Genomic DNA, 84,661 nt, shown 5'->3' on the forward strand with positions numbered 1-84,661 from the left:
TTTCTCCAGCGAAACCGCACTTCTAAAGCTCCTGTATCTGTCGATTCAGAACCTCCCCATAGGGGATGCCCCTGTTCAGAAAAATGGAGCCAGCCTTTAAGAAACTGGAGCCAAACTATTTCTCAACTTGCTTTATTTTTCGAGGGCAGGCTAATATTGGATATCACTGTGTGACGGAGTTTCAGACTTGACACAGTTTAATGAATTTATCCTTTAAAAATCCAAATCCATCATTTAATCAAAAAAATCATAGTTCAGATAGATTTGAATCACACAAAAACAACAGTTTAAAAGAGGATAGAATTACAGTAGATTTCATTTCCCCTGTTTTTTAATTTTCCCTTTAGCCTCTTTATTGGATGCCTCTGTGTTTTCGTACTTAAAGATATACTCATCCGGTTTGGCAAGCCCAAGGTCTTCACGTGCCTGTTTCTCTATGTAAAACGGATCGCTTCTAATTACTCCTATGTCCTCTTTTAGTTTGACGATACTCTTTTCCATGTCCGATATGCTGCTTTCAAGCACCTTCTCTTCACTTTTGAGTTTCATGTACCGCAACACTCCCATATCGTCAAAGACTAAATCAAACATTATCAGCAAAAAGGCTATCGTAAACAAAAATACAAATATACGGCTTCGATTCTTACGCTCTTTTACAATCTGCGTCCTAAGAAGATTTCTTTTGCTCAATAAATTACCGTCCCTTCATAAATTTCTCATATGAAACTCTCCTGCTAATCAGAGAGCGCTCAGGGACACACTGCCGAGTGCTCCCTGAGCGCATTTATGTCTTATAACAGTCGCTTTTAAATTACTTAAGGTTGTAGTAGGTATTGCGTCCCTTATAAATTGCCATACTTCCAAGCTCCTCCTCTATCCTTAAGAGCCTGTTGTATTTAGCAATACGGTCACTGCGTGAGGTAGAGCCGGTCTTAATCTGTCCTGCGTTTAGCGCAACAGCGATATCCGCTATCGTTGTGTCCTCAGTCTCACCAGAACGATGGGAAATTACCGCTGTGTATTTTGCCCGCTTTGCCATCTCTACGGCATCAAGAGTCTCAGTGAGAGAGCCTATCTGATTGACCTTTACCAGTATTGAGTTGGCGATTCCCTTTTCTATGCCTTCTTTAAAGATTGAAGGGTTTGTGACAAAGAGGTCGTCTCCTACAAGCTGGATTTTTTTGGCTAACTTGTCGGTCAGCATTTTCCAGCCTTCCCAATCGTTTTCGCTGCAGCCGTCTTCTATTGAAATTATCGGGTATTTGTCACAGAGTTTTGCATAGTACTCAACCATCTCGGCTTTAGTAAAGGTCTTACCCTCGCCGGCAAAATCATACTTACCGTCTTTGTAGAGCTCTGAGGAAGCAACATCCAGAGCCAGATAGAAGTCAGTGCCGGGCTTGTAACCAGCCTTTGATATGGCCTCAACAATAATAGCAAGAGCATCCTCGTTTGACTTAAGATTGGGGGCAAATCCGCCCTCATCGCCTACTGCAGTGGAAAGACCTTTGTCATGAAGGATTTTCTTAAGAGTGTGGAAAACCTCTGCGGAGTTCCTTAGTGCTTCTGCAAAAGAGGGTGCCCCTATCGGCATTATCATAAACTCCTGAATATCCACGTTATTGTCAGCATGTGCGCCGCCATTTATTATGTTTAACATGGGAACCGGAAGCTCTTTGGCATTTACACCGCCGATGTACTTGTAAAGGGGAAGGTCACACTCCTCAGCCGCTGCCTTTGCTACAGCTAAAGATACGCCAAGGATTGCGTTTGCTCCTAGTTTGGACTTATTGTGCGTTGCATCAGCCTCAATCATTATCCTGTCAACCTGAGACTGATTTATCGCCTCCTCACCTATCACTTTAGCTGCCAATATTTTATTAACATTGTCAACGGCCTTAAGGACTCCCTTACCCAGGTACTTGCTCTTATCACCGTCTCTTAACTCTACAGCCTCCCTCTCTCCGGTTGAAGCGCCACTTGGCACTGCAGCCCGTCCCGCTGCTCCGCTTTCCAGTATAACATCCACCTCTACTGTTGGGTTTCCCCTTGAGTCCATTATCTGTCTGGCGTGTACTACTTCAATTTTTGACATACTCCCTCCCTTAGTTTTTTTATTAAACTGTAACCGTCAATACTACGGCTCATTTCAAACAACTCTCACCTTATTAACTAAAATAGTACCTATTTTTTAGGCATATGGATGGCATGGCCTAAAACATCCTCTGCTGCCTCCATTAGCCCTTCGGAAAGAGTCGGATGGGCATGAATGGTTTCTGCCAAATCCTGCACCGTCAATCCGTTTTTCATGGCTACTGCCGCCTCATGAACTATATCGGAGGCGTTTTGCCCTATTATGTGTACACCTAGTATACGTTTTGCGTCCTCATCTGAGATGACCTTAAAAAGCCCGGATATTTCTCCCATAGCGTGGGCTTTGCCAAGGGCGCGGTACTGAAACCTGCCAACACGGTACTTTAACCCCCGCTCCTCAAGTTGATGCTCCCTAAGTCCTACTGAGCCTATCTCAGGATGGGTAAAAATCCCTCCAGGCACAACCGTATAGTCCATCTCTTCAGAGTGTCCCATTATGTTATTTGCCGCAACAACGCCCTCTTTTGAAGCCGTATGGGCTAATAACATACCACCCGTTACATCTCCTATTGCGTATATGTCCGGATTTGACGTTTCCATATATCTGTTTACTTTTATCTCAGCTCGTTTACCTGTCTCCACACTCACCTTATCCAGTCCCATACCCTGGGTGTTAAACGACCTGCCGATAGTTACCAGGAGCTTCTCAGCCAACAAGTCCTTGCCGTTTGACAATGATACCTTTACACCGTTTGCTTCTACCGATACCTTTTCTACTTTTACCTGGGTTATGAGTTTTATCTTCTTTTTCTTTAACTCTCTCTCAATAGTCTGTGAAATCTCAGGGTCCTCAGTGGTAAGCGCTCGCGGCATCAACTCAACCATTGTTACCTCTGTGCCAAACTCCTGATATATACAGGCAAACTCACAGCCCATAACGCCTGCCCCCACAATTATCATAGAGGCTGGTATGGAACTGATCTCAAGAGCATCAGTGCTATTAAGTATATGTTTACCATCAAAGGGAAAAATCGGAATCTCAGCCGGTCTTGAACCGGTAGCAACTATGAATTTATCGGCGGTAAAGGTTTCCTCTCCGCCGCCTTTTAAAGATATTCGCAGCTCCTTTTCTGATATAAACTCTCCGCGTCCCTCTTTTAATTTAACCCCCCAGCTTTTAAAGAGTCCTTTTATACCCTTGACCTGAGTGGAAATAACCTCGTTTTTTCTGGCTATAATCTTTGATGGATTAGGCTTAATATCTCCGGTAACGTCTATCCCGAATTCGCTGAGATGTTTTGCCTTTGAGTATGCCTCTGCTGAGGCAATGAGTGTTTTTGTGGGAATACAGCCCTCATTTAAGCAGGTGCCTCCAACTTCTTTTCCCTCAATGACGGTTACATCGGCCCCCAGTTGAGCGGCCTTAAGGGCGGCTACATAGCCTCCAGGGCCTGCTCCCAATATAGCTAATTTCATCCCTCTTCCTCTTCTACAAACTTTTCATACTCCGGCAGATCCATAAGATCGTCCAGCTCCGACTCATCGCTCATCTCCACCACTGCTATCCAGCCCTTACCGTACGGGTCCTCGTTAATCACCTCAGGCGCATCCTCAAGCTCTTCATTTATGCTGACCACTGTGCCGCTTAAAGGCGCTATTACCGACGAGGTTGCTTTCGTTGACTCTATCTCAGACATCTCCGTGTTAGCCTCCACCTCTGTGTCCATCTCCGGCAAATCCAGATAGACGATATCCCCCAGTGCGTCCTGCGCATAATCCGTTATACCTATCGTTGCTTTCTTACCCGAAAGACTCACCCATGTGTGTTTTTTATGGTATCGAAGATCTTCTGGATTCATCTCTAACCTCCTGAAAAAGTTTTTTTCCCGTCTTATATTTTAGGGCCTACAATTTCTTATCATACCTATTAGGGCTTTGTCAACAAAAAATTTTTCCCTTAAGTTTTTCCAGGATTCTTGACTTTAATTTAATTGTTATATTACACTCCGTTATGAGAGTTTCAGGGGCTTTTTTAATTGCAGCGTTTGTGCTAATTGCTGTGGTTATGCCGGGTACGGGCATTGTAGCAATGAATCCGTTTTTAGGCGGAAATCCAACGATTTTAGCCCTTGATGTTTGTCATATCTCTCCTCCCGGAGCACTGGTAGCCGATATTCCGGTTATTAATGAGCAAAATTTTACATTTCTTATATTTAGCGTTTATAAATTATATGTTTATAAAAGTTTTACCTCCCATAAACCAGTTCTTTTAACCGAAATAAGTCATCCCCCTCAGTCTGCATAAACGCCATCAATATTACAAAATAGCTACCTCATTCAAAATCATGTAAACCTGACTGAGCCAATACTCTCAGGCAGTTTACGATGATATGTTTATTAAGTGGCCGCAATAAATTATGAATTAGATTATAAGGAGAATTTGTTATGAAAATTATGTCATTACTTCTTACTGTTTGTCTGTTACTTACTGCTGCGACAGCTATTGCTGCCGCAGATTCTGGGAAATGCGCCTTTTGTGGTATGGAGCTTGACGCTCGCAGCCGTATGCAGATTACTTACACTGACGGCACAAAAGTGGACTTTTGCTGTATAAATTGTGTTGCAAATTATATGAAAGCACATCCGGATGCTAAAATTGAATCTGTCAGGGCAGCCGATTATGTTACAAAGGAACTTATTGATGCTAAAGGTGCGTTTTGGATTGTTGGGGGAGCTAAGGGGGGCGTAATGAGCTCTGTGGCAAAATGGGCTTTTGCTAATAAAGAGGATGCTGTAAAATATACTCAGGCAAACGGCGGGAATATAACATCTTTTGATGATGCAATAGATACAGCACAGCATGAGGCAGCTAATGCCCCTCATGGCGGCCACGACATGATGCATATGGATATGGGAGCAGGTGCACAACTTGTATATAACCCTGCATTTGGCGACGATGTCTATCACACCCATCCAGCTGGCATGTGGATGGTTAACTATAAGTTTATGCACATGGACATGAGGGGCCTTAGGGACGGCACCTCTAACGTCAGTCAGACAGATGTTGGGTACAATCGAAGAACTCCGTACAGATATATGATGATTCCCACCGATATGACTATGGACATGCAGATGTTGATGGTGATGTATGGAATTACAGACAGACTGACTGTGATGGCAATGGCAAACTATCAATCAACCAAAATGGGTATGCTTATGGATATGGGGCCTATGTCCAGAAGAGGGATAACACCCGAGGCTCCAATGGTAACAAGCGGATTTGGGGATATGGAGTTGCGCGGCATGTACAAGCTTAATAAATATCTGACTGGAAGCCTTGGTGTTGCCCTTCCCACTGGTGACATTAATCAGGAAATTGCAATGATGGGAACCACCTATCGGGCCCCTTACGACATGCAGTTAGGGGATGGTACGTTTGACCTTAAGCCTGCCCTTACACTATCTGTGACAACTGACGATGGGAACTGGAACTACGGCGGACAGACCATGTTTACGTGGCATACTGGCAGGAACTCTAACGGGTGGAGTTATGGGGACAACTTTAAGGCAATGACATGGATTCAGCGTGCCATGGGGCCAGCTGCCGCATGGCTTCGTCTGACCTACAATGACACAGGCGCAATCAAAGGAGAGGACACTGAAATTGCCAGGATAAACACAGGCGCTCCAATGCCTGATTCGGTAACATCCAATTACGGAGGACAGCGATTGGATGGCATATTGGGTTTCAGTTTCACTAAGGGGCCCTTCAGTGTTGGAGTGGAGGGCGGTATGCCACTGTATCAGGATCTAAACGGCCTGCAGATGAAAACCACATGGTTTATGACAGCAGGCGTTCAGGTAATGTTTTAACGATAAAATCTTCATACCCTTAGGCGTTGTGCCTAAGGGTATAAAGGATGCTTTATGCAACATTGATTCTTAGTTATTTCCAATTCTCTTTTGAAACGTAGTGTCCATGGGTGTGTGGATGGTTTGTTTAAGGATAAATTGGCCAACCACGTTGTTTAAATTCTGGGAAAGGGTTCGTAAATTATTAGAGGCATCGCTTAACCCATCAGCCATAGATGCAGTTTGTGCCGAAATGCCGACTATCTCACCCATGTCGCTTATTATGGTATCCGCTAGTGAGGACATCTTAGGGGTAAAGTCAAGTATATAGTTTACTTTACTGTCCAGCTCTCCTACGCTCTGAACGATATGTTGAAGTGACTCACCGGCCTCCTTAGATAAATTAACACCAGCCGTAACGCGATTTAAACTCTCTTGCATAGAGAAAACCGCTTTTTCAGTCTCAGTCTGAATGGAACTAATCATAGAGCCGATTTCGGTGGTAGCTTTAGAGGTTTTTTCGGCAAGTTTTCTTACCTCATCGGCAACCACCGCAAAACCTCTGCCGTGTTCTCCGGCCCTTGCAGCCTCAATTGCCGCATTAAGGGCAAGCAGGTTGGTCTGGTCTGCAATATCGTTAATAACGCTGATTATCTCTCCAATTTGTTTTGAACGGTCACCAAGGGTTGACATAACCTGAGAGGACTCAACAACTGTGGCCTCTATACATTGCATTTCAGAAACGGTTTTATTTACGATATCACCTCCGCTTGTTGCTATTTTGAGAGTCTGGGAGGCGCTGTCCGCTATTTCTCTGGCACTTGAGCCAATCTGTCCGGCTGATTCGGAAAGCTCATTTGTTGATTCCATAACAAGCGAGGTACGTTTAGTTTGTTCTTTTATGTGGTTTTTTATTTCGGTTGATGATTCGTTTAATTTATCACTTGCCGAGGCCATATTATGAGAAGCGTCAGATACATTTCTCATATCGTGGTTTAACCGCTCTATCATGTTGTTCATAGAATGCGTCAGAGCTCCAACCTCATCGTTGTTATCGTAATTGACATTTATTGTGAGGTTGCCCTCTGAAAGTCTGTTTATTGCGGTAACGGCTGTATTAAGCGGCCTTATAAACACTTTAAGCATAATCATATAAAGTATAAGCACAGTTATAACCATAGCGATAACAATAAATGCAGCTTGTATCAAAATTTCTTTATGAATTGCAGAAACTATCTGTGATACGTCCTTTATAACCAGAATCTCTCCAATATCGTTTCCGGAATAATCCTTAAACGTAAAACTTTTAAAAAATATTGTTTTACCGTCTAACTTAGAAATCTTTCCGGCTCTTTGTATATCCAACTTAAGTATCATGTCTCTGACCTGTGGCTCAGAATAAAGAAAAAACGTAAGGCCGTCCTTTTCAAGGTCCTTGTCCTTATCCTCAAATCTTTTTGATTCTTTAAAAATGGCGCTCTTTACAGAAACGGCATATGCAACAAGGCTTGCATTTTGTGCCGTCTCAAGGATAGCGTCCAGGTCTCCGCCAAACTCCACACTGCCAACATGGTTACCATCGGAAAAAACCGGATAAACAATTCTTAATCCCAATCCCTCACGGCCTGCCTCCAGTCCGACAACCGGTTTTTTTGTGTTGTTAGCTGCAACCACGGTGTGTCTGAACGATGACAGGTCGTCATCGAATTTCTCCGGCTTATGGACACGGAAAAAGCTCTTAGCCTGCGGCGAATGAAATTGAAATTGTTTAACACTGTATTGCGGTTTTAAATCTTTCTTAAAGTAATCCACCGTAAGTTTAGCCAAAGCATCTCTGTCACCTTTGGCAAAGGCGGAAACAATGTCATGATTTAAAAGCAAAATTTCCATAGACATACTGAGGTCTTTTGTTTTAGTTTCCAGTTCATTCTTATAGACTTTTTGAAAAACGTCAAAAGCACTCTGAGCGTTTTCTATGACGCTTTGCTGATTCTTTAAATAGTTATTAATTAAAAAGATTGTGCCTGATATGGAAATTACAATAGCTATAGATAATAAAATCTTAGTTTTTATGCTGACAAACTTCTTCATGTGATTTTTGCCTCCACCAATGCAATTATTATAGTAGTGTCACTTAAGTATTACGGAGTATATTATATTGCAATTGCACAGATATTTTCAAATAGAAGTTCATTGCGTATGTTTGAACTAATACAGCCGTTCTCCAAATAATACATCTTTACATGATTATTGTGGTTTATTGTGTCTTGACACTCCATACCTCATAAACGTTATAATTATGATTAGCAAATTAGTTTATTAATTAAAGTGAAAAGCTTACAATGAAGATAAACACAAATATCAATTTTCGTTTTTTAATTCTGATAATTATTTCACTTACCGGATGTGATAAGTCTGTAACTGCATCCAAAGGACCACCTCCTGTGCCTGTTACTGTGCAAAAGGCAATTGCTAAGTCCATGCCGGTTGAGATAACCGCATTTGGCACGGTTGAGGCTTATAATTCCCTGTCCATTATGCCTCAGGTTCCCGGTAGAATCCTGAAGATTCACTTTAAAGAAGGCCAATATGTAAAAAAAGGCGAACTGCTTATCACTATTGACCCCGAGCCGTATAATGAAAAACTTACACAGGCTGAGGCCGTCCTTGCTAAAGACAAAGCAAACCTGACCTATGCCAAAGAAGAGGCTCAAAGATACACGTTCCTGCTTGAAAAAGGCGCCGTCTCACGCTCCGAATACGATAAAAACACTAGCGGTTACAGGGCTCAGGAGGAACTTGTTAAGTCCGATGAGGCTTTAGTAAAGCAAGCGAAACTTAATCTCAACTACTGCTCCGTGCGCTCTCCGATTGAGGGTAAAACCGGAGGGCTTATACTGAAAGAGGGCTCCGTGGTTGAGGAAAATAAAACCAAAGTCGTCACCATTAACCAGATTCACCCCATATTGGCCAGGTTTTCAGTGCCCGAAAAATATCTGAACGAAATCAAACGCTATAGCGATAACGGCAGCCTTAAAGTCCTCGCATATCCCCCTAAGTACGAAAACACACCGCACGAGGGTAAGCTCACCTTCATAAGCAACTCCGTTGACCAGAGCTCCGGAATGATTGAGCTTAAGGCTGAGTATGAAAACAAGGACGGATTCCTTTGGCCCGGACAGTTTGTCAATGTCATCGTCTATCTGACTATTCAACCTAACGCCGTTGTGGTTCCCTCATCCTGCGTACAAGCCGGCCTTAAGGGTAACTACGCCTTTGTAGTTAAGCCCGATATGACCGCAGAGCTTAGAAATGTGGTCGTTGACAGAGTGCAGAGGGATGAAACTGTTATTGCCTCAGGCATTGCACCAGGTGATACTGTCGTAACCGATGGCCAGATAAAACTTAAAAACGGTTTAACTGTAAAGATCAATGAGATGCCGACAGAGGGGCCGCTACAGAGCCCGCAACCTAACAAATTGTGAATCTTTCTGAAATCTGGATAAGACGCCCCATCATGACCATTTTGTTTATGGCCGGGATCTTGTTTTTTGGGATAATCAGTTACAAAAAGCTCCCTATCAATAACCTTCCTAATGTTGACTTTCCAACAATAGAGGTAAGTGCCGCTCTTCCCGGCGCTAACAGCGAAACCATGGCCTCCACTGTTGCCATGCCTTTGGAAAAGCAGTTTTCAGGTATTTCAGGCGTTGACTCCATGGTCTCATCAAGCGTGCAGGGGAAAACCACCATCAATCTTCAGTTTTCGCTGGATAGAAACATTGACGATGCCGCTCAGGATGTTAATGCCGCAATTTCCGCCGCTATGGGTGTGCTCCCCGGAAATATGCCTAACCCCCCCACGTACAAAAAGGTTAATCCCGGCGATATGCCTATTATCTTTCTGGGACTTGTCTCAGACACCCTGCCAATCACTGCCCTTAATGATTACGCAGAAAACATTCTGACCCCACATCTTTCCACTATTAACGGTGTGGCACAGGTGCGTGTTGTCGGCACTCAACGATTTGCTGTCAGAGTGCAGGTCAATCCCCGTACACTTGCAAACAAGGGGATAGGGATTAACGAGGTGCAAGACGCACTGGCAGCCGGAAATGTAAATCTCCCCGGCGGTGAGCTGCAAGGCACAAACACCGGATTTATGCTTAAGCCCTCCGGACAGATTTTTGACGCCGAGGGGTACAATAATCTCATCGTTACATATCAAAACGGTTATCCGGTTAGAGTAAAAGACATAGGAACAGCGATTGACGGCGTTGAGTATAAAAAACAAAGGGCCTGGTTTTATACTAAAGGACACGCAAAACGCGGCATCTTTCTTTTAGTAAGCAGACAACCCGGTACAAACACTGTAGCACTTGCTAAAGAAATCAAATCCCTCATGCCAATGCTTAAAGCCTCCATGCCGGGCGCTATGGATATGGCAATTTTCTATGATCAGTCGCTGTTTATCAAAGAATCCATTAACGATGTTCAATATACTCTGATTCTCACAGTTATTCTGGTTATTATAGTCATTTTTCTTTTTATAAGAGCCGTGAGGCCGACTCTTATTCCGGCACTCAGTGTGCCTCTGTCGCTGATTGGAACCTTTGCCATAATGGATCTAATGGGTTACACTCTTAATAACTTATCCCTAATGTCCCTGACCCTTGCCGTAGGGTTTGTGGTTGATGACGCTATAGTTGTGCTTGAAAATATCGTACGGCGAATAGAGATGGGTGAAAATGCAATGGATGCCTCACTTAACGGCTCCAAAGAGATTGGGTTTACAATTCTATCTATGACTCTTTCTCTGGTAGTTGTCTTTATTCCCATTATGTTTATGGGAGGAATAATTGGGCGGCTTTTCAGGGAATTTTCTGTGTGTATCACATCTGCCATTTTGTTTTCCGGGCTTGTCTCACTAACCCTTACTCCAGTTATGGGATCTCGCTTTATGGGAGCTGTTAGCCACACCCATGGCAGGTTTTATGAGTACTCTGAGGCGTTTTTTAAGAGGATGCTTAACTTTTACTCTGACACTTTAAAGTGGGTCATTTATCATCGCAAGTACGTTGTCGTTTTTTTAGTGTTTATAGTGGTTGGCACAGTTTTTTTGGCACGGGCGGTTCCTAAGGGGTTTATTCCAACTCAGGACCAAAACTTTTTCAGAGTTTTTTCCATAGCCTCAGACAGTATCTCCTTTGACAGTATGGTAAAGCATCAGGAGGAGGTAATAAAAAGATTCTTAGAAGACCCTGACATAAAAGAGGCAAGCGGAGCATCTGCCGCGGGTTTTCCCGGAGACACAAGCGGTATTCTTTTTTGCGGCCTCAAAGATAAGGCAGAACGTAAGAGCTCGGTTGATCAAATTATCAATCGTTTAAGGCCAAAGCTTAATCAGATTCCGGGCCTTATCGTCTCTTTAGTAAACCCTCCGCTTATTACAATTGGAGCCAGAATTGCCAGCGCCCAGTGGCAATACACGCTGCAAACAACTGACATTGATGAGTTATTTAAGTATGGCACCCAAATGGAGGAAAGCCTTAGCAAGCTTCCGGCACTTACCGATGTCAGATCAGATCTTCAAATGAGAAAACCCACCGTGGAAATCATCATCGACAGAGATAAAGCCTCAGCACTGGGGCTTACCTTGAAGCAGATTCAGGATGCTTTTTATAGCGCTTATAGTGACAGGCAGGTCTCCACCATGTACACGGCTGCAAACCAGTACTACGTCATACTTGAACTTGCTCCCGGATTTACAGAATCCCCTGAGCTGCTTTCCATGCTCTACATTAAATCCTCCAATGGTAAACTAATTCCCCTTTCCACGGTTGCGCAGACTCGCCAGACTGTTTCCCCGCTAAGTGTAAATCACATAGGACAGGTGCCAGCTGCTACAATATCGTTTAATCTTAAACCGGGGTACTCAATAGGAACTGCTATGGAAGACATTAATAAACTTGCCAAAGACACTCTGCCTGCCACTATTAGCACAAGTTTTCAGGGCTCTGCACAGGCCTTTAAGCAATCATTTGCAAGCATGGGTTTTCTGCTGATTGTGACGGTGGTTATTATTTATCTGGTTTTGGGGATGCTTTATGAGAGCTTTTTTCATCCTCTTACAATCCTGACTGCACTACCGCTTGCCGGTTTTGGCGCTCTGTTTGCCCTGTGGATTTTTGGCAGAGAGCTTGATATGTACGCATACGTAGGGATGATTATGCTTATTGGAATTGTAAAGAAAAATGGAATCATGATGGTTGACTTTGCTCTCGATGCTGAAAGACACGAGGGACTCTCTGCCGAAGACTCAATTTTTAAAGCCTGCCAGATTAGATTCCGACCAATTATGATGACAACAATGGCGGCGCTTTTTGGCACTCTACCGATAGCTCTTGGGATTGGCGCCGGAGGTGAAGCACGTCAACCTCTTGGCATATGCGTCGTAGGCGGCTTGTTTTTTTCTCAGTTTATGACTCTATACATTACGCCGGTGTTTTATATCTACATTGATAAATTCAATCGCTGGATATCGCACTCAAAGAGTAATAATGGGGAGGCGCTGCCTCCCCATTAGAGGGATTTTAAGAGAGGGCTCTGCCCTCCCTTAAACCCACCCGCACGGGGAATGATTCCCCGTGACCCCCGGTTTTTTGTCAACGATTTTTCATTGTGTGTAGGGGCAGCCCCCTGTGGCTGCCCGGATAAAAGAATTTTTTAACCGGCGTTCCGCCGCTTAGGGGAGGTGAGCCTTGCCCGCAAATTAAAGATTTGCTCTATCATTATACTGCCTCTTTGGGGGCTACTTGGTATTATTCTTTAAAAATTTCGTGTTTTTTCGTGCCTTTCGTGGTTAAAATTCTTTTTCTCAATACTCAGCGTTGGTGCAATCTTGTAGATTGCACCACAGTGTTTGTACCTTTGGTTTCAGATTTGAAGTAAAAGGAGTAACATTTCGGAGCAGTCTGCAAGACTGCTCCAACGTGGATTCATTTTACCTGCGCAATTTATACAGAATATCGTTTAAAGAAATAATACTTATAAATCTCTTAATCTGTTCGTCTGTTTTGAGGGCGGAGCTCTCATTGAAACTTTTTAATTGGCGGAACGCCAATTGAAAAATTCTCTACCAACAAGGATAACGAAAAAGCATTAGACTAAGCCTATCACACGTTGTTAACAAACCGGGGGTCAAGGGGAATCATTCCCCTTCTTAACTTACTTCATCCACGGTTGTCTTTTTTTTAGAAGTAAGATTAAACTGGATAATGGATGATAACGTTTTATTATCGGTACGAAATCTTACGAAAAACTATGGTGGCAAAAAAGCAGCCGTGGATGGTGTAAGCTTTAGTTTTCTAAAGGGAGAATTTGTTGGACTTTTAGGGCCTAACGGAGCCGGTAAAACTACAATTATTAAAATTCTAACCGGTCTTATAAAACCCTCATCTGGTGAGGTTAGCTACTACGGCGAGGATTTTTTTGAAAACTCAAAGCGTTTAAAGGCAATCATTGGAGTTGTGCCTCAGCAAAACAACCTTGACAGGGATTTGACTGCTTACGAAAACCTCTACCTTCACTGTATGCTCCACGGCATTCCTAAACGTGAACGTTCAAAGAGGATTGAAGAGTTCCTGACATTTGCTGGTCTTTTGGATGTGAAAGACAAAGCAGTTAAGACATTTTCCGGAGGTATGATGAGGCGTCTTGTCATCTTACGCGCACTGCTGCATGAACCACAAATCATATTCCTTGATGAGCCCACTATCGGGCTTGACCCTCAGATTAGACGTACCATATGGGATTTTATCGTAACTATAAATCAGACAAAAAAAACCACCATTCTCTTAACCACTCATTATATCGAGGAGGCTGAAAAGCTCTGTGCACGGGTACTTATAATAGACGGAGGAGTGATAATAACAAGCGGCACTCCGGGCGAACTTAAAGCCGCAACAGGAAAGTTTGTCCTGGAAACTTTTAAAGAGGACAAAACCGAGGAGAATTTTTTTGAAAATAAAGAAGATGCAATTGAGGCTATTAAAAGCTGCTCCTATGCCTGTAAGATACGGGAGTGCACACTTGAGGACGTGTTTTTACAAATAACGGGACGGAAAATTAATGTTTAACGGCTTTTATGCGGTTTTATATAGAGATCTCTCGATTTTCAGAAAACGGTTAAAAAAACAGCTTCTGTCTCAGTCGCTGTCGCCGCTTCTTTACTTAATCGCCTTTGGCTGGGGTATGGGAAATTCTGTTGTGGTTGGGAATATGTCATATATGTCGTTTCTTATTCCGGGATTAATTACAATGAACAGCCTTAACCAAAGTTATGCCATCTCTGGGGAGATGAACATATCGAGATTTTACTTTCACACATTTGAGCAATACCTGACAGCTCCGGTGTCTCACTTTGAAATAGTGCTGGGTGAGGCGGTCTTTGGAGTGCTGCGAGGGGTGCTGAGCGGGCTTATGATTTTTGCTTTTGCAGTTGTCTTTAACGTTAAGCTGCAATTTAACGCTGCCTTTATCCCTGCATTGCTTTTGCACACCTTTTTGTTTGCCTCACTTGCCGTAACCACCTCGATGGTTGTAAAAGACCATGCCGGTCAGGCATTGGTTAATAATTTTGTGATAACGCCGATGATTTTTCTTTGTGGCACGTTTTATCCCGTTGACAGACTCCCAGTGTTTTTTAAGGCAGTAGTATATATGCTGCCTCTGACCTATTCAGTTAAGGTAATACGGGCCTCACTTACAGGCGGTGAGATTAATCCACTGTATATGCTTTTGCTTTTTGCATACTCTGTGGTATTCTTTCTTACAGCCGTTATGGCATTAAAAAAGGTGGAGAGTTAAACTTACAAATGAATAACATTATGAATAAAAATATTGTGTATTCTCTTGGGCTTGGGCCCGGTGATCCTGAGCTTGTCACAGTAAAAGCCATGCGGATTTTAGAGCAATCCGATGTGGTAATTGTGCCGCAGTCGGATGAGTTAGGCAGAAGTGTGGCTAAAGACATCGTATCACATTATGCACCGGATGAAAAAATTCAGATGTACTATTTCCCGATGAATAACAAAAAAGATGAGTTATCAAAAAGATACACTGAGCTTGCAGAGACGATTAAATCTCTCCTTAGTTCCGGTAAAACCGTTTCCTACGTCTCTATGGGAGACCCCACACTGTTTAGCACATCAAACTATCTGACCGATAAACTTAAAAATATCGGAGTAGCGATAAAACACATTCCCGGGATAAGTTCAGTGAATGCGTCCTCTGCACTTTTAGGTATTTCGCTTGCCAGCAAAGGAGACAACATTGGCATCTATGAACTCAGCGCAAAGGCAGACGTTAACACCGAAAGGATAAAAAACCACTCAACCGTAGTATTTATGAAAGTCCACAAGAAATTGAATGCCCTGATTGAGGCCATAAGAGAATCCTCACCCGATGTGGCATATTTGGTGCAAAGGGTTGGACTTGAGGGCGAAAACATTGTAGATTTACTTGAATCCTCTCCGGATTTTGATGCCGCTTATCTGTCACTTGCCATTATAAAAAAAGCTTAAATGGCTCAGACTCTTAGCAGGTGTGGATTTACCACGGGTTCAGCTGCTACAGCGGCAGCCAAAGCTGCTGCCATGTTTCTTAAGACTGGTGTTCTGCCGGAAAGAGTTCACATCACGCTGCCAAATCTAAAAGAGAGTCTGCTTATTAATATCAAAAGTTGTACACTTACCCCTGATGATAACTCTGCAACCGCCTCTGTAATCAAACAAAGCGGCGATGACCCGGATGTAACTAATGGACTTGAAATCGTTGCCACACTGAGACTGCTTAAACAAAGTGCTGACAACGAAAGTAAAATCGTTATAAAAGGAGGAGCAGGAGTAGGCAGAGTGACAAAAAAGGGGCTTCAGCAGCAAGTAGGCGACTGGGCGATCAATCCTGTGCCAAAAGCCATGATAACGCAGGCGGTGCGTGAGGTTTTTTCAAAGGATTCATTAAATTTAGAGGTTGAGATTTCTGTCAGTAACGGAGAACTTGCTGCCCAAAAGACTTTTAATCCACGGCTAGGTATAACGGGCGGAATCTCAATCCTTGGCACTACCGGCATAGTTGAACCCATGAGTGTTGATGCTATAAAAGAGACGGTTAAATGTGAGATAGATGTATCGTTTTACGAAAACCCTGAGACTATCCGCCTTGCTCCCGGAAAAATCGGGGAGGATGCCCTCAAGCGTATTTTAGGGCCAACCAGAGTTGTGCAGTTTAGTAATTTCCCAGGTTTAGCTATGGACTATGTCAAATCAAAAGGATTTAAGCACGTAACGCTTGGCGGCCATCCCGGCAAATTAGCCAAAATTCTGATGGGATACACAGATACCCACTCGGGACGTTCCCCGCAGGCTGCAGCATTTGTATCAGAGTTTATGGGTTTAAACGGCAATTTTAACACGGTAGAGGAAATAATTGATAAAATTACCGAAACAGGGGGAGATTTTACGAAATTAGCACATGAAATTTGCTTTAAGATAAAAAGTATTTACAGGCTACCCTCAATAGAGGTATATTTGTTTGATATGAAAAAAACACTTATTGGCCATAGCACATGCACAGAATAACTCTGATAGGGGTTGGCCCGGGTGGTAGCGATTATGTAACGTTTAGAGCCGTAAAGAGCGCTCAGAACTGTGAGGTCTTAATTGGGATGAAACATCAGATAGCGGCAATTGGTGAAATCACGGGAAAGGTGATTTATGAGGAAAGTGGGATAGAGGAGATTTTAAATCTTATCGGTAAAAATGAGGGCAAAGCCGTAGGAGTTTTGATTACAGGAGATGCTGGGATATACAGCCTGTCGGAAAAAATCATGGAACGCTTCGGACGGGATTCAGTTACAGAAATAGTGCCAGGAATATCAAGTGTCATGGCGGCTTTTTCAAAGGTAAAACAACAGTGGCTTAACGTACGAATTATCTCCGTACATGGCCGTCCGCTTAATGGACTCAATGATGCGCCTAATCACGAAAGAGTCGCTATCCTCTGTGACAGAAAAAACAACTCTCCGCTGGTTGTAAAAACTCTCTCACAAATGGGTATCCTTAACAGAAGCAAAACCGTTTATGTGTGCCGTAATATTACCTGTAACAACGAGCAAATAATAGAAGTAAACACCATTGCGGATTTAAACATACCCGATGACAACGATAAAGAAGTTGTCTTAATTGTGCCTCGCAGATAGTGTTTTTTCCATTATATTTCTTAGTGGAAAGCTCTGATAGAAAGGCTTCTTGACTAATCATTTATATGATGTTAAAGTAATATATAGGTACAAGAAATGAGATTTAAAGGATTGCCGGAAATATGAGAAAAGACCGTGGTTTTACCATAAGAAGGACTGTTAAGAAGCCGGCTGACAGCAGGCCGGTCGGAGATATAATAAAAGAGCTGAAGGGACAGAGTGCTAAAAATCAAGCTGATTACAGAGATTTATCACTTAAAATCCACGGACTGATATGTGCAAAATGCGGTACTGAATTTAATGAAAAAAATAAATCCCTTCTTACGGTCCACCATAAGGACGGAAACCATGATAACAATCCTGCCGATGGTTCTAACTGGGAAAATCTGTGCGCATACTGTCACGATGACGAACACAGCAGGGGGGTTTTAGGTGACTATCTGTCAGGAAAGTGAAGCTTATAATTCTGTGAGAGTTCTCTGCCATTTATTAAAACCTCAGCAGTCGAGGAGGAGCTTTTGACGCAGGTCAACAAAGTTAGACGATAGAATGCAGCTTGGTATGACTAACAAAAAGCAGAGGGTTATGGAGTACTATAACTCGGTAGCAGAGAAACGCGATTATTATATAAATAAGAACAAGTACTACTATGACGATCTGACTGGGTTTTTAAAGTTTACCATTCCTGCCGGTAAAAGAGTTCTTGAGATTGGCTCAGGCACAGGACATGTCCTTGCCGCTCTTGAGCCCTCCTACGGAGTTGGTATTGATTTTTCTCCAAAGATGGTTCAGATAGCTAAGCTAAAGTATCCCTCTCTGAGGTTTTTCAAAATAGATGCCGAGGACCTTGACCTTGACGATCAACCCTTTGACTACATAGTTATTTCAGATACAATCGGTCTTTTTGAAGACATCCAGCAGGTCTTTAAACACATGAAACACCTTGCTAATGAACACACACGAGTGGTTATAACATATAACTGTTCTCTCTGGCATCCTATACTAAGCATCGCTGAAACTCTGAGACTTAAAATGCCGAGGCAGCAGTTGAATTGGCTTGATGCGGAGGATGTCAGCCAACTTTTGTATCTTGAGGATTTTGAAGTAGTGAAAACCGGCAGAAGATTCTTATTTCCTAAGAATATATCATTTATATCTCCATTTATAAACGAATTTATTGCTCATCTTCCGTTTTTTAACTCTCTGTGTCTGACTGGTTACATAATAGCAAAGAAGGCACACAGAGCAGATGACACAAAACCTGAACCTACTGTAAGCGTTGTAATACCTGCAAGAAACGAACGGGGAAACATTGAAAACGCAGTAAAACGAACTCCAAAACTTGGCAGACATACGGAAATTATTTTTGTTGAGGGGCACTCTACTGATGGTACGCTGGATGAGATAAGACGCGTTTGCACACTTTACGGGGATAAATGCGATATCAAATACGCAGTGCAGGACGGTAAAGGCAAAGGGGATGCCGTAAGAAAGGGGTTTGCTATGGCAACCTGTGATATTCTCATGATACTGGATGCCGACCTCACTGTGCCTCCTGAGGAACTCCCTAAGTTTTACGAGGCTGTTGCCACTGGAAAGGGAGAATTTATAAACGGCACACGCCTTGTGTATCCTCTTGAAAAGGAGTCAATGAGGTTTTTAAACATGCTTGGAAATAAGTTTTTCTCAATAATGTTTACGTGGATTTTAGGTCAGCGCCTCAAAGACACACTGTGCGGCACAAAGGTTTTATCAAGAGAAAACTACCTGAGTATTCAGGCAAACAGGCACTTCTTTGGCGACTTTGACCCGTTTGGCGATTATGATCTCATATTTGGCTCAGCCAAGTTAAACTTAAAAATTATTGAAATTCCTATCACATACAGGGCCAGAGAGTACGGACAGACTAATATCTCAAGATTTTCACACGGCTGGCTGCTACTTAAGATGACGATGTTTGCCGTTAATAAGTTGAAATTCAAATAATACCAGGTTGAAACCATTGCAAAATCCTCAAAATGGAAAAGGGGTATTTTCCAATTAAGGGAATTTTTTAACTTACCCTTCTTTATTCTCTTACATTACTCTTACACTTGCTGACTACTACTCCAGTCCATAGTCTGACATGATTTCTATTGTTTACAGTAGGTATCAATTACAGCTTTCCAATCAGTTTCAAACTCACAGGATTCGGGTTTCTCTTTCTCCCACGTCCGGACTTCAACCATATTATTATTGCAACTAAAATCCTCCATAACTTTATTATTACTTTGCTTATCACAAAGCATCACAGTAATAACGTCATAATTAACGATTCTTGCCTTGAGTTTATAGTTATTCAATATGTTAGCAACGCTTGTGCAGGTGGGGCATAGTTCCTGAAGTGCCCTTTTATATTCGACTTCACTGAAATTATTTGGAATCTTACCGCTATAGTATCCCTCTACTTTTTGTGTCAAAGATGTCAAGTCCTCTTGCACAGGTGTGTATTTTTCAACTCTAACCTCTACGCATCCAAATAATACAATTCCTAAAAGTACCGTAAGAAGTTTCTTCAATTTGATCCTCCTTTAGACCAAAGGTCAATTTTGTCCTCATTCACACCTGTGTCGAGATTCCAGTCCTTGAGGTATTCCCCCATACTCTTTGTTGTAGCGGCATCAATGGTTTTAAAAAGCTTTATCCATATATCAGCAACCATACGCAGAGTTTCATCAAACACGGTATCAAAAGTAACGGTTCTGCCATCTGGCAGTTTCACGTTTTTTATGTACTTATCAGTGTCTTCTTCTGAAATTTCCGAAGAATACTTATATTCAAAGTCTTTAAAACCCCATACATGCCTGAATATAGGATTTGGATCGGTTATAAAATTGACACGCTTCAAATAATTCTCATGCCATGTATCAGGGTCAATGCTATCAAAATAAGCCGTCGCATTGGGATGTGCTTCCTGTAAAAGCTCTGTCCAGAACTGACTAATGGCAGGGTGAAGATGATTGGGGTCATTTGGGTCAGAGCAATCTTCAAGAGTGTTCAGGTATCCAAACCCGTTTCTTGGATTGGCATCCCGGATTTCATCACCTGTTCTATTTTTGAATATATGGACATCCCAGATCATTTCACAATGCCTGTGGTTTTCATGAGTAAACAGATAAATCCCTCCGACAACGGAGTTGACCACAGGATGAAGAAACGAGTCTACAATAACATGGCTGACATATCCGCATAACCAGGACAGGCAAATAGCAAAGTTATTATCATCCTTGTTCATTTTTAAAAGCTTGTCAGCCCCCAACTCAATAATTTTGCTTGTGTTCTCATAATGCATCCTGTTTGCCCAATTGTGTCCTCCCAACATCCCATTAATAATATCTGTAAGGTAAGGGTAATCGGGACCTGCAGCTCCTATTCTTGCAAACTGGTTGTACATCGCAATCTTGCCGGAATAAGGATGCTGTTTCCTGATTAAATCAGTTGCTCCCTGGGCTATTAAACAATGTGTAAATGTTGCTGGCATGGCCTTCTCCTCCCTAATTATTGCAATTTAACATCTTCAAAAATTTCTGGATTGTTAACTTGGCTATTATACAATACAACATGCTATATATAACATATATATTAGTAAAGTTATTATTATACATATAATATTTTTGCAAATGCCTTAAGTCACATTCTGTCCCTAACTTTTTTGGCTTAGTTATACTTCTGAATCAGACACTATAGAAGAAAGCTGGAGTAAATTTAGTAAATACTTAAATTTTTAGATAAGTTTTTAAAAAGTAAAGAGTTTTCCCTGTGGGTTTTTACCGATATTCTTAAGAACTGTTCGTTTAATCCTCTGTAGTTAGCACAGCTCCTTAACAATATGCCGCGGCTTCTGAGCTTATCATAAATATGTGCCGCCCGTGTATCTTTAATCAGATAATAATTAACCATTGAAGGAAAATATTGAATTTCATTTTTATTTAATGATTTTTCAAAGAATGCTTTTTCAGTCTTAAGCAAAGAAAATGTGTCCCGCTCATAGACATTGTCTTTAAGCGCTGTTACTAAAGCCCGCTGAGAGAGTGTGTTAACTGTCCATGGTTCTTTATATGTTTTTAAGAGGTTTGTAAGCCGTGCGTCCAAAAACACTGCGCCAATTCTAAGGCCGCACAGAGCATAAAACTTAGTGTATGACTTTAAGACTATAAGAAGTGGATTGTTTAAGATCTCGCCTGTCATGCTAAAGCTGTCAGGGTTTTTACTGTGAGAATATAAAAAATCCATAAACGCCTCATCCACTATCAGATAACAGCCAAAGGCATGTGCAGCCGCGGCAATCTTTAACATATCCTCTTTGCTTATAAATCCAGCTGTTGGAGTGTTTGGGTTACAGAGAAACGCTATATCGTGTCCTTTTAACGTTTCTATAAATGTTTGTGCATCAAGTTTGAAATTATCAGTCTCGTTAAGCGGGAAAAAGGAGATATCACTGACGCCATACATTGAAAGTGCTCGTTCATATTCGCTAAATGTGGGTGAGACAATGAGTGCCTTTTGAGGTTTTAATGCCCGTACTATTAAGTATATCAACTCGGTGCTGCCGTTACCACAGAGAATGTTTTCCGTGTTGACTCTGTAACGCTCAGAGAGTACCTGTGTCAACCTTCTACACTCCGTATCGGGGTAATTATTCAGAAATTTCAGAAATTTGCGAACCTCTGCTTTTACCTTTTTAGAGACACCACACGGGTTAGGGGAGGAGCTGAAATCAATTATCTTCCTCTGCGGTATGTTTAATGATTCAGCCAAAGAGTAAATATCTCCGCCATGAAGATGTGATGATGTGTTTGACATTATAATCTCAAAATAATCATAACAAGTATTGTTATCATGTCTTACCCAACTCAGCAACTATACCCTTAAACACCTTGTAAAACTGGTCATTTTCGGATATTGCCTTACTGAGAATTACCTTTAAATTTGGCAGGTCATTAACGTTTATGACCACATTTACGCTTTTAATATAGGCCGGCATACTGTCAAGTGTTTTATAGTTATTTCCTATAAGGGCAAGAAATATCCGTCTTCTGTTATTGACGGGCATAGTTTGAAATGTTTCAAGCAGCTCATTCTTTTCCGGGTCTCCGCCTCCAAAAGTCTCATTAAGAACCAGCACATCAAACTGGTTATACCTGATGCGGTCAAAGGCATTCTCTAAGTCAGGCGATATGGCCACATTGTATTTCAAGTCTCTGAGGGTCTCACTTATGATCTTAAGGTTACTCTGATTATCATCACACACGAGTGAGTCCTTAAACCCCTCCGTGTATTGCTCAAAATCCATTCCTCTGTAGTTTTGTTGTGCCACATGTCTCTCCTTTCTATTTCCGCTGAGGTGGAATGCTATTTAGTCTTAGCCTTGCGGGCATACTCTCTGTCCAATGACAGATTCTCTATATCTGTGGTTTTTTCGCCTCTGGTGCTCTTTACCGTATCTATGCCGCGGCCTACAAGAGCCTTACGTGAGGCGTAAGCCATCGCCGTTTCCTCAGTTATCAATCCAACCCTGAAGAGATTTACGATGGACTTGTCAAATGTCTGCATGCCGTAAGTCTCACCGGCATCTATGATTTCGTAGAAGGTTTTACCATCGGACTCACCGTTAACGAGGGTGTCCTTTACACGTAGGTTTGTTTTCATAATTTCAATGGCTGCAACCCTGCCTCCGCCCACTTTTGGCAGCAGCCGCTGGCTTACTATCCATCGGACTGTGTCTGAGAGACGGTTCCTGACTAAAACCTCCTCCTCTTTATCAAACATACCTATAATCCTGTTTATTGTTTGCCCAGCGTCTATCGTATGCAGGGTGGAAAGCACAAGGTGGCCGGTTTCAGCGGCAGTCATACCAATTTCCACAGTCTCTCTGTCTCTCATCTCTCCAACCAGTATGACCTTTGGAGCCTGTCTGAGAGCAGCCCTCAGTCCATTAGAAAATGTATCAAAATCCGAACCCATTTCCCGTTGGTTAAATGTGGCTTTCTTGTGCGGATGAACAAACTCAACCGGGTCCTCAAGCGTAAGGACATGTACCTGTTTGTTTTCATTAATTATATTTAACACGGCAGCAAGAGTTGATGATTTACCGCTTCCGGTGGCGCCGGTAATGAGTACAAGCCCGTTTTTTTCCTCCGCTATCTGCCCTAACACCTTGGGCACTTTTAAATCGGCAAGCGTAGGGATTCTTGACTCAAGTTTTCTTAAAACAATCGAATAGCTGCCTCTTTGGGAAAAAATATTTACCCTGAATCTGGCCTTGCCGGGAAGGGAATAAGACAGATCGCAGGAGCCGTGTTTAAGGAGATTTTCTGTAAGCCGCCTGTCAGCATTAATCAGATTCATGGCGAAAATTTCAGTCTGAAACGGGGTCAGTTCCTCTATTGGCATCTCTTCAAGATGTACCGGAAGGAGCACACCGGAGGATTCCACCTGAAGAGGTTTGCCAACGGTAAAGTTAAGGTCAGATACGTTACCAACGCTCTCTAACATCCCTGAAAGTATAAAGTCAACCTCAGCTCTTCTCATAATTATATCACCTCATTCTTAAGTTTTATTTAGAATTCCGGCGGCGGTTCCTTCAAAAATGGAATAAACCGTTTTTTGTCCATTGATTTATCATAGGCATCCTCGGCAGCTATCCACCCCTTATTAAGCAGATCAAGGATGGCGTCATCAAGAGTAACCATGCCAAGCTTCTTACCGGTCTGCATAACAGACGCAAGCTGCGGAGTCTTAGCTTCTCGTATAAGGTTTGCAGCGGCATAGGTTATAACCAGAATTTCAAGTGCAGCGCAGCGTCCCTTTTTATCTATCCGTTTAAACAGGTTTTGGGCAACAACACCCTTTAGGGCCTCAGACAGGGTGGTGCGAATCTGAGCCTGCTGGTTAGCAGGAAATACGTCTATTACTCTGTCAACAGTTTTAGTGGCACTTTGTGTGTGCAGGGTGCCAAAGACAAGATGGCCGGTTGAGGCTGCCTCTAATGCCAGTTGTATTGTTTCAAGGTCTCTCATTTCACCAACCAGTATTATGTCAGGGTCCTCACGAAGGGCACCTCTCAGGGCTGCCCCAAATGATCTGGTATCCGGCCCCACCTCACGGTGGTTAACTATACAGCTTGCACTTTTATGCACAAACTCTACAGGGTCCTCTATGGTTAGAATATGGTCTTTTCTGTTTTTATTAGCATAATCAACAATTGCGGCAAGGGTTGTTGATTTACCGCTTCCGGTTGGCCCTGTAACAAGCACAAGCCCCTTGTTAAGCATTGCAAACTTCTTACACACCGGCGGCAACCCAAGTTCATCAACTGTGGCGATTTTTTCCGGAATTTGTCTGAACACTGCGCCGACACCCCATTTTTGCTTGAAGAAATTAGACCTGAATCTGCCAAGCTTAGGGATTTCATAAGCAAAGTCCACATCGCCTGTTTCCTCGTAGAGTTTAACTTTCTCCTCAGGGGCTATCTCATAAAGCATAGCCTTAAGCTCGTCATTGTCAAGCTCTTTGTACTTAATACGCTCCATCTCCCCGCGGATACGCAATATTGGCTGAGAACCTGCCACCATATGCAAGTCCGATGCTCCCTGTTCATTCATAAGTTTAAAAAAGGCATCTATTTTTGCCATTTAGACCTCCAGCGTAAAAAGTCTTCAAATTTGTGTTTGCCTCACCCGCTTATGATTTTATCAAACGTTTCATGAGTTTGTCAAAAAAACGTTTGGCATTGTATGCTCTTAACGAGTATGGCTTAATGATTTCACTAAAAAAATGTTTTTATAGATAATTAAAGATATAGATTTAATTTTTTATTTTTTGTATAATATACAGATGTTTGAGTTTAAGAGGATAAAACGCCTGCCACCGTACGTGTTTGCTATTGTAAACAGCCTGAAGTCAGAGGCAAGGCGGCGCGGTGAGGACATAATTGACCTCGGCATGGGAAACCCTGACCTTCCAACCCCTGACCATATAGTCAGTAAACTCAGAGAGTCTGTTAAAAACCCTAAAAACCACAGGTATTCGGCCTCTCGTGGTATAACCCAGCTGAGAATGGCTATTTGTGAGTGGTATGAAAGAAGATATGGAGTGTATCTTGAGCCGGACCTTCACACCGTTGTTACAATCGGCTCAAAAGAAGGGCTGAGCCATCTTGCTCTGGCCGTTATTGAGCCAGGGGATGTTGCACTTACGCCAACCCCGGCGTATCCGATTCATCCGTATGCCGTTATAATTGCCGGGGGCCAGGTCAGAAACATTCCAATTGGCCCTGGTATTGATTTTTTTGAAGAGATGGAAAATGCTTACAAAAACTCATGGCCCCGCCCTAAACTACTTATTATTAATTTTCCGCATAACCCTACAACAGAAGTCGTCGGATTGGATTTCTTTGAGAAAGTCGTGGATTTTGCTAAGGAAAATAAACTTCTCGTTATACACGATCTGGCTTATGCCGATTTAGTGTTTGACGGCTACAAAGCGCCCAGCTTTCTGCAGGTAAAGGGAGCGCTTGACGTTGGCGTTGAGTTTTTCTCTATGACTAAGAGTTACTCTATGGCTGGATGGCGGATGGGGTTTTGTTCCGGTAATAAGGAAATTGTGGGTGCCCTTACGAAAATAAAAAGTTATCTTGACTATGGAACCTTTCAGCCAATTCAGATAGCCTCCATTGTGGCACTAAGAGGCAAACAGGACTGTGTGGATAAAATTGCAAAAACCTACGAAAAGCGCAGAGATGTTCTTATAGATGGGCTTAAAAGACTCGGCTGGGACATCCCGGCCCCTAAGGCTACGATGTTTGTCTGGGCTCAGATACCGGAGGAGTTCAGGAAACTTGGCTCACTGGAATTTTCAAAACTAATGATGATGGAGGCTAAAGTGGCAGTGTCTCCGGGAATTGGTTTTGGTGAGGGCGGAGACGATTACGTGCGTTTTGCGCTTGTCGAAAACGAGCAGAGAATCAAACAAGCTGTAAAGGGAATTAAAAAGTTCCTGTCAAAATGACAACCTTTAATGTTGGTATTATCGGCCTTGGCACAGTGGGTGGCGGCACCGCTAAAATCCTGCTTAACAATACAGATTTAATCCAAAAACGCTCCGGAATAGATATCCGGCTGAAAAAGATATCCGACCTTGATATTGAAAGAGACCGCGGGTTTAATATACCTGCCGGTGTTTTGACCAGAGATGCCTATGAAATAATAAATGACCCGGAAATATCCGTTGTGGTTGAACTTATTGGCGGCATAAATCCCGCTAAAAAATTCATCATTGATGCTCTGAAAAACGGCAAACATGTGGTTACGGCTAATAAGGCGCTCCTTGCTACCCACGGAACTGACATCTTTCAGGTTGCTGCCGACTGTAAGCGAATTGTTGGTTTTGAGGCAGCCGTGGCTGGCGGTATCCCCATTATAAAGGTATTAAAGGAGGGGCTTGCCGCAAATCACATACAATCCATATATGGCATAATTAATGGAACATCCAACTACATTCTGACAAAGATGACTACAGAGGGGGCAGAGTTTGCCAAAACCCTGTCTGACGCTCAACGCCTTGGTTATGCTGAGGCAGACCCGACCTTTGACATCGAAGGTATTGATACGGCACACAAGCTGACACTTTTAGCATCGCTGTCTTACGGTATTCCGCTATCATTTGACAGCATCTATAAAGAGGGAATCACAGCTATTACCCCTGAGGATATACAGTATGCTGCGGAGTTGGGTTATAAAATCAAGTTGCTTGCCATAGCTAAAATTGGGGGAGCAGAAATAGAACTCCGCGTTCATCCAACCATGATACCAAATAGTTTTATGATCTCAAAAGTTGACGATGTTCTTAACGCAGTGTATATAACCGGAGATGCTGTGGGAGAGACTATGTATTACGGGCGCGGGGCCGGGGATATGCCTACGGGCAGTGCCGTAGTGAGCGACATAATTGATATAGCCAAAAACCCAAACGCTCCGCTTACACAGGTTATAGGGGCAGAGCGTGAAAAATTTAAAATCAAAAACATAAAAGACATAGAAACTATGTACTATTTCCGCTTTACGGCACTTGATAAACCCGGTGTGCTTTCTAAAATATCCGGAGTGCTGGGGGCGCACAACATCAGTATCTCGGCAGTGATTCAAAAAGAACGCCGTGCCGGTGAGGCCGTTCCTCTTGTGGTACTGACCCATAAGGCAGTTGAAAGTAATGTCACAGGCGCAATCAGTGAAATAGACACATTACCTATTGTCTCAGCAAAGACTAAATTCATACGTGTAGAGGGAAAAGAATAATCCCCACAGGGAGCCAAATGGATGACATCATTCCAAATAAGAAATTAGATATAAGAGGGCTTAAATGCCCTTACACGTTTGTCAGATCAAAACTCACCATAGAGTCCATGGAGCCCGGTCAGGTGCTGGAAATACTGCTGGATTATCAGGAGGCGTCAAACAGCATCCCAAAGTCTATGGAGGACCACGGGCATAAGGTTCTACGAGTAGAGAAGATAAACGCCACAGAATGGATAATTCTCGTAAGAAAAGAAAACGATTAGTTTCAGATACAGGTTTTAAGGAGAGGGAATGGATTTTACTGAAGAACAGATATTACGATACAGCCGGCACATAATCCTGCCTGAGATAGGCGGAAAAGGGCAGGCTAAAATTGCCAAAGCAAAGGTTTTCATAATAGGCGCTGGCGGACTGGGCTGTCCGGTTGGATTTTTCTTAACTGCCGCCGGAGTCGGTACCATAGCGATGATTGATGACGATTACGTGGAGTTAAGCAATCTGCAAAGGCAGATAGCCCATAGCACCCGTACCATTGGAATGCCGAAGGTGGACTCAGCTCGTGCTACTTTTGAAGCCCTCAACCCGGATGTTGATTTCATTGCATTAAAGCAACGAATTACAGCCGAAAACATAATGGAGCTTATCGAGGGCTACGACATAGTGGTGGACGGAAGTGATAACTTTCCTACCAGATACCTGATAAACGACGCTTGCGTGCTTATGGGAAAACCACTGGCAAGTGCTGCAATTTTACGGTTTGAAGGGCAGGTGACTACTATAATCCCAGGGGTTGGACACTGTTACCGCTGCTTGTTTGAAGAGATGCCGCCGGCTGGCCTTGTGCCCTCGTGTCAGGAGGCCGGAGTGCTTGGAGTTTTACCGGGCATCATAGGCGGACTTCAGGCTATGGAGGTTCTTAAGATAATACTCGGTAAGGGGGATGTGTTAAAGGAATCACTGCTTATTTATGATGCGCTTAAGACAACTTTCAGAAAAGTTAAAGTGCCCAGAAACCCTGACTGTAAGGTTTGCGGAAAACACCCCACTATTACCTCTATGGATGGAGCTAACTATGGCGGGGACTATTGCCAGGGATAGGTGGTCTGAGACGTAATCCTGATTTAGAGAAAATGCTGTATTTTAATATTGATTGTAGAGTCTTTGCCAGAGCAGCAAGCTGTCAGCCGTGAAAAAATCCTTTCAGATAACAATAGAGCCGGAAAGAGGTGCTGCTCACTTCTTTCGTGAACTTTATGACTACCGTGAGCTTTTAGTGTTTCTTTCTATCAAGGATGTTCTTGTACGCTACAAACAAACCGTCTTTGGTGTTGCATGGGCAGTTATGAGACCAGTTTTAACTATGGCAATTTTCACCTTTATCTTTGGTAAGCTGGCTAAGATGCCATCACACGGAATCCCATACCCGGTACTGGTCTTTACAGCAATGCTTCCATGGCAGTTTTTCTCTAACACCGTAGCAGAAAGCAGTAACTCGCTTATCCTGAATGAAAACATGGTCTCAAAGGTATTTTTCCCTAAAATAATCATACCCACATCTGCTGTGATGGTTAGTTTATTAGATTTTTTTATATCCTTTGCTTTATTAGTTGGTATGCTGTCATATTACAACATCTGGTTTAATGTGAGAATTGTGTTTCTGCCTTTTTTTTTACTTCTGTTGACAATGCTGTCCCTTGGAATTGGCTACTGGCTCTCTGCGCTGAATGTAAAGTACAGGGATTTTCGGTATGTTATACCATTTGTTTTGCAGATAGGACTCTATGTGACCCCTGTTGGGTTTTCCAGTACAGTTGTGCCCGATAAGTGGAAACTTTTTTATTCACTAAATCCGATGGTTGGTATAATTGAAGGTTTCAGATGGGTTTTATCTGGCAGCTCAGCAGAGCTCTATACCATGGAAATCTATTTGGCAATTTTTATAACCTTATTGATATTGTTTACAGGTGTCTGGTTTTTTAATAAGAACGAATCAACTTTTGCAGATATAATCTGATGGCGCCAATAATTTTAGTTGAAAACCTCGGTAAAAGTTACATGATAAGCCATAAACTTGTGGGTACTTATAAGACCCTTCGTGAGTCTGTCTCTGCGTTGGTAAAAGGTGTTTTCAAAAAACTGTTGAGACTCAATAGTTCAGGAACCACGCAGGAGGAGTTATGGGCACTTAAGGATATTAATCTTGAGATAGCCGAGGGGGAGAGAATAGGCTTAATTGGACGAAATGGTGCAGGTAAAAGCACGCTGCTTAAAATTCTAAGCCGGATAACAGCGCCCACAGAGGGGCGAGCGGTACTAAGAGGGCGTGTAGGCAGTCTTTTAGAGGTAGGAACCGGCTTTCACCAGGAACTTACCGGACGTGAAAACATTTATCTAAACGGCGCTGTGCTTGGTATGAAAAAAAGTGAGATAAAGGCAAGTTTCGATAGAATTGTGGACTTTGCAGGGGTTGAAAAATTTCTCGATACGCCGGTTAAAAGATACTCATCGGGGATGTACGTGCGGCTGGCCTTTGCTGTTGCAGCTCATTTGGACACAGACATATTGCTTGTTGATGAGGTGCTGGCTGTTGGAGACATCAGTTTCAGAAAAAAGTGTATGGAGCGTATAAGAGAGATAAACACAGAAACAGGACGAACAATAGTTTATGTAAGCCATGATATTCCTACTGTCAGGCAAATATGCCAAAGGGTAATAATTCTGTCTGAGGGCAGGATAGTAAATGACGGGGAGGCAAACGAAACCACTTTATTATATGAACAAAATGCTCTTTACGGCTCTGATGTCTCACCGGCTGAGGTGGTAAGAAAACCTCTAAACAGCCCATTTTACCTTTCAAAAGTACAGATAAGAGATTTGGATGGTAATATTTGTAACAGATTTGAGACAGGTCAAACCCTGGAGCTTCATATATGGGCAGAGGGAGAGGCTCCTTATGAGAATTTTACCGTCGGATTTGACTTACACAGCGAATACGGTGACAGGATAACATTTGGTACCGCCAATCCAATCAATGACTGTTTCTTTAAAAAAACTGACCGCTACTTTGTCTGCACCCTGGGGCCGCTGCCGCTAACAACAGGCAAATACTTCTTTACGCTACACACTGAAATATGGCAAATGCACCCATGGGATGTTTGGCAGCAGGCCGTCTCTTTTTATATAACCGACTGTGACCCATACAAGACTGGATTTAACATTTATGCCTCCAATGTTACAATGTTTATTAATCAGAGTTGGCAGAGCTTACCGCCAGGGCAAGGTGAGTAATTAAGGTTACCTAGCTATTGAATCCGGATTGGTATGAGTGTCGTTTAGTGAAGATAGCACAGCATCAACGGTTGTTACAGCAGTACCTACAAAGCCAACCACAATGCCTGCGGCATGATTAGCTATCACAGCACTTTCCACTAAAGAAGCGCCTGACACATGAGCAAGCGTAAATGCTGATATGACAGTATCTCCGGCACCGGTAACGTCATAGACGGCTTTTGCCACTGTAGGAATGTGGTGAACCTGCGTTTCGTAAAAAAGACTCATCCCTTCATCGCCTCTGGTAATCAGCACAGTGTTAAGATTCAGGGTTTTAAGGAGTTTTTTGCCGGCTCGCTCCAGTGATTGCTTGTCTTCTATGGTAATCCCTGAGCCCTCCTGTGCCTCCTTTTTATTGGGAGTAATCAGGGAAAGCCCATGGTAGTATTGAAAGTGGCCAACTTTGGGGTCAGCAGATATAAACTTATGTTCACCTGCGGTCTTATCTACAAGAAACTTAATAAAACCCTGTGTTATGACGCCCTTTTTGTAGTCTGATATGATTATCCCGTCAAATTTATCAAAATTATCGCCAACATACTCTGTGATGTGTTTTAGAGCGGATTTGCCTATTGCAGCCCTGTTCTCTTTGTCAAAACGCACGACCTGCTGGCCGTGTGCCATGACACGGGATTTTGTCGTTGTCGGTCTTTGATCACGATATATACCAGCAGTGCTTATCCCGCGCTCTTTAAACAGAGACGATAACACAACCTCGTTGTAATCATCGCCAGCGACACCGGATATTGTTACGGATGCCCCAAGTGAAACCACATTGTTTGCCACATTGCCAGCCCCCCCAAGAAGATAACTCTCCCTCTCTACATCCACAACCGGCACTGGTGCCTCCGGAGATATCCTTTCCACCTTACCCCACACATAGTGGTCAAGTATTATATCCCCTATGACCAGAATGTGTCTGTCCTTAAATCTTTCCAATATGCTCGCAAATGACATCAGAAAACAAATAATATAACATGAGGCCTCTTTAAATCAATAAGAATAATTTTTAAATAACCCATCACACTAAATTGTCTTACAATTTTGACTTAATTTATTGAAATATGTTTCAATATGATGTTAGTAAATAAATTCTCCATCCGTGAGAATGCTACTATTTGTTAAGGAGGTTGTTTGATGAAAAGGATAGTAACCATTCTGATGTTCGCGGCTTTCACTTTGACAGCTGTAATGGTACTAAAAGAGGACGTATATGGTGAGACATATACTGACAGAGTTACATCAATGGAATTTGTAAAAATAGGTGCTGGCTTGTATATTGGTAAATATGAGGTTACAAACGCACAGTACAGAAAATTCAAACCTAATCACAACAGCAAAGCGCTTCATGAAATCTCTTTAAACGGTGATAAACAGCCCGTGGTGTATGTATCTTTTGATGATGCAGAGGAATTCGCAAAGTGGTTATCACATAAGACAGGGATGAAGTACAGACTGCCAACAGAAAAAGAGTGGGAGACTGCCTGTAAAGCAGGAGCAGATATTGACACATACTGGGAAAAGAGTGAAGATGCCTGTCGTTATGCTAATCTCATGGATGAAACGCATAGAGCTAAGGTATTTCCATACCTTCCACAGGAGAGTCTCATTATGGTTAATTGTGAAGATGGCTTTGTGCTAACAGCACCGGTAGGCAGCAAAGAGCCAAACAAATTTGGATTGTATGATATGTTGGGAAACGTGTCGGAGTGGACGGACACTCCCCATGTTGACAAACGTATTACACGAGGTGGAAGTTGGACTTCTATCCCAGAAAGAGCAACATGTTCTTACAGTAAACCAATATTGCCAAAAACATGGGCTGCTGATATAGGTTTTCGTCTAGTCCTTGAAAAGAAGTAGTAACTAATTAATAAACCTCAGTAAACACGGATGGACACAGATTATGGCCAGTAAATAAATCTGTGTTCATCTGCCATTAAAGCTCTCTCTTTGAATCTTTTTTTTTCGTTCGTTATTTATTTATCTTTCCTGCTTAAAATTAATGTAAAGTTATGATGTGAATCATAGAATATCAAGCCCTTAATAAGAGACAATCAGTGAAAAAAAGAGCTGTTAGTATCAGGATCAGTACAGATCCTTATTAAGGGTTAAAATATTCATAGAGGTGAGTTTTTATGTGAAACAAACGCGTAAGGAATCTGTTCGTCTTTGGCAGTTTTCTATGTTTTGTTGTGCTGGTAATTTTGACAGTTAACACATTCTCTCAACTTGATTCAAGAGCACCAAAAATAACTGAAGAGGTGGATTTGGGTAAGCAGATATGGCACAAGTATGACTGAATTGGTTTTCACACGATTTTTGGTAACGGCTCTTACTTTGCGCCTGATATGACAAAAATAACCGAGAAGGATCCAAAATCTTACCTTTAGAAGTTCCTGGTTAATCCAAAGAAAGTTAATCCCTCGGCTGCTATGCCGGTTTTGGGAATTACCGATGATGAGGCCGATACGTTAATCGCATTCCTTGAGTGGACTTCTAAAGTGGACACAAACGTCTGGCCGCCTAAACCAGTTCCTGGATTAAAGGTCTCCGGTGGAGGTACGGGCGATGTGGCTTACGAAAAGAACAATTGCTCCTCTTGTCACATTATCAACTGAGTGGGAGGAACTTCAGGTTCTGATATAACACACGTTGCTTTAAGGCATCCTGATCCGCAATGGCACAGAAAACATCTCGATAACCCGTCATCAATTACTCCTGATTCAGTTATGCCACCATATGCACAGCTTTCAAATGATGAGAAGAATCAACTTGCGGATTGATGGTGGCAACGTATTATGTGGTGCCTGAGGAGTCGGGGCGTGAGCTGTGGAGCATTCCACTTGCACAGTTTCAGTTTGGGCAACCGTTGTAACTGTACTTGTCGTAGTTGTTGGCTATATAATTATGGGATTATTCCCTCAGGCTAATATAACAGTATTTGGCACACTGATTTTAAATGAAGGACGTGAGTACATAGAAGCACCGCGGTGGGCCGATATTATGATCGCAGTGTCTGCAATCCTGTTTCTTATCAACAACGCTATGACTATGTTTAAGAGTAAGAAGATTACTGGAATCATGGGCACCCTGTTAGGAGGAATGTTGTTTCTGACTCTTATGTATCTGCCGGGAATGTTCTACACCAGCAGCATGGTTAAGGACCAGTACTGGTGGTGGTGGGTTGTGCACCTTTGGGTTGAGGGCGCATGGGAGGTAATAGCCGGAGCATGGAACGTCTCCTTGGGCTTGACTACGTAACCGTTAAAAATAACTTAAATACATGGTTCAGGATATGGAGAGCTGTCTTTGGAGTAACATATATAATAGGCGTATGTATGTTTGTTTATGACTTCTTTAAAATTGGTAAAGAACCGGTAACCGTAAAACAACCAGCCACTATCTAAGGCTATTAAAGTGTAAGGAGAGGTTTAAAGAATTTCATCCACAGATTGCGCAGATTTTCACAGATTTTTATGTCTGTGTTAATCTGTGGTTTAATCCTTTTGTGTATATTTAACTCTTTTATACACCATTATGATATACCTCATAGCTAAGCAATTCAAATTTATATTATAAGTATTGATGAATAAACTAAAAATTATAAGAAAAATAACTCATACCGAGTTGCAGTCAGAAAAAATTTTAACCACAGATGGATACAGATAAATTAAATAATCATAATCTGTGTTCATCAGTGTTTATCTGTGGTTTATTCGTTTTTTGTTAATCTACTTTTTTGACAGCTAATTGAGACCGTTGCAAAAATATTATAACACCAAAGTTGAGTTCAAAAATATAACAAAATGTTATAGAAAAAGGATGAGATTGCCACACCCCCTGCGGGAGTTCGCAATGACGGCGTGGGCTGTGCGTGGGCGTACCTATCCGTCATTACGAGGAGCGATAGCGACGTGGGCTGTGCGTGGGCGTACCTATCCGTCATTACGAGGAGCGATAGCGGCGTGGGCTGTGCGTGGGCGTACCTATCCGTCATTACGAGGAGCGATAGCGACGTGGTAATCTCATCATTATTATATTTTAGGCTGCTACTCGGTATTAATTGGGAAATACTTTTCCCACATTTTGGGAATTTTGCAACGGTCTCTAATTGGTATCAGTTAGTGTTTATTTTGTTTTTCTTTTGCAGATATGTGTGTGCAGCCGGCCTTATGCAGATGTTATTTGGGTGGTTTAGTCCAATTTCGCTAAAATTAAAGTTTGACCATAAGAATTTCCATAAATGCACGGATTGCCGCCAATGTGAAAAGGCATGTTTTATGGACGTCAAACCGCGTCTGCCTAAAAAAGACGTCAGTTGCGTTAACTGCGGTGAATGTATAACGGCATGTAATAAAGAGTTAGGAGTTAGTAACGGCCTGTTTAGTTTAACGTTTGGCGACGATAAAAAAGATTAACCCATAGCCCTGTTAATCATTTCCTTAATAAAGGTAAAGCCGCCGTGCCAAAACTGCGCATCTCTCATATCTATCCCTGCCTCTTTCAATATTACATCCGGTGAGGCTGACCCCCCGTAAGAGAGGATTTTTATAATTTTGGGAATAAATCCTCTGCCAACCTCCTTAAATCTCTTATACAGAGAAAGAGAGAGCAGCTCTCCAAAACTATAAGCATAGCAGTAAAACGGTGTGTGATAGATATGTGGAATGGTTATCCATTCAATCTGAAAATCATCTGAGACATCAACAGAGTCACCAAACTGCTCTCTGAGAAGTTCCATATAGACGCGGTTTAATTCGTTAACCGGGGCGCCATATTCAATCATTTCGTGAGCGGTTTTTTCAAAAATCACAAAGAAAGCCTGCCTGAGCACTGTTGCATACATGTCGTCAATGGCAGAGCTTAGGATTAGACGGCGTGTGGCGTCATCTTTTTCCTCTTCAAGCAGCCGCTCTGTAAGCAGCATCTCGGAAAACACGGAGGCTGTTTCAGCAAGGGGAAGTGGTGCATGGAAGGTCAGCACCGAGTGCTTTTGCGCTAATAGCGAGTGAACGGCGTGTCCAAGCTCGTGTGCCAATGTCGCTACCTGACGCGGCTCTCCAGTGTAGTTAAGAAGCACCCAGGGCGTTAGCTCAGGGAGCACTCCGTAACAAAACGCTCCTCCGCGCTTACCTGTGCGGTCCTCAGAATCAATGTGTTGTTTATCAAAGACACAGCCCGCTAGTTTAGCAAATTCCGGGCTAAAGTCGGCAAAACTTTCCAGCACCATTGAAACAGCTTGAGAATAATCAATTTTTTCCTTACTCTCAGCCTTTATAGGAGCATAGAGGTCAAATCGCCGAAGTTTTGGCAGATTAAGCCACTTTGCTTTTAATTTAAAATAATCATGAAACACGTATGAATCCTCTTTACATACCGAAAGGAGGGTCTCTATAACGTCATCCGGTATGTCGTTTGACTTATTGCGGACATTTATAGGACTTTTGAATTTCCTTAATCCAATTTGCTCCTTTGCCCAGTCTCTTACTCTGTAAGCGTACATCTGTGAAAGCACTGTTTCATCATTACCAAACACTCTGAAAAGCTCCTTATACGCTCTTTCACGAATCTCCGGGCGCATGTCTCTGACATAAACCATCAGGCCATCACGGGTGTTGTGCGTTGTCTTACCATCCACATCAATCACAAAGTCGTACTTGCTTGTAAACATGTCGTAGAGGGTTAACAAAGCGCCTGAGCCGTTTGTGTCTTTTATGTTGATTATTTTTTCCTCAGGCTCAGTAAGTGTATGCTCTTTGAACTGCCTCAGTCTTTCAAGATAATATTTCAGATTGCCGGAGGAATCTAAAAGCCGCTCCGATTCCTCATCGGTGAGTGATTTCCACCACAGACTGAAAAACAGTATCCGGTTTTGCATATCAGTCAGGAAATTCTCAACATTTCCCATGATGGCAAGAGCCTCTGTATCCTGAGTATCCTCGGAGAATCTGAGAACACTGTAAGCGGTTATTTTTCCGGCAACAGTTGCAAAATTCTCTGTTAATGTCAGAATTTCCCGGAAAGCTCCGACATTCATATCAGCTTTAAGCGTGTTTCTTTTTGACTCAATCTGAGCCACACAGTTCTCTATTTCTATAAAAACCTTTTGGACTTCTTTATCGGATGGTAAAAGCTCAGTCAAATCCCACCGGCTCTTTTGATATTGTTGCACTGCCAGATACCTCCTCAGTAATCAATATTCGCACTGCTTGTATTATATACCTTTTAACATTTTAATACGAGGTGATGAAAGTTACTGCAAAGTTAAGAATGATATTGTACAGTAAAGTGTACATTCCATCTAAACCTTCCTCTCAGGCCCTGACGTAGTTAGGGCCTTTTTTTTGCAGTCTTCCGGATTTTTGGAGGATGAAAATATTATTGACAACATAAATAAAATAATGTTATAGTTTTTTACAGTTATAGGTGGCTGGGGTTTGCGTAATAGGCATCCGTGATTGAATGGAAAATGTCTGGGTTAAAATCTGTAAAAGCGGAGGGCAGTTATGGTTACACATGAGGCAGGGCATAACGTAAAAAGATATGTGTTTTTAGGTTCGTTTCTGGGCGGACTGATAGGGGCAACGGCAGCTCTGTTACTTGTGCCGCAAAGTCCTGAGGACAGAAAAAAGACCCTTACCGATATTCAAAGAGATTTGTTTAATCCGATAAAAAACAAGTTTAACGAGCTGGTGGAACACGTTGGTGATACGCTTATAAAGGCAATTGATGACGCCGCTAAGAATGCTGTGGAAAATGTAACTGACAGCACAGTTGACAGTATTGATGATATTGATGACTAAATTAATTTCTGGTAAGGGGTGAGTGTATGGATATGAAGCTCTTTTTATTGCTTTGTTTTGTGCTGCTTGCCGTGTTAGTACCGTTTTTAGTTCATATACTGATTCAAATCAGCCGAATGATAGGTTCACTGACAGGATTAATAAAAACCACGGATACATCTCTTTCCAACCTGATGTCTGAGGTCACTCTAACTGTTAAAATAGCAAACAATATAGTTAAAACAATAGATGAGGTCATAGCCGGATTCAGAGAGTTTGTTGGTGCACTCAAGGAATTAGGAGAGGGTGCCAGGAAACTATCCGGTGCACTTAAGGACTCGGTCGGATATATTGTTAATCTGATGTCCCAAACATCCGGCCTGTTCGCTTTATTAAAAAAAGCAATAGAAATGTTAATGAAAGGAATAAAGAAAAAAGGAGGTCAAAATGAGCAAGAATGAGGAAAATAAGGGGGTTTCATCTGCTTTTATAGCAGTAGCAACGGTGCTTGGCAGCATGGCGGGCGCTTTGTTAGGTCTTGTGGTTGCCCCTCAGACGGGTAAACAGACGAGAGAGAAAATTAAGGAAACCTACTCTGGTATGGTTGATAGCATCAACACGGTTGTTAAGAAGGTTGATGGTACACTGCCGGGTGTGCTGGAAAAATTTAGAACAGAGCTTAAAGAAGTCCCTGAGCAGTTGAAAAGCGATATAATAATGCTGTCTAAGGAGGCTGAGGGTAAGATGAATGAAGCCGTTGAAATGGGTAGTACAATAATAAGCGGTTTTAAAAACACTATTTCCTCTACTTTGGATGATGGTAAAAAAGTTATTGCTGCTAAATTTGACAATGATGAAAAAAAAAAGGATTAGCCTCTGATACCACAAACAAGGAAACTGTAGTGAAGAGAAGGGGCCGCAAAAAGAAAAAAAACGAAACAGCGTTAGAGTAAACTTAGTTTCGATTTAGAGTCAAGCTTTTTTAAGTGATATCAATTCGTATTCGCAGATGGAGGTTAATAAGTGACGGGCGTTTTTGCCCATGGTAAAAGGTTTGCCTCACATAACCCCTTTAATGTTAAACACATCCGATTTCAACTACGACTTGCCAGTGCAGCTAATAGCTATGCGGCCAGCTGCTAAGAGACAGAAATCCCGCCTTATGGTGTTAAAAAAAGACGGCGCAATCAAACATAACTTATTTGAAAAGATACCGGATTATTTTAACTCCGGCGATATGCTGATTCTTAATGAAACAAAAGTAGTTCCGGCAAGACTAATCGGTAAAACTCAGTACGGCAAGACTTTGGATATTCTTATAACCGGAAAATCCTCCGGAGACCGTTATGGCATACTTTCAAGAGGAAAATACAGCGGTATACTGCACTTTGAAGGCGGTTTTACGTGCCGGGTTTATGAGGGCAAAGAGGCAGAGTTTCAAAGCCCTGAAATCCTTAAAGAACTAATTTCTAAAAACGGCCTTATGCCCCTGCCCCCCTATATCAACCGCTTGCCAGAAGACTCAGACAGAGAGCGCTACCAGTGTGTTTACGCAAAACACGAGGGCTCAATAGCTGCACCAACTGCAGGACTTCATTTCACTGATGAGTTACTTGCAGACATCAAAACCAAAGGCATAACCATCCGTGCCGTAACTCATCACGTGGGAACTGGTACTTTCAGGCCTGTGAAAACTGAATTTGTTGAGGCACACAGGATGGATGAGGAGTCATTTGAGATGGACTCATTGCTGACAGATGATATAATTGGTGTGAAAGCCAACGGCGGCAGGGTTATCTATGTGGGAACCACAGTAACCAGAGCAGTTGAAAGCGTATTGTCAGGGACTTATGAAGCAGATGTCTCAACAGATGGAAAACTTAGAGGGAGAACCTCATTTTTTATTTACCCCGGCTATGTGTTTAAAGGAGCGGATGCGATAATTACAAATTTTCATCTGCCGCGCTCTACTCCGCTTTTTCTTGTCAGCGCTTTTATCGGCAAAGATAATGTGCTAAACGCTTATAACGAGGCAATTAGTGCAGGATATAGATTTTTTTCATATGGTGATGCTATGCTATTATTATGAAGTTAGGTTTTTTTGGTAAATTCGATTACAACTTCATAGAGGGAAAGGGGCTATTGATAGCTATAATTATTTCTTTTTCATCAATCAGTTTCATAATAGGTTTTTTTGCCGGCAAGAAGTTCTCTGGTGGTGAGATACCGCAGTCAGCTAAGAAGATAGGCGGATTTGTAGTTACAGAGGTTAAGACGATTAAAGAGGAAACAGCGCACACTGTAGCAACACCCACCCCTGATATAACCACAGAACAGGAGCGCCCGGCACCAGAGACTACAAAACACCAGCAACAACAGCAAAAAATAGCCGGCTTAACTGAAACTCCACATGCCATCGAGGAAACCTATACAGAGCCCGTGGCAGAAGTACATGAGCCCTCACCAAAACCCCAACGGCAAGTCCATCAGACGCCCAGGCAGGAACAAAAACCAGAGCCAAAAGCAGCAGTGAAAAAAACTGCGCAGCCAAAGGTAAAACCAGTTCCGGAAAAGCTGTTAAAGCAGCCTGAGGCAGCACACGGACAGAGGTATTTCATACAGGTTGGTGCTTTTAAAAATGTACTGGAAGCTGAAAAAGTACAGGAAGACCTAAAGAGAAAAGGTTTTAGTGCAAACATACTAAAAACTCCAATAAAAGACGGTGTCACTTTATTTAAGGTACGGGTAGGCGACTACAGTTCGCAGACGGAGGCTAATGCAGTCTTAGGACGGCTCAGCAAAAAAGGCTTCAAAGCCTTCATAAGAGGTGAACCACGATAACCGTACAACTTAGCGCTGAATCGGAAAAAGACATGAATGTACTAAACGGGGCAGTATCGGGAGCGTTCAAGTTGATACAAGACTCTCTTGGGGTTGTGATAAGCCTAAGAGGCAGCACTGTCATCATTGACAGTGACGATATTGAGAAAGCAAAAATTGCTGAAAAACTTGTTCTTGATATTTATGATCTGAAGCGTGAGGGGCCTAATCTAAAAACAAATGACATAATACAGGCTGTTATGAATCTAAACACAAATGGAGGCAGCCTGAAAAATATAATAATTCCTGTCCCTTCAAAGATAAAATACGTTATTCCCAAAACTGAAACCCAAAGAAAGTACGTGGAGGCAATCAAACACAATGACATAGTGGTGGGAATAGGTCCGGCAGGGACCGGGAAAACGTATCTTGCAGTAGCAATGGCCGTGGCAGCGTATATGAAAAAAGAGGTTAGCAGGATAATTCTGGCAAGGCCTGCTGTTGAGGCTGGAGAGAAGCTGGGTTTTCTTCCCGGTGATATACACGAAAAAATTAATCCGTACCTCAGACCCCTCTATGACGCCCTGTTTGACATGATGGACGCCGACAGGGTATCATTGCTGATTGAGCGCGGGGTGCTTGAAATAGCGCCGCTTGCGTATATGCGGGGGAGAACTCTGCGGGATGCTTTTATTATACTTGATGAGGCACAGAATACGACATCTGAACAGATGAAAATGTATCTGACAAGACTGGGTCCTGAGTCAAGAACGGTTATAACCGGGGATGTGACTCAGGTGGATTTACCCCGTGAGAGGGTCTCCGGCCTGGTTGAAATAGAGACTATTTTACGAGGCATTGACGGCATAGAATTTGTTTATTTCAACGAAAAGGACGTTGTCAGGCATCGGCTGGTAAAGGAAATCATAAAAGCTTATGAGAAGCATGAAAATCATTGACATTAAACATAAAAAACTGTTACTAAGCGGTACAACTGTCAGTAATTCGGTTTTTTTAGCTGTACTTTCCTTATTAATTTCTCTTTTAATCAGTAAAGCATTCGTTCTTGAGCATTTTATCGGGGTCTTTTTTATAACTGCCATAAGCCTTTCAATATTGTTTGTAGATATTTTCCGCTATAAGCCGTCATATCTAAAACAGCGTAAAATGCTTATTTTATTGGGAATAATGTTTTTTATGACTATGGTTTTTAGCAGGGCAACCGAGTATGTGCTTTTCACCTTCGTTAAGGGCTTTGGCATACCGGAGCTAAAATCCCTGACCTATGGAATACCGGTACACTCTGGGGCTATGCTGGTTGCCTTAATGTTTGATTCGCACACGGCCATAGTGTTTGCATTTGTGATGAGCATAATATCTGGCATTTGGCAGCAAGACCCGTACTACACATTTTACGTGTTTGCGGGGAGCATCGTTGCGGCTTTCAGTGTTATACGGTGTAAGAGGCGCACTGATTTATTGCGCGGCGGGTTATACATAAGTGCTGTAAATGTTGTCACTGCAGCAATTGTAGCTTTCCTAAGCGCCGGAGATGACATATTTCAGTCCTTTCATTCTCTGATTTTTGCCGCCACAACTGGTATCACCATATCGGCATACGTATCAATTGTTCTACCCACTTTTGAGTATCTGTTTAAGATTACCACAGACATAACTTTGATAGAGCTTCTGGATTTAAACCAGCCGCTTATGAAAAACCTGATGATAAATGCCCCCGGCACGTATCATCACAGCGTGATTGTGGGAAACCTTGTTGAGGCTGCCTCAGAGCAAATAGGGGTCAACCCGCTTTTGGCAAGAGTCACAGCTTATTACCACGACATAGGCAAGATAAAGATGCCGGACTACTTTGTCGAAAACCAGTCAAGCGCCATAAGTAAACACGAAAAACTCACTCCTCATATGAGCAGCATGATACTGATTTCTCATGTTAAAGAGGGACTTGAACTGGCCGATGAGTATAAGCTGCCAGAGCCTGTAAAAGACATTATAACGCAACACCACGGCACTAACATCATAATGTACTTTTATCAGAAAGCTAAAGAAGAACAGGCGGAGCCACCGGATGAGGAGGATTACAGATACCCCGGGCCAAAACCACAAACCAGAGTGGCAGCCCTTGTAATGATAGCTGACGCAGTGGAGGCAGCCTCAAGAGTGATTAAAGAGCCAACACCTGCAAGGGTTTCAGGGCTTGTTGATAAAATTATTAATAACGTGCTGCTGGATGGCCAGTTGAATGAGTGTGATCTGACTCTTAAAAATATAAATGTTATCAAGGAGCGTTTTACATATATTCTTCTGGGTATTCTTCATAAGAGAATAGAGTATCCGGGGTTTGATTTCAATAAACCAACGTTTGGGGAGGGTGAGAAAGATAAGGGTCTCGATAAGGAATCTCAGCAAAAAGATAAAGACAGACACAGTGGCGATAAAACGCCGCCTCAAACTGGCGCTAAGGTACTTGAATTTAAAAAGGGCTGAGCTTGACGTATTATTTGTCGGCAGCCGCAGGATGAAAATTATGAACAACCGGTACAGGGCGGAAAATACTGCCACCGATGTGTTGTCCTTTCCACAGTATAATTCATTGAAAGAGCTGCCCGGTGATATGGACTATCTGTTGGGCGATATTGTTGTAAACATAGAACATCCCTCACTGGATGCAGCCCATGATCATATAGACCGGCTGTTAGTTCACGGGCTTTTGCATCTGGCAGGGTATGACCATGAAAAAAGCCCCAGAATGGCTGCAAAGATGTTTAAAAAAGAAGAGGAAGTGCTCAGTGCCGTTAAGAAGATGGCTGGAGAGTGCCAATAATGCCATAGAGGGTATATTAGGTGCGGCAAAGTCTCAGCGCCACCTGCGCTATCACCTGTATGCTGCCGCTTTTGTGTTGCTATTTTGCTATGTCCTTGGTATAACCAAAATCGAGTTTCTTATTATTGCTGTAACAATCATGTTAGTCATTGCGCTTGAGTTGATTAATACAAGCATAGAGACCACGGTGAATTTGCTGTCACCGGAGATAAATGAATTAGCAAGGGTGGCAAAGGACGTTGCAGCAGGGGCTGTACTTACCATTGCAGTAGGAGCGGCAGTTATAGGCTATATAATTTTGTTTCCATACCTGGTCACATTTTTTAACAATGGACTAACTGTTGCCACTCACGGTGGTAACGATATTGCGGTGCTTGCCTTGTTAATTGTTATTATTTTAGTGGTAATTATTAAAGCCCTCACTAAAAGTGGACATCCGCTGAGGGGTGGAATGACAAGCGGCCATGCCGCTGTTGCTTTTTCCATTTGGGTATCTATCACGCTTATAACTAAAAATCTGCTTGCCTCAGTGTTTGCTCTTTTTGCAGCTCTTATGATAGCACAAAGCAGGGTTGCGACAAGGGTGCATACTAAATGGGAGGTTTTTATTGGCGCAACAATTGGTTCTTTAATTACGTATGTGCTTTTTAGATTGTTTTCCCATGTATGATTCAAAAATGTTATTTTCGGCCATCAAGTGCATAAATAGTTATCTTTTCTGTTTTACCCTTAACAACTACAGAACCTAAAGGACGTATTAAGTAGTCCCCTGTGGATTTAATCAGGGTAGCGCTGCTTACGATAATTTTTGCTTTAAACTCTTCATTTTTTGTAAGCGTCTCAAGTCTTGAAGCAACGTTGACACCGTCCCCTATTACTGTGTAGTTAAGCCTGGACTTAGAGCCCATGTTTCCTGCTAATACAATGTCTGTGTTTATCCCGATACCTATGTCAAGGGGCAAAAAGCCCATCTGTTCAATTTCTTTGTTTAAACTGCTCAGAGCCTCCACCATGTCTAAAGCTGAGTTAAGGGCCCTGTCGGTATCGTCGGGGTTGCCGATAGGAGCACCATACAGAGCCATGATGGCATCTCCTATGTATTTATCTATGACACCGCCATATTTTTCTATTATAGCACTCATCTCTGTTATATACATGTTTAAGAGACGAAGGGTTTCCTTAGGCGTAAGGTTTTCGCTTATTGTCGTAAAATTTCTTATATCAGAAAACAATATGGTTACCTCACGTTCCTCACCGCCGAGTTCGACCTGCTTTTTAAGCAGTTCATGGGCAATAGGGGCAGAAACAACCTTTCCGAGTAAGTCGGCCACCAGTTCCTTTTCCTCAAGCCCTATGCTCATGCTATTAAAGGCCTCGGCAAGTTCACCTATTTCGTCCCTGTGCCGGATTTCCACCCGATGGGTGTAGATACCTTTAGCGATTTTTCTTACACCTTCAACAAGAATACTTACCGGCCTGGTAACAGTTCTGGCTATGCGTAACGATGCAAGGATGGAAAGAAGCAAGGTAAGAGCAAAAAACACGTATAGAGCCCTTCTTAACCTGTAAAATGGTTTGAGGACATCGTTTAGTGAGCGCTGAAGAGCTGTTATTATTGAGTAACCATTAGCATTATGCAAAGTAGTTATTGCCGTAACATATTTGTCGCCTCCATAGTTTACCTCCAGTGTCTTTACTTTTTTGATGTCAACGTTAGAAATAGTTTGAAGCAGGGTTTGAGAGTCTTGTTTAGTTAAAGTTGATGCGATAACAGGCTGGTTCTCTTTCCGGCTCGTATTTATAATGGTTACATCCGCTAAGATAAAATTTTTTAGCTCAGAAAGCAGAGCATCATCTATTACAAATCCTGTACATAACCAGTCGATAGGGTCTGGGGCAAGAAGAGGCACTATAATAATCTGGTACGTTTTTCCGTCCATTGTGACAATTGCCGATGCCTCACCATGGTTTTCGGCCTCAGTTAACGCCTCATTCAACGTATCAGGCACCCGCGTATTATCTTTTACAGTTTCCGAGTGCATCGTACTTGCCAAAACAGTGTGATCCATGGATATGAGCATCACCAGATGAGAATTTATGCGGATTTTCAAGTTTTCAAGTACGGATACGATTGTTTCGTGGTCAGAGGTTGTAATAGCGTTTTTAAAAGCAAAATCCATTGAAAGAAGATGGGTCATCTGTCCAAGCTGCCGGGCTCTTCTGAGCATAAGTTCAATAAACACACGTCCACCTATGGAGAGGTTTTCATAAATCTGGGTTTTAGCATTATCTATCGTAACAGTATCTATAAAAACTATAGTAACAAGCTGAACAAAGCCAAGGAGGGTTAAAATAAAGAAAAGAATTCTTGAGTTAAAACGGCGAAAAAAAAAGTCATATTAGTGATAAAGTCCCACCCCACCTAATACGGGGGCACGCCTTGAGCTCCATTGATGTGTAAGGTGCAGTGTAAAGTTAACACTGGTGTCTTTGTTATTAACTACGGAGACCTTCATTGTTTGTCCCGGAGACTTAGGATCCAGGTTTGGATGCCAAATGGCTACATCATATTGGCCATCCGGCAAATTATTTATGGTCATTTTACCTTGAGAATCGCTTCTTGCAAAATATGGTGTTTCCAGGACATAGATATATGCTTTCATCCAGTCGTGAATATTACATCCAATAACTACCACACCAGGTTTGTCAAAAAGCACTTTGTTTTCGGCTTTAACACCAGGGGGATACAAGGGAATTTCAAATGTTTTTGCAGGAGAAAAGGAGTAAATGTGATGGCGGATTTTATCATTATTGGGAAATGACACAGTAGTGCCAACCTGTATAGGTGTTACATAGTCTATAAATTCTTTGTCAACCTGGTCAATAATAACAGTTACCTGAGGTTTTGACTCTTTAACAGTAAAAGAAGTGGGGGTTGCTGTTACAACTGCAAATTCTACTGGTTTGCCCTCAGTATCGGTAACAAGCGCTTTCAGATTTGCGCCATAACAGTTGGATACTAAAACTACAATAAAGAAAAAACTAATGGTTATCTCAGTAAAAATCATAAAATAGTTATTTTTTTTCATACAATTTCTCATTGTAATATACCTCTTCTTTTAAAAACTATACATAATAGCAAACTTTGCAATGTTTTCATAATAATTCCACCCACTGGAACGTCCTAAAATACGTGAATAATCGGTATTTAAAGATAAATGTCCGCTCAGGGCATAGCTGGCTCCAAGTAAAAGCTGATGGGAGAATCCGTGCATCTTGTATGTCCACAAGGTTTCCCCATAAGCATCATCAAGAATGTTTGCCTTAGAAAACCTTTTAATAGCCCTGATATACTCCGCACCTGCTGAGGAGAGGAAATCACCAGTATTGTAAAAATAACCCGGAGTGATAACTAAACGGGGAGCAACAAGAAAGTTTGCTATAAGTGAAATCCTCTGGTTGTTGAGATCAAAAACGCGGCCTGAGGCACCCAGTTCAGCAGCATTAAGGTCTTTGCCCCTTCTTGCGGTAAACAGATACCCTGCCTGCAAGTCTATCCGCTCACCAAAGTATTTTCCGGCATTAATACCGGCTGTATATATCATGCTGTCTCTGTTACTGTCACTTACGCTTAGATATGAGGCTGAGCCCTTCAGGGAAATCCAGGGAATTTCGTGGCCTAAACCTAGTTTTTGTATTAAAACAAATGAAGGCCCTGCAACAACGCTATCCAACTTATGATATCTGCCAAATATCTCACTGGATATATCGGACGTAAGCCTTAATCTTGTATATTCACCAAGCTGATAATATCTGCCAAGGGAAATAGCTGGTGCTGTCACGAAATCTTCTCTTTTCTCATCAGGAATATATATATAATTTATATTATCCCTGTACTGGGTAGACAGGCTGGCATCTATTATCCATTCCGCCCATTCAGCATGCGAGGTGGATGGAAACATAATTATCAATAAAAAGAGGGATATACAAATGTTTAGAAGCCGGAATTTCCTAAAATTCTTCAAGGTAAACACCATCTTAGTTACCTCCGTATATAACTTATTTTGAAAAAGCCTAAAAAAGTGAACTCAGATTGTATGAAGTAGTGTACTCTAAGCTGGCCTCTGAAGTCAACATTTTATTTGTCAAGCTAAATGATATTCAACAGCATGAGAGAGTAAATTCATTTAATTACCGTCTTTTTCCCTTTCATCCCAGAATTCTTTAAGTCTTCTGATTTCATCCTCAACATCAAAAAAACGAGCAACTATATGCGGATCAAAATGACTGCCGGCACACCTCTTAATCTCATCCATAGCCTTGTCAACAGGCCATGCCTCTTTGTATGGCCGTACCATGGTAAGAGCATCAAACACATCGGCTACAGCCACGATTGCTGCGCTTTGTGGTATTTCTTTCCCTCTTAAACCCTTAGGATAACCCGTTCCGTCCCACCTCTCATGGTGATAGTAAGCAATGTCAGCAGACATCCTGAAAAGCGGCGTATTGCTCTTAGAGAGGATGCTGTGCCCGATTGAGCTGTGTGTCATCATTATTTTCCACTCTTCAGGGTCAAGTTTGGCAGGTTTTCTTAAAATACTGCCGGGCACTCCTATTTTACCTGTATCGTGCATTGCAGCTGCAAGTGCTATTATCTCAACCACTTCAACAGGCCATGCACATGCCCTTGCTATTTCTACAGAATAAGAGGCCATTCTCCATATATGGCTTCCCGTATCAGAGTCGTTAAAGTGTCCTGCGTCTCCAAGCATAAATATTGCTGACTCCTGGCTTTCCTGTAACTGCTTTGTGCGCCTCTTAACAGTCTCTTCACACAGCCGCTTTTGATTAAATATTTCTAAATGAGCTGCAACCCTGTGTAATACAACAGACGGGGATACGGGTTTTGTGATGTAATCAACCCCTCCCGCTTCAAACCCGCGGGACTCATCTCCCACCTCTGCCAGTGAGGTTATAAAAATAACCGGAATCTCTTCAGTCTCAGGGTTTTCTTTCAAACGGCAGCACGTATCGTATCCATCAATTCCCGGCATCATAACGTCCAGCAAAATCATATCTGGTTTTTCTCTTTGCGCTATATTCAAAGCCTCAGTGCCGTCTGTAGCAAAGGACAGTTTGTACGAATCTTTCAATATCTGCCTCATGGCTTGTCTGTTGCCGGCCTCATCGTCAACTACCAGAATATTAAACTTAAGGGGCGAGGCGCCCCCGCCGTAATGGGGTGAGGCACCCCCGTCGTAAATGCCTGTCATTGTAACTCTCCATCAGGTTTAACAAGCGGCAGGTTTATAGTAAACTGCGCTCCGCCCTCTATATTTGATACTGAAATGCTACCGTTCATCTTATTCTCTATAATGGCTTTAGACATGTAGAGCCCTATCCCTGTGCCACTTTTCCCTTTGGTGGTTACATACGGCTCAAATAGTTTATCTGCTATCGAATCGTCTATGCCGCCTCCATTGTCGCTTATGCGTGCAACCACGTTATTGTCTCCCTCACTTATATCAATCGTAATCAAACCCTCTTCTTTAACGGACACCCCCTTTTTGCGTTCTGTATTTATCGCGTCACGGCTGTTATTTATCAGATTTAAAATAACCTGTTTTAATTCATTACGATAACCTGTTGTATATATGCGACATGTTTCCGGAGTGTTAATCCGCACGCAGATGTCGTTCTTTTTCAGCATATCAGAGAACAGATGAATGACCTCATAAAAGGCCTCAGTCACGTCAAAAGTATCTTGTCTGCCAGATGGCTTTAGAAAGTTTTGGAAATCCTCTACTGTGTGGGACATAAGCTTAATAAGCCCCATACATTGACTGACAGATTGTTTAAGATAATCTTTAGTTACCTCTCCTGCCTCAAAAGCCTCCTCAACGTCCTGCACTATAAGCCCCAGGGAATTTAGCGGCTGCCTCCACTGATGGGCAATAGCGCCTATCATTTCGCCCGTGGCTGCCATCTTTGACTGCTGAATCAGCATCTGCTCATCCATTCTTCGCCTGTTAACCTCTATCTCCACCTGTTTTTCCAGATGCCGCTGCAGATTATAAAGTTTCAGATGGGTCTCGATTCTTGAGATAACCTCATCGCTTTGAAAAGGTTTGCAAACATAATCTACAGCACCGCTTTTAAACGCGTTAACTTTTTCGGTGGTGTCAGTAAGGGCGCTGATAAAAATTACCGGAATATCAGAAATTTCCGGTATGGCTTTGAGTTTCTTACACGCCTCATATCCGTCCATCTCTGGCATTATAATGTCAAGAAGTATCAAGTCCGGCTGTACACTCTTAGCCGCTTCAAGTGCCATAATGCCGCTTGCAGCAAACGACAGCCTGTACTTATCCTGAAGTATCTGCCTCAGCAACTGTCTGCTGCCGGATTCATCATCCACTATCAACACGGTGCATCTGTTGTCTGCCATCTCAGACCTCCTGCAATTATTCTCCTGAAGCTCCTGTTTATTAAGCAGATAGTATATCATTTTAGGAATTGATTAGGGTAAGGGATATTATTGAAAATTTACGTCCTTTGGAAAAAAACTGATACTACATGCTGTTTACTGTGCGGCCAAATCCATCCGGCTCAAAACCATAACTAAACATGGCAGATAGTATATCCTGTCTTTGCATATTGCCTTCAAGCAGGTATCTGATTTCATCAACAGTCCGTTTATTTTTAGGATTTTCAAGATTCTTCGACACCCTCAGCACCTCCTCTATGGTAGTTACCCCCTCGACTGCTTTCAAAAAACCATCCTCCACAAGCGAGGTCATCCCATAACGTCTGGCAATGTTTTCCGCCTCTTTTGACACTGCACCCTGTAACACTGCCCGTTTTATCTCATCATTCATGCAAAGCAGCTCGTGAATTGCTATCATGCCCTTAAACCCTGTGTTATTACACTTTTTGCACCCGCTGCCCCTGGAAAAACGTATCTTACCGTTTTTAATATCTGTTTCCACATCATGAATAAATAACGTGAAAAACTCAAGTTCCTCCCATCCCGGAGTATATTCCACCTTACAGCCGGGACAAACTACTCTGACCAGTCTTTGCCCCAGTATGGAGACCAGTGTTGAAGACAACAGAAACGGCCTGATTCCCATATCAAACAGTCTGGCTATGGCTGACGCTGCATCATTGGTATGAAGCGTTGTAAAGAGCAGGTGGCCGGTTAATCCAGCCGTTAATGCCACCGAGGCGGATTCATGATCCCGCATTTCACCAAACATTATAATGTCAGGGTCCTGCCTTAGTGCCGCTTTTATCCCCTTACTGTACGATGTTTCCCTTGAATCATCAGACCCTACCCGTACCTGTGATACCCCGTCAATCAAATACTCAGGGGGGTCCTCAAGTGTTAGTATGCTGATGTCTTCACGGTTTAGGTAATCAAGGGTTGAGTAAAGCGTGGTGCTCTTACCAGAGCCCGTAGGCCCAGTCACTATCACAATCCCTGAGGACATAGAGCACACGATTCGATACTTCTCGATAAGGTTTTTAAACATACCAAGTTTTTCAAATGTAGGCACTACCTCAGCCTGAATTAAAATCCGTAACACCATCTTATCACCATAAACAGTAGGAATTACGGCTATTCTTAAGTCTGCCTCAATGTCTTTGTCCTCATAATAAACCCGCTTTCGGTCATCCACTATCATGTTTGGCACATGTGAATCTTTAAACCTGAAAAAATTCTTCAAACCCCTTACAAACGCAGCATTCAGTGTCTTTGGCAAACCAGGCTGTTCTATCAATATGCCGTCTATACGGAAACGGATTCTGAGATTGTGCTTTGAGGGTTCGATATGAATGTCTGAAGCGCAGGAATCTAATGCTCTCATTAAAAGCTGCATAAAAATATTCATATTGTGGTTTGATGAGTAGTACTTAGTGCCAACAGTAAGAACATCGGTAGCAGCCGAGGATTCCACTACAACTTTTTGTGATAATGATACGGCATCTTTATTGTCATAAACATGCGGAATAAACTCCAATATTTCATTTAAGCTGGCAAAAGCAAATTCCACGCTCAACGTACGTTTAGTCTTGTCACCGCAGGCAGCCAAAGAACTTGTTATTTCTCTTGCCATGTAGTTTTTAATCTTTTGCATATTTTTTATATCAAATTCAGAAATAATACATTGGTAAACCACTGTTGATGGCTCTCCCTGGTACTTCTTATAAGGAATAAATCTGTTTTCCATTAAAGTCTTCTGTGAAAAAGTGAAAAACAGTTCAGGGTCAACCTCCGACATATCCGGCTTGATGCGCGGTATGTTGTTTTGTTTTGCTATGGTTTTAAGGAGTGTCTCTTCACTAATTAGTTTCAGGTCTTCTATTAAGAGAGTGCCAAGTTTCTTTTGAGGATTAACTTTCTGAATTTCTAAAACTTTTCTTAGTTGATCTTTAGTTATTTTCCTGTTAATAACAAGGTATTCACCAAGCGGGACATTTATCTTATTTAGTTGGATAAAAGATATTAACTGGTTGGATGTTAATATCTTTAATTCTATAAGTACGCTGCCCAAAAGGGCTACCTCGCCCTGTTCTCTTAACTGATTTTGTCTCTGCAGGGCCGACATCAGCTGCTTTTTGTTAATGACTCCGGAGTCAATCAGCATTTCACCGATTCGCCTCCTCCGCTCCGTTGCCATGTTTTATCCTGTTCTGAAGTGCAGCTCATATGTGCTTTTTGAACTTATGTCCAGGGCATTTAGAGACTCTATAATCTTAATCATACCGGTCTCTTTGCCTGACTTGTTGCAATTAGCACATTCCTTATATCCGTCCGGTGAGTGGGCAAAGCGTATGAAGACATCGTCGCCTTTGACTGTTTCTGACACGATTTTACACGTATCCTCGCCCTTGACTCTTTTTATTCGTACAACATGATCCAAATTAAGCAGCTCGAAATGCTCCGTTATTATCCACATAAACGCAGACCTCCCCATTTATAAACTAACCCGCCTGTTCCACATCAAAACCCAAGACCTTTCACATATGGAATAGCCGTTATCACACTATACATGACAACCCACAGATTCTAATAAAAAACATATTGTATTGTCAAATTGCCATCTCCTGATGTAAAATTGTGGACATCATGTTTGCCATAGGTTGAAAATGCTTTAATAAAGGGGTTGATTTGTTTACAGCAGTGAAGGAGGAGGCTCTTTGCGGCAGATATAGCCATTGTCTGTCATATTATCTGAGTGCTGTCATTGAAGTCTCTAAGGCTGTACAACGTGAAGTTGAACTTGAAAGCATTCTTAGCGTAATTGTTGAACATACTGCCGTTGTAATGGAGGCTGACAGATGTACGGTTTTTGTTTATGACGACGAAAAGGAGGAGCTGTGGAGCTATGTTGGAAAGGGCCTGAATCAAAATGAAATCAGATTTCCTGTAACTTACGGAATAGCCGGATATGCAGCAAGAACCCGCCAAAAAGCGAATATTCCTGATGCTTATGATGATGAAAGGTTTAATAAAGAATTTGATTTAAAAACAGGCTACAGGACGCGCTCCGTACTGTGCCAGCCAATGATTAATAATGAGGAAACACTGGTTGGAGTTTTGCAGGTAATTAACAAAAAAGACGGATTACATTTTGACGAAAACGACGAGATGCTGATTGAATCTTTAGCAGCTCATGTGTCAATTGCGATTGAACGGGCTTTTTTAACGGAACATTATATAGAAAACAAAAAAAATCAGGAAATGATGAATCTCTCTCATGACATCCAGATGGGAATGCTTCCAAATGATTTTTCAGTCAGCAAATACGTTGAAATACACGCCTTCATCTCTCCTACAAAAGAGGTAGGGGGGGATTTTTACGATTTCCACTTTATTGCCGAAAATCTGCTGTGCTTTACCATTGGGGATGTCTCCGACAAGGGCGTACCAGCCGCTTTATTTATGATGATGGTTAAGACGCTGTTCAGGGCTCTTTCCAAAAAATATACAAATCCGGCAGATATCCTGAAGGCTATAAACAGTGAAATTGCAGAGGATAATGAGACAATGATGTTTGTAACCATGTTTGTGGGAGTTCTGGATATAAACACAGGTAAACTATTATATTGTAGTGGTGGGCATAATCCTCCGTTTATACTGACTGGAGGGGGTACTGCTGTGGAGTTAGAAACAGATATGGGCCCGGCTCTGGGACTTATGAGTGATGCAAATTTTAAGGAAAACACTGTCACACTTGACAAAGATAATGTTATATTCACATACACAGACGGTGTGGATGAGGCTAAGGATGGAGACGGTAAGATGTTTACGTTAAAACGTCTTAAACATTCACTGTGCAGAGCTCATATCGGCTCATTAAAGGCACTGAATGACAGTGTGTTGGCAGAGGTTGGAGTATTTACAAAAGCTGCCCCGCAATCTGACGACATAACCATATTGTCTGTTAAATACCTTGGCAACACAGTTTGACTATGATAGATATGCCTGATAACGACAACTATGAACTTACAGTATCGGCTGTGGTAGAAAATATACCGGTCATTTTGAAATTTACAAAGGGTATTTTGAATGAGCTGGGCTTTAACAAACATGACTCTTTTGACGTGCAAACGGCTGTGGATGAGGCATGTATAAATATAATAAACCACGGGTATGAAAAAGAGGAAAGTGGTGATATTTGCATTAAAGTTAATAACAGTGTGGCTGACATTGTGATTTCAATACAAAGTTACGGGAAACCCTTTGACCCTGAAACTGCAGCCAAACCCGATTTAACATCACAAGTATCTGAAAGGAGGATTGGCGGCCTTGGAGTTTATCTTATACAGCAGCTTATGGATAAGGTCAGTTACCATTACTCTGATAACGTAAGTACACTTACAATGATAAAACACAGAAATGTTTGACTATAACAAACTATAAAAGGGGGAATTTTTATGAAATTTGATTCTAAAAAAGACAAGGAAGGGAATCTCTGTTTTGATTTTAAAAAACAAAACGATGTTTTGGTAGTAACTATGTCGGGAAGCATGGACAGCCAGAGCGCCTCTGAGTTTGCTAAGGTCATTGACGAAAAGCTCAACTCAGGTGAAAATGTTTTCATAGTGAATCTTAATTCTCTTGAGCATTTAAGCAGCGCCGGTTTGAGAAATATCGTAATAGTCTTAAAGAAACTTGATACGATGGGTAAAAAAATGTTCTTTGTTTCCTCAAATGAAGATGTTAACAGGATATTTAAAATGGCAGGGCTGTATAACAGCCTCATCAAGATTTTTGATTCTGATGAGGCAGCTTATAACGCCATCAAATGACGGCAAAGCAGGATAAGGGATTGAAAAAATTTGAAAAAGTGCCATTTGCGGATTTAAGGGCGCAGTATCTTTCAATTAAAGGAGAGATGGATGCGGCGATAGAAAGCGTAATAATGGACAGTGCCTTTATTGGCGGCAAGCACGTTAAAGATTTTGAGGAGAGTTTTGCCAAATATACTAAAGCAAAACACGCTATAGGAGTGGGAAACGGAACCGATGCCCTCTCAGTCTCTCTGAAATGCCTCGGAGTTGCCGCAGGAGATGAGGTCATAGTACCGGCAAACAGTTTTATTGCCACCTCTGAGGCCGTCACTGCAATAGGTGCAAAAATTATCTTTGTTGATTGCAACCCTAAAACTTACAACATTGATACCGATAAACTCTCAAGTGCAGTTACCAGAAAAACGAAAGCCATTATCCCTGTTCATTTGTACGGCCAGCCAGCCGATATGGATAAAGTTACGGGCTTTGCAGAGGCTTATAACCTGTACGTGATAGAGGATGCCGCTCAGGCTCACGGAGCGCTTTATAAAGGCAGAGCGGTTGGTACGTTAGGACACGCCGCTTGTTTTAGTTTCTTCCCCGGTAAAAATCTCGGCGCTTACGGAGATGCCGGCGCTGTAACCACAAATGATGATAACCTTGCCGTTAAGATAAAGATGTACGCTAACCACGGCAGAGTGGATAAATATAACCACGAGTTTGAGGGCATAAACAGCCGCCTTGACGGCCTTCAGGCTGCTATATTAAATGTTAAATTGAGGCATTTAGATAGCTGGACACTTAGAAGACGCCAAATTGCGGATATTTATAATGAGAAACTAAAAGACATAGTTATAACCCCCTGGGTTTTGCCCGATGCCACTCACGTCTATCATCTGTATGTGATTCAGGTACATGGTGACAGACAACAACTTATAAAACATCTCTCTGAACATGGCATCTCAACCGGTATTCACTACCCAACTGCGCCTCCTTTTCTTAAAGCCTACGGTTACCTTTCCCATAAGCCGGAGGACTTTCCGGTTTCATTTGGTTTAAAAGACAAAATACTAAGTTTACCCATACATGGGGATATGACAGATAAAGAAGCGCACTACGTGACTGATGTTATAAGGGATTTTTATAATGCAGGTTGAAGCCTCTAACGCCTCATCTGATTTAGAGAATATATTGTGAAACAGGTACTGATGCGAGGCGGTGAGGTGTTTGTTGAAGATGTGCCGGCACCTGTGGCAGCCCCCGGCTTTGTAGTTGTAAAAACAGCTTTTTCGGCAATTTCAGCAGGGACAGAGTTAACCGGCATCAAACACGGAGCAACTCCACTGTGGGAGCGTGCGCTAAGAGAGCCGGAAAAAATAAAGCAGGCTGTCGGTATGGCAGCCCAAATAGGCATAAAAAACACATACTCTTTGATTATGGATAAACTCAACAGCGGAAACCCTGCCGGATACTCTCTTTCCGGTACGGTTATAGAAACTGGTCAGGGTGTAAATGAGTTTACTGTTGGAGACAGAGTGGCCTGTGGCGGAAACAAGTATGCGTATCACAGTGAGGCCATAACAGCTCCTCAAAATCTCGTTGTAAAAATTCCTGACGGCTTAGGAATGCCACAAGCATCAACAGCAACAATTGGAGCAATTGCACTTCAGGGAGTTCGCAGGGCAGCGCCCACAATTGGAGAGGTATTTTGTGTCATAGGGCTTGGCATACTTGGACAGTTGACAGCTCAAATTTTAAAAGCAAACGGCTGTGTGGTTATCGGTACTGATGTTGACCCTCAAAGGACAGCTCTTGCCATGACCCTTGGAATGCAGTACGCTTTAGAGCCTGAACACGGAGCAGCTGCCGGTGTGGATGCGATAAAGCGCCTAAGTAACGGGCCTGGCGTTGACGGAGTTATAATTACGGCCTCATCTGTCTCTGATAGTATAATTTCAACCGCGTTTAAGATGTGCAGAAAAAAGGGACGCGTTGTGCTTGTAGGAGACGTGGGGCTTAATCTTAACAGGGGGGATTTTTACGAAAAAGAGCTGGATTTTTTTATCTCGGCCTCCTATGGACCGGGCAGATATGACGGCATGTATGAGGAAAAGGGACTTGATTATCCGATAGGGTATGTCAGGTGGACTGAAAACCGGAATATGTCAGAGTTTCTGCGCCTTGTTGCCGCAGGCCTTATAACGCTTGATCCGCTTATATCTGCAACATTTCCGCTTAATGAGGCAAAACACGCTTATGAGGAATTAAAAAGGCCGGAGAGTAAACCGCTTATTATTCTTTTATCATATCCTCAAACCGATACTCTTGCAGTAAGCCGGGTGGTATTTAACCATTCAGCAAAACCTATGAAAGGTAACCGGATACAAATAGCCATTGCCGGATGCAGTAAATTTGCACGTGCCGTACATTTGCCTAATTTGAGGGAGTTAAAAAACCTTTATCACTTACGAGCAATTATGAACAGAACCGGTCTTGTTGCAAAAAACTCGGCAAAACAATTCGGAGCAGAGTACTCAACGACAGATTACAATGCGCTTCTAAAAGACGAAACCATAGATTCAGTTTTAATTGCAACAACGCACAATCTTCATGCTAAAATGGCTTATGATGCGCTTTGTGCCGGAAAGCACGTTTTTGTGGAAAAACCTCTTGCTCTGACAAGGGAGGAACTATCGCGTTTTACCGATTTCTATCAAACAGATTCTCAGTTATCGCCTAAACCCATACTTATGGTTGGTTTTAACAGGCGGTTTTCTCCCCACATTCAAAAAATTAAAAAGCTGACAGAGAAGCGTACCAGTCCTTTGATAATAACCTACCGGATAAATGGCGGATTCGTTGCCCCGGATAATTGGATACAAACCCCGGAGGGTGGAGGACGAAACCTCGGGGAGGCCTGCCACATTTATGATATCTTCACATTTCTAACCAACTCACCTGTAAAAACCATAGAGGCAATGTCTGTCTCCCCGCTTGCCGGATATTATATGAGAAATGATAATTTTACAGCCGTTATGAGGTTTGAGGATGGCTCTCTTTGTACACTAACTTATACGTCTATGGGCAGCAGTGACTATCCCAAGGAGCGTATGGAGGTGTTTTTTGATGGTAAGACGGTTTTATTAGACGATTATAAAAGCACACAGATATATGGGACTCCCTCTGCGGTGTTAAAAACAAAAACAGCAGAAAAAGGCCACAAAGAGGAACTGACAGCCTTTGCTAAGGCTTTTTCAACTGCTGATACTGTTTGGCCAATTGAGTTTTGGCAACTCTTGCAGGCAACCGATATAGCACTGAGAGTTGAGGAGCTTATCACCTGATACCAACTTGAGACCGTTGCAAAAATCATTTTTCAGCCAAAACTTTACAAAAAACACAATTGTAAATATACCAAAATTCAAAAAGATATTCATATTGATTATTTAAAAGGATGAGATTGCCACGCCCCCTGCGGGGGCTCGCAATGACGATAAATAATAGTTTTTACTGTGTTTTTTATTCGTCATTGCGAGGAGCGATAGCGACGTGGCAATCTCAGCCTTTAAAAATAATTAACGTAATTATGCATATCGCTATAAGAGTTTTTTTATTGTGAAAATTCAAAATATCGAATTATGCAACGGTCTCAAGTAGCTACAGTTGCGAGATCCTTAATATGTAAACAGATATAAGCACCAGCGATAAGCAGCTTCAAAACTCATACCGAGTTGCACTCATAAAAATTTTAACCACAGATGGACACAGATACACACAGATAAATTAAATAATAATCTGTAGTTTATTCGTTTTTTGTTAATCTACTTTTTTGACGGCAAATTGGTATTATTTGCTTTCACGTAGCAGTTTATACTCAATACTATCAAGAAGCGCCTGCCATGAGGCCTCAATTACATTTTCACTAACGCCAACCGTGCTCCATTTCGTGGCGTCATCGCCGGATTCAATCAACACCCGCACGCCGGTAGCAGTCCCCAATCCGGACTGAAGCACCCTTACCTTGTAGTCAAGCAACTTGACGGACTTCAGCTCAGGATAGTGCTTATCAAGCGCTTTTCTTAACGCCTTGTCAAGAGCATTTACAGGACCGTTTCCCTCTGACACGGTGTGAACAATCGTACCATCTTCATTGGCTTTGGCTGGTAGCCTGAGTTTGACCGTTGCCTCGCACAGGCAGTCCTTGTCCCGTCCCCACTTTTCCACTATCACTCTGAATCCTAAAAGTTCAAACGCCTCAGCATAGTGGCCAGTCATTTTTTTAATCATAATTTCAAAAGATGCCTCGGCAGCTTCAAACTGGAACCCCTGGTTTTCCAGAGTCTTAAGCTTGTGCAAAAGCCCTGATGCCTCATCATCTATTTTTAAGCCAAACTCCTCGGCTTTCCGCATAATTGTGCTTTTTCCGGCCAAATCTGAAACCAGTATCCGCTGAGTATTTCCTACTGACTCAGGACTTATATGCTCATAGGTGCTGGAACACGCCCTGATAGCGCTTACGTGTATTCCCCCTTTATGGGCAAAAGCACTGTCGCCAACAAACGGCTGCCTCTTTACGTGGCTTTGATTAGCTATCTCAGTAACAAAACGGGAAATCTCTCGTAGTTTTTTCAGCTTATTGTCATCAATACAACGAATCTTACGTTTAAGTTGCAGGTTTGGTATGATTGAGCACAGATTGGCGTTTCCGCATCTTTCCCCAATACCGTTAATTGTGCCCTGAACCTGCTTTACGTTAGCCAAAACTGCCTCTAACGTGTTAGCAACTGCACAGTCGGAGTCGTTATGGGCATGAATGCCAAGTTTTACAGCGGTTTTTGCTCTGACATCCCGTGTAATCAGCCGTATATCGTCAGGCAGACAGCCGCCGTTTGTTTCACAAAGCACTATACAGTCGGCTCCGGCATCCTCAGCAGCTTTGATACACTTAAGCGAGTATTCGGAATTACACAAATAACCCTGATAAAAGTGCTCAGCGTCAAAAAATACGGTTTTCCCGTGCTTTTTAAGATACGTTATCGAGTCGTGGATTAGTTTCAGGTTGTCATCAAATGTGATTTTAAGCGCCTCCGTAACATGTAAATCCCACGTTTTCCCAACAATTGTAACAACCGGTGTTTCAGCCTCAAGGAGATGTTTAATGTTAGTATCCTTATAGACCGGGTGTCCGTGTCTGTGAGTGCTGCCAAATGCCGCTATGCGTGCAGTTTTTAGTTTAAGCTTTCTTACCTCTTTAAAATAGTCAACATCACGGGGATTGGAGCCTGGCCATCCTCCCTCGATAAAGGGAATCCCAAATTCGTCAAGTGCCACGGTTATCCGTAACTTATCCTCCACAGAAAACGACACGTCCTCAGACTGAGCACCGTCCCTGAGCGTTGTGTCATAAATTTCTACTGCATCCATAGCCTTTTTTTATAACACATTACGTGCGGTAAAATAAAGAGGCGCCAATTCACTTTCAAAAAGCTAAATTGCTATAATGTCTTAGGAGTTGTCACAATATGATGAAAAAAAGACATACACTTAGCCTTTATGAATTTAATCTTCTGGTAAAAGAAGTGCTTGAGCATACGTTTGCCAAAAGCTATCTGATAACGGCAGAGATTGCCTCGTTAAATGTTGATGCCCGCGGGCATTGCTATATGGAACTGGTGGAAAAAGACGAGGGTGGAATACGGGCTAACGCCTCAGCCAGGATTTGGGCGTCGTCTTATAAATTAATCAAAGCAGAGTTTGAAAATGCAACAGGGGCTGCGCTTTCAAAAGGGCTAAAGATACTCCTTGAGGCAACCCTAACGTTTCATGAAAGATACGGTCTAAGTTTAATAATTAAGTGGATAGACCCGTCATATACGCTGGGTGAGATGGCAAGGAAAAAGCGTGAAATTCTTCAGAGGCTTGAGGCTGAGGGCATATTAGACCGCAACAAGTCGTTAGCTCTGCCACTTGTGATACAAAAAATAGCGGTGTTCTCTTCTAAAGGAGCAGCAGGGTTTGAGGATTTTATGAGGCATCTGCAGTCAAATCCGTACGGGTACATATTTCACGTGACTCTGTATGAGACCGTCATGCAGGGGGACCGTGTGGAGGAGTCCTTTGTTGACTCACTCAGAAGGAGTCAGGCTCTTGCCGAACAAATAGATGTTGTTGTAATCGTACGAGGCGGGGGGGGAGCAGTTGAGCTGGATGCTTTCAATAGTTACTTAATCGGCAGAGGCATAGCACTTTTGGCCATTCCGGTTATATGCGGGGTAGGACATGAGCGGGATCGCTCTGTAATAGATGAGGTTAGCCACTTATCGGTAAAGACTCCCACGGCGGCGGCGGCTTTTATCATAGAGAGAACAAGAGCTTTTGAGGAGACTCTTGACAGCAGACTTAATGAGTTGGTTCTAACAGTCAGAGAAAGAGACAGCAGGCTTAACACTGAGCTGATTACGCTTTCCAGGACTCTTGAGCATGGAGCCTCAGCTGCAATTTTAAGAGGCAGATATGCAATTAAATCCTACAGTACATCTCTCTATGTCACTCTTAAAATTGTGCAACGGCACAGAAATCATGTCACAGTGCTTAGCGAAAAGTTTAAAACTATAGCGGTTGGTGATTTACGCGCTCTTAAGGCTAAACTTAGTTACCTCAGAAGCCGGCTTGAATTATCACTTAAACAACTGGTTAACAGACAACAGGAGAGATTAAAGATGTTAACAACATCTGCAGCTAACTTAAATCCTGAAAATGTGCTAAAACGAGGCTACAGTATAACTATGGGTGAGGGAGGACTGCTCATAAAAACAGCAGACCAGGTAAGAGAGGGAATGAAACTTCAGACAGTTTTATCCTCCGGACAGATAGAGAGCACGGTGACAGGCACTATCAGTGCCTCAGCACCAATAATTAATACTAAAGAGGGTTAAACAAATGAAAAAGGAAAAAAAATACTCAGAAGCCATACAAGAAATTGAGGGTATAATAACTGAAATTGAAAATGAAACCATAGATGTTGATTTACTTACAGAAAAAGTCCGGACAGCTGTCGGCCTTATAAAGTTGTGCAAATCGAGACTGAGAAGCACCGAGGAGGAATTGGAAAATGTGCTGAAAGAATTTGAGAAACCCGATGAGCCTGATAAACCAGATGAATCCGGAAAGAACCCTAAAAGAAAAACTCAGGCTGAGGAAAAGAACTCATTATTCACATAAGCCAAAGAGTTGAAAAATCAGCGGCATTAAATATATCATAACAATGTATTTGTTCAATTTCAGGAGGGATGATTGTAATGGAAAAGCAAAACATAAACATAAAAGAAATAAGGGAATTGGCACAGAAATTTTCCACTGTTGAGATAGAAACCTGTATAACCCAGCAACTGCAAGAGGGTATAAATGAGTGCAAACTCGGAGGCCCCGCAGACCACGTCATCAACGAACTCTCAAAAGCAGAATATGTAAGCAACAGAATGGCAGACGGCGTATCTGTCGTTGACGCTATGAGAGAACTCGCCAAAAAAATCCGCAATGTTCAGAGCGGATTTGAAAACGGCAGTTAACCGACAGCATACATCTGCCCAACCTGGTTATTCTAAACCCTCAATTTTAATTAACCCTGATAGCTGGCTCAACATCCGGACGCTTGTTCTTTAAGTTCTGGTTACCCTTTAAATCCTGGTCAAGAGGTTGCGCGCCCTTCTGGGCAGAGTTACTTACCCATATCTGTACTCGAGTGTTTCTTTGCCAGTCTCCGGGGGCCTGTATGAATATCATACAGTTTTTATAGGGTTTTATAAATGTTAAAACTGTTGACTTCTTTGCAAAGGATGAGACCACAAAATCCCAGCCGTTTTTTGGCATACTTATTCTGAAAAATTTTATAATTGATTCTGTTGTTACATTACCGCGATAAACAAGAGTGCCGCCGCTAAAGTTGGTTGTATTGATAATTATAGATTCATCCTGCACAATCTCAAGTTCAGTCGGTACTTCTACATCTTCAAAATTGGTACCCATCAAAGACAAATGCGAAGGCTCTGCAGGCGCTTCAGTTGCAGAAGTGCCCTGTTCTGAGGTTTCCTGTCTGACCGTTGTCTTATTAAAACACCCGCTTGCAAAAAACACCACAATTAATGGAACAGCCATCAGAAACTTTTTAAACAACATACACTCACCCCCCTGATAAATTATCGTGGCAAAATCATAACACATTCTTCTTTAATAAATAAACCTGACGCACATGTCAGCTCAGGAACTTTACAATTGGCAAAAGCTCAATTAACCTCTCTTTGATTATATAGTCAGCAGCTGTAAGAGTCTCTATTGATCTGTAACCATAGGCGGCAGCCACGGTTTTTGTGCCGGCGCGTTTTCCGGCCTCAATGTCAAAGGAACTATCCCCTACGACAATGGTCTCGCTCTGTGTTGTGCCGCAAAGCTCCATTGCTTTTAGTACAGGCATAGGAGACGGCTTACATTTGGCAAAAGAATCGTGACCAAATACATATCTGAAATGCTTTGACATATTAAGCCTGTCTATGACAAGTTTTGACATCGCCTCAGTCTTATTACTTACCACTACCATATTGAATGAGGAAAGCGCTGACAGAGTTTCCTCCACCGTATCAAATGCCCTGGTGTTGTCCAGCATGTGGGTTTCGTAGTGAGAAAGAAATGTTTTTAAAACAGACTCTTTTTTATGGAGAAGACCGCTGCCAATCGCTCTTTCAACCAATTTCCCTACGCCCTCGCCAACCAGACTGACCACAGCAGATGAATTCAAAGGCTTAAGCCCCACCGTGGCTATTGCATGATTTAGCGAGGCAGCTATATCCTCTATTGAATCTATTAAGGTGCCATCCAAATCAAAAACAATTAATTTAAGTCCCACAGTTACCGCCTAACGTCCTGTTTTCATCAATCTTTCGTATTTTTCAATCCCAATGCACTCCTTAGCAGCAGGACACCACTGGATACACGTTGGTTTCATTTCTCTTGTTAAGAGAGCATTGCAACTTTTGCAGTTCATTTCATTTTCATCAGACCATATCTCGTTAGAAAAACCGCAATGCACACACAGAAGTTGCTCAGGATACGGTTTGGTGATCTCTTTGCTTCCAGGACAGGTTTCCTTCATAGAATCCTCACTGTTTGTACCCTTTATCTTGTAGCGGTTTATCGTTTTCAAATATCATGTTTTTTCTTGAGCCGTCAGGGTAGGTAAGCACTCCGGGGCCGTTTTTCTTATCGTCCTTAAATTCCCCCTCATAGCTGCTTGCATCAGTATAGGTGTAGGTACCGTGGCCATCTTTTTTCCCGTCTTTAAATGCACCAGTATAAATTATCCCTGAGGGGTCTGTATATGTTCCCTTACCGCTCATTTTTCCATCTTGAAAATCCCCCTCATATTTGGTGCCGTTAGGCCACGTGTACAAACCGTTTTTCATCTTTCCATCGGCAAACTCTCCGGTAAATTTCATTCCCTCTTTCCACGTAAATTCGCCGTGCCCGTTTTGCTTATCATCTTTGTAATCTCCGGCGTACTTGTTGCCGTTAGCAAACGTATAGACGCCTTGTCCATCCCTTTTACCGCCTTTAAACGAACCTGCATACTTGCTGCCATCAGCAAAGTTATATACTCCTGAGCCCTCAGGGGCTCCGTTTTTAAACTCCCCGGCATACTTTGATTTATCGGCAAACTCTAAGATGCCCTCCCCGTTTCTACAATCCCCCTTTAAACACTCTGAAAATACATCTCCACACATAACCGTTATCACTATTAACACCAACAGAATATTTACTGCTATTTTCATTTTTACCTCCTAACTATCTATTCTCTAAAACTACAAAAAACATAATATACTCTAACATAAAGAATAAACTTATTTTAATTCATTTTCCGTAACGACACGATTTTTGCCGGTGTTTTTAGCCATGTAAAGAGCCCTGTCCGCCCTTTCTGTCGTTGCATCAGACTTTTCACCATCGCGAAATATACTGACCCCCACACTAACCGTAAATGACAACGCTTTACCCTCAAAAGCACCGTCGAGTTTGTACCGGGAACTCTCCACAGATTTGCATATAGCGGTTGCCCTCTTTGCGGCATTCTTTAATGAGGTATCAGGCAGAATCACTACAAACTCCTCTCCGCCATATCTGGCAAAAAAATCCTCTTTTCTGATATGCTCCCTGCACACTTGCACCATTGCCACCAGTGCTCTGTCTCCGGTCTGATGCCCATAAGTGTCATTTATGCTCTTAAAGTTGTCTATATCAATCATAAGCATCGAAAACCCTATCCCGTTTACCGTGTTGGCATCCATAAGTTTACGCATATAACTTTCATAAGCCATGCGGTTATACACTCCGGTTAAACCATCCAGCAGGGAGTCTGTACGCGCCTTCATTAAATCCTCTCTAAGGGCTGATACCTCCCGCGTAAGTTCATCTAACTGTTTGGAATCTGCCGTTTCCTTTTGTCTTATCGCATCCTGAATATGCTCAACCTCATTTCGTATTTCCTCTTTTATTTTTTTTATGTCATCAAGCAGGGTTATTTTACCTATCTTTTCGCTCCGCTCATACACCCTCCGGTTAAAGTCCATGTTACCGGTCTCAAGCGCAGATATCCCCTTTGACAGTAGATCAATGATAGTTTTATATTCGGATTCTCTCTCTTTGAAATAAATCTTTTTACTTTCTATGAATGAGATTATTGTTTCTTTACTTTTTTCAAAAACACTCTGAAGACGTTTTACCTTTTCCTCCTTAGAAACATCCTCTGAGAGCGCATCCATCTTACCTTTGAATTTATCGGAATCTATTTCCTTTATATCAAAAGAAAAGTCTTTTAAAAATACTAACAATGTTTTAACAGCCTGTATAAGAAACCTCTTCTGTTCACCCAGACATGTTAATTTCTCAGCTAACTCTTCATTTTTTTCAGCGAGACTCTCAACCGTGGCTTCACCACAATCATCATCCCTCTTTTTAGAAAATAATCCCATATTTGACTCCTATATTTTTAACATGTCGATTGTTGTTGCAATGTCGGTTTAACTTCCCTTTACCGTACTGTCTTATCTTGTCACTTAAACACTTCACGAGTCAAATTTAAATCCCATCCTGATTACATCAATGCAAGCTGCAACAACAGCGGGGTCATATAAAATACCGTTGTTTTTTGTTATCTCCTCAACGGCTCTTTCAACTCCGAGAGCTGCTCTGTAGGGTCTGTGGAATGCCATTGCCTCAACCACGTCGGCAACACACATAATCCTTGCCTCAATCAATATCTCATCTGCCTTTAAACCAGCCGGGTAACCTGTGCCATTTAGTCTTTCATGGTGTTGAAGCACGATGTTTGCAACAGGCCCCGGGAATTCTATGTCTTTCAGAATATCATAACCGACCTTTGAATGGGTTTTAATCAGGGCAAATTCGATTTTATTTAACTGCCCGGGTTTACTCAGTATTTCAGAGGGAATAGCGATTTTCCCCAAATCGTGTATTATACCGGCAAGCTCAATGCAATCTGTTACATCATCGGAAAGCTCCATCTTCTGGGCAATTCTTACCGCAAGTAGTGATACACGGCGCTGATGTCCTGCCGTGTAAGGGTCCTTAGCCTCAACAGCGTGTGACATCGCCTCTACCACATCTTTTATGTTTCTGTTGAGCCGCTCTATGCTTTGCTGCTGCTGCTCTTCAGCCCTTTTACGCACTATTACACTGGCCAGTGCATTAGAGACAGCGCTTAGAATCTCCTTCTCGCTTGCATCGTCAGTGTGCCCTGTTCGCAGGTATATGTTAAGGACTCCAAGGGTTTTATCATTATAAACTAAGGGGGTGCAGTAGTGGCCATGCGGTGACATCCCGGTATATTTGATAGTGTGGCCGTCATCTGTTGTATTAGTAAAGATTATTTTCTGCTCAAGAGCCGCCAGTCCGCAGTGGCAAACACCAAAGGGAACTCTCTCGCATTGTTTTATATTTTCATCGGGAAGGCCCCTTTGTGCCTTAAGAACAAGCTCTGCCGGGTTGCCCTCTGTAAGAAATATTGCACCCTTGTTTTCAAACGTTAACCACGGCATGGACATTATTAAATTAATCGCCTCATCGAGGTAGTCTTTGATATCTATATTTTCCAGGGATTTCCTTAGTAACGAGGCTATGACCGATTGTATCCGGTAGTTATGGCGAAGTTTCTTTTCTGCCTCCCACCGCTCATGTATCTCGTTTCTGAGAGCCTGTTCGGTCTTACTCAGCCTTAAAATATTTTTTACCATACCCTTCAATTCGTATATATTGAAAGGTTTGGTTAAAAACGCTATAGTACCCCAGTCAAAACACCTCTCAATGTAGTCATCACTGGTGTGCCCTGAGAGCACTATTATGGGACACACGTTTTGAGGGGATATTGTTTTTAACTCCTCCAAAAACTCCACTCCGTCCATGCCGGGCATTTTCATATCCAGCACAATAAGTGACGGTTGTTGTTTCTTGCAGAAGTTCAATGCCTCGATACCATTTATAGCTGTTACTATCTCATAACCTTCCCGTTGCAGTATCTTATTAATTGCTATCCGCACACTTTCGTCATCGTCAATGACCATTATTATGTCTTTCAACGCATCCATAGCCACACTGTATTTAAGTATAACTTTTTATCCTCTGTTACGCAATAAGTATAAACCTTTATTGTCAGATAATAATGAAAATATTTTCATAGGCTCATATCTGCCTACTTTATAAAGACCGGTGTGTGCAGCTCTATCTCAGAGGCAAGCTCTTTCATATCTCTGTTATTTAGAGCAACACAGCCTGCTGTCCAATCAGTTTCACCCCCGCCATGGATCATTATGAGGCTGCCCAGCGGTGTGTTTTGCGGAGGAACTTCTCTGTGTTCAATTGCCTCTGTTATCCTGTTGTAATCTTTAATGCAGATTCTGCCGTCTGTGAGGCCTCGCCAGGCATCCATCTGGTTTGGGTAACTAATCAAAAGAGACGGAAGCCCCTCCCCTGTGTCCGGATCTCTGCCGTAGCGGCTTACTGGATTTATATCGGCTATGTAGTAAATCCCCTCAGGGGTCCTTCTGTCGCCTTTAACTCGCTTCGGAAAAATATCATCATTGTAAATGATATTGAATTTGTCATCGTAAAACCATACAAGTGCTGTTGAAAAAATAATTTTATCCCTTGATTTGTACTGATTGTCTCTTTTTACCCATTTCCCTGAGATTGACTCATAGACGGTTATATTTTTGGTGTCTTTGTCTACAAAAACAACGGCTCTGGCTTTTTGTGCATCAGGAAATTTAGCCAGTGGTTTTTCATACATTTTAAATCCGTTATCTTTCATTAACACAAGACACGCTCTGGGTTGGAACGTTAACTTTGTGCTGAGTCTCTTGCCTGAAAAATCTCCAAGTCCCACGTTATAGCGCTTTTTTTCACTCCATGTGTTGTTGTTTTTTTCATATAAAATTAGAATTCTTGTTTCCTTGTTGACCAGTATTTTTTTGTTTGAATTTGATGAATTAAAAAACACCTCCTCTGTTCGTTCATACGTTGAATCAACATAGGTTTTATTGTTGCTGAGGTCTTTTTGCTTTAACCAAAACGAGCTGCCGTTAATTTTTATTTCAAACCACTGAAATCCCTCAGACTGAGTGCTGTTAACCGGCTGTATTTCCATATTTTTAAGAAGATTAAATGATACAGGTGCGTCCTCTGACGGCTCTGTATGGACAGGCAATATATCAACAGATATGCGGTAAAATCCGGAAAAACTCTCCACCGGCTGTGCTACGGCTTGAGGACAATTTAAGATGCAGCATGCGACACTGATAAGGCACGCTGCAACACAAAGCCCTGTACCAAATGGTTTTATATAAAAACCAATTGTAGTGCTTTTCTCAAATCTTACAATCATACTAATCCTAAATTAAACATAACTGCATCAAACCACTCTCTGGTGCTATCTCTTAAGCCCTATTACTGTTTGTAACATCTCATCCGTTGTCTGAATAGACTTGGAGTTAGCCTCGTATGCCCTTTGGTCTGTAATCATGGTGACAAACTCAGAACCGAGGTCAACGTTGCTTTGCTCCAGTGCACCTGCATCTATGCTTCCAAGGCCGCTTGTCTGTGCCGTGTTAATTATAGCATCACCGGAGCTGGGAGTTGAGCTAAACATATTTGCTCCGTCTTTTTTGAGCCCGTTTGGATCATTAAATCTGGCTAAAGCAAGCTGCCCAATGACTTTCGTCTGGCCGTTTGTATATGTGGCGCTTATTTTGCCGTAACTATCAAAGGCGATGCTTGTGAATGTTCCTGAGGAGTTTCCATCCTGGCTAACATCAAGAACCTGTGAACTTACTGCTAATTGCTCCGTTGTATTTGCCCCCGATCCGCCCTGATTTATTGATTTTCCAAAGTCAAAAGTAATTTTCTGCGGGGTCTGTACACCGCCAAGGAAGTTAAACGACATACTCGGCTCTGTGCTTGCAGAAACGCTTGTTCCTGTACCATCGCTTACAAGGTTACCGGCTGAGTTAAATACCAGTGTCTGGGTGACACCTGATACAGCGGAGGTGTCTGTTGCGGTACTAGTGGTGCCAGTGCCTGATAATGTCTGTGATGTGGCAAGGGTCAGAGTGCTGCTTGAGGTTGACTGCTGATACGCATAATGCACCTGCCACTTGTTGTTTGCTGTTTTAGTGTAATATGCTGTTACATCGTGTGCGCCGCCCTGAGAGTCGTATATGGTAGTTGATGTCGAGTAATTATAATTAGCTGGATCGCTATTTACACCGTCTCCGTTGCCGTCAAGCGTAAATGCCGCCGTTATTATACTTGCAGATGAATTTAAGTTTACTTTCCAGTCAACATTGTTTGTTTCCTTAGCAGGGCTTATGCTCATATCTGTCTTAATATCGGTAAGATTACCTGATAAGCTGGTGCTTGAAAGCGATGAACTGCTTATGTCAGTTGCCATATAACCCTGCACTCTTAACCCACTGGATGTTACAAGATAACCACCTTTATCGATGTTAAAGTTGCCAGCACGGGTATAGTATGTTGAATTTGAAGCCGTTGTGGAACCATCATCTTTCACTATAAAAAAACCGTTACCATCTATTGCTAAATCTGTCGGATTATTAGTTGTAATAAAAGACCCCTGAGTAAAAAGAGCGTTTATATTTGTTATATATGAACCTTTTCCAACCTGTCCGCTGCCAGTGCCTATAATAGCCTGACTCAGTATATCGCCAAATTCCGCTCTGCTTGACTTAAAACCGGTTGTATTCATGTTTGCTATGTTATCACCCACAACACCCAGTGATGTGCTGTTTGAGTTCATACCGCTGACTGCCGTCCAAAGTGATGTTATCATATCTATAGCCTCCTGTCTTGTTTCATAACCAAAACCCTATGTTGAGCTTGAGCTTGAGCTGGATGATGAAGAGCTTGAACTCGTTGAACTTATTTCCTTAACGTTACCCATGTACGCTGTGGTGCCGTCACTTAGAGTCAGCGAGGAAACTCCGTTGCTGAAACTTATGCCTGTTATTTGCCCTGTTGTCCCGTCATTCATGGTAACGTATTTGCCTATCATGTTTGCTGCCATCATATTATTTAAAGAGTTTGAGTACGTGTTTAGAGTCGAAACCCCGCTCTGTATGTTGCTAAGCGCCTCTACTGAGGCAAATTGCGATAACTGGCTTGTGAAATTAGATGAATCCATTGGGTTCATCGGATTCTGGTACTGGAGCTGCTTTGTAAAAAGCTGCAGAAAATCCGTGGAATTTAAAGTCCCGTTTGTTGACGAGCTTGAGCTCGACGTAGTACTCGATGATGTTGTGCCTGACGAATCAGTGGCTGACGTTACACTCATATCAATCCCTCCTTTTGCTTACGCAAATATGCTTACCTTGCCATTATCTAAGTAACCAGAGCGTCTCACGGATGTAATCTCCTCCTCCTCTGGTAATTCCCCATCGGAGCCCTTTTTATTGCCAGATCCTTGTTGTTTTTTGTATTCACCCTGGTTACCTCTGTCTTTTAATGAAACAGAAAAGTCACCGACTGTTAACCCCTCTTGTGTTAAAGCTTTTACTATATCGTTTAAATTCTTTTCAATTATCGCCCTTGATGCTTCATCGGAGGCTCTTATATCGGCATGAATCGTACCGTTTTCCATGTTCAAATGTATTTTTACGGAGCCAAGGCCGTCCGGCTCCAGCCGCACCTCTATTGAGCTGTCACTGAGTTTGCTAATACTGAAGGTGTGGTCATTTATTTGAAGAGGTGTTTTTGGGACTGCGATTTCATTGTTTACGTTATGAGGTGCCGCCATGGTATTTTGCTGTGCTTTTTCTGCGCCAATGGCTTGTTGTGTGCCCTGAGTGTCGTTAATCTCAACTACCTGTTCTTTGCCGGTTTTGATATCAGCCGGTTTATCCTGCTTTTTTTCTCCGGTATTATTATCTGTCTGTGATTGTACTACATCCTTTGTCAGTGTGTCACCGGTATCTAAATTCTGTGATTTTAGCATGTTCGGGTCAAACTTTTGTTTTGGTGCGTTTGAATCTGTCTTTTCTTTTGGCAAGTTAGCATCTGTGTTTTCTTTTAGTGCATTAGCATCTGTGTTATCTTTGAATAAGTTTTTAACTGCTGCATTCATTGCATCTGTTGCCTGTACTTTTTCCTCATTGGGATTACTGTTTTTTGCTGCTAACTCTTTTAAAAGTGCTTCTGTATCAGGTTTGGTATCTGTCAGTATCTTTTCAGCAGAACCCGTATCTTTATTGCTTTTAACGTCAGTGTTTTTAACATCAGTGTTTTTAACATCAGTGTTTTTATCGTCTTGTTTTGGCTCATCAGCCGATTTTTTAATGTCTTTAGCGCCGTCAGGGTTTAGAACACCTTTTCCGCCAAGGGTCTTCATATCAATTGAGGGGGCTGCTTTTTGAAGTGCCACGGTCCCTGTATCTGAGGATGCTCCATCAGGTAAATTTGTTACGGCATTATTGCCGCCTAATAGAGTCATTAAAAGCATAGAAGCTGACACAGTGCCTGCCAAATCCGTACTCTCCTTATCATCAAGTACCTTGTTTAAAACCGAGCCAAATTTACCCGATGAGCTGTTCATACCCTGAGGCACTCCCATCTGTTGGACCTGCTGAGTCTGGCAGCCGGCTCCGAGTAAATTTACTACATTTATATCACTCATACAACAATGGAATTGCAAATCTCATACCAAATAAACAAAATGCTTATATGACAATTAAGAGAGATGAATTTTATGGAAAAAACTCAGTTGGGAGAGGAAAAAGTTTTCACTTAAGAGGAAAACTTTTCTTGATGCTTGCCATTTTTTCAGTAAGAGAGGCAACCTTTCTGGGTTCTATCTGAGCCATAGCGGCGCCGGCTTTTCTTGGAGCCATCTTCAGCAGAAGATTAACAGCAGTGTCCTCATCGAGGGCGCTAATGCGTGCCCCTGCCTCTTCAGCCGGCATGGCCTCATAGTCTTTCACAACGCGCTTAAAGCGTTCATCATCGGGCTGTTGCAGTTTTAGCAGGGCATCATCTATTTGTTTGAGGATACTTTGATACTTTGCCACCTTATCGTCTATGTCTGTTTTAAGCGCATCAAGACGTGCTGCTTCTTTTTTTAAACTTTCCTCTTTCAGCGCAATTTCCTTTTGCCTTGCTGCACAGTCCTCCTGCCCTTGTACTGAGGCGCAGGGAAAAGTAGCAAATACGATGCAAATCAGGCTAATTGCGCGGAAGCCTTGACAGATACGCGAAATCCATTTCACGCTGAGTTTGCCTCTCCATTTTTTTGCTTTCATCACTTACCACCCTGTCTTTCAATACCTCCACTGTTTTCACCTCTCGGTAGGCCTCTACGAGCTCTGTCTGTTTTTTTTCCATCTCTAAGGTTTTCTCTGCTACAACTTTAGTTTGTGCATCAATTTTCTTGTAGAGGGTCTCTATGTAATCATAATACAGGGTGAGTTCGTAACCATTTATATTTCTTGAGTTTTTCTTTTTATCCAAAGCAGCTGTGTTATCCGCCAGGTGTTTTTCCAGCAAGGCAAGCTGGCTTTGTTCTGTTTTCAACACTCTCCATGCCTTTTGCAGTTCAATCTCAGCCTCAGATTTTTTATACTCTTTTACCTGTATAATCCGTTTAAGCGTGTCAAGCCTTGCCATGAAATTATCTCACCTAAAAAAGCTTGTAAAGTAAGTCTAATGTGGTATTAAAATCTCTGGCCTCGGTCATGGACTGCCTTAAAAAGCCGTTTAATCTGTCTATCATAGAAAGTGCAAAATCCACCTTTTGATTTGACCCCTCTTTGTAGGCTCCAAGGTTTATCATATCCTCAAATCTCTTATAAACAGCCATGGTTTCTATAAATTTGCCGGCTGACGTTTTGTGCTTCTCTTCTATTATATCAGGCATTACCCTGCTGATTGAACGGAGAATATTTATGGCCGGGTAGTGGTTTTCCATGGCAAGCTCTCTGGAAAGGACAATGTGGCCGTCAAGGATTGAAGTGGCAATATCGGCTACAGGGTCAGTCAGATCATCGCCCTCCACAAGCACTGTGTACAGCCCTGTGATGCTCCCCTTACCCTTTATCGTTCCAGCACGCTCTAGCAGTTTTGGTAAAAGCGCAAACACTGAAGGCGTGTATCCCTTAGAGGCAGGGGGCTCACCTGTAGCAAGCCCTATCTCCCTTTGAGCCATTGCAACTCTGGTCAGAGAGTCCATAAAAAGAAGTACATCTTTACCCTCTGCCCTGAAGTAATCAGCAATTGCCGTTGCTACAAAGGCGTTTCTTACTTTAGCCACTGGTGACTGCTCGGAGGTTGTAACGACAACTACGGAACGTTTCATTCCCTCAGGCCCAAGGTCGCGCTCTATAAACTCCCTCACCTCACGGTTTCTTTCACCTATCAGAGAGATTACGTTTAAATCCGCACGCGTATATTTTGCCATCATACCCAGAAGAACACTCTTGCCCACTCCGGCACCCGCCATTATGCCTATACGCTGTCCTTTACCAATTGTAAAAAGTCCGTTTATCGCTGAAATCCCAAGGTCTATGGCCTCTCTGATTCGTTCCCTTTGAAGCGGATTAACCAGTGTTGAGTAAAGCGGATAGTGCGATGCATATATCGGTCCTTTACTATCCAGAGGCTCCCCTGATTCGCTGATTACGCGGCTTATAAGTCCAGTCCCCACACGCACCGATACCTTACGTCCCATAGCCCTGACTCTGGAGCCAGGCCTTACCAAAGATATATCCCCTATTGCCATAAGAAGCATCCTGCCGTCTTTAAACCCTACCACCTCGGCATCCAAAGAAGCGCCGCTATCTGAGTATATCAAACAGGTTTCTCCCACAGCTGCATTTACACCGGTGCACTTTATGAGAATTCCGGTTATCTCAACCACTCTGCCATATACCCTGACAGGGTTGGATTTGTTTACAGTTTCAAGGTACGAATCAAGGTCAACCGCCTGCATCCAGTTCCCTCATATCCTCTATAATGTTATCCAGAAGCTCAAGCGGGTTAACAGACACCTCCTCAAGCGGACCTATGACTACAGCGCCCTCAGGGGGCAGTGCCGGATCAACTTCAAACAGTATCTCAGGGTTCAACTCCGTAAGCTCGGCTTTCCTGGATAAAAACATATCGTAAAGCGCTGGGTTTAGTTTTATTGTTACAGAACCGGTCTTTTTAAGTCTGTTTATTCCCTCTTTAACAAGCCTTACTAAAACATCGGGATTTATTTTAAGCTCTCCCAAAAGCGCAGCCTTTGCTACATCCAGAGCCAGTTGTATAACCTTCGGCTGAAGAGTGTTTAATGCGCCTTCTTTAAAATTGCGCAGGTCTTCGATTATTTTAGCTAGTGCATCTAAAAGGGGCAGGTTTTTTTGATTAAACTCAGTAATGGCCTGATTTTGGCCGGCCTCTCTGCCTGCGTTAAAACCATTTTCGTAGCCTTGTCTTTGTGCCTCCTGTTCTAACTGGCGGGCGGTTTCCTGTGCCTCCCTGATGATTTCCTCAGGGTTTGGCGCTGGTTCCTCCGGCTCAGGAGCATCAGGTTCCTCCGGCTGAGGGCTGCTTAGCTGAATTTCAGGAGCGCTCTCTTCATCCGGCAGTTCGGCGTCTTGTACACTCTCTGAGGGTGTGTCCTCAACTGCTGCCTCACTTTCACTCTCAACATTGCCATAGTTTTTTCCATCTAAAGAGGGCATCGAAAATCGCTCAACTTTGCCGCCCTTGATTACTCCCGACCTATACAAGCTGCTCTTCCTCAGAGCTCCCGGGCAGTATTATCTTACCCTCTTCACTGAGTTTTCTGGCTATCTTAATTATGCTTTGCTGTGATTTTTCAACCTCTGACACCCTTACAGGCCCCTTTGACTCCATCTCATCTTTGAGAATTTCTGCCGCCCTCTTTGACATGTTCTTAAACACCTTTTCTTTGAGCCCCTCTGAGGCAGTTTTAAGCGCAAGCGACAGATCCTCCGTGCTTACCTCTTTAAGAACCATCTGAATTCCTCTGTCATCAAGTCTCGTAAGGTCTTCAAATACGAACATAAACTGTCTTATCGCATCGGCAAGTTCATAGTCATGGCTTTCTATGTTTTCAAGAATCAACTCCTCAGTTGCTTTATCTATTGAGTTTAGAATCTGAGCTACCTTTTTAACGCCTCCGACCTTTATTCCCTCTCCGCGTTCAAGATCAAGCTCACTCTTAAGCACATCCTCAATCTCCTCGATGGCGTCCATTGGTATTCCCTCAGTAGTTGCCATTCGCATAGCCACATCCACTTTTAACGACTTAGGCAGGGTTTGAAGCACAATGGCAGCCTGCCCGGGGTCAAGTAAGCTTAGAATCAGAGCAATTGTCTGCGGGTGTTCGGTAAGAAGAAAGTTAGTGAGTTTTTTAGCATCCACTTTCTTTAAGTTTTCAAGGGTGGCCTCAATTGCGGCCTTTTCCATTATTTTTTTGGCGGTTTTTTCATCAAGGCCTTTGATTAACATATTTTTTACGTAATCGTTACCGCCCATATACATTTCGCCTTTTTCCACCTTCTTGGAGGCCTCTTGAAAAACCGCCTTCACTTCATCTTCTTTCAGGGATTTTATTTTTGTCATGACACTGGCAATCTTGCCTATCTCTTTCATGTCGAGAGTTTTCATAATCTCGGCAGCGGCATCCTCGCCAATTGCGGTCAAAAATATTGCGGCTTTCTCGTAACCGGTTAATTGCATTGCCATGCTTTAAGCCTCCTCACTCTCCAGCCACTGTCTTACTATTTTTGCAGCCTTAGACGGATTATCTTTAATCCACTTAGACCAGTCAGCCAACTCATCTTTCATCTGAGACTTCACTTTAGCAGGGGGGGCAGAGCCTTTGCTCTCAATGGCAAACTTAATGTCTGCCAACTTAACACTTTTGGGAACTGTCTTGTTTCTATCTTCAGCCATAACTCTTTTACGCCTCCTCGTGTTCCATCCATTCCCTTACAATCTGGGATGCCTGGTTGGGGTTATCCTGTACCCACTTAGCCCAGTCGTTTAAGTCTTGTAATATCCCTGGTTCCTCCTCCGGAGGCATTGACACATCTCGTTCTCTTTCAGGCTCAAGCTGTTTTTGTGACTGTTTTGCCTGCTTTTCTATAAGCTCCGGCATGGGTTTGAGTTTTGGTAAGTCAGGGGCCTGAGGCGGCTCTGTAAGAGACTTCATAATCGGACGCACCACAAAGATTATAAAAAGCAGCGCAAGCAACACCGGAGCCAAATACTTTGCAAGCATCACGCTGTCTTTGACATAATCGCGCTTTTCAGGCTCCTCCTTAGGAATTCCGCCAAATGGCATATTTATTACAGTTACCTCATCACCGCGCTTTTCAGTGTAGCCAATCGCTTTCTTTACCAGGTCTCCGTACTGTTTAAGCTCAACATCGGTTCGGGGTACATATACCTGCTCCGGAGCGGTTGTATCCTTCTTCTTTGCATCCTTTGGAGCCGTCTTTTCTTTATATATACCGTCAACCAATACTGCCGCTGATATTCTCTTTACAGAACCATAGGGGCCTGTCACATGGCTTACCACTTTGGATATTTCGTAGTTTGTGGTTTCACTTTGTTTCTGAGTAGAGGTCTGCATTCCGGCGCCCTGCAGGGGGGTTTTACCGGGAAGGTTGGACTGAACCCCCGGAATTCCGCCCGGGCCTGTCGTTACAGATTTTTCCTTCATTGACTGCTCACTGCGGACAACGCTTCCCTCCGGGTCAAATTTTTCCTCAGTCTTTTCGGTTTTTGCAAAATCCAGCTCAAGACTGACCCGGGCCTTGACCTTTTCCCGTCCCACAACCGGTCCCAAAATCTCGCCGATTCGCTGTTGCAGCTCTTTTTCAATCTTACGCTGATACTCAAGCTGTGTGGCTGTAAGACCTATCAATTCATCGGTCGGACGTGTCAGAAGTTCCCCCTGGCTGTTTAACACTGTGATGTTGTTTGGGATAAGGCCTTCAACACTGCTTGACACAAGATGCACAATACCCTGTATCTGTTCCTGCGTCAGTGCCTTTTTCTGTTTTAAATTCACTACGATTGAGGCTGTGGGCAGTTCTTTGTCTTTAACAAAGAGGGATTTTTCGGGTATTGCAAGATGTACTTTTGCCTTATCTATTTCCTCAAGCGAGGCTATGGTTCTTGCAAGCTCTCCTTCAAGCGCTCTCCTGTAGTTTAATTTTTGGACAAAATCAGTGGCTTGAAAATCAGGTTTATCGAAAATCTCAAACCCTACTCCTGTGCCTTGCGGAAGCCCGGCTGTGGCAAGTTGAATTCTGAGTTCATGGACTTTTTCCTGCGGCACCATTATGCTGTTTTGGGTGACCTTGTACGGAACTTTCAGGTCTTTGAGTTTAGCAACAATTTTACCTGCATCCTCGTCGGCTAAATTGGAAAACAAGACCTGGTAGGGCACCTTCTGGCTCCACGCAAATATTACTATTATAGCGGCCAGACCTAACACCACAAAACCAGCCATTACGGCCTTTTTTTTGTCAGGCCAATTTTTTACCTTTTCAATTAAAAGTTTAATGTCAGCCATATAATTATGTTTCCAAATCACAGGCCGCCATGCTTAAAAGCTCAACCGGTGAGAATCCCTACCCCCTATACCTGCATCCTCATGACCTCTTCATAGGCACTAAGAAGCTTGTTTCTCACCTCTTGCATAATCTGAAAAGACATGTCGGCTTTCTCCATGGCAAGCACAGCATTGTTAATATCTCCCCCTGAGGCCAGATCATCTATAGCCTTATCCGCCTCCTTCTGGATATTATTTACCTTTGTCAGGGCATCTTTTAAAACATTGTCAAATCCCCCTCCGGCACTGCTGTCATTAGTAGTGGCAGCAGGGGTTTGTTTGTTAAGCTCCTGAGCAAAGTTTGTTCCGGTAATTTTACTAAAATCAGCCATTTATTATTTCCCAATATCCAAAGTTTTCAAAAACATGCTCTTAGACGTGTTAAAAGCAGCTACATTTGCCTCATACGCTCTGGTGGCCATCATCATGTTGACCATTTCCTCTACCACATTTATGTTTGGCATGGCCACATAGCCGTCCTGATTAGCATCGGGATGGGACGGATCATAGACCATCATGGGAGGATTAGGGTCCTCGTATATCTGCGCAACCCTTACCCCCTCGGTGTGGTTCCTTATATCCGGGTCCAACAAAGCTGTCTGAAACACAACGTCGTGCCTTTTATACGGGCCGCCTTCTTTTGTCTGCGTTGTGTGAATGTTGGCCAGGTTTGAGGCTATCGTGTTCATACGCTCACGTTGTGCCTCAAGTCCCGATGCACTTACCTTAAATACGCCAAATACTTCCATCCTATTGTGCCGCCGTCTTGGCTGCCGATTTATATAGCCGGTACTTTGTTGAAATTAACTTAGTTGCCCCTTGGTATAGTAAACCATTTTCAGTCATCTTTGAGATCTCCATATCAAGTTCCACGTTGTTCTTATCACCCCAGAACAGGGTGTCTTCATCAATCACTGCGCCCTCATGCCCCGGTTGCGTTCCGGTTTTATAGTGCATCGGAGATGTTGCAACCATCTTTAACCTTGCCTTATCAAAAAACGCATTAAAATCTATCTCCTTTGCCGTATATCCCGGGGTATCGGAGTTTGCTATGTTTGAGGACAGCACCTTTTGCCTTGCTGTCGTATAGTCCATTAAGGAGGTAAGTGTTTTAACTCCATCATCCATGTGACCGCTCCTCTGTGGGCAATGCCATCTGCAACAAGGGATCAAAAACCCCTTGGCACTAACCCGCTCTCTCTGTGCCGTTTGTTAACATCTAACTCCTTGTCTACCTAAGCAACCCAGTGCCCTGACATTCAACTGCTAGTAATAATGTATCAATAATCATGCCAAATATCATATACTGCTAAAATCTTTAAATTTACTTTAATACCTACCACCAAACTCATTGTTTATAAAGCATAATTTAGCGTACAATATCACCTTGCCCAATCGTATAAGGCGTCAAAAAACGGTTGAAAACCGTTATTTGAGCGCCAAAAAACCTACACACCGGGAAAATCTTTCCCATATTCGTTTAATTTATTTCGTATCGTTCTGACACTTACGCCAAGAATCTTAGCAGCCTTGGTTTTATTTCCGTCAACTTCTTTTAGTGTCTTAAAGATTAGGTCTTTCTCCATTGCCCTTATCCCTTTTGAGTCAGAATCTGTCACAGGAGCAACAGGGTCGTTAAATAAGAAATCATCTGTATCTATAAACTCGGTGCGGGAAAGCAGCACTGCCCTGTGAATGACATTTTCAAGTTCCCGGATATTTCCTCTCCACGGGTTTTTCTCAATAATAGAGATAGCTTCTTTTTTAATACCCTTAACGTTTTTGCCAAGCAGTGAGGCATATTTCTTAACAAAATACTCACTCAGTGCAATCACATCCTCGGGGCGCTCCCTGAGGGGCGGTATATGAAGCGGAAAGACACTGAGCCTGTAATAGAGGTCCTCTCTGAATCTGCCCTCGGTGCTTTCCTTGTAAAGATCCCTGTTGGTAGTGGCGATTACTCTTGTGTCTATAGGAATGGTCTGTTTACCTCCGACCCGGTCTAACTCCTTTTCCTGGAGCACCCTGAGTAACTTTGCCTGAAGAGGGAGCGGCATCTCCCCTATTTCATCTAAAAGGATGGTTCCGCCGCTTGCCAGCTCAAACTTACCAAGTTTTCTGTCCGTTGCACCCGTAAATGCCCCCTTTTCGTGTCCAAACAGCTCAGACTCCAGCAGGTTTTCCGGTATTGCAGCACAGTTTACACCAACAAACTGTTTTTGCTTTCTTTGGCTTGATTGATGAATAAACCTTGCTACAAGTTCCTTACCGGTGCCGCTTTCGCCGTAAATCAACACGGTTGTGTCTCCAGAGGCAACCTCGTTAGCAAGCATCAGGATTTTTTTCATCCTCTGGTTTTCCGTGATTATTTCCTTTACTGAGTTCATTCCCTCCATTATGGAGTTTATCTTACGGGTGAGGGTGTCAAAGGAAAACGGTTTCATGAGGTAGTCGGATGCCCCTTCTTTCATAGCCTCAACAGCATTTTCAACCGTACCAAAGCCAGTTATCACAAGCACCGGCAGACTGCCCACGCGCTTTTTAACCTCTTTGAGAAAAGTAAGGCCGTCCATCTTAGGCATCTTCATATCGGTCACAACCAACGCAATAGGAGTAGTTGCAAGTTTATTCAGGGCATCCTGGCCGTTTTCAGCCACCACTGCCGCAAACCCAAGCCGCTTTATGGCCTCCCTCAGAGCATCCCTCATCTGGGGGTCATCATCAACTACAAGTATGGGTTTCATCTAAAATATCCACTCCTTAACTTTCTATTGTATAAAACAACAAAGACCACACCTGCCTCTTCATATAATACAACTTTTCGCTGTTTTTTGCCACTATCTTAAACGTCATGGTAATTTTTATTTCGATTTTTTCATTTTGTATCTTGATAATGGTTTGGGGTATCGCGATATTTTTCATTGTATAGCATAAAAAATATTAGACATAATAATGAAGGTAGAACAATCTTCCATTAGTGTACATTATGGTGCATTATTTATAGAGGTTTATTGAGCAAAAAAAACAAACAAGTAGGTTCAATGCTGTTGAGTTCAAAGTAATAATCTGTATAAATTTTTTCATCTGTTCATCTGTTGTGCGGGCGGAGCTCGCAATAAGACTTTTTAAGCGGCGGAACGCCGATTAAAAAAATCGTTACATCATAAGCACACCAAACTGACATAATATTAAACCACCCAATCGTAATCAAAAACATGGGGTTAAGGGGTCGAGACCCATTACAGGTGAGGGTCTAAGGGAGAGGGCAGCGCCCACTCCCTTATCACTTTATCTAACTTCTGGCGCAGTCCGCGTGGCTGCCCTTGATTTTTTCAAGAGCATGGGGGATAACGCCGGTTACTACGGCAAGGTTTTCTCTTACAGCTTTTGTGCTCCCTGGAAGGTTAATTATCAGAGTCTGTTTGTAAACGCCAACTACAGCACGTGAGAGCATTGATCTGTCGGTTTTTTTAAGTCCCTCTGCTCTCATTGCCTCTGCCATTCCTGGGATTTCACGCTCTATTACTTCAGATGTGGCATCAGGCGTAACATCATCCGGAGTTAACCCAGTGCCTCCGGTTGTTATAATCAAATCAGAAATATGGGAAAGCTCAATGAGTTTTTCCTTAATTATCGCCTTATTATCGGGCACAACTTTATAAGATACCGTCTCTATGCCGATGTTTTTTAAAATTTCGCTTACCACAGGGCCGCTTTCATCCTCACGCTTTCCGGCATGTCCCCGTGTGCTAACAGTTATTACCGATGCCTTAAACATCGGTGTCCTGAGTTACTACAATAACGTTATCGCCGGGTCTTAGCAGTCCACCTTTCAGGATTTTCACAAAAATCCCCTCTTTAGGCATAACACAATCTCCTGCCTGATAGTATATCTCACAGTGGCTGTGGCATTCCTTGCCAATCTGAGTCACCTCTGCCTCTATATCGCTGCCCAGTAGCATTTTTGTACCGATTTTAAGCTCAGGCAGAGGAATTCCCTCAGTCGTTATGTTTTCGGCAAAATCACCGCTGTCAACATCAAGCCCCAGCGCCTGCATTTTTCGTATGCTCTCTATCGCAAGGAGACTCACCTGCCTGTGCCACGACGAGGAGGCATGGGCATCACCCTCGATTCCAAAATTATCCCTGACAACGGCCTCCTTCACAGGCTTCTTTCGCATTCCCTTGCCAGGGCTTATGTTTATTGACACCACTTTGCCTGTCACAGTGTTACATTTTACCACATACTACCGGAAAAATTAAAATAGAAAGTACAAATCTGGAAAACATAGCAGTTTTTAATAAAGAGCTGCTCCAAGGGCAGCCAGCATATCCGGCGTTTCGTGTACGTGGATGTTTTTCTGAAGTGTGTCTTTAAACATGTCAACCAGAGTGCCGTTTAATGCGCATCCGCCTGCAAACACAATATCATCTTTAACATCTATACGTTTAGTCAGAGCAGTTACTTTTTGTGTTACACTGCTATGTAACGCATATGAGATCGCCTCTCTTTTTATTCCCTTGTTAATTAATCCAATAACCTCGGACTCTGCAAACACCGTGCACATGCTGTTAATGGATATGTTACTGTTATCGGAGGGATAACCATCCCTGCCAAATTCCCTGATATCGTAGCCGAGGGCTTTAGCCATAATCTCAAGAAAACGCCCGGTGCCTGCAGCGCACCGGTCGTTCATCTCAAAAGACTGAACTCCTCCGTCTTGTTTTAAAGATATTACTTTGGTATCCTGTCCGCCTATGTCTATCACAGTGCGGCAGCATGGAAAAACCTCTCTGGCTCCACGGGCTACCGCCTTTATTTCGGTTATAGTGTTTGCATTGCCGCTGATCTCCATTAAATGCCTGCCATAACCGGTTGCCGTAAGTCTGTCTGCTCTGTCAGAATCAAACAACTCCTCACATACCGACATGGGATTATGTCCGGTTTCTTTTTTGTAAAACGAAACAGCGCCGTCTTTATCTATAACGGCGTATTTGATAAACCTGGAACCGATATCCAACCCTGCTCGCTTCAATTACTGTTACCCTCACGGATAACCTCAAGGAACGCCTCCACCCTAGTTTTAAGCTGCCCCATATCCTCAAGAGAGTAATCGGTTTCAATCCGCAGAAAAGGCATATCTTTTTCTTTGAAAACACTCTGTACCTTATACGATTCCATCATGTAAAGCGTGCAAAATAAGAGTGCATAGTGAATAATTCCGTTAGCATTAAGAGTTTTCATCATCTCCTCAAGATTATCCAACCGCTCAGTATTTGGAGTAAAACAAGCGCAGTCTATAGTCATATACCTCTCAGCTATCGCCTCAATGCCACCCTCAACTGTAGAGAAATTAGTGTCAAGCAAGGTACGGTAGTTCCTCTCTCCCACACATGACTCTTCACCAACAACGACTGCCCCTGAACCCTCTATAACTGCATGAAGTTTCCAGTTGGGAATTGCCATAGGAGAGCCTGCTATCATGACCCTTGGACTGCCCTTTGGCGCAACTCCGACGCCACTCTTAACACGTTTATCGAGTTCATCGCAGAGTTCGTTTAGTTTAGCGGTAAATCTTACCGGATTGTCAAAAAACGATATCTGGTTAATCAAGAGCGCATCAAGGCCGGATATAGGAGCATGGTCAGCAGCCCTCAGCTTTGACAATCTCTGAAGTGCCAGTCTCTTTTCATTAACAATCCGTATGCTTTCCTTAAGTTTTTCCACGGTTATTTTCTCAGATGATAGCTCTGTAAGTTTATCGGCAAATTTTTCAACTTCCTCTTTCCATAAAAATCTGTCCGAGTCATCCTTTTTGTGTGGCACCTCCATCACATAGACCTTACCCGTTATCTCATTAAAGGCCTCGTATGCTTTTTTCTTGCCATCACAGGTTGTCTCCCCTACGATTAAATCAGCAGATTCCACATAAGGGCACAGACCGCTTAATTTAAATCCCATAAATGATTTTATGAGAGCACACGTGTTTCTGGGTATGTGGGTTTCAGCGCTGTCACTGCCAACCTCAGCCCCTGAGCATAGCCCAATACATACGCCGTTTACGGCAAGTATCAGCTCTTCAGGCACAAATATACAAAAAGTTCCGATAATTTTCTTGTTTGCCTTTTTAGCCTCAAGCAGTTCTTCTATCCTCAGGCCGTGCACCTCCGAAATTACAAAATCGAAATAATCCATTGCTGCCGGACGGTTTTTCTGAGACAGATAGATGTTCTTGTACGCATTGGTTAACACAGAAAGCAACCCGTCGTGAGCCTGCAGGTTTAATCCAAGCTCCTTCCACATAGTAGTGTAATCTTTTGACATAAGTCCTCCATTTAACAACTTGATTTATTGCAGCAAAGCTGCAAAAAAATCGCTGTTTAGCAAAAAGGGAGAACTATGGATAATGATGTGAACGGTTTCTGAGTTAAAACAAGGTTAATGACAACGACAAGCTAAGCCTCCCTTGTTGGTAAACCTCGACCAGGTTTAGCGCAGATCTTCAGCCAAAGCCACGGCATTTAAGTTTACGAATACCAACTTCAGAGACTTTTAACAATTTGTATCCTCTTTCTTTAATAGTAAAGATTGGATAGTTAAGCAAAATTAAACTTCAAAAGTCAAGTAGAGACCGTTGCAAAAATCATTTTTCAGCCAAAACTTTACAAAAAACACAATTGTAAATATACCAAAATTCAAAAAGATATTCATATTGATTGGATATATTCAATAAACTGTGTCAAGTGTGAAATCACCTTAAACGGTAATATCCAATTTTAGCCTACCCTCAAAAAATAAAGCAAGTTGAGAGACAGTCTGGCTCCAGTTTCTCAATGGCTGTC

Annotated in this window: 87 protein-coding genes; 41 read left to right on the forward strand and 46 right to left on the reverse strand. The window is 42.6% G+C overall.

Annotated elements, in window-relative coordinates; all coding sequences use genetic code 11:
* Positions 1-315 precede the first annotated feature (315 nt).
* From HQK88_10100 to gcvH, 4 genes are all read right to left on the reverse strand, one after another.
* The gene (locus tag HQK88_10100) at positions 316-690 is read right to left on the reverse strand and encodes a septum formation initiator family protein (protein ID MBF0617149.1); all 375 of its coding nucleotides are present in this window, start codon (positions 688-690) and stop codon (positions 316-318) included.
* A gap of 121 nt (positions 691-811) precedes the next feature.
* Positions 812-2,095: a phosphopyruvate hydratase gene (gene eno, locus HQK88_10105; protein ID MBF0617150.1), complete on the reverse strand. Its 1,284-nt coding sequence runs from the start codon at positions 2,093-2,095 to the stop codon at positions 812-814.
* A gap of 89 nt (positions 2,096-2,184) precedes the next feature.
* Positions 2,185-3,570 carry a dihydrolipoyl dehydrogenase gene (lpdA, locus tag HQK88_10110; protein ID MBF0617151.1) on the reverse strand — a complete coding sequence of 462 codons (1,386 nt, stop codon included), beginning with the start codon at positions 3,568-3,570 and terminating at the stop codon, positions 2,185-2,187.
* Complete coding sequence (gene gcvH / locus HQK88_10115; protein MBF0617152.1) at positions 3,567-3,953, reverse strand: glycine cleavage system protein GcvH; 387 nt, start codon at positions 3,951-3,953, stop codon at positions 3,567-3,569. Before gcvH ends, lpdA begins: the two co-directional genes overlap by 4 nt.
* 152 nt (positions 3,954-4,105) lie before the next feature.
* Between gcvH and HQK88_10120 the strand changes: the two genes are divergently transcribed.
* Entirely contained in the window at positions 4,106-4,399 is a 294-nt protein-coding gene (locus tag HQK88_10120) for a hypothetical protein (protein MBF0617153.1), read from the forward strand.
* A 140-nt stretch (positions 4,400-4,539) separates the two neighbouring features.
* Positions 4,540-5,967: a nitrous oxide reductase accessory protein NosL gene (locus HQK88_10125; protein ID MBF0617154.1), complete on the forward strand. Its 1,428-nt coding sequence runs from the start codon at positions 4,540-4,542 to the stop codon at positions 5,965-5,967.
* A 69-nt stretch (positions 5,968-6,036) separates the two neighbouring features.
* Here HQK88_10125 and HQK88_10130 read toward each other — a convergent pair whose 3' ends face one another.
* Positions 6,037-8,037, reverse strand: coding sequence for a methyl-accepting chemotaxis protein (locus HQK88_10130; GenBank protein MBF0617155.1), 2,001 nt, complete (start codon positions 8,035-8,037; stop codon positions 6,037-6,039).
* Between the two features lie 251 nt (positions 8,038-8,288).
* Here HQK88_10130 and HQK88_10135 point away from each other — a divergent pair, with 251 nt between their 5' ends.
* From HQK88_10135 to HQK88_10175, 9 genes are all read left to right on the forward strand, one after another.
* Positions 8,289-9,431: an efflux RND transporter periplasmic adaptor subunit gene (locus HQK88_10135; GenBank protein MBF0617156.1), complete on the forward strand. Its 1,143-nt coding sequence runs from the start codon at positions 8,289-8,291 to the stop codon at positions 9,429-9,431.
* A complete protein-coding gene (locus HQK88_10140; GenBank protein ID MBF0617157.1) occupies positions 9,428-12,532 on the forward strand; it encodes an efflux RND transporter permease subunit in 3,105 nt (1,034 codons plus the stop codon). The genes HQK88_10135 and HQK88_10140 overlap by 4 nt, the downstream gene beginning before the upstream one ends.
* Before the next feature lie 691 nt (positions 12,533-13,223).
* Positions 13,224-14,084 (forward strand): ABC transporter ATP-binding protein, encoded by an 861-nt coding sequence (locus tag HQK88_10145; GenBank protein ID MBF0617158.1) that lies wholly within the window; start codon positions 13,224-13,226, stop codon positions 14,082-14,084.
* Entirely contained in the window at positions 14,077-14,814 is a 738-nt protein-coding gene (locus HQK88_10150; protein ID MBF0617159.1) for an ABC transporter permease, read from the forward strand. The genes HQK88_10145 and HQK88_10150 overlap by 8 nt, the downstream gene beginning before the upstream one ends.
* Positions 14,815-14,822: 8 nt before the next feature.
* Positions 14,823-15,530, forward strand: coding sequence for a precorrin-2 C(20)-methyltransferase (cobI, locus tag HQK88_10155; GenBank protein MBF0617160.1), 708 nt, complete (start codon positions 14,823-14,825; stop codon positions 15,528-15,530).
* Positions 15,531-16,586, forward strand: a complete 1,056-nt coding sequence (gene cbiD, locus HQK88_10160; protein ID MBF0617161.1) for a cobalamin biosynthesis protein CbiD — start codon at positions 15,531-15,533, stop codon at positions 16,584-16,586.
* Positions 16,574-17,206 carry a precorrin-6y C5,15-methyltransferase (decarboxylating) subunit CbiE gene (cbiE, locus tag HQK88_10165; protein MBF0617162.1) on the forward strand — a complete coding sequence of 211 codons (633 nt, stop codon included), beginning with the start codon at positions 16,574-16,576 and terminating at the stop codon, positions 17,204-17,206. The genes cbiD and cbiE overlap by 13 nt, the downstream gene beginning before the upstream one ends.
* A 122-nt stretch (positions 17,207-17,328) precedes the next feature.
* Positions 17,329-17,661 carry an HNH nuclease family protein gene (locus HQK88_10170; GenBank protein ID MBF0617163.1) on the forward strand — a complete coding sequence of 111 codons (333 nt, stop codon included), beginning with the start codon at positions 17,329-17,331 and terminating at the stop codon, positions 17,659-17,661.
* A gap of 94 nt (positions 17,662-17,755) precedes the next feature.
* Entirely contained in the window at positions 17,756-19,192 is a 1,437-nt protein-coding gene (locus tag HQK88_10175; GenBank protein MBF0617164.1) for a glycosyltransferase, read from the forward strand.
* 146 nt (positions 19,193-19,338) lie between these two features.
* On the opposite strand, the gene HQK88_10180 is transcribed toward HQK88_10175, so the two are convergent.
* The 6 genes from HQK88_10180 to HQK88_10205 form a co-directional block, all read right to left on the reverse strand.
* Positions 19,339-19,764, reverse strand: a complete 426-nt coding sequence (locus HQK88_10180) for a hypothetical protein (GenBank protein MBF0617165.1) — start codon at positions 19,762-19,764, stop codon at positions 19,339-19,341.
* Positions 19,761-20,726 (reverse strand): zinc dependent phospholipase C family protein, encoded by a 966-nt coding sequence (locus HQK88_10185; GenBank protein MBF0617166.1) that lies wholly within the window; start codon positions 20,724-20,726, stop codon positions 19,761-19,763. Before HQK88_10185 ends, HQK88_10180 begins: the two co-directional genes overlap by 4 nt.
* A gap of 224 nt (positions 20,727-20,950) precedes the next feature.
* A complete protein-coding gene (locus HQK88_10190) occupies positions 20,951-22,048 on the reverse strand; it encodes an aminotransferase class I/II-fold pyridoxal phosphate-dependent enzyme (GenBank protein ID MBF0617167.1) in 1,098 nt (365 codons plus the stop codon).
* 34 nt (positions 22,049-22,082) lie between these two features.
* Positions 22,083-22,562 (reverse strand): response regulator, encoded by a 480-nt coding sequence (locus tag HQK88_10195; GenBank protein ID MBF0617168.1) that lies wholly within the window; start codon positions 22,560-22,562, stop codon positions 22,083-22,085.
* A 35-nt stretch (positions 22,563-22,597) separates the two neighbouring features.
* Positions 22,598-23,776, reverse strand: a complete 1,179-nt coding sequence (locus HQK88_10200) for a PilT/PilU family type 4a pilus ATPase (protein MBF0617169.1) — start codon at positions 23,774-23,776, stop codon at positions 22,598-22,600.
* 29 nt (positions 23,777-23,805) lie between these two features.
* A complete protein-coding gene (locus tag HQK88_10205; protein MBF0617170.1) occupies positions 23,806-24,879 on the reverse strand; it encodes a type IV pilus twitching motility protein PilT in 1,074 nt (357 codons plus the stop codon).
* Positions 24,880-25,081: 202 nt separating this feature from the next.
* Here HQK88_10205 and HQK88_10210 point away from each other — a divergent pair, with 202 nt between their 5' ends.
* From HQK88_10210 to HQK88_10235, 6 genes are all read left to right on the forward strand, one after another.
* Complete coding sequence (locus HQK88_10210) at positions 25,082-26,254, forward strand: aminotransferase class I/II-fold pyridoxal phosphate-dependent enzyme (GenBank protein ID MBF0617171.1); 1,173 nt, start codon at positions 25,082-25,084, stop codon at positions 26,252-26,254.
* Entirely contained in the window at positions 26,251-27,540 is a 1,290-nt protein-coding gene (locus HQK88_10215; GenBank protein ID MBF0617172.1) for a homoserine dehydrogenase, read from the forward strand. The genes HQK88_10210 and HQK88_10215 overlap by 4 nt, the downstream gene beginning before the upstream one ends.
* Positions 27,541-27,557: 17 nt before the next feature.
* Entirely contained in the window at positions 27,558-27,803 is a 246-nt protein-coding gene (locus tag HQK88_10220; protein ID MBF0617173.1) for a sulfurtransferase TusA family protein, read from the forward strand.
* Between the two features lie 28 nt (positions 27,804-27,831).
* The gene (gene moeB / locus HQK88_10225; GenBank protein ID MBF0617174.1) at positions 27,832-28,638 is read left to right on the forward strand and encodes a molybdopterin-synthase adenylyltransferase MoeB; all 807 of its coding nucleotides are present in this window, start codon (positions 27,832-27,834) and stop codon (positions 28,636-28,638) included.
* Positions 28,639-28,726: 88 nt separating this feature from the next.
* Positions 28,727-29,554 carry an ABC transporter permease gene (locus HQK88_10230; protein MBF0617175.1) on the forward strand — a complete coding sequence of 276 codons (828 nt, stop codon included), beginning with the start codon at positions 28,727-28,729 and terminating at the stop codon, positions 29,552-29,554.
* Entirely contained in the window at positions 29,554-30,828 is a 1,275-nt protein-coding gene (locus tag HQK88_10235) for an ABC transporter ATP-binding protein (GenBank protein ID MBF0617176.1), read from the forward strand. The genes HQK88_10230 and HQK88_10235 overlap by 1 nt, the downstream gene beginning before the upstream one ends.
* A 6-nt stretch (positions 30,829-30,834) precedes the next feature.
* Here HQK88_10235 and rfaE1 read toward each other — a convergent pair whose 3' ends face one another.
* Positions 30,835-31,809 (reverse strand): D-glycero-beta-D-manno-heptose-7-phosphate kinase, encoded by a 975-nt coding sequence (rfaE1, locus tag HQK88_10240; GenBank protein ID MBF0617177.1) that lies wholly within the window; start codon positions 31,807-31,809, stop codon positions 30,835-30,837.
* A 198-nt stretch (positions 31,810-32,007) separates the two neighbouring features.
* Here rfaE1 and HQK88_10245 point away from each other — a divergent pair, with 198 nt between their 5' ends.
* From HQK88_10245 to HQK88_10275, 7 genes are all read left to right on the forward strand, one after another.
* Positions 32,008-32,733, forward strand: a complete 726-nt coding sequence (locus HQK88_10245) for an SUMF1/EgtB/PvdO family nonheme iron enzyme (protein MBF0617178.1) — start codon at positions 32,008-32,010, stop codon at positions 32,731-32,733.
* Between the two features lie 572 nt (positions 32,734-33,305).
* Positions 33,306-33,491: a hypothetical protein gene (locus HQK88_10250; protein MBF0617179.1), complete on the forward strand. Its 186-nt coding sequence runs from the start codon at positions 33,306-33,308 to the stop codon at positions 33,489-33,491.
* Entirely contained in the window at positions 33,492-33,656 is a 165-nt protein-coding gene (locus HQK88_10255) for a cbb3-type cytochrome c oxidase subunit II (GenBank protein ID MBF0617180.1), read from the forward strand.
* Positions 33,657-33,702: 46 nt separating this feature from the next.
* Positions 33,703-34,134 (forward strand): cbb3-type cytochrome c oxidase subunit I, encoded by a 432-nt coding sequence (locus tag HQK88_10260; GenBank protein ID MBF0617181.1) that lies wholly within the window; start codon positions 33,703-33,705, stop codon positions 34,132-34,134.
* On the forward strand, positions 34,104-34,280 hold the full coding sequence (locus HQK88_10265; GenBank protein ID MBF0617182.1) for a hypothetical protein: 177 nt from the start codon (positions 34,104-34,106) through the stop codon (positions 34,278-34,280). Before HQK88_10260 ends, HQK88_10265 begins: the two co-directional genes overlap by 31 nt.
* Positions 34,281-34,728: 448 nt before the next feature.
* Positions 34,729-34,896: a hypothetical protein gene (locus HQK88_10270; GenBank protein MBF0617183.1), complete on the forward strand. Its 168-nt coding sequence runs from the start codon at positions 34,729-34,731 to the stop codon at positions 34,894-34,896.
* 149 nt (positions 34,897-35,045) lie between these two features.
* Positions 35,046-35,291 (forward strand): hypothetical protein, encoded by a 246-nt coding sequence (locus HQK88_10275; protein ID MBF0617184.1) that lies wholly within the window; start codon positions 35,046-35,048, stop codon positions 35,289-35,291.
* Here the strand turns inward: HQK88_10275 and HQK88_10280 are convergent.
* A complete protein-coding gene (locus tag HQK88_10280; protein ID MBF0617185.1) occupies positions 35,288-37,051 on the reverse strand; it encodes a M3 family oligoendopeptidase in 1,764 nt (587 codons plus the stop codon). The genes HQK88_10275 and HQK88_10280 overlap by 4 nt on opposite strands.
* A gap of 328 nt (positions 37,052-37,379) precedes the next feature.
* Here HQK88_10280 and HQK88_10285 point away from each other — a divergent pair, with 328 nt between their 5' ends.
* The 9 genes from HQK88_10285 (at position 37,380) to HQK88_10325 (ending at position 43,987) form a co-directional block, all read left to right on the forward strand.
* Positions 37,380-37,676, forward strand: a complete 297-nt coding sequence (locus HQK88_10285; protein ID MBF0617186.1) for a YtxH domain-containing protein — start codon at positions 37,380-37,382, stop codon at positions 37,674-37,676.
* Between the two features lie 26 nt (positions 37,677-37,702).
* On the forward strand, positions 37,703-38,116 hold the full coding sequence (locus HQK88_10290; GenBank protein MBF0617187.1) for a hypothetical protein: 414 nt from the start codon (positions 37,703-37,705) through the stop codon (positions 38,114-38,116).
* Positions 38,103-38,528 carry a YtxH domain-containing protein gene (locus HQK88_10295; GenBank protein MBF0617188.1) on the forward strand — a complete coding sequence of 142 codons (426 nt, stop codon included), beginning with the start codon at positions 38,103-38,105 and terminating at the stop codon, positions 38,526-38,528. Before HQK88_10290 ends, HQK88_10295 begins: the two co-directional genes overlap by 14 nt.
* A 202-nt stretch (positions 38,529-38,730) precedes the next feature.
* Complete coding sequence (gene queA / locus HQK88_10300) at positions 38,731-39,744, forward strand: tRNA preQ1(34) S-adenosylmethionine ribosyltransferase-isomerase QueA (GenBank protein MBF0617189.1); 1,014 nt, start codon at positions 38,731-38,733, stop codon at positions 39,742-39,744.
* Positions 39,741-40,496 carry an SPOR domain-containing protein gene (locus HQK88_10305; GenBank protein MBF0617190.1) on the forward strand — a complete coding sequence of 252 codons (756 nt, stop codon included), beginning with the start codon at positions 39,741-39,743 and terminating at the stop codon, positions 40,494-40,496. Before queA ends, HQK88_10305 begins: the two co-directional genes overlap by 4 nt.
* A gap of 32 nt (positions 40,497-40,528) precedes the next feature.
* The gene (locus tag HQK88_10310; GenBank protein ID MBF0617191.1) at positions 40,529-41,434 is read left to right on the forward strand and encodes a PhoH family protein; all 906 of its coding nucleotides are present in this window, start codon (positions 40,529-40,531) and stop codon (positions 41,432-41,434) included.
* On the forward strand, positions 41,421-42,980 hold the full coding sequence (locus tag HQK88_10315) for an HDIG domain-containing protein (protein MBF0617192.1): 1,560 nt from the start codon (positions 41,421-41,423) through the stop codon (positions 42,978-42,980). Before HQK88_10310 ends, HQK88_10315 begins: the two co-directional genes overlap by 14 nt.
* Positions 42,961-43,317 (forward strand): rRNA maturation RNase YbeY, encoded by a 357-nt coding sequence (gene ybeY, locus HQK88_10320; GenBank protein MBF0617193.1) that lies wholly within the window; start codon positions 42,961-42,963, stop codon positions 43,315-43,317. Before HQK88_10315 ends, ybeY begins: the two co-directional genes overlap by 20 nt.
* Positions 43,283-43,987, forward strand: coding sequence for a diacylglycerol kinase (locus tag HQK88_10325; GenBank protein ID MBF0617194.1), 705 nt, complete (start codon positions 43,283-43,285; stop codon positions 43,985-43,987). Before ybeY ends, HQK88_10325 begins: the two co-directional genes overlap by 35 nt.
* 10 nt (positions 43,988-43,997) lie before the next feature.
* On the opposite strand, the gene HQK88_10330 is transcribed toward HQK88_10325, so the two are convergent.
* From HQK88_10330 to HQK88_10360, 7 genes are all read right to left on the reverse strand, one after another.
* Complete coding sequence (locus tag HQK88_10330) at positions 43,998-45,560, reverse strand: HAMP domain-containing protein (GenBank protein ID MBF0617195.1); 1,563 nt, start codon at positions 45,558-45,560, stop codon at positions 43,998-44,000.
* Positions 45,561-45,716: 156 nt separating this feature from the next.
* Complete coding sequence (locus HQK88_10335; protein MBF0617196.1) at positions 45,717-46,406, reverse strand: hypothetical protein; 690 nt, start codon at positions 46,404-46,406, stop codon at positions 45,717-45,719.
* 30 nt (positions 46,407-46,436) lie between these two features.
* The gene (locus HQK88_10340; protein MBF0617197.1) at positions 46,437-47,354 is read right to left on the reverse strand and encodes a hypothetical protein; all 918 of its coding nucleotides are present in this window, start codon (positions 47,352-47,354) and stop codon (positions 46,437-46,439) included.
* 150 nt (positions 47,355-47,504) lie between these two features.
* Positions 47,505-48,590 carry a response regulator gene (locus HQK88_10345; protein MBF0617198.1) on the reverse strand — a complete coding sequence of 362 codons (1,086 nt, stop codon included), beginning with the start codon at positions 48,588-48,590 and terminating at the stop codon, positions 47,505-47,507.
* On the reverse strand, positions 48,587-49,765 hold the full coding sequence (locus tag HQK88_10350) for a hybrid sensor histidine kinase/response regulator (GenBank protein ID MBF0617199.1): 1,179 nt from the start codon (positions 49,763-49,765) through the stop codon (positions 48,587-48,589). Before HQK88_10350 ends, HQK88_10345 begins: the two co-directional genes overlap by 4 nt.
* Before the next feature lie 124 nt (positions 49,766-49,889).
* The gene (gene tadA, locus HQK88_10355; GenBank protein MBF0617200.1) at positions 49,890-52,001 is read right to left on the reverse strand and encodes a Flp pilus assembly complex ATPase component TadA; all 2,112 of its coding nucleotides are present in this window, start codon (positions 51,999-52,001) and stop codon (positions 49,890-49,892) included.
* A 3-nt stretch (positions 52,002-52,004) separates the two neighbouring features.
* Positions 52,005-52,280 (reverse strand): hypothetical protein, encoded by a 276-nt coding sequence (locus HQK88_10360; GenBank protein ID MBF0617201.1) that lies wholly within the window; start codon positions 52,278-52,280, stop codon positions 52,005-52,007.
* A 212-nt stretch (positions 52,281-52,492) separates the two neighbouring features.
* On the opposite strand from HQK88_10360, the gene HQK88_10365 reads away from it, so the two are divergent.
* Genes HQK88_10365 through HQK88_10385 form a run of 5 tightly spaced genes read left to right on the forward strand, consistent with a single transcriptional unit; the run spans position 52,493 to position 57,962 of the window.
* Complete coding sequence (locus tag HQK88_10365; protein ID MBF0617202.1) at positions 52,493-53,794, forward strand: SpoIIE family protein phosphatase; 1,302 nt, start codon at positions 52,493-52,495, stop codon at positions 53,792-53,794.
* A 2-nt stretch (positions 53,795-53,796) separates the two neighbouring features.
* Positions 53,797-54,231, forward strand: coding sequence for an ATP-binding protein (locus HQK88_10370; protein ID MBF0617203.1), 435 nt, complete (start codon positions 53,797-53,799; stop codon positions 54,229-54,231).
* Positions 54,232-54,261: 30 nt separating this feature from the next.
* Entirely contained in the window at positions 54,262-54,636 is a 375-nt protein-coding gene (locus HQK88_10375; GenBank protein ID MBF0617204.1) for an STAS domain-containing protein, read from the forward strand.
* Complete coding sequence (locus tag HQK88_10380; protein ID MBF0617205.1) at positions 54,633-55,775, forward strand: DegT/DnrJ/EryC1/StrS family aminotransferase; 1,143 nt, start codon at positions 54,633-54,635, stop codon at positions 55,773-55,775. The genes HQK88_10375 and HQK88_10380 overlap by 4 nt, the downstream gene beginning before the upstream one ends.
* A gap of 36 nt (positions 55,776-55,811) precedes the next feature.
* On the forward strand, positions 55,812-57,962 hold the full coding sequence (locus HQK88_10385) for a bi-domain-containing oxidoreductase (protein ID MBF0617206.1): 2,151 nt from the start codon (positions 55,812-55,814) through the stop codon (positions 57,960-57,962).
* A gap of 502 nt (positions 57,963-58,464) precedes the next feature.
* Here HQK88_10385 and HQK88_10390 read toward each other — a convergent pair.
* Positions 58,465-60,042 carry a citramalate synthase gene (locus tag HQK88_10390; GenBank protein MBF0617207.1) on the reverse strand — a complete coding sequence of 526 codons (1,578 nt, stop codon included), beginning with the start codon at positions 60,040-60,042 and terminating at the stop codon, positions 58,465-58,467.
* A 98-nt stretch (positions 60,043-60,140) separates the two neighbouring features.
* Between HQK88_10390 and HQK88_10395 the strand changes: the two genes are divergently transcribed.
* The 3 genes from HQK88_10395 (at position 60,141) to HQK88_10405 (ending at position 62,186) form a co-directional block, all read left to right on the forward strand.
* Entirely contained in the window at positions 60,141-61,553 is a 1,413-nt protein-coding gene (locus tag HQK88_10395; GenBank protein MBF0617208.1) for an exodeoxyribonuclease VII large subunit, read from the forward strand.
* 4 nt (positions 61,554-61,557) lie between these two features.
* Positions 61,558-61,839, forward strand: coding sequence for an exodeoxyribonuclease VII small subunit (xseB, locus tag HQK88_10400; protein ID MBF0617209.1), 282 nt, complete (start codon positions 61,558-61,560; stop codon positions 61,837-61,839).
* 92 nt (positions 61,840-61,931) lie between these two features.
* Positions 61,932-62,186 (forward strand): hypothetical protein, encoded by a 255-nt coding sequence (locus HQK88_10405; GenBank protein MBF0617210.1) that lies wholly within the window; start codon positions 61,932-61,934, stop codon positions 62,184-62,186.
* Positions 62,187-62,232: 46 nt separating this feature from the next.
* Here HQK88_10405 and HQK88_10410 read toward each other — a convergent pair whose 3' ends face one another.
* From HQK88_10410 to HQK88_10530, 25 genes are all read right to left on the reverse strand, one after another.
* Positions 62,233-62,793 carry a hypothetical protein gene (locus HQK88_10410; GenBank protein MBF0617211.1) on the reverse strand — a complete coding sequence of 187 codons (561 nt, stop codon included), beginning with the start codon at positions 62,791-62,793 and terminating at the stop codon, positions 62,233-62,235.
* A gap of 76 nt (positions 62,794-62,869) precedes the next feature.
* Positions 62,870-63,517 carry an HAD-IA family hydrolase gene (locus tag HQK88_10415; GenBank protein ID MBF0617212.1) on the reverse strand — a complete coding sequence of 216 codons (648 nt, stop codon included), beginning with the start codon at positions 63,515-63,517 and terminating at the stop codon, positions 62,870-62,872.
* Between the two features lie 9 nt (positions 63,518-63,526).
* Positions 63,527-63,763 carry a hypothetical protein gene (locus tag HQK88_10420; protein MBF0617213.1) on the reverse strand — a complete coding sequence of 79 codons (237 nt, stop codon included), beginning with the start codon at positions 63,761-63,763 and terminating at the stop codon, positions 63,527-63,529.
* Between the two features lie 7 nt (positions 63,764-63,770).
* Positions 63,771-64,439: a hypothetical protein gene (locus HQK88_10425; protein MBF0617214.1), complete on the reverse strand. Its 669-nt coding sequence runs from the start codon at positions 64,437-64,439 to the stop codon at positions 63,771-63,773.
* A gap of 69 nt (positions 64,440-64,508) precedes the next feature.
* Positions 64,509-65,636: a diguanylate cyclase gene (locus HQK88_10430; protein ID MBF0617215.1), complete on the reverse strand. Its 1,128-nt coding sequence runs from the start codon at positions 65,634-65,636 to the stop codon at positions 64,509-64,511.
* A gap of 93 nt (positions 65,637-65,729) precedes the next feature.
* Positions 65,730-67,259 carry a response regulator gene (locus HQK88_10435; protein ID MBF0617216.1) on the reverse strand — a complete coding sequence of 510 codons (1,530 nt, stop codon included), beginning with the start codon at positions 67,257-67,259 and terminating at the stop codon, positions 65,730-65,732.
* Between the two features lie 113 nt (positions 67,260-67,372).
* A complete protein-coding gene (locus HQK88_10440; GenBank protein MBF0617217.1) occupies positions 67,373-68,563 on the reverse strand; it encodes a L,D-transpeptidase in 1,191 nt (396 codons plus the stop codon).
* A gap of 45 nt (positions 68,564-68,608) precedes the next feature.
* Positions 68,609-70,027, reverse strand: coding sequence for a flagellar hook protein FlgE (locus HQK88_10445; GenBank protein ID MBF0617218.1), 1,419 nt, complete (start codon positions 70,025-70,027; stop codon positions 68,609-68,611).
* Between the two features lie 36 nt (positions 70,028-70,063).
* Positions 70,064-70,528: a flagellar hook assembly protein FlgD gene (gene flgD / locus HQK88_10450; protein ID MBF0617219.1), complete on the reverse strand. Its 465-nt coding sequence runs from the start codon at positions 70,526-70,528 to the stop codon at positions 70,064-70,066.
* An 18-nt stretch (positions 70,529-70,546) separates the two neighbouring features.
* On the reverse strand, positions 70,547-71,803 hold the full coding sequence (locus tag HQK88_10455) for a flagellar hook-length control protein FliK (protein MBF0617220.1): 1,257 nt from the start codon (positions 71,801-71,803) through the stop codon (positions 70,547-70,549).
* A 169-nt stretch (positions 71,804-71,972) separates the two neighbouring features.
* Entirely contained in the window at positions 71,973-72,455 is a 483-nt protein-coding gene (locus tag HQK88_10460) for a hypothetical protein (protein MBF0617221.1), read from the reverse strand.
* Positions 72,412-72,852 (reverse strand): flagellar export protein FliJ, encoded by a 441-nt coding sequence (gene fliJ, locus HQK88_10465; protein MBF0617222.1) that lies wholly within the window; start codon positions 72,850-72,852, stop codon positions 72,412-72,414. Before fliJ ends, HQK88_10460 begins: the two co-directional genes overlap by 44 nt.
* A gap of 13 nt (positions 72,853-72,865) precedes the next feature.
* On the reverse strand, positions 72,866-74,173 hold the full coding sequence (locus tag HQK88_10470) for a FliI/YscN family ATPase (protein MBF0617223.1): 1,308 nt from the start codon (positions 74,171-74,173) through the stop codon (positions 72,866-72,868).
* The gene (locus tag HQK88_10475) at positions 74,160-74,957 is read right to left on the reverse strand and encodes a hypothetical protein (protein ID MBF0617224.1); all 798 of its coding nucleotides are present in this window, start codon (positions 74,955-74,957) and stop codon (positions 74,160-74,162) included. The genes HQK88_10470 and HQK88_10475 overlap by 14 nt, the downstream gene beginning before the upstream one ends.
* A complete protein-coding gene (fliG, locus tag HQK88_10480) occupies positions 74,950-75,939 on the reverse strand; it encodes a flagellar motor switch protein FliG (protein ID MBF0617225.1) in 990 nt (329 codons plus the stop codon). Before fliG ends, HQK88_10475 begins: the two co-directional genes overlap by 8 nt.
* A gap of 3 nt (positions 75,940-75,942) precedes the next feature.
* Positions 75,943-76,149 (reverse strand): hypothetical protein, encoded by a 207-nt coding sequence (locus HQK88_10485; GenBank protein MBF0617226.1) that lies wholly within the window; start codon positions 76,147-76,149, stop codon positions 75,943-75,945.
* 7 nt (positions 76,150-76,156) lie between these two features.
* Complete coding sequence (fliF, locus tag HQK88_10490) at positions 76,157-77,779, reverse strand: flagellar M-ring protein FliF (protein MBF0617227.1); 1,623 nt, start codon at positions 77,777-77,779, stop codon at positions 76,157-76,159.
* Positions 77,780-77,844: 65 nt separating this feature from the next.
* Positions 77,845-78,150 carry a flagellar hook-basal body complex protein FliE gene (gene fliE, locus HQK88_10495; protein ID MBF0617228.1) on the reverse strand — a complete coding sequence of 102 codons (306 nt, stop codon included), beginning with the start codon at positions 78,148-78,150 and terminating at the stop codon, positions 77,845-77,847.
* A gap of 3 nt (positions 78,151-78,153) precedes the next feature.
* Positions 78,154-78,567 carry a flagellar basal body rod protein FlgC gene (flgC, locus tag HQK88_10500; protein MBF0617229.1) on the reverse strand — a complete coding sequence of 138 codons (414 nt, stop codon included), beginning with the start codon at positions 78,565-78,567 and terminating at the stop codon, positions 78,154-78,156.
* A gap of 1 nt (position 78,568) precedes the next feature.
* A complete protein-coding gene (flgB, locus tag HQK88_10505; GenBank protein MBF0617230.1) occupies positions 78,569-78,946 on the reverse strand; it encodes a flagellar basal body rod protein FlgB in 378 nt (125 codons plus the stop codon).
* 320 nt (positions 78,947-79,266) lie between these two features.
* Positions 79,267-80,562 (reverse strand): sigma-54-dependent Fis family transcriptional regulator, encoded by a 1,296-nt coding sequence (locus tag HQK88_10510; GenBank protein MBF0617231.1) that lies wholly within the window; start codon positions 80,560-80,562, stop codon positions 79,267-79,269.
* 548 nt (positions 80,563-81,110) lie between these two features.
* Entirely contained in the window at positions 81,111-81,596 is a 486-nt protein-coding gene (locus tag HQK88_10515; GenBank protein ID MBF0617232.1) for a MogA/MoaB family molybdenum cofactor biosynthesis protein, read from the reverse strand.
* Complete coding sequence (locus HQK88_10520) at positions 81,589-82,044, reverse strand: MOSC domain-containing protein (protein MBF0617233.1); 456 nt, start codon at positions 82,042-82,044, stop codon at positions 81,589-81,591. The genes HQK88_10515 and HQK88_10520 overlap by 8 nt, the downstream gene beginning before the upstream one ends.
* 72 nt (positions 82,045-82,116) lie before the next feature.
* Complete coding sequence (locus HQK88_10525; protein ID MBF0617234.1) at positions 82,117-82,854, reverse strand: hypothetical protein; 738 nt, start codon at positions 82,852-82,854, stop codon at positions 82,117-82,119.
* Entirely contained in the window at positions 82,851-84,143 is a 1,293-nt protein-coding gene (locus HQK88_10530) for a 2-hydroxyacyl-CoA dehydratase (GenBank protein ID MBF0617235.1), read from the reverse strand. Before HQK88_10530 ends, HQK88_10525 begins: the two co-directional genes overlap by 4 nt.
* Positions 84,144-84,661 lie beyond the last annotated feature (518 nt).

Source organism: Nitrospirota bacterium (assembly GCA_015233895.1).
In the GTDB taxonomy this organism is placed as follows: Bacteria; Nitrospirota; Thermodesulfovibrionia; order Thermodesulfovibrionales; family Magnetobacteriaceae; genus Magnetomonas.

Coding starts and splice junctions, on each gene's coding strand:
- HQK88_10215 (MBF0617172.1), top strand. CDS start 26,251: ATGACAACCTTTAATGTTGGTATTATCGGCCTTGGCACAGTGGGTGGC.
- gcvH (MBF0617152.1), bottom strand. CDS start 3,953: ATGAATCCAGAAGATCTTCGATACCATAAAAAACACACATGGGTGAGT.
- HQK88_10265 (MBF0617182.1), top strand. CDS start 34,104: ATGGAACGTCTCCTTGGGCTTGACTACGTAACCGTTAAAAATAACTTA.
- cobI (MBF0617160.1), top strand. CDS start 14,823: ATGAATAACATTATGAATAAAAATATTGTGTATTCTCTTGGGCTTGGG.
- HQK88_10350 (MBF0617199.1), bottom strand. CDS start 49,765: ATGGCAGACAACAGATGCACCGTGTTGATAGTGGATGATGAATCCGGC.
- HQK88_10235 (MBF0617176.1), top strand. CDS start 29,554: ATGGCGCCAATAATTTTAGTTGAAAACCTCGGTAAAAGTTACATGATA.
- HQK88_10270 (MBF0617183.1), top strand. CDS start 34,729: ATGACGGCGTGGGCTGTGCGTGGGCGTACCTATCCGTCATTACGAGGA.
- HQK88_10170 (MBF0617163.1), top strand. CDS start 17,329: ATGAGAAAAGACCGTGGTTTTACCATAAGAAGGACTGTTAAGAAGCCG.
- HQK88_10190 (MBF0617167.1), bottom strand. CDS start 22,048: ATGTCAAACACATCATCACATCTTCATGGCGGAGATATTTACTCTTTG.
- HQK88_10370 (MBF0617203.1), top strand. CDS start 53,797: ATGATAGATATGCCTGATAACGACAACTATGAACTTACAGTATCGGCT.
- HQK88_10285 (MBF0617186.1), top strand. CDS start 37,380: ATGGTTACACATGAGGCAGGGCATAACGTAAAAAGATATGTGTTTTTA.
- HQK88_10290 (MBF0617187.1), top strand. CDS start 37,703: ATGGATATGAAGCTCTTTTTATTGCTTTGTTTTGTGCTGCTTGCCGTG.
- HQK88_10310 (MBF0617191.1), top strand. CDS start 40,529: ATGAATGTACTAAACGGGGCAGTATCGGGAGCGTTCAAGTTGATACAA.
- HQK88_10340 (MBF0617197.1), bottom strand. CDS start 47,354: ATGGTGTTTACCTTGAAGAATTTTAGGAAATTCCGGCTTCTAAACATT.
- fliG (MBF0617225.1), bottom strand. CDS start 75,939: ATGGCAATGCAATTAACCGGTTACGAGAAAGCCGCAATATTTTTGACC.
- HQK88_10485 (MBF0617226.1), bottom strand. CDS start 76,149: ATGGCTGAAGATAGAAACAAGACAGTTCCCAAAAGTGTTAAGTTGGCA.
- HQK88_10175 (MBF0617164.1), top strand. CDS start 17,756: ATGCAGCTTGGTATGACTAACAAAAAGCAGAGGGTTATGGAGTACTAT.
- HQK88_10420 (MBF0617213.1), bottom strand. CDS start 63,763: ATGAAGGAAACCTGTCCTGGAAGCAAAGAGATCACCAAACCGTATCCT.
- HQK88_10145 (MBF0617158.1), top strand. CDS start 13,224: ATGGATGATAACGTTTTATTATCGGTACGAAATCTTACGAAAAACTAT.
- lpdA (MBF0617151.1), bottom strand. CDS start 3,570: ATGAAATTAGCTATATTGGGAGCAGGCCCTGGAGGCTATGTAGCCGCC.
- HQK88_10515 (MBF0617232.1), bottom strand. CDS start 81,596: ATGTTTAAGGCATCGGTAATAACTGTTAGCACACGGGGACATGCCGGA.
- HQK88_10335 (MBF0617196.1), bottom strand. CDS start 46,406: ATGAAAAAAAATAACTATTTTATGATTTTTACTGAGATAACCATTAGT.
- xseB (MBF0617209.1), top strand. CDS start 61,558: ATGAAAAAGGAAAAAAAATACTCAGAAGCCATACAAGAAATTGAGGGT.
- HQK88_10440 (MBF0617217.1), bottom strand. CDS start 68,563: ATGATTGTAAGATTTGAGAAAAGCACTACAATTGGTTTTTATATAAAA.
- queA (MBF0617189.1), top strand. CDS start 38,731: ATGTTAAACACATCCGATTTCAACTACGACTTGCCAGTGCAGCTAATA.
- eno (MBF0617150.1), bottom strand. CDS start 2,095: ATGTCAAAAATTGAAGTAGTACACGCCAGACAGATAATGGACTCAAGG.
- HQK88_10530 (MBF0617235.1), bottom strand. CDS start 84,143: ATGTCAAAAGATTACACTACTATGTGGAAGGAGCTTGGATTAAACCTG.
- HQK88_10210 (MBF0617171.1), top strand. CDS start 25,082: ATGTTTGAGTTTAAGAGGATAAAACGCCTGCCACCGTACGTGTTTGCT.
- HQK88_10150 (MBF0617159.1), top strand. CDS start 14,077: ATGTTTAACGGCTTTTATGCGGTTTTATATAGAGATCTCTCGATTTTC.
- HQK88_10510 (MBF0617231.1), bottom strand. CDS start 80,562: ATGAAACCCATACTTGTAGTTGATGATGACCCCCAGATGAGGGATGCT.
- HQK88_10360 (MBF0617201.1), bottom strand. CDS start 52,280: ATGTGGATAATAACGGAGCATTTCGAGCTGCTTAATTTGGATCATGTT.
- flgC (MBF0617229.1), bottom strand. CDS start 78,567: ATGGAAGTATTTGGCGTATTTAAGGTAAGTGCATCGGGACTTGAGGCA.
- flgD (MBF0617219.1), bottom strand. CDS start 70,528: ATGAGTGTAACGTCAGCCACTGATTCGTCAGGCACAACATCATCGAGT.
- HQK88_10315 (MBF0617192.1), top strand. CDS start 41,421: ATGAAAATCATTGACATTAAACATAAAAAACTGTTACTAAGCGGTACA.
- fliF (MBF0617227.1), bottom strand. CDS start 77,779: ATGGCTGACATTAAACTTTTAATTGAAAAGGTAAAAAATTGGCCTGAC.
- HQK88_10120 (MBF0617153.1), top strand. CDS start 4,106: ATGAGAGTTTCAGGGGCTTTTTTAATTGCAGCGTTTGTGCTAATTGCT.
- HQK88_10205 (MBF0617170.1), bottom strand. CDS start 24,879: ATGGCAAAAATAGATGCCTTTTTTAAACTTATGAATGAACAGGGAGCA.
- HQK88_10380 (MBF0617205.1), top strand. CDS start 54,633: ATGACGGCAAAGCAGGATAAGGGATTGAAAAAATTTGAAAAAGTGCCA.
- HQK88_10125 (MBF0617154.1), top strand. CDS start 4,540: ATGAAAATTATGTCATTACTTCTTACTGTTTGTCTGTTACTTACTGCT.
- HQK88_10390 (MBF0617207.1), bottom strand. CDS start 60,042: ATGGATGCAGTAGAAATTTATGACACAACGCTCAGGGACGGTGCTCAG.
- HQK88_10375 (MBF0617204.1), top strand. CDS start 54,262: ATGAAATTTGATTCTAAAAAAGACAAGGAAGGGAATCTCTGTTTTGAT.
- HQK88_10250 (MBF0617179.1), top strand. CDS start 33,306: ATGCCGGTTTTGGGAATTACCGATGATGAGGCCGATACGTTAATCGCA.
- HQK88_10470 (MBF0617223.1), bottom strand. CDS start 74,173: ATGCAGGCGGTTGACCTTGATTCGTACCTTGAAACTGTAAACAAATCC.
- fliE (MBF0617228.1), bottom strand. CDS start 78,150: ATGGCTGATTTTAGTAAAATTACCGGAACAAACTTTGCTCAGGAGCTT.
- HQK88_10430 (MBF0617215.1), bottom strand. CDS start 65,636: ATGGGATTATTTTCTAAAAAGAGGGATGATGATTGTGGTGAAGCCACG.
- HQK88_10275 (MBF0617184.1), top strand. CDS start 35,046: ATGCAGATGTTATTTGGGTGGTTTAGTCCAATTTCGCTAAAATTAAAG.
- HQK88_10130 (MBF0617155.1), bottom strand. CDS start 8,037: ATGAAGAAGTTTGTCAGCATAAAAACTAAGATTTTATTATCTATAGCT.
- HQK88_10295 (MBF0617188.1), top strand. CDS start 38,103: ATGAGCAAGAATGAGGAAAATAAGGGGGTTTCATCTGCTTTTATAGCA.
- HQK88_10345 (MBF0617198.1), bottom strand. CDS start 48,590: ATGACAGGCATTTACGACGGGGGTGCCTCACCCCATTACGGCGGGGGC.
- HQK88_10425 (MBF0617214.1), bottom strand. CDS start 64,439: ATGAAAATAGCAGTAAATATTCTGTTGGTGTTAATAGTGATAACGGTT.
- moeB (MBF0617174.1), top strand. CDS start 27,832: ATGGATTTTACTGAAGAACAGATATTACGATACAGCCGGCACATAATC.
- HQK88_10305 (MBF0617190.1), top strand. CDS start 39,741: ATGAAGTTAGGTTTTTTTGGTAAATTCGATTACAACTTCATAGAGGGA.
- HQK88_10220 (MBF0617173.1), top strand. CDS start 27,558: ATGGATGACATCATTCCAAATAAGAAATTAGATATAAGAGGGCTTAAA.
- cbiE (MBF0617162.1), top strand. CDS start 16,574: ATGCACAGAATAACTCTGATAGGGGTTGGCCCGGGTGGTAGCGATTAT.
- fliJ (MBF0617222.1), bottom strand. CDS start 72,852: ATGGCAAGGCTTGACACGCTTAAACGGATTATACAGGTAAAAGAGTAT.
- flgB (MBF0617230.1), bottom strand. CDS start 78,946: ATGGATGATGGAGTTAAAACACTTACCTCCTTAATGGACTATACGACA.
- cbiD (MBF0617161.1), top strand. CDS start 15,531: ATGGCTCAGACTCTTAGCAGGTGTGGATTTACCACGGGTTCAGCTGCT.
- HQK88_10445 (MBF0617218.1), bottom strand. CDS start 70,027: ATGATAACATCACTTTGGACGGCAGTCAGCGGTATGAACTCAAACAGC.
- HQK88_10395 (MBF0617208.1), top strand. CDS start 60,141: ATGATGAAAAAAAGACATACACTTAGCCTTTATGAATTTAATCTTCTG.
- HQK88_10455 (MBF0617220.1), bottom strand. CDS start 71,803: ATGGGAGTGCCTCAGGGTATGAACAGCTCATCGGGTAAATTTGGCTCG.
- HQK88_10185 (MBF0617166.1), bottom strand. CDS start 20,726: ATGCCAGCAACATTTACACATTGTTTAATAGCCCAGGGAGCAACTGAT.
- HQK88_10410 (MBF0617211.1), bottom strand. CDS start 62,793: ATGTTGTTTAAAAAGTTTCTGATGGCTGTTCCATTAATTGTGGTGTTT.
- tadA (MBF0617200.1), bottom strand. CDS start 52,001: ATGGCAACGGAGCGGAGGAGGCGAATCGGTGAAATGCTGATTGACTCC.
- HQK88_10245 (MBF0617178.1), top strand. CDS start 32,008: ATGAAAAGGATAGTAACCATTCTGATGTTCGCGGCTTTCACTTTGACA.
- HQK88_10200 (MBF0617169.1), bottom strand. CDS start 23,776: ATGAGAAGAGCTGAGGTTGACTTTATACTTTCAGGGATGTTAGAGAGC.
- HQK88_10135 (MBF0617156.1), top strand. CDS start 8,289: ATGAAGATAAACACAAATATCAATTTTCGTTTTTTAATTCTGATAATT.